The organism is Branchiibius sp. NY16-3462-2, from assembly GCF_001594145.1.
Taxonomy (GTDB): domain Bacteria; phylum Actinomycetota; class Actinomycetes; order Actinomycetales; family Dermatophilaceae; genus Branchiibius.
Map to the genome: position 1 here is coordinate 56,089 of NZ_LVCF01000025.1, position 113,867 is coordinate 169,955.

108 protein-coding genes, 3 tRNA genes and 1 pseudogene (2 of these 112 only partly in view) are annotated in these 113,867 nt (G+C 66.6%); 56 read left to right on the forward strand and 56 right to left on the reverse strand.

Annotated elements, in window-relative coordinates; genetic code table 11:
- The 7 genes from AZH51_RS06275 to AZH51_RS06305 form a co-directional block, all read left to right on the forward strand.
- On the forward strand, positions 1–273 hold the final stretch of the coding sequence (locus AZH51_RS06275; protein WP_291522446.1) for an ABC transporter substrate-binding protein. The gene continues 783 nt to the left of window position 1, outside the view; only the last 273 of its 1,056 coding nucleotides appear in the window; its start codon lies off the left edge, out of view; its stop codon occupies positions 271–273.
- Positions 270–1,325, forward strand: coding sequence for an ABC transporter substrate-binding protein (locus tag AZH51_RS06280; RefSeq protein ID WP_291522447.1), 1,056 nt, complete (start codon positions 270–272; stop codon positions 1,323–1,325). Before AZH51_RS06275 ends, AZH51_RS06280 begins: the two co-directional genes overlap by 4 nt.
- The gene (locus AZH51_RS06285) at positions 1,322–2,317 is read left to right on the forward strand and encodes an iron ABC transporter permease (protein WP_291522448.1); all 996 of its coding nucleotides are present in this window, start codon (positions 1,322–1,324) and stop codon (positions 2,315–2,317) included. The genes AZH51_RS06280 and AZH51_RS06285 overlap by 4 nt, the downstream gene beginning before the upstream one ends.
- Positions 2,314–3,372: an iron chelate uptake ABC transporter family permease subunit gene (locus tag AZH51_RS06290; RefSeq protein WP_291522450.1), complete on the forward strand. Its 1,059-nt coding sequence runs from the start codon at positions 2,314–2,316 to the stop codon at positions 3,370–3,372. The genes AZH51_RS06285 and AZH51_RS06290 overlap by 4 nt, the downstream gene beginning before the upstream one ends.
- A complete protein-coding gene (locus tag AZH51_RS06295) occupies positions 3,365–4,186 on the forward strand; it encodes an ABC transporter ATP-binding protein (RefSeq protein ID WP_291522452.1) in 822 nt (273 codons plus the stop codon). Before AZH51_RS06290 ends, AZH51_RS06295 begins: the two co-directional genes overlap by 8 nt.
- 181 nt (positions 4,187–4,367) lie before the next feature.
- The gene (locus AZH51_RS06300; protein ID WP_291522454.1) at positions 4,368–4,595 is read left to right on the forward strand and encodes a hypothetical protein; all 228 of its coding nucleotides are present in this window, start codon (positions 4,368–4,370) and stop codon (positions 4,593–4,595) included.
- A gap of 32 nt (positions 4,596–4,627) precedes the next feature.
- Positions 4,628–5,554, forward strand: coding sequence for a Clp protease N-terminal domain-containing protein (locus tag AZH51_RS06305; protein ID WP_291522456.1), 927 nt, complete (start codon positions 4,628–4,630; stop codon positions 5,552–5,554).
- Between the two features lie 72 nt (positions 5,555–5,626).
- Here the strand turns inward: AZH51_RS06305 and AZH51_RS06310 are convergent, their stop codons facing one another.
- A complete protein-coding gene (locus AZH51_RS06310; protein ID WP_291522458.1) occupies positions 5,627–6,784 on the reverse strand; it encodes a magnesium and cobalt transport protein CorA in 1,158 nt (385 codons plus the stop codon).
- Positions 6,785–6,839: 55 nt separating this feature from the next.
- Complete coding sequence (locus AZH51_RS06315; RefSeq protein WP_291522460.1) at positions 6,840–8,222, reverse strand: hypothetical protein; 1,383 nt, start codon at positions 8,220–8,222, stop codon at positions 6,840–6,842.
- Between the two features lie 370 nt (positions 8,223–8,592).
- Here AZH51_RS06315 and AZH51_RS06320 point away from each other — a divergent pair, with 370 nt between their 5' ends.
- Positions 8,593–8,985, forward strand: coding sequence for a DapH/DapD/GlmU-related protein (locus tag AZH51_RS06320; protein ID WP_291522462.1), 393 nt, complete (start codon positions 8,593–8,595; stop codon positions 8,983–8,985).
- 64 nt (positions 8,986–9,049) lie between these two features.
- Complete coding sequence (locus AZH51_RS06325; protein ID WP_291522464.1) at positions 9,050–9,865, forward strand: FkbM family methyltransferase; 816 nt, start codon at positions 9,050–9,052, stop codon at positions 9,863–9,865.
- Positions 9,866–9,910: 45 nt separating this feature from the next.
- On the opposite strand, the gene AZH51_RS06330 is transcribed toward AZH51_RS06325, so the two are convergent.
- Positions 9,911–11,260, reverse strand: coding sequence for a lipopolysaccharide biosynthesis protein (locus AZH51_RS06330; protein WP_367188032.1), 1,350 nt, complete (start codon positions 11,258–11,260; stop codon positions 9,911–9,913).
- 273 nt (positions 11,261–11,533) lie between these two features.
- Here AZH51_RS06330 and AZH51_RS06335 point away from each other — a divergent pair, with 273 nt between their 5' ends.
- From AZH51_RS06335 to AZH51_RS06350, 4 genes are all read left to right on the forward strand, one after another.
- Complete coding sequence (locus AZH51_RS06335) at positions 11,534–12,226, forward strand: bifunctional 2-polyprenyl-6-hydroxyphenol methylase/3-demethylubiquinol 3-O-methyltransferase UbiG (RefSeq protein ID WP_291522466.1); 693 nt, start codon at positions 11,534–11,536, stop codon at positions 12,224–12,226.
- A 75-nt stretch (positions 12,227–12,301) separates the two neighbouring features.
- Positions 12,302–13,078, forward strand: a complete 777-nt coding sequence (locus tag AZH51_RS06340) for an HAD family hydrolase (protein ID WP_291522469.1) — start codon at positions 12,302–12,304, stop codon at positions 13,076–13,078.
- Positions 13,075–14,280, forward strand: a complete 1,206-nt coding sequence (locus AZH51_RS06345) for a hypothetical protein (protein WP_291522471.1) — start codon at positions 13,075–13,077, stop codon at positions 14,278–14,280. Before AZH51_RS06340 ends, AZH51_RS06345 begins: the two co-directional genes overlap by 4 nt.
- Entirely contained in the window at positions 14,277–15,353 is a 1,077-nt protein-coding gene (locus AZH51_RS06350; protein ID WP_291522472.1) for a glycosyltransferase family A protein, read from the forward strand. Before AZH51_RS06345 ends, AZH51_RS06350 begins: the two co-directional genes overlap by 4 nt.
- Here the strand turns inward: AZH51_RS06350 and AZH51_RS06355 are convergent.
- The 4 genes from AZH51_RS06355 to AZH51_RS06370 form a co-directional block, all read right to left on the reverse strand.
- Positions 15,350–17,479, reverse strand: a complete 2,130-nt coding sequence (locus AZH51_RS06355; RefSeq protein WP_291522473.1) for a family 16 glycosylhydrolase — start codon at positions 17,477–17,479, stop codon at positions 15,350–15,352. The genes AZH51_RS06350 and AZH51_RS06355 overlap by 4 nt on opposite strands.
- 75 nt (positions 17,480–17,554) lie before the next feature.
- A complete protein-coding gene (locus tag AZH51_RS06360; RefSeq protein WP_291522474.1) occupies positions 17,555–18,460 on the reverse strand; it encodes a glycosyltransferase family 2 protein in 906 nt (301 codons plus the stop codon).
- Complete coding sequence (locus tag AZH51_RS06365; RefSeq protein ID WP_291522476.1) at positions 18,457–19,494, reverse strand: glycosyltransferase family 1 protein; 1,038 nt, start codon at positions 19,492–19,494, stop codon at positions 18,457–18,459. The genes AZH51_RS06360 and AZH51_RS06365 overlap by 4 nt, the downstream gene beginning before the upstream one ends.
- Positions 19,479–20,573, reverse strand: a complete 1,095-nt coding sequence (locus tag AZH51_RS06370; RefSeq protein WP_291522478.1) for a glycosyltransferase — start codon at positions 20,571–20,573, stop codon at positions 19,479–19,481. The genes AZH51_RS06365 and AZH51_RS06370 overlap by 16 nt, the downstream gene beginning before the upstream one ends.
- Positions 20,574–20,852: 279 nt before the next feature.
- On the opposite strand from AZH51_RS06370, the gene AZH51_RS06375 reads away from it, so the two are divergent.
- The 5 genes from AZH51_RS06375 to AZH51_RS06395 all read left to right on the forward strand — a co-directional run bounded on the left by AZH51_RS06375 (position 20,853) and on the right by AZH51_RS06395 (position 27,108).
- Positions 20,853–22,088 (forward strand): hypothetical protein, encoded by a 1,236-nt coding sequence (locus AZH51_RS06375; protein WP_291522480.1) that lies wholly within the window; start codon positions 20,853–20,855, stop codon positions 22,086–22,088.
- Positions 22,085–23,446, forward strand: a complete 1,362-nt coding sequence (locus AZH51_RS06380) for an FAD-dependent oxidoreductase (RefSeq protein ID WP_291522482.1) — start codon at positions 22,085–22,087, stop codon at positions 23,444–23,446. The genes AZH51_RS06375 and AZH51_RS06380 overlap by 4 nt, the downstream gene beginning before the upstream one ends.
- Positions 23,443–24,501 carry a glycosyltransferase family 4 protein gene (locus AZH51_RS06385; protein WP_291522484.1) on the forward strand — a complete coding sequence of 353 codons (1,059 nt, stop codon included), beginning with the start codon at positions 23,443–23,445 and terminating at the stop codon, positions 24,499–24,501. The genes AZH51_RS06380 and AZH51_RS06385 overlap by 4 nt, the downstream gene beginning before the upstream one ends.
- Positions 24,498–25,655: a glycosyltransferase gene (locus tag AZH51_RS06390; protein WP_291522485.1), complete on the forward strand. Its 1,158-nt coding sequence runs from the start codon at positions 24,498–24,500 to the stop codon at positions 25,653–25,655. Before AZH51_RS06385 ends, AZH51_RS06390 begins: the two co-directional genes overlap by 4 nt.
- A gap of 70 nt (positions 25,656–25,725) precedes the next feature.
- The gene (locus AZH51_RS06395) at positions 25,726–27,108 is read left to right on the forward strand and encodes a polysaccharide biosynthesis tyrosine autokinase (protein WP_291522487.1); all 1,383 of its coding nucleotides are present in this window, start codon (positions 25,726–25,728) and stop codon (positions 27,106–27,108) included.
- A 68-nt stretch (positions 27,109–27,176) separates the two neighbouring features.
- Here the strand turns inward: AZH51_RS06395 and AZH51_RS06400 are convergent, their stop codons facing one another.
- Positions 27,177–28,289, reverse strand: coding sequence for a calcium:proton antiporter (locus tag AZH51_RS06400; protein WP_291522490.1), 1,113 nt, complete (start codon positions 28,287–28,289; stop codon positions 27,177–27,179).
- A gap of 150 nt (positions 28,290–28,439) precedes the next feature.
- On the opposite strand from AZH51_RS06400, the gene mgtE reads away from it, so the two are divergent.
- The 4 genes from mgtE (at position 28,440) to AZH51_RS06420 (ending at position 32,711) form a co-directional block, all read left to right on the forward strand.
- Positions 28,440–29,792, forward strand: a complete 1,353-nt coding sequence (gene mgtE / locus AZH51_RS06405; protein ID WP_291522492.1) for a magnesium transporter — start codon at positions 28,440–28,442, stop codon at positions 29,790–29,792.
- Between the two features lie 81 nt (positions 29,793–29,873).
- A complete protein-coding gene (locus AZH51_RS06410; RefSeq protein WP_291522493.1) occupies positions 29,874–30,596 on the forward strand; it encodes a response regulator transcription factor in 723 nt (240 codons plus the stop codon).
- Between the two features lie 13 nt (positions 30,597–30,609).
- Complete coding sequence (locus AZH51_RS06415) at positions 30,610–32,238, forward strand: cell wall metabolism sensor histidine kinase WalK (RefSeq protein WP_291522494.1); 1,629 nt, start codon at positions 30,610–30,612, stop codon at positions 32,236–32,238.
- A complete protein-coding gene (locus tag AZH51_RS06420; protein ID WP_291522496.1) occupies positions 32,235–32,711 on the forward strand; it encodes a GtrA family protein in 477 nt (158 codons plus the stop codon). The genes AZH51_RS06415 and AZH51_RS06420 overlap by 4 nt, the downstream gene beginning before the upstream one ends.
- Positions 32,712–32,723: 12 nt before the next feature.
- Here AZH51_RS06420 and AZH51_RS06425 read toward each other — a convergent pair whose 3' ends face one another.
- The 3 genes from AZH51_RS06425 to hpxO all read right to left on the reverse strand — a co-directional run bounded on the left by AZH51_RS06425 (position 32,724) and on the right by hpxO (position 37,172).
- Positions 32,724–34,205 carry a sugar transferase gene (locus AZH51_RS06425; RefSeq protein ID WP_291522497.1) on the reverse strand — a complete coding sequence of 494 codons (1,482 nt, stop codon included), beginning with the start codon at positions 34,203–34,205 and terminating at the stop codon, positions 32,724–32,726.
- 360 nt (positions 34,206–34,565) lie between these two features.
- Positions 34,566–35,969, reverse strand: coding sequence for a class II fumarate hydratase (locus tag AZH51_RS06430; RefSeq protein ID WP_291522499.1), 1,404 nt, complete (start codon positions 35,967–35,969; stop codon positions 34,566–34,568).
- A gap of 45 nt (positions 35,970–36,014) precedes the next feature.
- Positions 36,015–37,172, reverse strand: coding sequence for an FAD-dependent urate hydroxylase HpxO (gene hpxO / locus AZH51_RS06435; RefSeq protein ID WP_291522501.1), 1,158 nt, complete (start codon positions 37,170–37,172; stop codon positions 36,015–36,017).
- Between the two features lie 200 nt (positions 37,173–37,372).
- On the opposite strand from hpxO, the gene AZH51_RS06440 reads away from it, so the two are divergent.
- Positions 37,373–37,957 (forward strand): lipocalin family protein, encoded by a 585-nt coding sequence (locus AZH51_RS06440; protein ID WP_291522502.1) that lies wholly within the window; start codon positions 37,373–37,375, stop codon positions 37,955–37,957.
- 5 nt (positions 37,958–37,962) lie between these two features.
- Here the strand turns inward: AZH51_RS06440 and AZH51_RS06445 are convergent, their stop codons facing one another.
- Positions 37,963–38,238: a Rho termination factor gene (locus tag AZH51_RS06445; protein WP_291522503.1), complete on the reverse strand. Its 276-nt coding sequence runs from the start codon at positions 38,236–38,238 to the stop codon at positions 37,963–37,965.
- Positions 38,239–38,413: 175 nt separating this feature from the next.
- Here AZH51_RS06445 and AZH51_RS06450 point away from each other — a divergent pair.
- Both AZH51_RS06450 and AZH51_RS06455 read left to right on the forward strand, forming a co-directional pair.
- Positions 38,414–38,504, forward strand: a tRNA-Ser gene (locus AZH51_RS06450).
- Between the two features lie 426 nt (positions 38,505–38,930).
- Positions 38,931–40,337 carry an LCP family protein gene (locus AZH51_RS06455; protein ID WP_291522504.1) on the forward strand — a complete coding sequence of 469 codons (1,407 nt, stop codon included), beginning with the start codon at positions 38,931–38,933 and terminating at the stop codon, positions 40,335–40,337.
- An 88-nt stretch (positions 40,338–40,425) separates the two neighbouring features.
- Here AZH51_RS06455 and AZH51_RS06460 read toward each other — a convergent pair whose 3' ends face one another.
- Together AZH51_RS06460 and AZH51_RS06465 are read right to left on the reverse strand one after the other, a co-directional pair.
- Complete coding sequence (locus AZH51_RS06460; RefSeq protein ID WP_109687934.1) at positions 40,426–40,629, reverse strand: cold-shock protein; 204 nt, start codon at positions 40,627–40,629, stop codon at positions 40,426–40,428.
- Positions 40,630–40,829: 200 nt separating this feature from the next.
- On the reverse strand, positions 40,830–41,759 hold the full coding sequence (locus AZH51_RS06465) for a LysR family transcriptional regulator (RefSeq protein WP_291522505.1): 930 nt from the start codon (positions 41,757–41,759) through the stop codon (positions 40,830–40,832).
- Between the two features lie 82 nt (positions 41,760–41,841).
- On the opposite strand from AZH51_RS06465, the gene AZH51_RS06470 reads away from it, so the two are divergent.
- Genes AZH51_RS06470 through AZH51_RS06480 form a run of 3 tightly spaced genes read left to right on the forward strand, consistent with a single transcriptional unit; the run spans position 41,842 to position 46,464 of the window.
- A complete protein-coding gene (locus AZH51_RS06470; RefSeq protein ID WP_291522506.1) occupies positions 41,842–43,080 on the forward strand; it encodes an MFS transporter in 1,239 nt (412 codons plus the stop codon).
- Between the two features lie 50 nt (positions 43,081–43,130).
- On the forward strand, positions 43,131–44,714 hold the full coding sequence (locus AZH51_RS06475; protein WP_291522507.1) for an FMN-binding glutamate synthase family protein: 1,584 nt from the start codon (positions 43,131–43,133) through the stop codon (positions 44,712–44,714).
- Positions 44,715–44,739: 25 nt separating this feature from the next.
- Positions 44,740–46,464 carry a thiamine pyrophosphate-dependent enzyme gene (locus AZH51_RS06480; protein ID WP_291522508.1) on the forward strand — a complete coding sequence of 575 codons (1,725 nt, stop codon included), beginning with the start codon at positions 44,740–44,742 and terminating at the stop codon, positions 46,462–46,464.
- A 3-nt stretch (positions 46,465–46,467) separates the two neighbouring features.
- On the opposite strand, the gene AZH51_RS06485 is transcribed toward AZH51_RS06480, so the two are convergent.
- The 4 genes from AZH51_RS06485 to AZH51_RS06500 all read right to left on the reverse strand — a co-directional run bounded on the left by AZH51_RS06485 (position 46,468) and on the right by AZH51_RS06500 (position 48,609).
- On the reverse strand, positions 46,468–47,706 hold the full coding sequence (locus AZH51_RS06485) for an amidohydrolase (RefSeq protein ID WP_291522509.1): 1,239 nt from the start codon (positions 47,704–47,706) through the stop codon (positions 46,468–46,470).
- Positions 47,707–47,742: 36 nt separating this feature from the next.
- Positions 47,743–47,991, reverse strand: coding sequence for a hypothetical protein (locus tag AZH51_RS06490; protein ID WP_291522510.1), 249 nt, complete (start codon positions 47,989–47,991; stop codon positions 47,743–47,745).
- A 30-nt stretch (positions 47,992–48,021) separates the two neighbouring features.
- A complete protein-coding gene (locus tag AZH51_RS06495) occupies positions 48,022–48,342 on the reverse strand; it encodes an antitoxin (RefSeq protein WP_291522511.1) in 321 nt (106 codons plus the stop codon).
- A 180-nt stretch (positions 48,343–48,522) separates the two neighbouring features.
- Positions 48,523–48,609, reverse strand: a tRNA-Ser gene (locus AZH51_RS06500).
- A gap of 72 nt (positions 48,610–48,681) precedes the next feature.
- Here AZH51_RS06500 and AZH51_RS06505 point away from each other — a divergent pair.
- The gene (locus AZH51_RS06505; protein ID WP_291522512.1) at positions 48,682–49,092 is read left to right on the forward strand and encodes a hypothetical protein; all 411 of its coding nucleotides are present in this window, start codon (positions 48,682–48,684) and stop codon (positions 49,090–49,092) included.
- 137 nt (positions 49,093–49,229) lie between these two features.
- Positions 49,230–49,505 carry an HU family DNA-binding protein gene (locus AZH51_RS06510; RefSeq protein ID WP_109687920.1) on the forward strand — a complete coding sequence of 92 codons (276 nt, stop codon included), beginning with the start codon at positions 49,230–49,232 and terminating at the stop codon, positions 49,503–49,505.
- Between the two features lie 56 nt (positions 49,506–49,561).
- On the opposite strand, the gene AZH51_RS06515 is transcribed toward AZH51_RS06510, so the two are convergent.
- The 3 genes from AZH51_RS06515 to cysK form a co-directional block, all read right to left on the reverse strand.
- Positions 49,562–50,533: a phosphotransferase gene (locus AZH51_RS06515; RefSeq protein WP_291522513.1), complete on the reverse strand. Its 972-nt coding sequence runs from the start codon at positions 50,531–50,533 to the stop codon at positions 49,562–49,564.
- Between the two features lie 142 nt (positions 50,534–50,675).
- Positions 50,676–51,260, reverse strand: a complete 585-nt coding sequence (epsC, locus tag AZH51_RS06520) for a serine O-acetyltransferase EpsC (protein ID WP_291523009.1) — start codon at positions 51,258–51,260, stop codon at positions 50,676–50,678.
- Positions 51,261–51,313: 53 nt separating this feature from the next.
- Positions 51,314–52,240 carry a cysteine synthase A gene (cysK, locus tag AZH51_RS06525; protein ID WP_291522514.1) on the reverse strand — a complete coding sequence of 309 codons (927 nt, stop codon included), beginning with the start codon at positions 52,238–52,240 and terminating at the stop codon, positions 51,314–51,316.
- A gap of 192 nt (positions 52,241–52,432) precedes the next feature.
- Here cysK and AZH51_RS06530 point away from each other — a divergent pair, with 192 nt between their 5' ends.
- Positions 52,433–54,715, forward strand: coding sequence for a (Fe-S)-binding protein (locus tag AZH51_RS06530; RefSeq protein WP_291522515.1), 2,283 nt, complete (start codon positions 52,433–52,435; stop codon positions 54,713–54,715).
- A 23-nt stretch (positions 54,716–54,738) separates the two neighbouring features.
- Here the strand turns inward: AZH51_RS06530 and AZH51_RS06535 are convergent, their stop codons facing one another.
- The 7 genes from AZH51_RS06535 to dcd form a co-directional block, all read right to left on the reverse strand.
- Entirely contained in the window at positions 54,739–56,232 is a 1,494-nt protein-coding gene (locus AZH51_RS06535; RefSeq protein WP_291522516.1) for a hypothetical protein, read from the reverse strand.
- Positions 56,229–56,945: a hypothetical protein gene (locus AZH51_RS06540; protein ID WP_291522517.1), complete on the reverse strand. Its 717-nt coding sequence runs from the start codon at positions 56,943–56,945 to the stop codon at positions 56,229–56,231. Before AZH51_RS06540 ends, AZH51_RS06535 begins: the two co-directional genes overlap by 4 nt.
- Entirely contained in the window at positions 56,942–57,250 is a 309-nt protein-coding gene (locus tag AZH51_RS06545; RefSeq protein ID WP_291522518.1) for a hypothetical protein, read from the reverse strand. Before AZH51_RS06545 ends, AZH51_RS06540 begins: the two co-directional genes overlap by 4 nt.
- A gap of 77 nt (positions 57,251–57,327) precedes the next feature.
- The gene (locus AZH51_RS06550; RefSeq protein ID WP_291523011.1) at positions 57,328–59,247 is read right to left on the reverse strand and encodes an ABC transporter ATP-binding protein; all 1,920 of its coding nucleotides are present in this window, start codon (positions 59,245–59,247) and stop codon (positions 57,328–57,330) included.
- 59 nt (positions 59,248–59,306) lie between these two features.
- Complete coding sequence (locus AZH51_RS06555; RefSeq protein WP_291522519.1) at positions 59,307–61,037, reverse strand: ABC transporter ATP-binding protein; 1,731 nt, start codon at positions 61,035–61,037, stop codon at positions 59,307–59,309.
- Positions 61,038–61,085: 48 nt separating this feature from the next.
- Complete coding sequence (locus AZH51_RS06560; RefSeq protein ID WP_291522520.1) at positions 61,086–61,748, reverse strand: alpha/beta fold hydrolase; 663 nt, start codon at positions 61,746–61,748, stop codon at positions 61,086–61,088.
- A complete protein-coding gene (gene dcd / locus AZH51_RS06565; protein ID WP_291522521.1) occupies positions 61,741–62,316 on the reverse strand; it encodes a dCTP deaminase in 576 nt (191 codons plus the stop codon). The genes AZH51_RS06560 and dcd overlap by 8 nt, the downstream gene beginning before the upstream one ends.
- Before the next feature lie 90 nt (positions 62,317–62,406).
- Here dcd and AZH51_RS06570 point away from each other — a divergent pair.
- Together AZH51_RS06570 and AZH51_RS06575 are read left to right on the forward strand one after the other, a co-directional pair.
- Positions 62,407–62,480: transfer RNA gene (locus tag AZH51_RS06570), tRNA-Gly, on the forward strand.
- A gap of 62 nt (positions 62,481–62,542) precedes the next feature.
- Positions 62,543–62,920, forward strand: a complete 378-nt coding sequence (locus AZH51_RS06575; protein WP_291522522.1) for an SHOCT domain-containing protein — start codon at positions 62,543–62,545, stop codon at positions 62,918–62,920.
- A 25-nt stretch (positions 62,921–62,945) separates the two neighbouring features.
- On the opposite strand, the gene AZH51_RS06580 is transcribed toward AZH51_RS06575, so the two are convergent.
- On the reverse strand, positions 62,946–64,598 hold the full coding sequence (locus AZH51_RS06580; protein WP_291522523.1) for an AMP-binding protein: 1,653 nt from the start codon (positions 64,596–64,598) through the stop codon (positions 62,946–62,948).
- Positions 64,599–64,610: 12 nt separating this feature from the next.
- Complete coding sequence (aroQ, locus tag AZH51_RS06585) at positions 64,611–65,066, reverse strand: type II 3-dehydroquinate dehydratase (RefSeq protein ID WP_291522524.1); 456 nt, start codon at positions 65,064–65,066, stop codon at positions 64,611–64,613.
- A 72-nt stretch (positions 65,067–65,138) separates the two neighbouring features.
- Between aroQ and AZH51_RS06590 the strand changes: the two genes are divergently transcribed.
- Positions 65,139–65,426: an excalibur calcium-binding domain-containing protein gene (locus AZH51_RS06590; protein ID WP_291522525.1), complete on the forward strand. Its 288-nt coding sequence runs from the start codon at positions 65,139–65,141 to the stop codon at positions 65,424–65,426.
- A gap of 6 nt (positions 65,427–65,432) precedes the next feature.
- On the opposite strand, the gene AZH51_RS06595 is transcribed toward AZH51_RS06590, so the two are convergent.
- Complete coding sequence (locus AZH51_RS06595; RefSeq protein ID WP_291522526.1) at positions 65,433–65,804, reverse strand: hypothetical protein; 372 nt, start codon at positions 65,802–65,804, stop codon at positions 65,433–65,435.
- Positions 65,805–65,883: 79 nt separating this feature from the next.
- On the opposite strand from AZH51_RS06595, the gene AZH51_RS06600 reads away from it, so the two are divergent.
- Positions 65,884–66,117: a hypothetical protein gene (locus AZH51_RS06600; protein WP_291522527.1), complete on the forward strand. Its 234-nt coding sequence runs from the start codon at positions 65,884–65,886 to the stop codon at positions 66,115–66,117.
- On the opposite strand, the gene AZH51_RS06605 is transcribed toward AZH51_RS06600, so the two are convergent.
- Complete coding sequence (locus tag AZH51_RS06605) at positions 66,092–66,403, reverse strand: hypothetical protein (protein WP_291522528.1); 312 nt, start codon at positions 66,401–66,403, stop codon at positions 66,092–66,094. The two genes, AZH51_RS06600 and AZH51_RS06605, sit on opposite strands and share 26 nt — an antisense overlap.
- A gap of 22 nt (positions 66,404–66,425) precedes the next feature.
- Between AZH51_RS06605 and AZH51_RS06610 the strand changes: the two genes are divergently transcribed.
- Both AZH51_RS06610 and AZH51_RS06615 read left to right on the forward strand, forming a co-directional pair.
- Positions 66,426–66,839, forward strand: coding sequence for a hypothetical protein (locus AZH51_RS06610; protein ID WP_291522530.1), 414 nt, complete (start codon positions 66,426–66,428; stop codon positions 66,837–66,839).
- A gap of 31 nt (positions 66,840–66,870) precedes the next feature.
- Positions 66,871–67,383: a YbhB/YbcL family Raf kinase inhibitor-like protein gene (locus tag AZH51_RS06615; RefSeq protein ID WP_291522532.1), complete on the forward strand. Its 513-nt coding sequence runs from the start codon at positions 66,871–66,873 to the stop codon at positions 67,381–67,383.
- Here AZH51_RS06615 and AZH51_RS06620 read toward each other — a convergent pair whose 3' ends face one another.
- Both AZH51_RS06620 and cutA read right to left on the reverse strand, forming a co-directional pair.
- The gene (locus AZH51_RS06620) at positions 67,384–67,812 is read right to left on the reverse strand and encodes a Fur family transcriptional regulator (RefSeq protein ID WP_291522534.1); all 429 of its coding nucleotides are present in this window, start codon (positions 67,810–67,812) and stop codon (positions 67,384–67,386) included.
- Entirely contained in the window at positions 67,809–68,804 is a 996-nt protein-coding gene (cutA, locus tag AZH51_RS06625; RefSeq protein ID WP_291522536.1) for a divalent cation tolerance protein CutA, read from the reverse strand. Before cutA ends, AZH51_RS06620 begins: the two co-directional genes overlap by 4 nt.
- A 136-nt stretch (positions 68,805–68,940) precedes the next feature.
- Here cutA and AZH51_RS06630 point away from each other — a divergent pair, with 136 nt between their 5' ends.
- From AZH51_RS06630 to AZH51_RS06640, 3 genes are all read left to right on the forward strand, one after another.
- Positions 68,941–70,794, forward strand: coding sequence for an acyl-CoA dehydrogenase (locus AZH51_RS06630; RefSeq protein WP_291522538.1), 1,854 nt, complete (start codon positions 68,941–68,943; stop codon positions 70,792–70,794).
- 106 nt (positions 70,795–70,900) lie between these two features.
- Positions 70,901–71,530, forward strand: coding sequence for a TRIC cation channel family protein (locus AZH51_RS06635; protein WP_291522540.1), 630 nt, complete (start codon positions 70,901–70,903; stop codon positions 71,528–71,530).
- A 22-nt stretch (positions 71,531–71,552) separates the two neighbouring features.
- Positions 71,553–72,170 (forward strand): LysE family translocator, encoded by a 618-nt coding sequence (locus AZH51_RS06640; protein ID WP_291522542.1) that lies wholly within the window; start codon positions 71,553–71,555, stop codon positions 72,168–72,170.
- A gap of 3 nt (positions 72,171–72,173) precedes the next feature.
- Here AZH51_RS06640 and AZH51_RS06645 read toward each other — a convergent pair whose 3' ends face one another.
- Both AZH51_RS06645 and AZH51_RS06650 read right to left on the reverse strand, forming a co-directional pair.
- On the reverse strand, positions 72,174–73,784 hold the full coding sequence (locus AZH51_RS06645) for an amidohydrolase (RefSeq protein ID WP_291522544.1): 1,611 nt from the start codon (positions 73,782–73,784) through the stop codon (positions 72,174–72,176).
- Positions 73,781–74,107: a protease inhibitor I42 family protein gene (locus AZH51_RS06650; RefSeq protein WP_291522546.1), complete on the reverse strand. Its 327-nt coding sequence runs from the start codon at positions 74,105–74,107 to the stop codon at positions 73,781–73,783. The genes AZH51_RS06645 and AZH51_RS06650 overlap by 4 nt, the downstream gene beginning before the upstream one ends.
- A 149-nt stretch (positions 74,108–74,256) precedes the next feature.
- Between AZH51_RS06650 and AZH51_RS06655 the strand changes: the two genes are divergently transcribed.
- Genes AZH51_RS06655 through AZH51_RS06665 form a run of 3 tightly spaced genes read left to right on the forward strand, consistent with a single transcriptional unit; the run spans position 74,257 to position 76,023 of the window.
- On the forward strand, positions 74,257–75,495 hold the full coding sequence (locus AZH51_RS06655; RefSeq protein WP_291522548.1) for a hypothetical protein: 1,239 nt from the start codon (positions 74,257–74,259) through the stop codon (positions 75,493–75,495).
- Between the two features lie 33 nt (positions 75,496–75,528).
- A complete protein-coding gene (locus tag AZH51_RS06660; protein ID WP_291522550.1) occupies positions 75,529–75,777 on the forward strand; it encodes a hypothetical protein in 249 nt (82 codons plus the stop codon).
- Between the two features lie 42 nt (positions 75,778–75,819).
- Positions 75,820–76,023, forward strand: coding sequence for a hypothetical protein (locus AZH51_RS06665; RefSeq protein ID WP_291522552.1), 204 nt, complete (start codon positions 75,820–75,822; stop codon positions 76,021–76,023).
- A 1-nt stretch (position 76,024) separates the two neighbouring features.
- On the opposite strand, the gene AZH51_RS06670 is transcribed toward AZH51_RS06665, so the two are convergent.
- The gene (locus tag AZH51_RS06670) at positions 76,025–77,809 is read right to left on the reverse strand and encodes an NHL domain-containing thioredoxin family protein (RefSeq protein ID WP_291522554.1); all 1,785 of its coding nucleotides are present in this window, start codon (positions 77,807–77,809) and stop codon (positions 76,025–76,027) included.
- A 271-nt stretch (positions 77,810–78,080) separates the two neighbouring features.
- The gene (locus AZH51_RS06675; RefSeq protein ID WP_291522556.1) at positions 78,081–78,701 is read right to left on the reverse strand and encodes a hypothetical protein; all 621 of its coding nucleotides are present in this window, start codon (positions 78,699–78,701) and stop codon (positions 78,081–78,083) included.
- A gap of 118 nt (positions 78,702–78,819) precedes the next feature.
- On the opposite strand from AZH51_RS06675, the gene AZH51_RS06680 reads away from it, so the two are divergent.
- Complete coding sequence (locus AZH51_RS06680; RefSeq protein WP_291522558.1) at positions 78,820–80,025, forward strand: MFS transporter; 1,206 nt, start codon at positions 78,820–78,822, stop codon at positions 80,023–80,025.
- 54 nt (positions 80,026–80,079) lie between these two features.
- On the opposite strand, the gene AZH51_RS06685 is transcribed toward AZH51_RS06680, so the two are convergent.
- From AZH51_RS06685 to AZH51_RS06705, 5 genes are all read right to left on the reverse strand, one after another.
- On the reverse strand, positions 80,080–80,568 hold the full coding sequence (locus tag AZH51_RS06685) for a DinB family protein (RefSeq protein WP_291522560.1): 489 nt from the start codon (positions 80,566–80,568) through the stop codon (positions 80,080–80,082).
- A gap of 10 nt (positions 80,569–80,578) precedes the next feature.
- Positions 80,579–80,812: a hypothetical protein gene (locus tag AZH51_RS06690; protein ID WP_291522562.1), complete on the reverse strand. Its 234-nt coding sequence runs from the start codon at positions 80,810–80,812 to the stop codon at positions 80,579–80,581.
- A gap of 67 nt (positions 80,813–80,879) precedes the next feature.
- On the reverse strand, positions 80,880–81,767 hold the full coding sequence (locus AZH51_RS06695) for an MBL fold metallo-hydrolase (RefSeq protein WP_291522564.1): 888 nt from the start codon (positions 81,765–81,767) through the stop codon (positions 80,880–80,882).
- Positions 81,764–82,552: a carbon-nitrogen family hydrolase gene (locus AZH51_RS06700; protein WP_291522566.1), complete on the reverse strand. Its 789-nt coding sequence runs from the start codon at positions 82,550–82,552 to the stop codon at positions 81,764–81,766. Before AZH51_RS06700 ends, AZH51_RS06695 begins: the two co-directional genes overlap by 4 nt.
- A complete protein-coding gene (locus AZH51_RS06705; RefSeq protein WP_291522567.1) occupies positions 82,549–84,513 on the reverse strand; it encodes a cytochrome c oxidase assembly protein in 1,965 nt (654 codons plus the stop codon). The genes AZH51_RS06700 and AZH51_RS06705 overlap by 4 nt, the downstream gene beginning before the upstream one ends.
- A gap of 69 nt (positions 84,514–84,582) precedes the next feature.
- On the opposite strand from AZH51_RS06705, the gene AZH51_RS06710 reads away from it, so the two are divergent.
- Both AZH51_RS06710 and AZH51_RS06715 read left to right on the forward strand, forming a co-directional pair.
- Entirely contained in the window at positions 84,583–85,470 is an 888-nt protein-coding gene (locus tag AZH51_RS06710) for a maleylpyruvate isomerase family mycothiol-dependent enzyme (RefSeq protein ID WP_291522568.1), read from the forward strand.
- A gap of 67 nt (positions 85,471–85,537) precedes the next feature.
- A complete protein-coding gene (locus AZH51_RS06715) occupies positions 85,538–87,184 on the forward strand; it encodes an MDR family MFS transporter (RefSeq protein WP_291523013.1) in 1,647 nt (548 codons plus the stop codon).
- A gap of 39 nt (positions 87,185–87,223) precedes the next feature.
- Here AZH51_RS06715 and gndA read toward each other — a convergent pair whose 3' ends face one another.
- The 4 genes and pseudogenes from gndA to pdhA all read right to left on the reverse strand — a co-directional run bounded on the left by gndA (position 87,224) and on the right by pdhA (position 92,300).
- Positions 87,224–88,669 (reverse strand): NADP-dependent phosphogluconate dehydrogenase, encoded by a 1,446-nt coding sequence (gene gndA, locus AZH51_RS06720; RefSeq protein WP_291522569.1) that lies wholly within the window; start codon positions 88,667–88,669, stop codon positions 87,224–87,226.
- An 85-nt stretch (positions 88,670–88,754) separates the two neighbouring features.
- Positions 88,755–90,152: a dihydrolipoamide acetyltransferase family protein gene (locus AZH51_RS06725; RefSeq protein WP_291522570.1), complete on the reverse strand. Its 1,398-nt coding sequence runs from the start codon at positions 90,150–90,152 to the stop codon at positions 88,755–88,757.
- Positions 90,153–90,164: 12 nt separating this feature from the next.
- Positions 90,165–91,154, reverse strand: a complete 990-nt coding sequence (locus AZH51_RS06730; protein ID WP_291522571.1) for an alpha-ketoacid dehydrogenase subunit beta — start codon at positions 91,152–91,154, stop codon at positions 90,165–90,167.
- Positions 91,151–92,300 (reverse strand): annotated as a pseudogene (pdhA, locus tag AZH51_RS06735) (pyruvate dehydrogenase (acetyl-transferring) E1 component subunit alpha). Before pdhA ends, AZH51_RS06730 begins: the two are co-directional and overlap by 4 nt.
- A 201-nt stretch (positions 92,301–92,501) precedes the next feature.
- Between pdhA and AZH51_RS06740 the strand changes: the two are divergent.
- The gene (locus AZH51_RS06740; RefSeq protein WP_291522573.1) at positions 92,502–92,630 is read left to right on the forward strand and encodes a hypothetical protein; all 129 of its coding nucleotides are present in this window, start codon (positions 92,502–92,504) and stop codon (positions 92,628–92,630) included.
- A 12-nt stretch (positions 92,631–92,642) separates the two neighbouring features.
- Positions 92,643–92,879 carry a cold shock domain-containing protein gene (locus tag AZH51_RS06745; RefSeq protein WP_291522575.1) on the forward strand — a complete coding sequence of 79 codons (237 nt, stop codon included), beginning with the start codon at positions 92,643–92,645 and terminating at the stop codon, positions 92,877–92,879.
- Between the two features lie 496 nt (positions 92,880–93,375).
- On the opposite strand, the gene hisC is transcribed toward AZH51_RS06745, so the two are convergent.
- The 7 genes from hisC to AZH51_RS06780 all read right to left on the reverse strand — a co-directional run bounded on the left by hisC (position 93,376) and on the right by AZH51_RS06780 (position 100,474).
- The gene (gene hisC, locus AZH51_RS06750; RefSeq protein ID WP_291522576.1) at positions 93,376–94,464 is read right to left on the reverse strand and encodes a histidinol-phosphate transaminase; all 1,089 of its coding nucleotides are present in this window, start codon (positions 94,462–94,464) and stop codon (positions 93,376–93,378) included.
- Positions 94,461–94,859, reverse strand: a complete 399-nt coding sequence (locus tag AZH51_RS06755) for a phage holin family protein (RefSeq protein WP_291522578.1) — start codon at positions 94,857–94,859, stop codon at positions 94,461–94,463. The genes hisC and AZH51_RS06755 overlap by 4 nt, the downstream gene beginning before the upstream one ends.
- A 77-nt stretch (positions 94,860–94,936) precedes the next feature.
- Positions 94,937–96,037, reverse strand: coding sequence for a hypothetical protein (locus AZH51_RS06760; protein ID WP_291522580.1), 1,101 nt, complete (start codon positions 96,035–96,037; stop codon positions 94,937–94,939).
- Between the two features lie 146 nt (positions 96,038–96,183).
- Entirely contained in the window at positions 96,184–96,987 is an 804-nt protein-coding gene (locus AZH51_RS06765; RefSeq protein WP_291522583.1) for an NUDIX hydrolase, read from the reverse strand.
- A 23-nt stretch (positions 96,988–97,010) separates the two neighbouring features.
- Positions 97,011–97,781, reverse strand: a complete 771-nt coding sequence (locus tag AZH51_RS06770) for a hypothetical protein (RefSeq protein WP_291522585.1) — start codon at positions 97,779–97,781, stop codon at positions 97,011–97,013.
- Positions 97,782–97,810: 29 nt separating this feature from the next.
- A complete protein-coding gene (locus tag AZH51_RS06775; RefSeq protein WP_291522586.1) occupies positions 97,811–99,757 on the reverse strand; it encodes a S8 family serine peptidase in 1,947 nt (648 codons plus the stop codon).
- 120 nt (positions 99,758–99,877) lie between these two features.
- Positions 99,878–100,474, reverse strand: coding sequence for a DivIVA domain-containing protein (locus AZH51_RS06780; protein WP_291522588.1), 597 nt, complete (start codon positions 100,472–100,474; stop codon positions 99,878–99,880).
- A 31-nt stretch (positions 100,475–100,505) separates the two neighbouring features.
- On the opposite strand from AZH51_RS06780, the gene galE reads away from it, so the two are divergent.
- Positions 100,506–101,525, forward strand: coding sequence for a UDP-glucose 4-epimerase GalE (galE, locus tag AZH51_RS06785; RefSeq protein WP_291522590.1), 1,020 nt, complete (start codon positions 100,506–100,508; stop codon positions 101,523–101,525).
- Positions 101,526–101,651: 126 nt separating this feature from the next.
- Here the strand turns inward: galE and AZH51_RS06790 are convergent, their stop codons facing one another.
- Complete coding sequence (locus tag AZH51_RS06790; RefSeq protein ID WP_291522592.1) at positions 101,652–102,575, reverse strand: DUF559 domain-containing protein; 924 nt, start codon at positions 102,573–102,575, stop codon at positions 101,652–101,654.
- A 187-nt stretch (positions 102,576–102,762) separates the two neighbouring features.
- On the opposite strand from AZH51_RS06790, the gene AZH51_RS06795 reads away from it, so the two are divergent.
- Positions 102,763–102,987 (forward strand): hypothetical protein, encoded by a 225-nt coding sequence (locus AZH51_RS06795; RefSeq protein WP_291522594.1) that lies wholly within the window; start codon positions 102,763–102,765, stop codon positions 102,985–102,987.
- Positions 102,988–102,990: 3 nt separating this feature from the next.
- Here AZH51_RS06795 and argS read toward each other — a convergent pair whose 3' ends face one another.
- Complete coding sequence (gene argS, locus AZH51_RS06800) at positions 102,991–104,724, reverse strand: arginine--tRNA ligase (RefSeq protein ID WP_291522595.1); 1,734 nt, start codon at positions 104,722–104,724, stop codon at positions 102,991–102,993.
- A gap of 62 nt (positions 104,725–104,786) precedes the next feature.
- Here argS and AZH51_RS06805 point away from each other — a divergent pair, with 62 nt between their 5' ends.
- The 6 genes from AZH51_RS06805 to cydD form a co-directional block, all read left to right on the forward strand.
- Positions 104,787–105,506 carry a hypothetical protein gene (locus AZH51_RS06805; RefSeq protein WP_291522597.1) on the forward strand — a complete coding sequence of 240 codons (720 nt, stop codon included), beginning with the start codon at positions 104,787–104,789 and terminating at the stop codon, positions 105,504–105,506.
- Between the two features lie 52 nt (positions 105,507–105,558).
- Positions 105,559–107,688, forward strand: a complete 2,130-nt coding sequence (locus AZH51_RS06810; RefSeq protein WP_291522599.1) for a hypothetical protein — start codon at positions 105,559–105,561, stop codon at positions 107,686–107,688.
- A 1-nt stretch (position 107,689) separates the two neighbouring features.
- On the forward strand, positions 107,690–108,502 hold the full coding sequence (locus AZH51_RS06815) for a hypothetical protein (RefSeq protein WP_291522600.1): 813 nt from the start codon (positions 107,690–107,692) through the stop codon (positions 108,500–108,502).
- 111 nt (positions 108,503–108,613) lie between these two features.
- Positions 108,614–110,068 carry a cytochrome ubiquinol oxidase subunit I gene (locus AZH51_RS06820; RefSeq protein WP_291522602.1) on the forward strand — a complete coding sequence of 485 codons (1,455 nt, stop codon included), beginning with the start codon at positions 108,614–108,616 and terminating at the stop codon, positions 110,066–110,068.
- Positions 110,069–110,097: 29 nt separating this feature from the next.
- The gene (cydB, locus tag AZH51_RS06825) at positions 110,098–111,132 is read left to right on the forward strand and encodes a cytochrome d ubiquinol oxidase subunit II (RefSeq protein WP_291522604.1); all 1,035 of its coding nucleotides are present in this window, start codon (positions 110,098–110,100) and stop codon (positions 111,130–111,132) included.
- On the forward strand, positions 111,119–113,867 hold the 5' portion of the coding sequence (gene cydD / locus AZH51_RS06830; protein ID WP_291522606.1) for a thiol reductant ABC exporter subunit CydD. It continues 536 nt past the right edge of the window; the window shows 2,749 of its 3,285 coding nt (coding positions 1–2,749); its start codon is at positions 111,119–111,121; its stop codon lies off the right edge, out of view. Before cydB ends, cydD begins: the two co-directional genes overlap by 14 nt.

Consider the following 113,867-nt stretch of genomic DNA (forward strand, 5'->3'; position numbering starts at 1 on the left):
AAGGCCTACGGCGCACCGATCTCCGCCGAGAAGGCCGCCAGCACCATCGACGCTCAGGTCGTGCTCGTGCTCGGCCAGACCGAGTCCGACTTCGACGGCTTGAAGAAGAGCCCGCTGCTGTCAGCCATTCCGGCCATCAAGAACGGCGCGGTTGTCTACCTCACCACCAGTCAGGACACCAACGCACTCAACAGCCCGACCGTCCTGTCGATCCCAGTAGTACTGGAGACCTCCCTGCCGAAACTCGGCGCGGCGGCGGAGAAGGCGAAATGAGCGACTACAGCGTCTCCCGGCGCACCCTCCTGAGCGTCCTTGGTCTCGGTGCGGCTGGCGCCGCGCTCACCGCGTGTTCCACGGGCTCGACCAGTGGTAGCCCGACGACGGGCAGTGCAGCGGGCAGCGCCGACGCGAACGCCTTCCCGGTCACCATCAAGCACGCGTTGGGTACGACGACCATCACCAAGGCGCCGACCCGCATCGCGACCGTCGCCGAGACCGACCAGGACATGCTGGTCAGCCTGGGTGTCCTGCCGATCCTCGTGCCGGCGACCAGTTGGGGTGGCAACGCGCGCAAGTCGACCGATTGGTTCGACGCCGCGGTCGAGAAGCTGGGCAAGCCGTTCCCGCAGCAGTACAGCGCGGCCGACAAGTTGCCGATCGACGAGATTGCCAAGGCGACCCCCGATCTGATCCTGGCCACCAACTCCGGCATCACGGCCGATGAGTACGCCAAGTTGTCCAAAATCGCCCCGACCGTGGCCTACCCCGGGGACGCCTGGGGTACGACGTGGCAACAGTCCCTGCAGATGGTCGGCCAGGCGGTGGGCAAGAAGTCCGAGGCCGCCACACTGGAGACCCAGACCCAGAAGCTGATCGACGACGCCAAGGCGAAGTACCCGGCGATCCAGGGCAAGACGGCCACGTGGCTCTACCTCGACCCGACCAGCAACGCCAGCTTCAGCGTCTATCTCCCGCTGGACAACCGGCCGCGGATGTTGAACGAATTCGGTTTCACCACACCGGCGTTCGTTGACACGCTGCAGACCGCGAACAGGGGCAAGTTCTACGCCGATGTGTCCGCGGAGAAGGCGGGCACGGCCGATGCGGACGTTGCGGTGTTCTATGTCACCGCAGCCGGCGACGTCGACAAGATCAAGGCCGACAAACTGCTCAGTCAGATCCCGTCGGTGAAGTCAGACACCTACGTGGCGGCAGCCGACAATGCGATCTCGCTGACGATGGGTGTGCCGACGACGCTGAGCATCCCGGTCGCCATCGAGAAGTTCGTCCCTGACCTGGCGAAGGCGGCGGCGAAGGTCTCGTGACCAAACGTTCCACCGTGGCCGTGACGGTCAGCATCCTGATGCTGGCCGTCACCGTCATGTTGTCCCTGGCCATCGGTGCACAGTCGTTGTCGCCGATCGAGGTGATCAAAGCGATCTTCGGCGGCAGTACCGCCGAGGTGCAGGCGATCGTGCAGTCCCGCGAATCGCGCACCCTGATGGGCCTGATCGTCGGCATCGCGATCGCCCTGTCCGGTGCGGCGATGCAGGGCATCACCCGTAACCCGTTGGCCGACCCCGGTCTGCTCGGCGTGGACTCCGGTGCCGCCCTGGCCGTCGTGATCGGGCTGACCACCGGGATCGCGACCAGTCAGTTGTCGTTCGTCCTTCTCGCCCTCCTGGGCGCCTCGATCGCGGCGGTCCTGGTCTATCTGATTTCCTCGGCCGGGGCCCGCGGACCGGACCCGGTCACGATGGTGCTGGCGGGCGCCGCGATGGGCGCCGCAGCCACCGGTCTGGTCGCCGGACTATTGGTCACCCACCAGGGTGCCCTGGACATCTACCGGTTCTGGTCCGTGGGCTCGATCGGGGGCCGTGACGTGGCCGCCGTCCTGCCGGCCACGCTGCCCTTCCTGATCGTCGGCGCGTTAATCGTCTTCGCCGGTGCACCGGCCCTCAACGCACTCGCCCTCGGCGACGAGATGGCGACCACCCTGGGGCACAACGTCCTGCGGGCGCGGGCCATCATCGCCCTGGGCGCCGTCCTGCTGGCTGCCGGTGCCACCTCGATCGCCGGGCCGATCGCTTTCGTGGGGTTGGTGATTCCGCACTTCGCACGCATCCTGCGAGGCCCGGACTACCGATCCATCCTGCCGCTGTGCGTCATCCTCGGACCGGTGATCCTGCTGGTCGCGGACATCGCCGGCCGCGTCGTCTCACCGCCGGGTGAAGTGTCCGCCGGCATCCTGACCGCAGTGGTCGGCGTGCCCGTACTGATCTACCTCGTGCGTCGTCCGGGGGTGGTTGTCGCATGACGTTGCTGTCGCAGGAGATCCGACCCGAGTCGATCGAGAAGGTGCGCTCGACCCGCAAACGGGTGACTCGGCGTACGTCGATCGTCCTGACTGTGGTCATCCTCATCTGGTTCGGGCTGTTTGCCGCCCGGGTGCTCCTCGGGGACTTCACCATCACCATCCCGGATTTCTTCCGGATCGCCTTCGGCGGCGCGCAGATGCCACCGGCGACGTTCATCCTGATGGAGTCCAAACTGCCTGCGGCCGTGGCGGGTACGCTCGCCGGTCTGGCGTTCGGAGCCAGTGGTTCCGCCTTCCAGACGATGCTGCGCAACCCGCTGGCCAGCCCTGACGTCCTCGGGGTGACCCTCGGCTCTTCTGCCGCAGCGGTTTTCGCGCTGGTGGTCCTGGGCTGGTCGGGCCTGTCCATGTCGCTGGCCGCGTTGCTCGGCGGAATGTTCGTAGCCGCCGCGATCAACCTGCTGGCCGGACGGGACTCCGCCGCGACGTACCGGATGATCCTGATCGGCATCGGCATCTCGGCCGGCCTGTCCTCCTTCATCCAGTGGATGTTGCAGCGCACCAGCATCTACCGGGCACAGGATGCGATGGTCTGGCTCACCGGCAGTCTCTCGGTCATCCCGTGGGACGGTGTGCTGCGCCTGGCGATCACCGTCGCTGTGCTGCTGCCGCTGCTGGTGGCCTCGCTCAACGGTCTGCGGCTGCTCGAACTCGGTGACGACACCGCACTGGCGTTGGGCCTCAACGCCGCTCGGTTGCGGCTGACCGTGAGTGTCCTCGTGGTCATCCTGTGCGCGATGGCCACGTCGGTGACCGGTCCCATCGCATTCATCGGGTTGCTGTCCGGTCCGATCGCCCGCCGGTTGTGCGGCGGACGGCCCAACATCCTGGTGGCGGCGTTCGTGGGAGCCGCGACCGTGGTGGGGGCCGACTACATCGGCACCTATCTGATCCCCAACACCAACCTGCCAGTGGGCGTCATCACGGGTATCGCAGGTGCTCCCGTGCTGATCTTCCTGCTGCTGAAGTCGAGAGCGACGATCAAGGATGGCTGAGCTGACTGCCCTTCCCGTGACCACCAGCCGGTTGTCGGCGTCCGGGGTGAGCCTCGGGTACGACGACCGGCGGGTCATCGAGGACCTCACCTTCGCGCTGCCGGATGGTGAGATCACTGCCATCGTGGGCGCCAACGGCTGCGGCAAGTCCACACTGTTGCGCGGCCTGACCCGGTTGCTCAAGCCCACCGCAGGCTCAGTTGTGCTGGACGGCAAAGACATTCACGCGATGTCGGGCAAGGAGGTCGCCCGCACGGTGGCCCTGCTGCCGCAGTCGCCGCTGGCTCCCGAGGGCATCACGGTCACCGAGTTGGTCAGCCGCGGCCGGCACCCGTACCACGGGATGTTCAAGCAGTGGTCAGCCGCTGATGAGCGTGCGGTCACCGAGGCGCTCGAAGTGACCGGCACCGTTGATATGGCCGACCGGGCCGTCGCCGAGTTGTCCGGCGGCCAACGGCAGCGGGTCTGGATCGCGATGGTGCTGGCCCAGCAGACCGACCTGCTCCTCCTGGATGAGCCCACCTCCGCCCTGGACATCGCGCATGCGGTCGACGTGCTGGATCTGGTGACCGAGCTCAATCGCGACCGTGGGACGACGGTGGCGATGGTCCTGCACGACCTCAACCTGGCGGCGCGCTACGCAACCCATCTGGTCGCCGTACACAAGGGCTCGATCGTCGCCCAGGGGGCGCCCGCCGATGTGGTCAACCCCGAGGTCGTCGAGCAGGTCTTCGGGATCGCCGCCCAGGTCATCTCCGACCCGGTCTCCGGGACCCCGCTGATCATCCCGATCGGCCGGCACCACCGCCGCTGACGTCGCGCCTTCCGACCCCGACCCCGCCGGCCGACTTCCTTTTCGGGTTCGGATACGCATGGCGTGTTCGCGTCGCCCAAACCAGCCATTCGCACCCAAACCCATCACGAACTGAGCATGCGCGTGGATGTCGTGTCATGAAAAGTTGACACGATCCTAGGTGTCAAGTAATCTTCACATCATGAGCGACCAGCAGACTCCGAGCAACGAACTCAGCGACGCTGCGCAGCAGGCCACGAGCCTGGACCCACGCACCGGATTGACCGCTGTGCGGGCACTGCGCGAACTCGCCGATCGCCTCGAGCAGGTCCAGGTCGCTAGCGCCCGCTCCCAAGGGTGGAGCTGGCAGGCCATCGCCGACGTGCTGCAGGTCAGCCGCCAGGCGGTGCATCAGAAGCACTCGCAGTGAGTGCCTCCCCACAACTTTTCAAGGAGAACCACATGTTCAACCGTTTCGATACTGAAACCCGGATCGCCGTCATGCAGGCGATCGACGAGGCCCGCACGCTGGGCCACGACCAGGTGGGCACCGACCACCTGCTGCTCGGCCTGTTGGCCAACGTCCGCGGTGACGCGGCTCGTGCGCTGATGCAGGCCGGTCTGGATTTCCCGACTGCCGAGGCAGCCGTGATCGCCTACCACGAAGCCAACCCGTCCCCTGCCCCGGAGGCCGAATCCGCCTCGGACGATGAGGAATTGGACGACGACCTGGCGGCCGACCGTGAAGCGCTGGCTGCCGTGGGCATCGACCTGGACTCCGTCCGGAACGCCGTACGCCGACGCTTCGGCACCGATATCGCCGACGGCTGGGGCGGTGGCCGGCGGGGCGACGGTTTCGGCCCGCGCGGTCGTGGCCGCGGTCGGCGTGGCCCGCGCAGCGAGCGCCTCGGCCCGATGCGCCGGTTCAGCCCCGAACTGCGCGAGGTGGTGACCACGCTGATGCACGAGGCGAGAATGGACTTCGCGCAGAGCCGGCTCGACGATGCGCAGGAGCGTCTGAACGAGGAGCGCGAGGCCGGTCCCCGCGACTTCAGCGAGGAGGGCCCCCGCGGTCCTCGTGGCGAGCGCGGTCCTCGTGGCCGCGGACACCACGGCCACCACCGGTTCGCACCGGGCGGCCCCCGGGAGGGAATGCGGCCGGGTCCGGGCGAGTGGGGTTTCGGCCCCGGCGAGTTCGGCGGGCGTGGCCCGGGCGAGTTCGGCGGGCGTGGCCCGGGTCGCGGCGGACGCCGTGGATTCGGCGGCCCGCAACTGAGCGCCGACAAGGTGTTGGTCGCTCTGCTTCAGTCCGACGATCCGGCCCTGAGCGCCGTACTCGCTCAGATCGACCGCGACGCGGTCATCACCGCAGTCACCGCCAACGCCTGATCAACCGGGCGCTGTTGGCCCACCCAGTCCGGGGGCTTCATGACCACGAGTCATGGAGCCCCCGGACTCGTGTCACAGCCACTTGTTGCGTTTGAACAGGAAGTACAGCGTCCCGCACACCAGGACCATCAGCAGCAGGCTGAACGGGTAGCCCTCGGCCCAACTCAACTCGGGCATCGACGCGAAGTTCATACCGTAAATACCGGAGATCAGCGACGGTGCGAAGAGAATCGCCGCCCACGCCGAGATCTTCTTGACCTCATCGTTCTGCGCCATCCCCGCTTCGGTCAGCCGGCGCATCTCCTCGTTCTGGGTCTGCGCCACCATGGTCGCGTTCAAGGTCAGGATGTTCGCCAGGGACTCGCGGAATCCACCGACCCGCTCGGCCACGATCGTGGCGTGGTCGGCGACGTCGCGGAAGTTGTTCTGCAGTTCTTCCTTCGTGCCGTACTTGGGGAAGCCCTCCTCGATGCGATGCAGCACGTCCAGCAAGGGGCGGACCGCCCGCTGGAATCCGAGGACCTCCTGGGACAACTCGTAGATCCGCCGCGACACCGTCGGGTCGGACTCGAAGACCTGCGCTTCAATCTCGTCGATGTCGTTCTCCAGACCGGCGACCACCGGCCCGTAACCGTCCACCACATAGTCCGCAACGGCGTACAGCACGGCTTCCGGCCCCAGCGCCAGCAGCTCCGGATTGGCTTCGAGCCGTTCACGCACCGGCTTCAGTGAGGGCTCCGCGCTGTGCCGGACCGTGATCACGAAGTCGGGGCCGAGGAAGACGTGGATCTCACCGAAAGTCACTGTCTCCGTGCGGTCTTCATAGGTCGCCGCCCGCAACACCACGAAGAGAGTGTCGCCGTACCGCTCGATCTTGGGTCGCTGGTGGGCCAGGATCGCGTCCTCGACGGCCAATGGGTGCAGGTTGAACGTGGCCGCCAGTTCGTGGATCTGATCCTCGCTGGCACCATGTACGCCGATCCACGCCATCGGCGCGCTGCCCGCCTCCGTCTCGTGCAGAGCGAGACAGTCGCGAACCTCACCGATCGTCTCCGGACGGTCGACCCGACGACCGTCGAGGTAGACGGCTCGTTCGACGACGGACGAGTCAACCGGCTGCGTCACCGCATTCGACTCTGTCGGGTCGGGGTGTGGCTCGGGCCGGGTCGTGCCGAGAGTGCGCAACACCTCGGGAATGTTGTCGTTCCCCCAGCGCTTCCAGGTCGGCACGCCCCCAGCCTACGGTTCGATGTGCCCGGTGGTTCCTTCGGCAGCCGCCCAGCGGTCAGCGTGAGAAGGGAGACTCGCGGCGGATCTGTCGCAACTGCACCTGGTCAACCCCACGCAATACCGTCGCCAGCGCCAGAGGGATCACCGCTCTGGAACGGACCAGGGAGCCTTCGTACCACCGGGAGACTTGCGCTCGCTCACGCTGGCTGCGAAGGTGCCGCAGGCATTGCAGACTCGTGACTGCCGGTGCCAGTTCGTGACCACCGTTGTGGGTCGACCGGGCGTCGTGAACCAACGCGCCATAGGCCTGGGCCTCCGCGCGAGTGGGCGTCCGGGAGAAGTGTCTGTAGGAAGTGATCGCGGCCGCCGAGGCCATCCGCTGGAATTCGTCGAGGTCCACCGAGTCGGCGCTGATCGTCGCCAACAAGTGGCGGGTGAACTCGGCTGCCATCTCCTGCTGTTGCCGCGCACCCCACTCAATAGCAGCAGTGTCCTCCTCGATCGGCGGATCACACACCCACCCTGCGTCCCCGTCCGGGACGAAGCTGCGCAAGGTTGTGTGGTCGCAGGTCGCAAGCGCTTCCAGCAGCGAGGTCTTCCATCCGCGTTCGGCAGGCCACGCCTGCGCGATATCGCTGTCGTCGAGCACGCAGTTGCCCAACCCGAGGTAGTAGCCGACGATCCGGACGCGGTCGCCGAGCAGGTGCCGCAGCCGTCGCTGCGTCGTCCCCCTCCATCCGAGGTCGACAACGAGGAACTCGCCTGCCTCGAAAGCACCAACCTCCTCCAGGTAGGCCAGCGTGGCAGATCGCTCGCGCACCGCCGTACGGCGAAGGATCGACACGATGCCCGGCGCGAGCAACGCCCGGCTCAGGGCACTGCGAGCCTGCGGCCCACACGCTGACGCGGGAACGTCGAGGCCAAGACCGCTGTGCTGAGCCACCTCAGCGCGCTGCTGTGCTCCTAGGCGCAGGGCGGCGAGGAACTCCTCCAGCGTGATCTCGTCGTAGTAGGCCAGCTCAAGCGCAGCCTCCACGAACTCGCGATCGCTGCTATCGACCGGGAGCGCGGGCATCAGGAACGCCTGACGGGAGGCGAGGGTGTACGTCATCCGGATGTCGACGCCCAGCCAATCTGCGATCTGCTGGGCGATCGGCACCATGATCTGGCCATCGCGTGCGAGGAAGTGCACGGCGGTGGCTCCGCGCTGCGCCGCGTCACGGACGACCCAGAGGACGAACGCGGTGAAAAGCGGGCCGACAACACTCGAGGCGACCGTCCGGATGCCCGGTTCGACCTCTGACTCGTAATTCAGACGAGTCGACCGGGCTGAGTTGGCAATAGCAGTCGCTATCAGGTCATCCCCGCCGGCCCCGGCCAGTAAGCACTCCCGGTAGGTCGGACGGGCATCATCCGCGCGGTCATCTGCGCGACGCATGACCGGGCCCGGCAGCACGTCAAGACCACCAGCGGCTCTGCGAGACCACAGCAAACATGGGCCGAACGTTACCGGCGGCCGGTCCGGCTTCCACGGTGAACGCAAAAACCGGATGGTCCGCTCGCAAGAAATTCACGGTCGGGTAACCGTCACGATGACGTGGCCTGCTCGGCTCACTGCAATTCGCGCAATCCCAGCACACGTGGCCCGCAGCGGATGCCACACTCGCACTGTGCATCCCCGGTTGGCCCGTAGCTTGATCAATACGGCTGGTGCCTCGCCCTGGTTGGGAAAGCAGTTGCGCACCCTCGCCTGGCGAGCGTCCGGAGTCCGCATCGGAAGCGTTGTGGACATCGGTCCCGGATGCTGGATGAATACCACCCGACTGGTGCTTGGCCAGCGGGTCTTCATCAACGCGGGACTGACCATCGACGGGTTCGAGAAGGTGACCATCGGCGATGATTGCTGGCTCGCCGTGAACGTGACCCTCCTGACTTCATCGCACCGGATCGGTGCAGCGGAACGGCGAGCCGGGGACATCACCAGCGCGCCCATTGTCATCGGCCCTGGTTCATGGCTCGGGGCAGGCGTCACGGTGTTACCGGGGGTGACGATCGGCGCCGGCTGCGTCGTCGGCGCCGGATCCCTCGTCACCCGAGACCTGCCGCCCGACGGTCTGTACGTCGGTAGTCCGGCCCGGCTGGTCCGCTCACTGCGACGTGAGTCACACCCACCGGCGGACGCGGCACAGATCTCTCCCTGAACATCTATGTTCCAGGGTTATGACGCGTTGAGAAACTTCTAGCAGCACCTGGATCGGAGTCGTTATGGGCCGTATTACCAATCAAACCGTTTCGGCCGGAGCAAGTATTGGTCACCGCCTGATCGCCAACCCGACGGCGCAGCGCAAGCTTTTCAATTCCCTGCGGCTGCGGCGTCCAGAAACCGAGGCACTGCTTGTCGACCCCAATCTGGCGTTCCTGGCGTTCGTGGCCGCGCACCGCACCCAATCCCATTCGCAGATCCTGCAAGACCTGTGGGTGCGTTTCGAACTAGGGGACCTGCGCGAGGGCTTCTTCGTGGAGTTCGGTGCCACGGACGGCAAGACCAACAGCAATACCTGGATACTCGAGAACCAGTTCGGATGGACCGGCATCCTCGCCGAGCCCAACCCGGTCTGGCACAGTGCGCTGCACGACAACCGCAACGTGGCCATTGATACCCGGTGCGTCGCCGCCAAGTCGGGCGAAACCGTCCGTTTCATCGCCACAGATTCGACCGACCCCGAGCTCAGCGGTATCGCCGACTTCTCTGCCGGTCGACACTTCGACTCCGCCCGGGAAAGCGGTCGCGAGCTGGATATCGAAACCATCAGTCTCGATGATCTGCTGGCGCAGTACGAAGCGCCTGCGCATATCGACTACCTGTCGATTGACACCGAGGGCAGCGAGTTGGAAATTCTCGCCAACTTCGATCTGGGGGCACGCTCGATCTCACTGATGAGCGTTGAACACAACGAGGCGACGGCCGGGCCGATCGATGCCCTTCTCGCCGACCACGGGTTGGAGCGAGTCTTCCCGCAGTACTCCCAGTGGGATGCGTGGTACGTCAACCGCGATCTGGTCGCCTCGTCCGCACGGTGACTGCGGGTCCTCATTCCACGGGCCTTCCACGGGGCCGGAGTGCGGCTAGGCGGAGCGACGGCGAGTGACCAGCGTCGTTGCCGCATCCCGCAGCCGCAGTAGGTCATGGCGGCGTGGAATGAAGAAGCGCCACGGCGACATCCCCAGGTCGCGCTGACACACGCGGATGCAATAGCCGCCGACGACGAGGTTGCCGACGAGATCCGCACAGGCCGCCCCGGTGGCACCTGTCGACGGAACCATCACCAGCAGCAGCACCGTGTAGCAGGCCAACGCCAGGAGTAAGGCGATCGAGCGACGACCGGGTCGACCGGCGGCCATGATGCCCGACCCCGCGATCATGGCCGGGACCAGCACCACGGAGCTGAGCAGACCGATCCACGTAGGAACTACCGCAGCTTGGAAACCACGCCCGAAGATGGGCTCGATCCACCACGGCACTGTGATGGCCAGCACCAGCGAAATAGCCACTGCCATCACGAAACTCACACTGGAGGTGCCCAGCAGGCGGTCGTCGTTGCGCTCGGCAGCGTTCGAGCCGAAGACCACCTGGGCAATGGCGGAAACAACCACGAACGGGACTCCACTGATCGTCAGACAGACGACGAAAAGCCCCAGTTGCTCGAAGTCGGACAGTGGTGCAATCAGCAGCTCAGGCAGCCGCGCCATCAGCATCGTGGCAATGCCTCCGATCCACGACCGCGTGCCGAAGCTGAGCAGCATTCTGGCGCTGGGCGCATCGAGCGTGGCTCCCGCCTCCCGGGCCGGCGCCCGCAGCAGTGGCAGGTAGAGCAGCCCGGCGAGCAAGGGAGCGGTGATCATCACCAGCAGTGCGTTCCGTAGGTCGAGAACCCCAGCAACAGCGCAGGCGACGAGTCCGACCATCCGCAACACGGGGTTCAGCACGCGCTCGCTGGCGGTCATCGTCCACCGCTGGGCACCGATCGCCGCGCCCCGCAGGAACCCGATCATGACGATCGGTAGTACCGACAGCGCAGCGAGATTGATCAGCGTGGTCAGGCCTTCATAGCCGCTGGCCAGGAATGGGCTTGTCAGCATGACAACCACCACCCCGAGGACGACTACGGGCAGTGACATGAGGGCAGCGAGCACGACGGCCCTGCGGCGAAACGACGGATGCTTCGCGGAGAAGTACGCGACGGCGTCCGGCATACCCAGGTGAACGACCTCGATCAGCATCAGACTGGGCGCCAGCGCCGCGGCCAGAGCGCCTCTGCCGTCGACACCCAGGTTCTGGGAGAGCAACGGCGAGGCCACGAGGCCCACGATCGGAGCGATCGAGCTGGCAGCCGCCACCATGACAACGCCCCGGCGGTACGAGGGGTTGGCGGCGGGAGTGGCTGGCCGCGGCGACCGATCGGTAGAGCTAGGCATCCGCGTCGCCGACAGCGATAACGCTCACCCCGGCGAGCCTACCGGCGGTCTTCGGCGTGGCGTGGCCTGTTGAGCGGCTGGGACATTCACCGCGATGTGATCCTCATAACGCTGCAGTTACCTATCCCGATGTGATTGTCGGCGATGCGCTACAAAAACTGGAGAAAGCCCACCAGAAGGCGATGGCGTCCACCTACGATCACGGTGCGGTGTCAACCGCGCGCCGCAGGGAGGCGCACGTCCAAGTCCGCCGGCCCCACCTCAGGAGCGCGCATGAAAGACATGTACGAAGGCGAAGAGTACGGCGCCAACAACCCCAGCTGGCACGAAGAAGATTCGCCGTGGAAAGCGAGCAAGATCGCCACGATGATGCGGCGCCACGGCCTGGGCGAAGGACGTATCTGCGAGATCGGCTGTGGTACCGGTGAAATCCTTCTCAACCTCGCGGAGGAGTTTCCCCAGGCCCAGTTCGACGGTTACGAGATCGCTCCCGCGGCCTACCAACGCGCCGTCGACAAGGGGTCGGAGCGCGTCTCGTTCCATCTTGGTGACCTGCTGTCTGAGGACATCACGCCCTACGATCTGATGCTCACCATCGACGTCATCGAGCACGTCGATGACCTCTACGGCTTTCTGACGAAGCTACGCACCAAAGCGAAGTACAAGATCTTCCACATCCCGTTGGACATATCGGCCCAGTCCGTAGCGCGCAGCACCCCGATCATGGGATTGCGCGAAGGCGTGGGTCACATTCATTACTTCTACAAGGACAGCGCGCTGGCGGCGCTAAGGGATACCGGTTACCGGGTCATCGACCACTTCTACACCGCCAGCCGTTTGGAACTGCCCAACCAAGCCCGATCCAGCAAGATCATGGCCTTCCCACGACGAGCGGCCTTCAAAGCCAACCCGGATGTCGCCGTACGGGTGTTGGGCGGGTACTCCCTCCTGGTCCTCGCCGAGTAGCTGCCCTTGTTGAGTTGCTTACATGCTCGTGATTTACCCGCCGCCGCTGATCGGTACGCAGGCATACTGTCGCCCATGCGGCACGGGCGGGTATCGCGCGCAAAGCACCATGACCGTACGGCGTTCGACCAGGTGGTCGAACGAATCCGCAGCGGGGAGCACTCGGTGCTGTCCTTGGACGTCTTTGACACGCTGCTCCTGCGCGACGGTTCGACCGAGACCCAACGGTTCCGCGAGGCAAGTCACCTGGCCTCCGAGCAGCTGGGGGTCTCAGGAGACGCGCTCACCCGGATGCGCTGGATATCGCACGACAACGCGTACCGAGCGCTCCATCTGGGCGCCCCCAACAGCGACGTGAAGCTCCGACAGATCACGGCAACCTGCGTGGCTGCCCTCGGCCTGCCCGCGGATGCAGCAGACGTGTTCGCCGACTACGAGGTCGCGACCGATGAAGACCACCTGAGTGCGAACGACGAACTATTGGAGGTGGTCGCGCAACTCCGGGACGCCGGTACCCGCGTGATCGCCACCTCCGACACCTATTACAGCGCGCAGGACATCCGCACACTGTTCGATGCCGTGGTGGGTTACGTCCCGGTGGACCGGATCTATGCCAGCTCCGAGATGTCGGCCACCAAACACCGCGGTCACCTCTTTCCCGCTGTCGCCGCGGCGGAAGCCACCCCCGGATCGGACATCTTGCATGTCGGCGACTCATGGCACTCCGACGTTGAGATGGCGACCCGGGCCGGGTGGCAGGCGATGCATCTGCCCATGAGCGCGCGTACGGCGAGGGCTCGGAATCTGGGCCGCATCCGCTCCGCGCGCCAGACCTGGATCCGGCGACGATGACGAAGGCTACGGCGCAGGAAGAGTTCGGTCGGACGGTCCTCGGGCCCATCGTCGCGGACTTCTGCCTGCGCCTGTGGGACCTGCAGTCCCTGCTACCCGATCCAGACCGATTCGCTGCGCTCTTCTGCGCTCGCGGTGGACTGCGGATGAACTTGTGCTTCCAACACTTCTGCGCCGCAACCAAACTCACACCAGCCATCGCGGGCAGCGACTTCATGGTGTCGCGACTGGTTGCGCTGCGCGCTGCTCTCGTCGAGCCGCTCGAGAGCGGCGTTCTTGGACCTGCGGCAGCAGCGGCGCTGCACTACGAGTTCGAGCGAGGAGGGTTGCAACCTGCGGTGAATGCCATCTGCGGCATCGACACCCCCTCGGACGAAACCACCTCGACGACCGGCACGCAGATCCTCGAGGCGCTGCGTAGTCCGGCGTTCCGCGACGCCGCCCACGCCGCGATCACTGACCAGACCGCGCTCTTCCAGACCCACCTGCAGCAGGTGAGCGGCGCTCGTCGTCACATCATGCTGGTGGATACCGGCTTGTACGGCACGACCGGCCAGCTCCTGGCCGAAGCGTTCCCCGACGTGACGTTTTCGACCGCGTTGATGGCTCGCTCGTTCCGACCACTGCGCGGCGCCACAGCTGTCCCTTCCTACGGTCTGCTGACCGAATCAGCCGACTACCGTGTCGAATTCGCCCACACCGCCCTCCTGCGCTACTGGCAATACATCGAGTGGCTCTTCGAACCCGAGCTGCCGAGTGTTCGCACATTCGCTCCCGGTCCGGACGGGCCTGTCTCAAACTTGCAACGGGATGGTTACCGGGCCCGGATCCAGCCGACTGCGCAGACCGCATTCGCGGGTGTCGTGTCCTACCTGGACGATCTGCCGACCGACTCGGCGACCCGACTGGCGCAGGACGTGCCGGCCGCATGGCGCCGCTTCCAGCGGGCTCTGGTGCTTCCCGACGCCCGGGCCGTTGACGCCCTCATGATCGGTGTTCGATCGCACGACTTCGGGCGCGACGAGACGTGGCATCTCCGGGCCTGGAACGGTCCGCTGGCAGCGCTGCGAGGTTCATCGATGTGGCGCGAGGGCGAGATCACTCGCTCCGGCACCAAACTTCGGATCCCGCTCCTGCTCGGCGTAGAGGCCGCTTACGTCGCCCGACGGGTCCACCGCCGACGGAAGAGGCCGACGCCATGAACCAGGTCACCACCTCGGCGACCAGCGCGACCGCGCCGATGCAGCGCTTGAGCATCATCATTCCCAACTACAACTACGCCGCCTACATCGGTGAGGCGATCGATAGCGCGCTGGCCGTGCAGTGGCCCGACAAGGAAATCATCGTCGTCGATGATGGATCGACCGATGACTCGCGCCGGATCATTTCCGAGTACGGGGACCGGATCACCGCCATCTTCAAGGACAACGGGGGACAGTACTCAGCCGGAAACGTCGGGTACGCCGCCTCCAGCGGCGATGTCGTGATCTTCCTGGACTCCGACGATGCCCTCCTGCCGAACGTGGCAACACTTGTCCAGCAGGTGTGGCACCCCGGCGTCAGCAAGGTGCAGTTCCCGATGATCACGATCGATGCCGACGGATCGCCGACGGGCCAGATCTACCCTGATCTGGCCGTACCGCCCACGCCGGTCCAGATCCGTCACTGGATGACGTCAACCACGGAGTACCCGACTCCACCGGGGTCAGGCAACGCCTACAGCCGCAACTTCCTGGACCGCCTGTTCCCGTTGGATTACGCGCGTTGCGGCCGAGCCATCGACTCACCCTGCCTGGCGGCGGCCCCGTACCTGGGCGATGTCGTATCGATCTCGACTCCCGCAGTCAAGTACCGCCGGCACGGCGCGAACATCAGCTATCTCCTGGCCAGCGACACGACGTTCTCCGAGCAGGTAGGCACCGCGGTGCACCGGCATGAATACAGCCGGGAGGTGGCCGGTCTACCGCCGGATCTGGCACCGTTGCGCCGAGGACGACACCTGCTGCAGTTACGCGTCGCCAACCATCGATTGCGTCCTGACCTACCAGCAGTCCCAGGGGATTGCGGGCACCGGTTGCTGATCGACACCATCCGGTCCCCGTTCTCACCCGGCCCGGAGTCGGCCCGCTACCGGCTCGCCGTAGCGGGCTGGTGCGCAGTGGCTCTCGCCGCTCCGCGTCCCGTCGCGACCCGGCTGATTACGGCGCGGTTCGCGCAGGGCAAGCGCAAACTGTGGCGGAGAGGCGTGAAGGTTCCTGCGCCCAGTCAGGGTTAGTTGTAGACGTGCACCCAGTCCACGTACATCGACACCACTCCACCCGTGGGGCTCAGGTTGACCGGCCAGCCCCCACCCAGGGCGAGGTTGACCATGAAGAAGTACGGCGCGCTGTCCAGGACTAAACCGTTGTGGCTCGCGACCAACTTGTCGTCGATGTAATAGTCGGCGCCCCCCGGGCGGATCCGGACGCCGTACGTGTGCCAGGTCAGCGCCCAATCGCTTGCCCCGTTACCCGAGAAACACGAGGCGGTACCAGTGATGGGTCCATCCGTGGCCGGCCAGTTGTGCATCGAGTGACAGCTGCCCATCGGATAGTTGCCGTACAGCTCGACGCCATCCACTTCGCCGGAGTGACTGTTCTGACCAGCCACCGCGCTCTGGGAGTTCAGCATCCAGAACGCCGGCCAGGTCCCCGTCCCTGCCGGCGCCAGGATGCGGGCCTCGAAATATCCGTACTGCGCCGCGAATCCCGACCCGCCGACCCGCGTCGACGAGATCAGGCCGGCGGCGTACTTACGGCCCCAGCCGTTGGGATCCGTCGTGGTGTTCTGCGAACTGATCACCAGGTTGCCGTTGTTGGTGGACAACAACCCGCTGCCCCCGGCGGGGTCGGAGAACACCGCATCCCCGAACTGCGCGCCCCCGCCCCCATCTGGTTTCAGCGCTGCGTACTTCGCGGAGGAACCCGAGGCAGACACCGAAAGCGGCGACGTGAAGTCGTCGGAGAACTGCAATGTCATGCCACCGGGCGCGTAACTCTTGCCAGCGACCGCGACGCCGGTCCTATTGACCAGCTGCACATAGAGCGGAGTGCTTGACGTGCTGGCCACAAACTTGATCCCGACCGGCCCCGCCATCAGCGAGGCGGTCGGGATGTCGAAGACAGAGCGCCCTGAGGCCGGAATGACTGCGCTCGAGATCTGACGAACTGCGTTGGGGCCGGATACCCATGCGGAGGCGGTGACCGTCGCGCCGACCGGACCGGCGATGACGACCCGAGCTGAGCCGCTGACCGCCGTGCCCGTGGCGGGGCACACGAGAGCCAGCTGGGAGGCTGAGGGTGCAGTCCCGATGGCGGTGGCATTCGCCGAGCACGCTGCAGTCTCGGCGGGGGACGTGGTGGTGATACCGGAAGTTGTCGGCCACGTTGGTGGCGTGGTCCCTGACGGGATCAACCTGAACTCACCGATCGCGGCGTTCGTACCCGAAATCTGCAGACGGGCCCACCGCACCGACCGCGCAGCGAACGCCACCGTGCTGACCGGCTGACTGCCGGAGCCTACGACCACAGGAACACTCGTGCCGTCGCTGAAGGTGACAGTCGCCGATTGAGCGGGGACGGCGACCGACGGCCCGGCGACCTGGAGGGCGCTGACGAGCACCGGGGTGGCCCAGGTCTCGGCCAACCACGAGGAGGTGCTCCCGCTGGGTGCCCGCCACACTGCTCCCAGTTGACCGGCGGCGATCGAACCGTCGACCGCGGCGGCCGGCGACGTGCCAGGCAACGACCCCGACGAGGTGAGGGTCGGTACCGGGATCACCGTGGCTGGTGCCGCGGACGGACCCTTGTCGTCGATGGCCACCGCTTGTAGTGCTACGTGGGTGGATTCTTTGGGGGCGGCGATGAAGGAAAGTCGCGCCGAGTGGACCGAACGTTGCGGAAAACTGAGCGACACATTGCCGTGCCGGTCCGGCACCACAAGAATCTGGCTGCCGCCATCGAAGGACAGCTGCGCTTGGCTGTAAGACCCCGCTGCGCCGCCCGCCGCGTCCACCCGGAGGTGATTGACCCTGGCCGACTTCGGCCAGGTGAACTCGACCCACGATCCGACCGCCGCGCCGACCGAACGCCACACCGTCGCGGGACGGGCGAAGTCGGCAGCGGTTGGGTTTCGAAGGTCATTCGCCGCCGCGCCGACCCCGGCATAGGGTGCGACCGCCGGCGCCGGGATTTTCTCCGCGGCATCGATCAACGCGGACACACTGGTGCCACGCGCCGTGGAGGACGCGGTGAGGGAAACCGATTCAGAACTGGCCCGGTTCGCTGCCGCCGCGATCAGGGTGACTACCAGCAGACTCAATGCGACGACGCCACCGACGGTTCGCACTACCGAAGTTCTCATAGCTGGTCTTCCTGCGGTGCTCCGCGAGAGTGGACCTGATGGAGAAGGCGTGAACTGATCTCTGTGAGTTCTGAACTAGAACTGGACGATTCGCTCCGGCGTTATACGTCCACGACAGGCATCCCCGACGGCACGAGCGTTGCCAGCGAGGCGAACCCGCCGCCACGAACGCTGTGGCCCGTAAAAAGCATACACAACGTTCTTCGCCGTCGGTCTGAAGATCTCCCACGCCGTGAGCCACACCGGAAAGCTCCCCTTCCGGTGCAGATACACCGGATTCATGATCTGCGAGTAGCCAAGGCGCAGGTGATTGGTGCGACCCCCTGAGGACGCTCCCCGATGCACGATCACGGCGTCTGAGATTTTGGCAAGATCACCGACGGCGCCCAAGCGGCGCGCGACGTCGTGGTCCTCCAACCAGGAATAGAGGACCAGTCGTTCGTCGAAACGCAGGTCAGGAACCTTGCCGATGCGAATAGCGAAGTTGGCACCGAACAGGGTGCGCGATGGGCGGGAGGTGGGGCCGTTCGGTGACGGGCGCCAGCGGCGGACCAGCTCGAGGGCCGGGTCACGATCGATCTCACCCGTGATCACGCCGTCGGCGAGCACCGTTCCGGTGATGGCAAGGCACTGCGGGTTGTCGGTGAAGTAGTCGACTGCAGCACTGATGTAGTCGTTGTGCACGACGGCGTCATCGTCGAAGAAGAACACGACGTCGATGTCGTGCAGTGCGTCGAGTCCGGCGTTGCGTTGCGCGGTCAGCCCACGTGACCCGCTGACGACCTGCCACGTGGGGTCCACATCGCGCGGCAGGCTGTCCTCATCGGGCACGGACACCACATGTGCGGCGACCGGATAGCTCTGCTTGAGCAGATCGTCCAGCGCCTGCCCGAGTAGCTCAGCGCGCCCGGCCGAAGCCATCACGATCGCAACTCTCAGTCCGGCAGCATCCTTCGGGCCGCTCAGCGCAGTCTCGGTCATGTCCCCTTCTCCCCCACGCATCGGGTGGCCAGTTGGGCGACAGTCGCTGCGGACTGCTCCCAGGTGAACCGCTGAAGATCAACGGTCAGTGTCGGCACGCGGCCGTCGATCGCGGCGCGCAGTCCTTCGGTGATCGCGGCCTCTTGCACCGGGTTGACGTACCACGCTCCGTCGCCACAGATCCACCGAAACACCGGCAGGTCGGATATCACCAGGTGTCGCGCGCCGGCCGCAGCAGCCTCCACCAGAGGCAGACCGAATCCCTCTGCGAGAGAGGCGAACACGACTGCCGTGGATGCCCGGTACAACATCCGAAGGACGTCGTCCGATACGTACCCCGTGGTGACTACCCCATCCACCGAGGGAAGGTCCGCCGACCGATAGATGTCTGCCGACCCACCGGCGAGCACCAGCGGGTAGCGACTTCGGGCCGACGCCGGCAGTGCCGCGTACGCCTGCACGATACGACTCAGATTCTTGCGCGGCTCAAGGCTGCCGACACAGAGAAGGAAACTATCGACCTGCAGACCCAGTGTCGCTACTGCGGCCTCGAGGTCGTCCTGGGGCCGGGCCGTGAAGACCTCACTGGGTGCGTTGGGGGCTACCGCGATCTCACCACCGAAGCGAGCCTGCACGTCCCGTGCTATCGGATCACTGACCGCGACCACAGCGCTCGCGGTGCCCAGTTGGGCCCGCAGAACGGGAGCGTGAGTTGCGACGTACCCCCGCGAATACCATTCGGGGTTGGTCAGGACGAACAGATCGTGCACCGTCAGCACCTGTCGTTTGCTCACCGGCGCCCGGGAGGTCAAAGAGACCATCCCGCTGCCGGAGACCCTCGGCAGTTGCGTGAGCGTCCAGAGCCATTCACGCGATGCGGACGATGCCCATCGACCCGTCGGGACCACCTCACGGAAGGCCCCTAACGTGGTCAGCCGATCGGCGATCTCGCGGGCGTACCGCTGCTGGCCTGTCACGCGTTGGGAGCGGAAGGCGCCGTTCACGACGACCGGCGCGGTCACGGCGTCACCCACTGCTTGATCTCCTCCTCGAATCGTTCACGGGAGTACTGCTGCGCGTGGGCACGCACACTGTCAGCCGGCACCTCGCGCGCCGCCTGGACAGCACGTCGGATGGCGGTCGTGTCCTCGAAATCACTGACGGCACCCGAAACCCCGGGAACGACGGTCTCGGCCGTACCGCCCCGACTTTGGGCCACGACCGCAGTTCCGGCCGCCATCGCTTCAACCGGCATGATTCCGAAATCCTCAACGGCCGGAAAAATGAACACCTCGGCGCGTTGGTACAGCGCCCGAAGCAACGCGTTGCTCGGAGAGTCCACGAAGGTCACGGGGACGGTTGCCACCTCGGCGAGGGCTCGGAGTCGAGTTGCTTCGGGCCCGGCGCCGGCGAGCACCACAGGGAGCCCGACCGCTTCGCCCGACCGGATGACCAGATCGAGGCGCTTGTAGGGGATGAAGCGCGAGGCACCCAGCACGAAGACCTCGGGGAGGGATCCCAGGATCTTCTGCTCATCTTCATTCAGCTGAGCGGTCCACTCCGTTGACTGAATGGCGCTGACTTCGACCGGTGGGGTGATCACCCGGGCATCCACGTTCCATGCCGTTCGGACGCGATCGCGCACGCACTCGCTGTTGGCCGCGAACATCGCCCCTTGCTGAGCGCGACGGCGGTCCACCTTCTGCAGACCTCGCGAAGCCCAGCGCACCGGACGCTGCTGGCCCCGCAGATCCAGTTCCGGGTTCCACACATATCGCGCGGGACTGTGAACATAGACAAATCGGGGCAGGTCCGGACGACCGAAGTCAACGTGGTGGGCGAAGCAGTGCGAACTGATGAGGGCCCACTCGATCTCCGGATTGCGAACCGCCCGCCACGCGAGCGGCATCAGCGGCAGCGCCGCCGCCTTCGATCGGCGCAGTGGTGTCCGAGCCAGCCACGTCTCTTCGATCCGGCTGGGTTCGATCCTGCCGGTCGAGTCATTCCACAGGCAGTAAACCTTCGCGTCCGGATACACCCCGCTCATGACCTCGAGAACGTTCTCGCTTCCACCGGTCACGGAGATCCATTCGTGGACGATAGCTCCGGCCATGAGGAGTGACTCCCAACCACGAAGCGACAGGGCAACTTCGCGCGAAGTTACCAGTTTGGCGGGACGGTGAGTCGCGTTCCCAGCAATCAGCGATAAAGGTCACGTATTCCAACTACGACCTAACCGCAGCGGCGGTTCCCCTACCATCAAACGGTGAGCGTTATCACGGCGGTCACCATTCTGGTGGTCATTTACGGGGCCCTGAATAGGAGCTGGGGGGTAGCGCTTGCAATAGGCGGCTCTACCTCAGCTGGCGCAGCCCTTGTTCATGGCGATCTGGTGATTTACACCTTCTATGCGGTTGCCTGCTGCGCGGTCATCGACACTGTGCTGCGCAGTATGTTCCGCCGTGACATCGAGGATCTGCGCAGCCCGGAGATTCCCGGCACGACCCTGTTGATCACGTTCATCATCTGGTGCGTCGGACTGGCGGTCCTTGCCCCGGCGTTGTTCGACGGGCTGGTGACGGTTACCCCGGATCACCACATCCTGCAGGCGGGACGTCTGACGTCGTCGAATATCGCCCAGTTGACCTACCTCATCCTCGGGGTCGCAGTGGTCATCATCCTGGCGCGTGACCCTCGCACCGGCCCGCGCATCCTGGGCATCTCGCTGTCCCTGGCGATGGCCCTATCGATGTGGCGCTATCTGGCCACTGAGTTGCACGTGTGGTTCCCCGCCGGAGTCTTCGACAACGCTCCAACGCTTACCTACATCGAGACTGCACCAGGGGGCGCACCTCGGTTCCGGGGCATCTTCTCCGAGCCATCGGCCCTTGCCGGCAGCGCATTGGTCGCCATCGCATACGGGCTGGCCCGCGCGGGCCAGCTGCGCGGAGTCCGCCGCTTCCCCCCGCTGATCCTTGCTGGTGTCGCGGCCTTTCTGGGGGCGGTGTCGACCTCGACGACGTTCATCATCGCGGGCGCGGTTGTGGCCGTGATCCTGCTGGCTCTCAGCGCGTTCGAGTTCGCAGTCGCTCGAGCGCGCGTAGGCCTGGGCACCGCGATCGTCGGCTGCCTCGTGGTCCTGGCGTTGACCTGGTTGGCAGCTCCAGCGGCGCGCACTGTCCTCTCGGCGTTCAACGGGAAGGTGAGCACTGCGTCCTTCTCCGAACGCACGGACGCCAACGTCGCGTCGTACAACGTGTTCGGTGAGACGTGGGGGTTGGGCGTGGGTCTTGGCTCGGGCCGCGCATCATCGTTCATCGCCACGTTGGTCAGCACGACCGGCATCGTCGGAACCGCGTTGTTTGTCGCAGCCATCGCCCTCATCGCCTACAGCTCACTGTCGATCCGGCAGGCTCGGCCAGCGCTGTGGGTGTTGATCACCCTGCTGGTGACCAAGGCCGTGGCCGGCCCGGACCTCTCCGATCCCACTGGCCTGCTCTGGATGACGCTTGGAGTACTCGCGGCCGCAAAGATCCAACAGGACCGTGCGGCCCACAAACTCCAGCACGCCGCGAAACCAGGTGACCTGCCACAGGTAGCCCATTCTGCTCACCGGGTTGCCGCATGAGCGGGCCGGGGACGTACTCCGCCATTGTCCTGGGCGCTGGCATCAGCGGCCTGGTCTCTGCATCGGTGCTCCTGCGGCAGGGAGCGGACAGCGTCGCGATCGTGGATGAGTTCCCCGAGGTCGGCGGAAACCATCGAAGCTTCGATATCGGGGGCTACACCTTCGACATCGGCAGCCTGATCTTCCAGGATGACTCCCCCCTCCTGGCGCACTTCCCCGAGCTCTTATCGCTGTATGTGCCGATCCAACCAACGTGGACCCGGGTCAACCCGCAGGGAAGGGTGACGACCTATCCGTTCTCCGTCCGGGACGACCTGCTGGACGCAGGGCCCCGGGAGTGCTCCATGATCGTGGCCTCCATCGCCAAGAACCGCGTGTTGATGCGCGGCAGGCAACACACGGCTGCCGACTTTGCGCACTACTGGCTAGGTGATCGACTGGCCCACCGCAGCGGCCTGGACCACTACATCGAGCGCTTCTGCGGGATGCCAGGTGACCAGATAGACCTGGACTTCGCCCGATCCCGCATGATGTGGATCGCCGAGTACGGCCGGGCAGGTAAGGCGCTGCGCCACGTGATCGCCGCCCGCAACGGGCAGCAACAGCCACGGACCAACACCCAACTGGTCCGGTGCCGGGAGGGTTTTCCGGCCCTCTACCAACCTGCGGTCGACAGGTTGCGTAGTGCTGGAGCCGAGGTGCATCTCGGGACGGCGACCAAATCCATTGAGCGCACTGACGATGGGTTCGTCGTCCACACTGCAGCAGGAGCGCTGCGCGCGCCTCGTGTCATCTCGACCATCCCGATCCCGGCGGCGTTGGAATTGATCGGCGAACAGCCGGTCCGGCTTCCCTCGGTCACCCTCACGAGCCTCTTCTACAGCTTCGAGGGCACAAAGGGTTTCGACAGTTCGGTGCTCTACAACTTCTCCTACGGGGGCGCGTGGAAACGATTGACGGTCCACTCGGACTTCTACGGCACGGTCGATGGCCGGGAGTACTTCTCCGTGGAAGTTCCCGGCGAAGAGCCGTTGGCCGCCACCGACTGCGACGCCGACTTCCGCTCGCACGTTGCGTCGATGGGGTTGTTCTCCGGAAGCTTGAAACTCGAAGGGGACGCCATCCACGAAAACGCCTACCCCATCTACACCCTCGGAAGCGCCGCCCGCGCGGCGGACGCGCGCTCGTTGCTGGGCTCGCACGGAATCGAGTCGCTGGGCAAGCAGGGAGCCTTCGCATATCAACCGACAGCACGGGTATCCACTCATCACGCGGAACGAGCCTTGGGGGCTGCACCCTCCCCCGAGTCCCGGCTCGCGCCGACGGATAACAGCCTCCAGGCACCAGGGGACCAATGAAAATCGTCCATCTGCTCAAACACGCGGTGCGGGGCAACGGGAGTGTCCACATGGCCGTCGATCTCGCCTGTGCTCAGGCGAAGTCGGGTCATGAGGTGTACTTCGCCAGCGCCCGGGGCTCGTACGACGATCTCCTGCGAGAGCAGGGAGTTCACGTCACGCCGTTGCCGGAGCCGGTCAACGTCCGCACCGCCGTGCAGTACGAGGCGGCGCTACTGAAGCTGGCCTCGCGCGTCAGACCCGATGTTCTCCACACCCACATGATGTCGACCGTCGTACTCGCCCGGCCGGTTGCCACCGTGTTCCGCTGCCCTGTCGTCGCCACGATGCACAACTCGTTCGACCAGCACTCCGGGCTCATGCGACTCTCCAAGCGCGTCGTGGCCGTCAGCAGCGCGGAGCGGACCCAGTTGTTGGAGCGGGGCTTCTCGGACCAACGTGTCTCAGTAGTCCTGAATGCCACGGCTCAGTCAGCACGAATGACCTTGCCGGTAGACGACATCGGGCCCATGCAGACCCCCTGCGTGATGACGTTGTCGGGACTGCATCCGCGCAAGGGGGTGAACGACACCATCGATGCGTTTGCGTTGGTACACAAGGACTTTCCGGACTGGCACCTCAACATCGTCGGCTGGGGCCCGTCGCGCGAGGACTTGGAGCAGCAGGTCGCTTCGCTGGGCATCCAGGACAACGTTCACTTCCTGGGTTCGACATTGACGCCGTGGCCGCTACTGGACGAGGCAAGCATCGTGGTTGCCGCGTCGCTCGCCGATCCCTGCCCCCTCACCGTGATCGAGGCCCGGGTTGCGGGCTGCGCAGTTGTTGGATCAACCGTGGGCGGTATCCCTGAGGTGCTCGAGAACGGCGCGAGTGGACATCTGGTGCCCCCGCAGGACCCGTCGGCGATCGCTGACGCGCTGCGCGAGTTGATGGGCTCGCCCGCCGCGCTCGCCCAGTGGCGGGAACGATCAGCTCGTGGCTCGGACTATTTCAGCGTGGATCGAATGGCCAAGGACTACGACCAGGTGTACGCCGAGGCGGGGGCTGGGACGTGAACGCGCTACGAGTGCTGTACCTGGTTTCGCCTTCGGCTTCGTTCGCCGGTATTGAGCGGGTCGTTCACGAGGTGGCCGATGCGCTGGCGAAGAACTTCGATGATCTGGACGTGCACGTCGGTTACTGCTCGTCATATGACGAACCGGCCATTGATGCGGCTGCTTACACGGCCCATATCCTCAATGTTCCCCGTCTTCTGCAGATGCCTGTGCCAGTGCGTCGGCTGATCAAGTCCGGACGTTACGACGTCGTCGTCGTTCCCCAGGTGGAAGCGACCGTGATGACCTGGCTGGGCACCCGCGGGGTCAGCGTGGGCGCTCTGGTGTGCCACTTGCACGGCAACCCGCTGGTGGAGGAACGCGACGGTACCGTTCGGACCCGGCTGGCCTTCGTCGCGTGGCGCAGGCTGCTGCGGTCGCAGATCTCCGCGGTCTATACCGTTTCCGAGTCCTTGGCGCGGAAAGTACGCACGGTGATACCTGACCAGGTCACCGTCACCAACCTTCCCAACCCGGTTCGTGACCTGCACGGCGAGCCCCGGCCACCAGAAGACCCATTCCGGTTCGTATGCGTCGCCCGGTTGTCGTATCAAAAAGGGCAGGACGTCTTGCTGAGGGCGTTCGCCATGGCACGCACCCGCCTACCAAACGCCCGCCTCGATCTTGTGGGAACAGGGCCGCAAGAACAAGAACTGCGAGACCTCGCCAATGACCTCGATCTGAACGACAGTGTCGAATTCTCCGGTTTCGTCAAGAATCCCACCGAAAAATTGTCCGGAGCCGGGTGTTTCGTCCTTGCCTCCCGATGGGAAGGATTCGGCGTCGCGCTTGTCGAGGCGCTTCAATTCGGTCTCCCGTTAGTGGCGACTGATTGTGATTTCGGACCCTCCGACATCATTACGGACGGTGTTGTCGGTGACCTCGTGCCGCCCGAAGACCCTGTTGCCCTCGCCGAAGCGCTCGTGGCGGCTGCGAACCGCGACTGGGTTCCCGAGGATGCGGTACGCCGCGCGGCCAGGGCGCGGGAATACTCACCAGCGGCGGTGGCCGGCCACCATCGAGAGGCGCTGTTCAGCACCTTCGAACGCTCCGGGTTGCGTCGTGCACCCGCACCCTCCGCCGCCGTCGTGGGCGCCCACGAGGGAAGCACGTGATTTTTCGTCTCCGAGAACTCTCCGACCGACTGTGACATGATTTTCCGACCCGCGAAAGAACGGTTCAAGCGTGGATTTATTGGACATCCTTCGGGCTATCCGCAGAAGCCTGCTGATGGTGATTCTGTGTGGCGTTCTCGGGAGCGCCCTGGCCATCGCCTGGTCGCTCACCCGGCCATCGACGTACTCCGCGACGGCACAGTTACTCCTGTCTCCGCGACTCACCACAACGCAGACTGATACGAACGCGCAGGGAACGTTCGTGCAGTCGAGAATTGCCAGCTACCTGCATCTGGGCTCCACCCCCTACGTGCTCCAAGCCGTCGGCAAGGACGTGAACATGTCTGCGGCGGATGTCGCCGGCAAGCTGACGTTGAGCAATCCTGAGAACACCACGGTCCTCGTCATCCAGGCCACCGACAGCGATGCCTCGTCGGTCGTGAAGATCGCCGACTCGGAGCAGACGCACCTCGCAGCGTCGATCACGGCTCTTGAGACCCCTGCCGGGTCCTCCAAGAGCGAGGTGGTCGTGACCCCTATCCAAAATGCTGCCGACAACACCGTCACCATCAAGCCGCCGTTGAAGTCAACAGCGGTCCTGTGGGGTATCACCGGCCTCATCCTGGGCGTCATCGCGGCGCTGCTGCGATCGGCCTATGACACCAAGATTCGCACCACCGCTGATCTGCGCCGCGCCACCGATGTGGCACAGATCGGCGCCATCCCGCTGGATTCACGCGGCAAGGACTCGTTGGTTGCCCTGCACGGGCTGCAGAACGTCCTCGGCGGCAACGCGTTTCACGCGCTGCGCGTCAACATCCAGTTCTTGCAGTCGACGCTGGGCAATATCTTCGTAGTCACCTCGTGCGAGCGCTTCGATGGACGCACCACCGTTGCAGCAAACCTGGCCATTGCCCTCGCAGAGGCCGGCAAGAACACCGTCCTCATCGACGCCGATCTGCACGAGGCCGCGATCGCCAGAAGTCTGCGCCTCTCGGAGGACCCCGGCCTCACGGACGTCCTCATGGGCGACTGCACGCTGGCCGACGCGGTGCGACCGTCCGGCGTGGCCAAGCTCTCCGTACTCACCTCGGGCGAACTGCCGGAGAATCCCAACGAACTGCTGGGTTCATCGCAGATGAGTGAGGTCCTCGCGAGTTGCGCATCGAGCTATGACTTCGTGGTGGTGGACTCCCCGCCGCTGCTGTCGGTTGCCGACGCAGTCGCGTTGACCGGTGCGTCTGCTACCGCCTTGGTCGTCGTCGAGGCCAATAAGACCAGTCGGCCGCAGCTCAGTCGTGCGTTGGACTCCCTCACGACCGCGGGTGCGGTGCCGGGAGGGATCATCCTGAACAAGATCTCGCGGAAGGACTCCGGGGCTCCGGACCAATCCAGGTCGTCCGCCCGGACCGCTCGTCAACGCCGCCAGCGGGCAGAAACCAGCAAGTCGTGACCGTCGGGGCTAACGACTCGGCGCTCATCGGCTGAGTTGCGGGCTGAGTTGCGCGGTCGGCCGGCCGGCTAGGGATTCGCGGCCAGGAACACGAATGCGAACAGAATCCATAGATGCAGCGCGCCCTGCATCCGCGTCGCCCGACCAGGCACCACGGTCAGAATGCCCACCGCGACGGTGAGCGCCAACATCACGATCTGCATGGGCCCCAGGCCCAGATGCAGCGGCACCGGCAACCAGATGGACGCCAGCGCGATGACCGGGATTGTCAGACCGATGGAGGCCATCGACGACCCGTACGCGAGGTTCAGGCTGATCTGCACCCGATCACGACGCGCCGCGTTCACGGCGGACAGCGACTCGGGCAACAGCACCAGCATCGCGATGATCACACCGACGAAGGAGTGCGGGAAGCCCAGCGCGGCCACCCCTTCCTCGATCGGCTTGGACTCCACCTTCGCCAGCCCCACCACGGCGACCAGCGACACCAGCAACAGACCGAAGCTCGCCCACGCCGACCGCGTCGACGGCGGCTCCGCGTGATCGTCGGACATGTCGACCAGTTCGTTGTTCTCATCGACCGGTAGGAAGAAATCGCGGTGCCGGGTGGTCTGCGTCAGCACGAACAACCCGTAGATGACCAGCGAACACACCGCGGCGAAAACCAGCTGCGACCCGGTGAACTCCGGTCCCGGAGCACCCAGCGTGAAGGTCGGCAGGACCAGGCACACGGTCGCGAGAGTTGCGACCGAGGCCAGGGCGGTCGCCGTACCTTCAACGTTGAAGTTGACGGTGTCGTGCTTGATAGAGCCGGCCAGCAACGAGATGCCGACGATCCCGTTACAGGTGATCATCACGGCTGCGAAGACGGTGTCGCGGGCCAACGTCGAAGCGTCCTGGCCGCCGCTGACCATCAACGTCACGATCAGGGCGACCTCGATCACGGTGACGGCCACGGCCAGCACCAACGATCCGAACGGTTCGCCGACCTTATGTGCGACTGCTTCCGCGTGCTGCACTGCGGCAAGCACCGAACCCACCAGCAGGAACGCGACGACCGCGATCCAGACCGGGCCCAGGTGCTGGCCCCAGGTGAACGGCAGCGGAATCAGCGCAAGAATCGGAGCCAGAGTGGTCCAACGCAACCAGAACGGGTGTTTCGGCGGTGCGGATTTTGCCACGTGGCAACTCTCCTGTGCGGGTTGAGCGTGCGGGGCCCCATCCTCCCATGTCACCGACCCGAGGCGGACGAGCCCACAAGCGCAGACGAATTCGGGCGGGCCGGTCGGATTTTCCAGCCAGCCACCGGGTGCCTCCCCTAGCGTTAGCTCGTGCCTACTCTCGCATCAGCGATCACCACACCTGACCCGGCCGCTCTTGAGGAATGGCTCGATGACACTCCCGACCGTGGCGAGCGGGAGCGTCAACTGCGCGACCTGGCCGCTCCTGACCGCGCCCGCCTGGTGGCCGGCCTGGACCCGGAGCTCGCCGACCGGCTGCTGGCCGTCATCGAACCCCGCACTGCCGCGAACCTGCTGACCTCCGCCAGCCCCGTCGCGGCTGCCGGACTGCTGGCCAGCCTCGATTCGGACATCGCTGCGGACATCCTGCGCGAGATTCCCGAACCGACGTCCGCCTCCCTCATCGGGGCGCTGCCGCCGGCGCGGGCACTGGTGCTCAACGGTTTGCTCTCCTGGCCCCCGGAGAGCGCGGCCGCGCACATGGTGCCCGAGGCGCTGGTCATTTCGCAGGGCCAGGACGTCGAGAGCGCGTTGACCCAACTACGCCTCCAGACCGCAGCGGCACCGGTGGATTCGCTCGTCGCGGCTTACGTGTACGTGGTCGACGACGAACGTCGGCTGCTCGGCGTGGTGTCCCTCCAACAGCTCGTCCTCGCCGCTCCGGGCACCCAGGTGGCTGACCTCACCGAGACCGACATCATCGCTGTCGAGGCGGACACCGATGACGAGGTTGCCGCACGGACCCTGACCGACAACCGGTTGGCCGCCCTGCCGGTCGTCGACAAGGACCGGCGTCTGCTCGGTGTGATCACCGCCGACCGCGCCGCGGACATCGTCGAGGACGAGAACACCGAGGACGCCGAGCGACAGGGTGGATCGGAACCTCTGGAGGTCCCCTACCTGCAAGCGTCGCCGGTGCGCCTGTGGCGCAAACGCGTGGTCTGGCTCCTGGTGTTGTTCATCGCCGAGGCTTACACCGGCACGGTGCTGCGCTACTTCGAGGACGAACTGGACGCGGTTGTCAGTCTGGCCTTCTTCATTCCGCTACTGGTCGGCACCGGCGGTAACACCGGTACCCAGATCACCACGACCCTGGTCCGCGCCGCATCGACCGGTGAGGTGCGACTGCGTGACCTGGGGAAGGTGCTGCCCAAGGAACTGAGTGCGGCGGTGATGATCTCGGCCACGATGGCAGCGGTAGGACTGCTGCGCGCGTGGACCCTCGGCGTGGGCTGGCCGGTCATGATCACCGTGGCGGTCAGCTTGGCGGCGATCGTCTTGTGGTCGGCCTTCGTCGCCTCGATCCTGCCGTTGCTGCTGACCAAGACCAAGATCGACCCTGCTGTCGTGTCGGCTCCGATGATTGCGACCATCGTGGACGGCACCGGTCTGCTGATCTACTTCATGATCGCCAAATCGATCATCCCTGAGCTCAGTCACTAGACAGGGCGGCACAGACCGTCCATAGATTTCTCACAGGTTGGCCCTGGCGCACACATAGTGCCCGACGTGAGACTGGACATTATGAGCACATCCACGTTGAAGCGTCCGGACGGTACTCCCGTCCGCGTCCTGGTCGTCGACGACGAGAGCAACCTGACCGAGTTGCTGAGCATGGCCCTTCGTTACGAGGGCTGGGAGATCAAGAGCGCCGCCACCGGCACCAGCGCCGTGAAGACCTCCAAGGAGTTCAAACCCGACGCCGTCGTGCTGGACATGATGCTGCCGGACTTCGACGGGATGGAGGTCCTGCGCCGGCTGCGCGACGACGACCCGACCCTGCCCGTGCTCTTCCTGACCGCTCGCGACTCGGTCGAGGACCGGGTCGCCGGCCTCACCGCCGGTGGCGATGACTACGTCACCAAACCGTTCAGCCTGGAAGAGGTTGTTGCCCGGGTGCGCGCGCTGCTGCGTCGCTCGGTCCAACTGACCGAGGACTCCTCCTCTGTGCTGGTGGTTGGCGACCTCAAACTCGACGAGGACAGCCATGAGGTCACCCGGGACGGTGAGGAGATCAGTCTGACGGCGACCGAGTTCGAGTTGCTGCGCTACATGATGCGCAACCCCAAGCGCGTTCTGTCCAAGGCGCAGATCCTCGACCGGGTCTGGCACTACGACTTCGGTGGTCAGGCCAACGTCGTGGAGCTCTATATCTCCTACCTGCGTAAGAAGATCGATGCCGGTCGGGCGCCGATGATCCACACGATGCGCGGCGCGGGCTACGTGCTCAAACCCGCCAGCTCCTGATCGGCAGGTCCTCGTGACCTTCACCGCCAACCCCAGCCGATGGACGCTGCGCACGCAGCTGGTCGTCTCGCTGATCGCGCTCTTCCTCATCACGACCGCCGCCGTCGGCGGTCTCACGGTCGTGGCGCTGCGGAACACCCTGATGAACCAGGTCGACCAGCAACTGACCTCCAGCGCACAGATGCTGGCCAACGGTCCTGGCGATCGAATGGGTCCGGGCGCTAGTCCCGGCAACGGTGGCTCACTGCGGGTGGATCTTGGTCCGAACGACACCGTCGTCTCCGAATACGACTACGAGACAGGTACCCAGGTACCCCGGGCCTACGTGACCCGCCTCGGTGGGCAGAACATCGCACTGACCTCCCAGCAGGTGTCGCAATTGCGCAGCGCCGGCATCGGAAGTACGCCGACCACCATCTCCCTCGGCGACCTCGGGCGCTACCGGGTCGTGGCCGTGCAGAACGAGCAGTCGGTGCGCACCGGCACCTCACTGTCCGATCGGACGGTGGTGCAGGTCTCGAGCGTGATCGGCGTTCCCGTCGACTGGGTCACCAGCACCGTCGCACGCACGGCCCTGGCCATCGCCCTGTTGTCCGGGGCGGGCGTCCTCCTGGTCGCGGCCGGCGTGGCCTGGATCGTGCGCCGCACCTTGCAGCCGCTGCGACGGGTTGCCGCGACGGCCACCCGGGTGTCGCACCTGCCGCTTTCGGAGGGCAAGGTCGAGATGTCCGACCGGGTCGCCGAGGCGGACACCGATCCGGGCACCGAGGTGGGCCAGGTGGGTCTGGCGCTCAACGAGATGCTCGACCACGTCGACCACGCGCTGAACGCGCGCTATGCCAGCGAGCTGCAGGTTCGACAGTTCGTGGCAGATGCCAGCCATGAGTTGCGTACGCCGCTCGCATCCATCCGCGGGTACGCCGAGTTGTCCCGGCGCGAGAAAGAGCCTGTCCCCCAGACGGTCTCGCACGCTCTGGGTCGCATTGAATCGGAAGCCGACCGCATGACCACCCTGGTGGAGGACCTCCTCCTGCTCGCCCGCCTCGACGCCGGCCGGCCACTGGAACGGTCCACCGTCGACGTCACCCGCCTCCTGCTGGAGACCATCGGCGACGCCCACGCGGCCAGCCCCGATCACGACTGGCAACTCGATCTGCCCGACGAACCGGTCGAAGTCGAGGGCGATGAGGCCCGGCTGCGTCAGGTCATCATCAATCTGCTCGGCAACGCGCGGCGGCACACACCGGCCGGGACCACAGTGGTCGCCCGCGCCCGGACGGTGGATGATCACGTCGAGATCAGCGTCGCGGACAACGGACCGGGTATCGACCCCGACTTGGTGCCCCGCATCTTCGAACGGTTCACCCGCGGCGACGAAGCGCGTACCCGCACCGAAGGGTCCACCGGTCTCGGGCTGTCCATCGTCAGCGCGGTCGTTGCCGCCCATCACGGCACCGTCGAGGTCCACTCACAACCGGGGGACACCGTCTTCACCATCACGATTCCGCTCCGGCCAGGAAGCAGCACTACTGTCGGAGCCGATGCGGCGTCCGGCGCCGATCCCCACAGCCCCGGTCAACCCGGTTCACCGGCCACCCTCACACCCGGCCAGACCAGCGACGCGATAGGAGCGAGCCGATGAGCACCGACGACCAGCAACGATCCGTGAGCAGCCGCCGACGCGTGCTGTCCGGTCAGGTGGTTCGCTTCGCGATCATCGGGGCTGCGAGCACCGTTCTGGCCCTGGGCTTGTTTGCGCTCTTCGACCAGTTCATGGGCAGGCAGCTGGCCAACTTCGTGGCCCTCGTGCTCTCCACGGTGATCAACACGACGGCCAACCGGTACTTCACCTTCGGGGTCCGTGGGTCGCAGGGTCATGCCAAGGTGCAGTTGCAGAGCCTTGCCCTGCTGGCAGTGACCTGGGCGGTGACCGCCGTGGCGCTGGTGATCCTGCACCACGTGGCGCCCGGCGCATCGACGTTCTGGGCCACGGTCACGGTCGGGTTGGGCAACTTCATCGCGACTGCTGTCCGGTTCGTGCTGCTGCGCCGTTGGATGGATCCGACCGCCACGACCGCGCAGGACGCGGCTGAGGCGATCCCCACGGAGTTCTGACGCAGGGTCGAACTAGTGCGCGCCCTCCCGGGCCAGCACCGCACGCACCGTCCTGACGAGGATGACCAGGTCGCCCACAAGCGACCAGTTCTCTACGTAGTACAGGTCCAGCCGCATGGCTTCTTCCCAGGACAGGTTCGAGCGGCCGCTGACCTGCCACGAGCCGGTCACTCCCGGCTGCACCAGAAGCCGCCGGGTCGCAGCCGAGGTGTACATCGCGACTTCGCGGGCAACCTGCGGGCGGGGACCCACCAGGCTCATCGTGCCCGCCAGGACGTTGAAGAGTTGGGGAAGCTCATCGAGTGAGGTCTTCCGCAGGAGCCGTCCCACCGGGGTGATCCGGGGATCGTCGGTCACCTTGAACAGGGGCGTTCCATCAGAACCCTGTGCGGCCAGAAGCGTCGCCAACTCAGCGTCTGCTCCCTGGCGCATCGTCCGGAACTTGAAAATGGTGAAGGGATGACCTCCCTTGCCGATCCGTTCCTGGCGAAAGAGCGCGGGGCCGTTGCTGGTCATGCGGATCATGAGAGCCACGACGAGCATGATCGGGCTGGCCACCGCGAGAAGTACGCCGGCCCCGACGATGTCCAGTGTCCGCTTGCCTATCCGACGACCCAGCGTCATCCGGGGCGTCTCAACGTGCATCAGCGGCAATCCAGCGACCGGCCTGGTGAGGATCCGGGGGCCTGAGACGTCGATCAAGCTGGGGGCTACGACGAGGTGCTGCCGTCCGGGCTCCAGGGCCCAACTGATCTCCCGGACCTTGGTCGGCGACAGCGAGTCCGTACTGGCGATGATGACGGTGCTGGCACCGACCCGCCCGAGTGCCTGTACGGCGTCGGCGACGTCCCCGACGATAGGCGTCCCGGTTCCTTCGACCTCGTCACCGGCCACACCCCCGGGCACGCAGGCGCCGACCACCGTGAAGCCGCTGACCTCCGACCTCGACAACTGGGTCGCCACCTCCCCGACGGCGTCCCGCGAGCCCACCAGGAGGGCAGTCGAGCACAGGCGTCCACTACTGCGTTGCACCAGGAGGTAGCGACGCCATCCCACCCGGGCGAGCACCAGCATGATCACGCCCAATGGCACGCTGAGCGCAAGGAAGCTGCGCGCCACTTCGAGGCGGAAGAGGAACGCGAGGAACGCCACCACCGCGGTCATTTCGACGGCGGCGCGGATCAGCCGGCGGTACTCCTCGGATCCGCTGCCCAGCAATCGACTGTCGTAGGCACCAGCGACCGCGGTCGTGGCCATCCAGCCCACGAGCAGCAGGCCGGCCAGGATCCACCGCCAAGAATTGGATACGTCAGCAAGGGCCGGCGTGGCGAGAAGGTGTGTCTCGGTTGCCGCTTGGACGCCGATCACCGCAATCAGCAAGATCGCAGCGTCAGCGAGTAGCACTCGGCGTCGGTGAGCCGGGCGCCAATCTGCAGGGCTCTCGGTATCCGGTGCGACGGATAGAGCACGACTCAAATTCGTAATGTCGGTCATCAGCTTGGTCCGCTTCTACACATGCACGGCGTCAACTCATGACGCCACGCCGGGGTGTTTCTAAGGGAGCCGGGCAACGACGACCGACAGGACCAAGATAGGAGCCACCGGAATCGGGAGTCCTGAAGTTGCAGGAAACTCAGAGGAGCGCAACGCGCAGTCCTCAACCGGTGTAAACCGAACAAACATCACCACGATCGAGGGTAAAGAGACCGTAAACTCGTCTTAAAGCGATCGTATCCGTTGCTTTATGCGAATAGTTGGTGGTTTCCGCGGTCCGCATGAGCCGGTGTGATGTTACTAACGTTCCACCTTCCGCAGCCTGCTTGACAGTGGCCCCAGCAGGCCCTCAGCGCCCCGTCAGTTGTGCGTCATTGACAGCACGTCGAGGGCTTTGTCCAACTGCTCCTCGGTCAGGGTGCCGTCCTTCAGGTGCCCGCGCTCGATGACGACTTCGCGGATCGTCTTGCGCTCCTTCAGAGACTGCTTGGCGATCGCGGCCGCCTCGTCGTACCCCACGAAGTGGTTCAGCGGCGTCACGATCGAGGGAGAGGACTCCGCGTACGCCCGACACTGCTCCGCGTCCGCTTCGATCCCATCGACGCACCTGTCCGCGAAAACCCTTGTGACACTGGACAACAAGCGGATCGACTCCAGCACGTTACGTGCGATGACGGGGAGCATCACGTTCAACTCGAAGTTCCCAGCGGCGCCGCCCCACGCGACCGCCGCGTCATTGCCGATCACCTGGGCAACCACCTGGCACATCGCTTCAGCCAGAACGGGATTCACCTTGCCGGGCATGATCGAGGACCCCGGTTGCAGGTCCGGCAGGTGGATCTCGCCCAGTCCCGTGCGCGGACCCGAACCCATCCACCGGATGTCATTACTGACCTTGTTGAGCCCCACCGCGATCGTGCGCAGCACCCCGGACAACTCGACGAGCGCGTCGCGAGCGCCCTGCGCCTCGAAGTGGTTGCGCGCCTCGGTCAGCGGCAGCCCAGTCTCCCTGGCCAGCAAGGTGATGACTTCACCCGCGAATCCAGCGGGTGCGTTGATCCCGGTTCCGACCGCCGTACCTCCCAGGGGCAATTCGGCGACCTGGGGCAGTACGCCGCGTAGCCGGTCCACGCCGTACCTCACCTGGGCGGCGTAGCCGCTGAACTCCTGACCCAGGGTCACGGGCGTTGCGTCCATCAGGTGGGTGCGACCCGACTTCACTACTGTGGCAAAGGAACTCGCCTTCTCCTCCAGCGCCGCGGCCAGGTACTCCAGCGCCGGAATCAGGTCGTTCACCACCGCCTTGGTCGCCGCAACGTGCATCGCCGACGGGAACTGGTCGTTGCTGGACAGCGGGTCGTTCACGTCGTCGTTGGGGTGCACCGGCGCACCCAGCTTCCCCTGCGCCAGTGTCGCGATGACCTCATTGGCGTTCATGTTGGAGGAGGTCCCGGACCCGGTCTGGAACACATCGATCGGGAACTGATCGTCCCAATCGCCCTGTGCCACTTCGGCGGCCGCTGCCGCGATCGCATCCGCCTTCTGCTGATCCAGCACTCCGCGAGCCGCGCGGACCCGCGCACCCGCGCCCTTGATCAGGGCCAGACCGGCGATGAGTTCCCGCTCGATGGGCTGCCCCGAGATCGGGAAGTTCGTCACCGCCCGCTGCGTCTGCGCACGCCACTTCGCGTCATAGGGGACCTCGACCTCACCCATCGAGTCCCGCTCGATCCGTACCTTCGGCTTGTCCGCGTCTGTCGTCATATTTCAACCGTACGCCGGATCGAGTCGCCCCCTACGGGCGGAGAATCAGTCCAACGGGTTGCCCTCGATGTTGCTGACGATGCCCCGGATGATGCCGGTTCCGTCCTCCGAGCGCAGTTCCTCGTACCACGCCTGCGTCGCGGCCGGATCCTTGGCGTGCGTCACGTCGCACCGCTTGCGCGCCCGCAGGACGAGGTCACCGGCCCGTTCCGTGCGCTTCTTCTCATATCGTTGCAAGGCGTCTTCGACCCCAAGAGTGTTGACCCGCAGGGCAATTGACAGCGAGATGGCGTCTTCCATCGCCGAGCAGCCACCCTGACCGATGTCGGGAGTGGTGTTGTGTCCAGCGTCCCCGACGAGGGTGACCCGGCCCTTGGTCCAGGTGTGGAACGGCTCGACGTCGAAGATCTCCACCCGGTTGGTGGTCATCGGATCCAGCGTCGCGATCAGCGACTGCACCCACGGCGCCCAGTGCCCGAAGTGCTCGGTGAGTACCTCCTTCGCGGTGGACCGGTCATATTCCAGACCGGCCGGCAGGGGCACGTCGAAGAAGAAGTAGAACCGGCCTTCCGAGACCGGCATCACCGAGACGCGTTTGCCCTCACCGACATACGTCGTCCACTGGTCCGCGGGGCCGAAGTCGGTGTTGACCGGAACCAGCCCGTTCCAGTTCACGTAGCCGGCGTAGCGCCGCTCGGTCGGCGCGCCCAGGACGTAGTCGCGGGTCATCGACTTGGCGCCGTCGGCCCCGATCAGCAGATCACCGGTTGCCGTCGACCCGTCGGCGAAGGTCGCCGTGACCTGCGAGCCGTCGTCGGCGATATCGACCATCCGCATCCCGAAGTGGATGTCATCGACGCCGTACTCCTGCATCAGCATCAACTGCAGTTCTGCCCGTGCCACCGGGAACGGCCGCTGCCCCACCTGGTCGATCAGGGGAGCCAACGAGAACTGGCACATGCTCTCGCCGGTCAGCCCATCGACGTACGCCATGGAATCCATGACCCCGCCGAGTTTGACCATCTGCTCGTGCAGGCCGAGGTAGTTCATGCACTTCACACCGTTGGACCACACGGAGATCGCCGCGCCGACCGGTTTGTTCTCGGTGACCTGCTCGTAGACCTCGGTCTCGAAGCCAGCCTGTTTGAGTGCGATCGCCGCGCTCAGCCCGCCCATTCCCGCACCTATGACGATGGCCTTCATCTCGCGCTCCGTCCGTCGTTCGCCCAGTCGTATTCGACGCTAGGTCCGGCGTGATTCCGGGGTTGTTCGGGCAGGTTGCGGGCGCGTTACATACCGGGGCGGTCCTTGTGGCGTGACTCACACGTGTACCCCCTCGGGGGTGATCCGACCGGCTACGAGTCATAGCTTTCAAGCCACCGGTACATCGAGAGGGAGTCCTGATGAAAGCCACCCGAGTCCTAGCCGTTGCCGCCGCGAGCGCGTTGCTCTTCGCCGGTGGCACCGTCACCGCGTCGGCCGCGCCCGCACCCACCAAGCCCGTCGCCTCGGTCGATCTGTCGCGCTACCTCGGCCAGTGGTACCAGGTAGCCGCCATCCCGCAGTGGTTCTCGCTGCAATGCGCCAAGGACTCGACGGCCACCTACACCGCCAACGCGGACGGGACGGTCGGCGTACGCAACGCGTGCACCACCTACTGGGGCTCCAGCAGCGTGGTGACCGGCAAGGCCAAGGTGCAGAACGCGCCGGCCAACTCCGAGTTGGCGGTGTCGTTCTTCAAACTGTTCGGGCAACAGATCTACACCGGCACCAACTACCAGGTCATCGGACTCGGCGCGGCCTACGACTGGGCGGTGATCACCGACCCGGCTCGATCCAGTGCCTTCGTGATCTCCCGTACGCCGGCCATCACCTCCGCGCAGAAGGCCACCGTGCAGTCGGTGCTGAGCGCGAACGCGATCGATCCGTGCCGTCTACAGGTCACCCCCATCACCGGTGGGGAGACGAAGGCAGCCACGTTCTGCTGATCTTCCTAGTGGTCGCGGAGCGCTTTGACCAGGTCGTCCTTGGTCATCGTCGAGCGCCCCTTGATGTCCAGGTCGCGCGCCCGCTGCACCAGTTCGGCCTTGGTCCACTCCTCGTAGCTGGGTGATTTGCCACCCTTCCTGCCGACCGCCTTGCGCGAGGTGTTGGCCGCTGCGTTGGCGATGCGGGCGGATTTCTCCTTGGAGTTGCCTTCGTCGCGAAGCTTCTCGTAGAGTTCCGCGTCCTTGACCGAGGGGCCGGGGTCGCGCTTCTTACCAGGCATGGGGGCACCTTCTGTTGGTTGCTGATCCAGCCAGCCTCTCGCCGTACGTCGATCGGGCGCCTCACCCGCACGGCGGGCGGACCTGTCCGGTTTGGAGCGCGCTCCGACGGCCGGTAGCCTTGCGGTCGCTCACCTGCTGCGGCGGTGTGGGCGACTCGGCCCGAGGGCCGAGGGAGGAGGCGTCGCCTAGTCTGGTCTATGGCGCCCGCCTGCTAAGCGGGTTTGGGGCTAAACCCCCATCGAGGGTTCAAATCCCTCCGCCTCCGCGATGTGATGTCTGCGGACATCGACGACAACGGACCCACGGAAAACGCGGGTCCGTTCGTCGTTTGTGGGTCGGTTGATGTGGCCGCCCGGCCCGAACCTGCGGATCCCCTGGATCCGCCCCGCGGCAACCCCGTTATCGCCCGTTGGCATGGCATGCTCAGCGCAGAATGCAATGATCGGACGTTGCATACGCGACAATGCTGATGCACACCGTTTGAAAGTGAGACTTTTCGATGCCAGAACACCCTGGCACCCCTGGGGGGAACGGCGGGTTCACAGCACACCGGCTGCCGGGGCAGGGCGCAGCGGGTAGTCGCACACAGTCCCCGCAGACGACGCCGGCGTCGGACGACGTCCCGGCGAGTCGGCACGCCGCGCGCACGGTGCGTTCCTATGACGTACGCCGAGCGCTGACTTTGATCGCCATGAGCACCCTGATCCCGGGGCTGGGGCTGATCTTCACCAAGGCCCGCCGCGTCGGCATCGCTCTGCTCGGTGTGTTCGTAGTCGCTGCCGTGGTGCTGGGATTCGTGCTATTCAAAGGCGGAGTCGTCCAAGGTGCGGGTCGGCTCGGAACCGGTAAGGGCCTGTGGTTCCTGCTCTTCCTCTTTGCCATCGGCGGCCTGCTCTGGCTGGCCGGCATCCTGCTGACCGCCCGCGAGACGATGGATCTGCGCTGGCCGAAGCAGACCAAATGGTTGCAACGCGGTTTTGCCTTCGTCATGTGCCTTCTCGTCGCTGCTCCGGCCACCGCCGCCACTCGGTACGTGTTGGTCACGCAGGACACGTTCAACACCATCTTCACCGATCACACCAACACCACCGCGCATGGCCCGGTGACCGGCGACGACCCGTGGGCCGATACTCCCCGGGTCAACTTGCTGCTGATCGGCTCGGACGCGGGGGCCGACCGTTGGGCGGTGCGGACCGACTCGCTGATGGTAGCCAGCATCAACACGCGGACCGGCGATACGACGCTGATCAGCATCCCGCGCAACTTCGAGGGTGTTCCTTTCCCCGAGGACAACCCGCTGCACAAGATCTACCCGGACGGTTTCCGTTGCCCTCAGCACGCGTGTCTGATGGACGCAGTGTGGGTCGAGGCCGAGTACAACCACCGCGATCTGTTCCCTGACTCCGACAGCCACCCGGGGTGGACCACGACCAAGCAGGTCGTTGGCGAGATCACCGGCCTGCCCATCGACTACAGCGTCGTGGTGAACCTCGCCGGCTTTCAACAGCTGGTCGACGCCATGGGCGGGGTCTATATCAATGTGCCGAAGGGCGGAATCGCCATTGGCGGCAAGCTGACCGCGAACGGCTACGTCATCCCCGGCAGCATCACCGGCCGGATCCCGGAGGGTTATCACAAACTCGATGGCTACCAGGCCTTGTGGTACTCCCGTAGCCGGGTCGAGAACGGCGACGATGACCGGACCCGTCGTCAGCGCTGCATGGTCAACGCGCTCATCGGTCAGGCCAGCCCCATGACCTTCCTGACCAACTTCGTCAGCATCATGAACGTCGCCAAGAACAACATCTCCCTGGATATGCCGCAGGACGACCTGCCGGCGTTCGCCCAACTGGCGGAGACCATGAAGAAGGGCAACGTTCGCACGGTCAACATCACGACCAAGAACAATGCGCACGTCGACTTCGACCACGTACGCGAGTTGGTCGCCGAAGGCATCGGGAAACCGCACGATGCGAAGGCTCCCACTCCCACTTCATCGCAGTCGCCCAAGCCCAGCGCGACGACCACCACGACACCCCAGTCTCCGGGGTCGTCGACCTCGACGACGGCCATCTCGGACACCGTGGACAGCTGCTGATCCAGCAGTGCACAGAAGGCCCCGGCAACCAAGAGGTTGCCGGGGCCTTCTGCTGAGACGACCTAACGGTCGTTCATGAAGTCTGCGGTCAGACAGCGACGACGTTGGTCGCCTGCGGGCCCTTGTCGCCCTGGGTGATCTCGAACTCGACGCGCTGCGCCTCGTCCAACGACCGGTAACCCTGGGTCTGGATCGCGGTGTAGTGGACGAAGACGTCCGGGCCGCCGCCATCCTGGGCGATGAAGCCGAAGCCCTTTTCAGCGTTGAACCACTTGACGGTTCCCTGTGCCATGCGGGGTAACTCTCTTCTGTGAAGCGTTGATTCCGGTGGCCCACCTTGTGTGGAACACCGAGCCGCACTCACCACCCCCCGCGTGCACCACACCGAAATATGGCCCTGACGCAAAAATGCCCGCATCGGCGGGCACCTCTTCGTCGTGCGAGGAACTGCAACTGCAACTGCACTGAACTTAGCACGATCCCCCGGAACTCCTACCCTTGCGACGTCGGTGAATTCCGGGTGAACTCCTCAATGGCGCCACCACGCTGTCGCGTCCACGCCCGCAGCAGAGCGGCAAATGCCGCGACGGCGGGCGAGGGTTGCTCTGGTCGCCGCACCAACAGCAACTCCCACGACGGCACCCCGCGGACCGGGACAATGCTCAGCCCCGCCGTGTCATCCACCGGCACCGGCACCACCGCGACACCCAGTCCCGCGCGCACGTACGCCGGCACCGTGCCCAGGTCAGGCACCTCGACCGCCACCCGGCGCTGACCGCCGGCGGCTTCCACCAGGGAGTCCAGTTGGTCCCGCGTACCGAACCCGCGCGGCATATCGATGAACGGCTCCGCCATCAGGTCTGCCACCGCCAACTCCCGACGACCGGCCAGGGCGTGCGTGGCCGGCAGCACCGCGACGTACGGCTGCTCGGTCAGCCGCACCACGTCCAGTCCGGACAGCAACCCGTGGTGCAACCCGACCAGCGCCAGGTCCAGCCGCCCCCGGCGCAGGTCCGCGGCCAGGCCGGTCGAGCCACGCGGCGACACCGACATCTGGACATCCACCAGGGGGTTCTCCTGCTGGAACCGCGCGATCGCCGACGGCAGTTGCAACCAGGCCAGATTCGTGATGACTCCGAGTCTCAGCCGGCCCCGGATGCCCGCCCTGGTCTGCGCACCCTGCTCGCCCAATCGACGTACGCCGAGCATCACCTCCCGCGCGATCGGTACCGACTGCTCGCCCAGCGGCGTCAACCGCACCGTGCGCGTCGAGCGCTCGAACAGGGCGCCGCCGAGTTGCCGCTCGAGGGCGGCGATGCCCGCCGACACCGTTGACTGGGCCGCCTGCACGCGCGCCGCGGCCCGGGTGAAGTTGAGCTCCTCGGCGACCGCCACGAAGAACTCCAGGTGACGGGTGTCCATCCCTCAATAATCGCCTATATCGATCACTGCGATCAAGATTGTCCGTTGGACACGATCACTGGTTGCTCCGCACCATGGGCATATGACTACTGCCACCCAACCCGCGGGACCCGCCTGCGCGACCGACCGGTCGGCCCACGGGCGCGGCTTCTGGCTGCTCGCGGCGACCTTCATGACGCTGATGGCGTTCACGACCGTCCCGACACCGATCTATCACTACTACCAGGAGCGCGACGGCTTCCCGACCTTCGTGATCACGCTCATCTTCGCCGCGTACGGCATCGGCGTGATGGTCGGTCTGTACTTCGCAGGACATCTGAGCGATGTGCACGGCCGGCGCCGGATGCTCGCCGCGGCGATCGGGCTGACCATCATCAGCGCAGCGGTCTTCGTCCTCTCCCAGGACACTCCGGCGCTGCTGGTCGCCCGACTGATCTCCGGACTGGCCATCGGCGTCCTGACGCCCACCGCCACGGCCGCGCTCGGAGAGCTCGCCGCCGCGCACCGTCCGGACCGGTCGCCGGCCTTCGCCTCGACCGTGGCGACCGTCGTCAACACCGGCGGCCTGGCCCTCGGACCGCTGATCGGCGGCCTGCTCGTCACCTTCCTGCCCGACCCCATGATCATCCCGTACGCCGTGTTCCTGGCGCTGGCTATCCTCACGACCGCGGCGCTCTGGGCGACTCCCGAAACCGTGAATCCGGTTGCCCCGCAGGACCGGCCGGCCTACCGGCCACAGCAGGTCGCACTGCTGCCAGAGGGTCGGGCGTCGTTCCGCGCGGCCGCGCTGTCTGCCGGGGCGGCCTTCTCGGTCCTGGGCTTCTTCACCTCACTGACCGGAACCTTCGTCGGGCGGGTGCTCGGGTACGGCGCACCGCTGGTCACCGGCTCGATCGTCTTCGGTGTGCTCGGCATGTCCGCGCTGGTGCAGGTCCTGCTCAGTGGCCTGGACCAACGCACCCGCCTCATCACCGGAGTGGTGGCGATCATCGCCGGCCTGGCGTTGGTCGCGGTGGCGGCACTGGTGCGCAATCTGCCGCTCTTCGTGATCGCCGGTCTCGCGGCGGGCGCTGGTGTGGGGTTGATCTTCCAGGCCTCCGTCGCGACGGCAGTGCGCTTCAGCCGGCCCGAGGCTCGAGGTGGGACGCTCGCGGGACTGTTCCTCGCGGCGTACGTCGGCATCACCCTGCCGGTGATCGCGGTCGGCGTGGTCGCGACGTGGTGGTCGATCCCCACGGTCCTGGTGGTCTTCGCGGCCCTGGTCGCGGTGGTGATCGCGGCGTGCGCGCCGGTCATGCTGCGCAGCGCGCGCCCCGCCTGAAGGTTCACCTGACCGGGTAAAGGACCAGCTGGCGGTGGTAGGACGGTCGCGTGCTGCGCTTCTACGTCCTGGTCGTCCTCGGCTTTCTCGGCATCGTCAGCGCGACGGTCGCGGCGATCGGCGGCTGGGCGTGGTGGGTGCTGGTCGTGGTCATCGTCTTCTTCTTCGCGGTGGCCGTCTACGACGTGGTCCAGAAGAAGCACGCGGTGCTGCGCAACTACCCGGTCTTCGGCCATCTGCGCTTCCTGATGGAGGCCATCCGCCCGGAGATGCAGCAGTACTTCATCGAGCGCAACTTCGACGGCCGGCCCTACGACCGCAACACCCGCACGACGATCTACCAGCGCGCGAAGGGGATCAAGGGTGAGCACCCGTTCGGCACCGAGCGCGACCTGTATGAGGTGGGCTACGAATACCTGGTGCACTCGACCGCCCCGGTGAAGACGATGGACGACCCGCCCCGGGTGCGGATCGGTGGCCCGGACTGCACGCAGCCGTACGACATGGCACTGCTCAACGTGAGTGCGATGTCGTTCGGTGCGCTGTCCGCCCGGGCGATCGAGGCGCTCAACCGCGGCGCGAAGGCCGGTGGGTTCGCTCATGACACCGGCGAGGGTGCGATCAGTCCCTACCACCGGCTCGGCGGTGGTGACCTCGTGTGGGAGGTCGGGTCGGGCTACTTCGGCTGCCGGACCAAGGACGGTGGCTTCGACGAGCAGGAGTTCGCCAAGAAGGCCGCCGACCCCCAGGTGAAGATGGTGCATCTGAAGCTGTCGCAGGGTGCCAAACCGGGTATCGGCGGGGTGCTGCCCGGCCCGAAGGTGACCAAGGAGATCGCCGAGACGCGCGATGTCCCGCAGGGACAGACCGTCGTCTCGCCCGCCTATCACCAGGTCTTCAGCACCCCGCGCGAACTGGTCCGCTTCATCGGCCACATGCGGGATCTTGCCGACGGCAAGCCCACCGGCTTCAAGCTGTGTCTCGGCTCGCGCACGGACTTCCTGGCAATCTGCAAAGCCATGTTGGAGGAGCAGGTCTACCCCGACTTCATCACGGTCGACGGCGCCGAAGGCGGCACCGGTGCGGCGCCCGTTGAGTATTCGGACCACGTGGGGATGCCGCTCACCGAGGGACTGATGACCGTGCACAACGCCCTGATCGGGGTGGGCCTGCGCGACCAGATCAAACTGGGCGCCTCCGGCAAAGTGTCCACCGGGGTCGACGTGGTGAAGCGACTGATCCAGGGTGCTGACTACCTCAACGCCGCCCGGGCCATGATGATGGCGGTCGGCTGCATCCAGGCGCAGGAATGCGACAAGAACACCTGCCCCGTAGGCGTCGCGACCCAGGATCCGCGCCGCCAACGTGCCCTGGACGTGCCATCCAAGGCGCAACGGGTCACCGACTACCAGCAGGGCACCGTCCACCAGGCGATGCAGATCGTGGCGTCGATGGGTCTGCACTCCTTCGAGGAGTTGCGCCCGCACATGCTGCGCCGGCGGATCAACCACGGCACGATCCAGTCCTACGCCGAGATCGTGCGGGGCCTCCAACCGGGTGAACTGCTCACCGCCACTCCGCAAGACTGGGTGCGGGACTGGGAAGCCGCCGATCCGGACCGCTTCGTCCCGTGAGAATCGCTTCACGACAGGAGATCTCGTGACCACCATCGCAGACCTGATCATCACCGCACTGGCAGAGCACGGCGTACGTCACGTCTGGGGCGTGGTCGGTGACGCGCTGAACCCGGTCACCGACGCGATCCGCCGCGAGGACCGTATCGCGTGGATGGGCGTGCGACACGAGGAGGCCGCGGCCTTCGCCGCGAGCGCCCAGTCGCAGCTGACCGGCGACCTGGGCGTCTGCATGGGGACGGTAGGGCCGGGCGCCATCCACCTGCTCAATGGCCTGTACGACGCGAAGAAGTCCCACACGCCCGTCCTGGCGATCTGTGGTCAGGTGCCGCGAGAGTCCATGGGCAGCGACTTCTTCCAGGAGGTCGACAACGACAAGTTGTTCGCCGACGTCGCGGTCTTCTGCCAGACCCTGGTCGGACCGGAGCAGGTCCCGAATCTCATCGAGCGTGCGGTGAATGCCGCTGTGTCGCAACGTGGCGTGGCCGTGCTCACCCTGCCCGGAGACGTCGGCGGCCTGGACATCCCCGAGGACACCCCAGTGCCGCAGTTCGTGTCGACCGCGCCGACCCCGGTGCCCGAAGCGGCTGCTGTCACCGCAGCCGTCGAAGCCCTCAACGGTGTGTCGAAGGTGACCCTGCTGGTGGGGATGGGTGCCCGGGATGCCCGCGACCAGGTGCTGCAGTTGGCCGAGCGCTTGTCGGCACCGATGGTGCTCACCCTCAAGGGCAAGGAAGGCCTCGAGCACGAAAACCCCTACGAGATAGGTCAATCCGGGCTGATCGGCAATCCCGCGACCGCACTCGCGTTCTCCACCTGCGACGCGCTGGTGATGGTCGGCACCGACTTCCCCTACACCGAGTTCCTGCCCGAGGGTAAGACCGTGGTGCAACTGGATCTGCGCGGATCGCACATCGGGCGTCGTACTCCGGTCACCCACCCGATCGTGGGCGACGCCGCCCTCGGGCTGGAGGCGATGCTGTCCGCACTGCGGCCCAAGACGGACACTGCTCACCTGGACGCAGCCCGCAAAATCTACGAGAAGTGGCGGGACGGGCAGCAGCACTTCACCGATCCGGCGTACGAACACAAGGGATTCGGGATCTTCCGCCGGAAGGTCGATAACCCCGACGAGCGGATCCGCCCCGAGTTGCTGGCGGCCGCGGTGGACCGGCACGCCACCGACGATGCGATCTTTACGTCCGACACCGGGATGTCGACCGTGTGGCTGGCGCGGTTCGTGCGGTTCCGGGGCACGCGACGGCTGATCGGCTCGTACAACCTGGGATCGATGGCCAATGCGATGCCACAGGCGCTCGGTGCGCAGGCGTTGGACCGCTCCCGGCAGGTGATCTCCTTCAGTGGTGACGGCGGTCTCTCGATGCTGCTGGGCGACCTCATCACCGCGGTGACGCATTCGCTGCCCATCAAAGTGGTGCTCTTCGATAACGGCCGCCTGGGCATGGTGAAGTTGGAGATGGAACAGGTCGGACTGCCGGAGTTCGGCACGGTGCTGCACAACCCTGACTTCGCTGCGGTCGCTAATGCGCTGGGGCTCAAGGGAATTCGTGTCACCGATCCGAACGACGTCGACTCGGCCGTCGCCGAGGCGCTGGCCTTCGACGGCCCGGTGCTGCTCGACGTACTGACCAACCCCGACGAGATCTCGGTGCCCCCGAAGCCGTCGTTCGCCCAGATGAAGGGTTTCGCGATCGCCAAGAGCAAGGAGTTCGCGGCCTCGCCGGAGTGAGATTCAGGTCGACAACCACGCCTTCGCGGCCGACTGCAGCGCGGCGACACCGATCTGCAGCGTCGGGGTGACGACCGGCGCGAAGAGCGGAGAATGGTTGGAGGGCAGGTCGCCGACCATCTTGCGGAGGTCCTCGATGGATGTGGCGCCGGTGAACAGCTCCGGGTCGGCTCCGCCAAGGATCCAGAAGGCCAGTGGCGCATTCGCGGCCAGCGCGAGGACGCTGACGTCCTCACTGCCGGTGACCGGGCCGGGTGGCGCCTGGATCACCTGCGGCAGGTCGTTGGCGAAGGCGGCACGTACCTGGGCAGCCGCCGCGGCGTCGTTGACGACCGCCGGGAAGGACTCGACCAGCTCGATCGTCGGCTCCTGGGTCGCCCCGCTGGCCGCCGCTTCCGCGCGGGTGACCCGTTCGATGGCCGCGACAACACGGTCACGCACCGCCACGTCGTACGTTCGCACGGTCAGCCGCAACTCGGCGGTGTCGGGGATGACATTGAACGCCGGGCCGCCGGAGTTCAGTGCTGCCACGGACACCACGGCCATCTCGGTACCGGCCACCTCACGGGCCACGATGCCCTGCAGACGGACGGTCAGCGACGCGGCCATCAGCACCGGATCGATGGTCGTCTCCGGTCGGGATCCGTGCCCGCCCGCGCCGTACAACGTGATCAGGATGGCGTCGCACGCGGCGAATGATGCCCCGTCCTGCACCCCGAGGAAACCGGCGGGCGCCGGGGCCACGTGCTGACCCAGCACGACGTCGGGGACGGGTGCGATCTCGAACAGACCCGCCTCGAGCATGGCATCCGCGCCGGCGCCGACCTCCTCCGCTGGCTGGAAGACGGCGACCACCGTGCCGCTCCAGCTGTCGTCCGCGGCGAGCGCGTGGACCGCCCCGATCAAGCAGGCGGTGTGTACGTCGTGTCCGCAGGCGTGCATGACCGGCACCGTGCCGCCGTCGCTGGCCGTGGCGGACTGAGTGCTCGCATACGGCAGACCGGTCTCCTCCTTGACCGGTAGCGCGTCCATATCGGCCCGCAACAGCACGGTGGCCCCGGCGCCGCGGCGCAGGACGCCGACAACCCCCGTTCCACCGACGCCGGTAGTGACCTCGAAGCCGGCGCGCGCCAGGTGATCAGCGGCGATCGCGGCCGTGCGGGTCTCCTGGAAGGACAACTCCGGATGCTGGTGCAGATCGCGGTAGACGTCGGCGATCTCGGTATCGCTCAGCAGGGGCATCGTTGCCACCTCCGGTGTTATCCGCCGGCGGGCCGGCTATCTCCCGCCGAATCGTTGCTTCACGGTCAGCCAGGGCCAGAGGGAACCGGCAACGACACCACCGGCGAACAGCACGAGGAACCACACCCAGCCAGGCATCCCCCAATGCAGACCCAAGAAGTGCAACGTAGCGGTCGTTGTGTTGGAGAAGATGAAGATCAACGCCAATATCACGATGATCGCTGCGGTGATGGTGCGCGCGTTGATGTAGTTGCGCCCGCTGCTACTGGCCGGTGCTGTGCTCATGACCCACCCCTATTGTCAGACGGTCGAGCGTCAGTCGGAGAGCTTGTCCTGCGCAGCGTCCTGGGCGTCGTCGACCTTGTCGGCGAGGCTGTCCCCCGACTTGTCGTCAACGATATCGCCGACCTTGTCAGTCGCGTCGCCCAGCTTCTCCTTGCCCTCTGCGACCAACTCGCCGATCTTGTCCTTGGCGTCATCGACGAAGTCGCCGACCTTGTCGGTCACCTCGGAGAACTTACCGCCGGTCTTCTCGTCGGCGAACTCCTCCGTGGCGTCGTAGGCCTCGGAGAACTTCTCCTGGCCCGCCTTCAGCAGCTGCTCGGCCTTTTCCTTGGCCTCTTCCAGAAAACCCATGACGACTCCTCTACCTGTCCTCTACCTCGCTCGGGTGCGTCCACTGTGCAATGTGACGCGGCGGCCGCGCTTCGCTGCGAGGGCCATCACTAATGGTACGAAGCGTCTCGTAAGCAGCGGTGGGAATGTCGGAAAGTGTTGAAGTACACCGCGGGCCCCGCCGGGGTCGGCCCGGCTCGGCGGAGGGCGTGGGATTCGAACCCACGATGGGCGTAAACCCATAGCGGTTTTCAAGACCGCCGCACTAGGCCACTATGCGAGCCCTCCATGCCGCCGCTAGACGGCAGCCCGGCCATCCTACGGGGGTTCGGGCAGCAACTCATCGGCGATACTGGAGCTATGAAGAAGCTGACCTTGCTCACCGGAGCCGCCATCGGATATGTGCTCGGAGCACGGGCCGGACGCGAGCGTTACGAGCAGATCAAGGCATCTGCCGGGCGGGCGTGGCGTAGCGACACCGTGCAGCAGCAGGTCGGCAAAGCCACCGACCAGATCAAGCAGAAGGGCCCGGAGGTCGCGGCCGCCGCCGGCCAGGCCGCTGCTCGGGGAGCAGCCGATGCAGCGAAATCCGCTCTGGCAGCGGGGTTTTCGGCTGCAACGAGCACCAAGCCGCGAGGTTCGGTGCTGCACGGCGACCTGGCTGACGAGACACCCTTGGTGCGGGGCACGGTCGCGGACGGATCGTCGTACGACGCGCCCGGCGAGGACGCACCGCATGAGGTGGTCGGCGCCGCCGACGGCCCCCACTGATCAGGCCGCTACCGCCCGAAATCCGCGAAATTCCGCCGATATATGGTGGACTGTCGTCAGGACCGCAGAGTCGCGACCCTGTGGCCCGTCGTCAGGTGCCCGACCCCGGGCGCACCGGATAAGAGACAGGACCATCCATGAACCGCACTGACCTCGCGAGCACGATCGCTCAGCGCACTGGCGTCACCGTCAAGGACGCTACTGCCGTGATCGCCGGCCTCAACGACGTGATCCTCGAGGCCATCGGCCGCGGCGAGAAGATCCAGCTGCCGGGTCTGCTGACCATCGAGCGCGTCGAGCGTTCCGCGCGCACCGGTCGCAACCCGCAGACCGGCGCCGAGATCCAGATCCCGGCCTCCCACGCCGCCAAGATCACCGCCGGCAGCAAGCTGAAGGCTGCCGCCAAGGGCTGAACCCGTCACACCCTGAAGCGCCCCACCGCCATCCGGTGGGGCGCTTCGACACTTTCTCAAGCGCCAGCGCGCCCGTCGTACTGCGCCAGCCGTCGATCAGCGGCCGCGATCTGATCCGGGTTGTCAACGAACGCGAAGTAGGCGAGGTGACACAACCCGATGTGCACGGCGCACGCCCGCAGCCGCAGATCGAACAGGTCGGCAAGCGGATCCGTGGCCGCGAACCGTTCCGTCGCCCGAGCCCGTACGTCGTGTGTGGCCAGAGCGGGATGCCAGGGTGACCAGAAGTCCAGCCACGCAATGTCGTACAGGTAGTCACCTGCGAACAGGCAACCCCAGTCGAAGACCCCGTGGAGCTGCGAACCATGCTGCGACACAAGGACGTTGCCGTGCAGCAGGTCGGAGTGCACGAAGCTGCGCGGCGGCTCGACACCGTCCATCAGCTCACCGAGGAACTCCAACCCGGCGTGGAACGAACGATCACCAGTCGGCGACGCGGCCAAGCGCGGCGCCCAACCACCGCCACGGCCCCTCGGATCATCCTGCAGGTCGGTGAGCCACTCGCGCCACGGTTTGGCGTCGCCCACGATGTCAGGATCGAAGGGCAGCACCAGCCCGGCAGCGTCGACCATCGTCGGCACCGTGACCTCCAGCGGGATCTGTCGCAGCGCGTCGATCGCGTCGAAGACGAGTGGTAGCGCCCGCCCCCAGGCCGCAGCGTCGAGGTCCTCCAGGAACAGGCCGTACCGGCGCCCGGTCACCATCGCGAACTGGTCGTCGACGGGCAGGATCGCGTACGCCGGCGGCACGGGCAGCCCCGGTCGCTGCCAGCCACTGGCGAGCGCGTCCTTGGCGAAATCGTCCAGATGGGAGCCGACCCGCACCACCACAGGAGTCGCGACGCCCTCGATCGTTGCGTGGGTGGTGTAGGCCCGCGACCACGCCCCACTGCGGTCCACCGGGATCAGCGGTCCGACCAGGGTCAGCCGCTCAGCCACAGCCGCAGTCAGGCGCGAGAGCGAGATCACCCTTGCAGGCTAGAAGCCGGGGTCGCCGGGGAGCGAACCGTTTTCGGGCGCGGATTCAGGAGGGATCCAGCATTCGGGAGCCGATTGGAGCTGGGCTGTCCTCCCACAACCTGGATAGCTCCCAGATCCTCGGGGGTGGGGCTCAGATGTAAACCGCTGGATCGGCGTACGGGTCCAGGTCGTTCTTGGTGGGGAACCGCACCGTTGCCGGGATACCGGTGGCCACCGCAGCGGGAGGTACGTCGCGCACCACCACCGCGTTGGCCCCGATCTGGGCCTCGTCCCCGATCCAGATCGGTCCGAGCACGCGAGCACCCGCCCCGATGGTCACCCCGTCGCCCACCGTGGGGTGCCGCTTGACCCGCTCCATCGAGCGGCCGCCCAGCGTCACACCGTGATAGATCATCACGTCGTCGCCGACCTCAGCGGTCTCCCCGATCACAACCCCCATGCCGTGGTCGATGAAGAACCGGCGCCCGATCGTGGCGCCGGGATGGATCTCGACCCCCGTCAGCGAGCGAGCGGTCTGGGCGGTCAGGCGCGCGGGCAGTCGCCACCGGCCACCACGCTGCCACATGGAATGTGCAACCCGATGGACCCAAATGGCCTGCAGGCCAGGCGAGGTCAGCGCGGTTTCGAGCCGGGATCCGGACGCCGGGTCCCGCACGATCGCGGCATCGATGTCCTCCACCACGGTGGACCGGACAGCAGTGAGCCGCCCGCGCAGCCCGCGAGGTGCGGGCTGCGTGGTGCGGTTCAGGAAGGAGAAGGCCACGAAGATCAGTCGACCAGACCCTCGAAGAGGATTGTCGACAGGTAGCGCTCACCGAAGGAGGGGATGATCACGACGATCGTCTTGCCGGCGTTCTCCGGGCGGGTGGCCACCTGGTTGGCGGCCGCGAGCGCGGCACCGGAGGACAGTCCGACCAGCAGACCCTCTTCCGTGGCGGCCTTGCGGGCCCACTCGACCGAGGTCTGCGCGTTGACGTCGATGACCTCGTCGTAGATGTCGGTGTTCAGGATCTCCGGCACGAAGTTGGCGCCGATGCCCTGGATCTTGTGCGGGCCGGGCTGGCCGCCGTTGAGGATCGGGGACTCCTCCGGCTCGACGGCGATGATCTGCACGGACGGCTTGCGGGACTTCAGGACCTCGCCGACACCGGTGATGGTGCCGCCGGTGCCGATACCGGCCACGACGATGTCGACCTCACCGTCGGTGTCCTTCCAGATCTCCTCGGCCGTGGTCTGGCGGTGGATCTCGGGGTTGGCGGCGTTGGCGAACTGCCGGGCGAGTACGGCGCCCCGCTCCTTCACGATCTCGTCCGCCTTGTTGACGGCGCCCTTCATACCCTCCGAGCCCGGCGTCAGCACCAGCTCGGCGCCGAAGGCCCGCAGCAGTGCGCGGCGCTCCTTGCTCATCGTCTCCGGCATCGCCAGAACCACCTTGTAGCCCTTGGCCGCGCCGACCATGGCCAGCGCGATACCGGTGTTGCCGGAGGTCGCTTCCACGATGGTGCCGCCCGGCTTGAGTTCACCGCTGTCCTCGGCCGCCTTGATGATCGCCGCACCGATGCGGTCCTTCACCGAGGCCCCGGGGTTGCTGTACTCCAACTTCGCCGCCACGATCGCGTCGGAGTCAATGAGGCGGTTGATCCGGACCAGCGGCGTGTTGCCGATGGCCTGGGTGACGTCGTCGAGAATCGGCATCGCAGGTCCTTCTGGGCTGAGGCGCGGCGCACACGGTTGTCCGCGCGGGTTGGTTATAGACATTCCAACACTGTGTTATCCATCGCGCAAACCAATCCCGCACATCGGGCGGTCCGTTCGCGCCTCCCGGCAGGAACGGCTACCCCTCAGACGGAAGTTACCGGCGGGTAGCGGGTGTTTAGACTAGCCCCTATGTCAGCACTGCAGATCGTGGCAGCCGTCATCGCCCTGGGCCTGACCGCGGTCGCCGTTGTTTTGGTCACGCGGACGGTCCTGGAGATGATCGCTACCTTCCGCGTCGGCAAGCCGGACTCGCGTTCGGATCACCCGGCCGCGCGCACCCAGACCCTGTTACGCGAGTTCCTCGGACACACCCGGATGTCCCGGTTGCCGGTGGTCGCAGCCGCGCACTGGGTCACGATGATTTCCTTCATCGTCTTGTCCCTGGCGGTGTTGCAGTCCTACTTCCAGATCTTCAAGCCCGATTTCGTGCTGCCGATCATCGGCCACTTCTTCCTGTGGGGCTGGATCGTGGACCTGCTGGGCTGGTTCGGGCTGATCGGTATCTCGCTGCTGATCCTGAACCGCGTGAAGCGCCACCCCGCGCGAGCACCGGGCAAGGACGGGCGCTACTCGCGGTTCTTCGGCTCGACGTTCTGGCAGGCCTACTTCGTCGAGATCGTGATCCTGGTCGAGATCCTGTGCGTGCTGACGTTGCGGGGGCTGGAGTACGCCCTGGAGTCCCATGAGGGCGACAGCGCCGCCGACCTGCTGCACTACCCGCTGACCGCTTGGTACGGCCACTTCTTCGCCAACCTCTCCACCGAGAGCCTCAAGCAACTGATCGTCGTGATCTCGCTCATCAAGATCGTCACCGCGATGGTGTGGCTGATCGTGATCGCCAGCAACGTGACGATGGGTGTGGCCTGGCACCGCTTCCTGGCCTTCTTCAACATCTGGTTCAAGCGGCACCCGAAGGGCCGGACCTCGCTGGGCGCGCTCCAGCCGATGAAGGTCGATGGCCAGGTCGTGACCATGGAGGCCCTGGAGGATCTCGACGAGGACGCCACCTTGGGGGTGGGCAAACTCGAGGAGTTCACCTGGAAGGGTCTACTGGACTTCTCGACCTGCACCGAGTGCGGCCGCTGCCAGAGCCAGTGCCCGGCCTGGAACACCGAGAAGCCGCTGTCGCCGAAGTTGCTGATCATGACGCTGCGCGAGCACGCCCACGCCAAGGCGCCCTACCTCAAGGCCGCCGAGGACGCTCGCGCGAGCCTGCCGGAAGCGACGACCGCGCTGGCCGAACTGCCACTGATCGGCGAGACCGGCTATGACGTGCTCAATCCGCTGACCGCCTACAACCCGCACGGCCCGGACGCCGTCATCGACCAGGACGTGCTCTGGTCGTGTACGACGTGTGGCGCCTGTGTGGAGCAGTGCCCGGTGGACATCGAGCACGTCGATCACATCGTCGACATGCGCCGCTACCAGACCCTGATCGAGTCGGCCTTCCCCAGCGAGCTGGGCGGCCTGTTCAAGAACCTCGAGGGCAAGGGCAACCCGTGGGGCATGTCCCCGCGGGCCCGCCTGGACTGGGCCAAGGGACTGCCGTTCGAGGTCAAGGTCTTCGGTCAGGACGTGGAGAACCTCTCCGAGGTCGACTACCTGTTCTGGGTCGGCTGCGCCGGGGCGTACGAGGACCGGGCCAAGAAGACCACCCGCGCCGTCGCGGAGCTGTTGGACACCGCCGGGGTCAACTTCGCCGTACTCGGCGACGGGGAGTCCTGCACCGGTGACTCGGCCCGTCGCGCGGGCAACGAGATGCTCTTCCAGGCCCTGGCCAGCCAGAACGTCGAGACGCTCAACGAGGCCGGCGCGACCAAGATCGTCGTCACCTGCCCGCACTGCTTCAACACGCTGAAGAACGAATACCCCCAGCTGGGCGGCAATTACGAAGTCGTGCACCACACGCAACTGCTGAACCGCCTGGTGCGCGACAAGCGGCTCGTGCCGGTCGCGCGACCGGAGCAGGCTGACGTGTCCGGAGCGGCGTCCACCGCACCGAGCGTTACCTACCACGACCCGTGCTATCTGGGTCGGCACAACGGTGTCTACGCCCCGCCGCGCGAACTCATCGGCTCCCTACCGGGCGTCGAGTTGCGCGAGATGGAGCGCGCCGGTGAGAAGTCGTTCTGCTGCGGCGCCGGCGGCGCCCGCATGTGGATGGAGGAGAAGCTCGGCTCGCGGATCAACCTCAACCGCACCAAGGAGGCCGTCGCCACCGGCGCCGACCGGATCGCCATCGGCTGCCCGTTCTGTCGCGTGATGATCACCGACGGGTTGACCTCCGAGCAGGCCAACGGCGACGCCCGCCCGGAGGTCGAGGTCGTCGACGTGGCCAACATGCTGCTGGCCGCCGTACGCCGCGGGCAGGTCGACGAGCCCGTCGCCGCCGGAGCCAGCGCCGCCCAGTAGGACTCACGCCCAACCCGATCGCGTCAGCGCGGGGGAAGCACCGGGGGCGGGTTCCACAGCTGGGGTTGGGCCGGCTTGGGTGGCGGCGGCTTGGGTGGCGCCGGCGCCGGGCCCGGTCGCTGCAGTTCGAAGGTGTACGTCGTGGCGGTGCCCCCGAGGAAGACCCCGTCCGCGCGCTGGTAGAAGTCGCGGGCAGCGATCACCTCGGTGTCGTGGCCCAGCAACTCGTGCGCCCGTGTGGCGTAGCCGTGGGAGTCGTGGGTGGCAAAGTTGTTCGCGGCGTCGGTCGGGGCGTCGCAACTGATCTGCGCCCGGTTGATCCGGTTGGCCGTGTCCTGGTTGTCCCCGTGGTGCACCACGTCCCCTCTGATGCCGATGTCCAACCCGTTCACCTGCGCCGGAAGATCCATTCCGGTCACCGGGGAAGCGAACGTGACCACCTCACGGACGTTCATCTCCTTGGCCAGCTGCGGGTCGCGGCCGATGCTGGCGGCAACGATCCCGCCCTCGCTGTGCCCGGTGAGCAGCACCGGCTCACTTCCCGGCTTCACTCCCGCCTGCCGTTGCGCTGCTGAAAGTGCCTGTTGGACAGCAGGTTTGAGCGAGGAGGACATCCCGGCCATCAACCGCAGGTCCCCGGTCACGTCGGCGGGGTTGGACTGTGAGACGGGCGACCACTGGGCAGTTCCGGGGATGGCGACGACCCACGCGCCGGTGCCGTCGGGTTGCTGGATGTGCCGCACCAGGATGCGCTCGCGGTCGCTCGGTGACCGGCCGGCCACGTTGATGTCATCGACCAGACCACCAAGATCCTTCGGACCGGCACCGTTCGGCGTACGCGACGAGATCTGGTTGACGGTCAACGGTGTCGAGTCCTGGAACAACCCGAACAGCTCCCCCGCCCACACCATGGCGGCCAGTTGTTGCTCCGTCGACAGCACCTCCAGGCCAGCAGGGTTGAGCGTGGTGTGCAGCAATAACGTCAGGTCACCGGTCAGACCCTCCGTGCCGGGGATGACGTCGTGGTCACTACCGAGATGACGGGCACCGAAGTTGATCGCCGTGCCGGCCAGTTCGTAGGGAAGCTTCACCGGCAACAGAGCCTCTTGCAGGCGCAGCATGAGTTGCCGGGCCAACACCTCGTTCGCGTCGTAGAGATCGGCGGCGATCCGCACCAAGCGGGCCAGGGCCTCGGTGCGCAGGACCAGCGCGCCGAGGCCGGTCGGCCCCATCGTCAGGGCCGCCACCTGGCAGGCGATGTCGGCTGCGGAACCCGGCGACATGATCGTCCCCGCCGCGGGCATCCGCAGCATGGCCGCGGTCAGACCGCCCCACGTGTCCCGGGCGACATCACCGCTGCGGTCGAGTAGGTCCGCGGCCGTCCGCAGACCGGCCGTATCAGCGGCGACCGACTGCGAACCGCCGGCGCTGGTGCAGAACCCAGCGCTGACCGGTGGCGCCTGTCGCGGCTCCCCCGGGATCCCGGCGAACCGGTGGTGGGTGTCCACCTCGCTCACGCCGCTTCCTTCCTGAAAAGGGGATCGCAGATGGCGTTCAACATGGCTTGCAGCGACAGCGCACCGACCGGCTCGAACGTCAGCTCGCCATGACCGGCGGGGGACAGCAGCCCCCACCCGGAGCGCAGTGCGATGGCGTTGAGGATCGACACCGCTGCACCCGGCAACCCCTCGAGCTGCAACTGCTGCGCGGTCCCGATCCCGGCCGCGCCGACCTGCCCCGAGCGCAGCACGGTCACCGTGAGTTGCCCACTCGCGCCGAAGGCGAAGTCCCGCAGCCACTCCGGGACGCGTTCCCAACCCGCAACTCCCAGAGCGGCGTCGACCTGCGCGGGGTCACCGGTCCGGATCGCTTCGGCGACCAGCAACGCCTCTGCCGCGCCGACCGGTCCGTGCGTCGCCGCGGGCAGGCAGTCGGTGAACCGCAGGTCGGCGTCGCCCTCGACCGCCAGTTGCAGATCGATCAACTCGGTCACCAGCGACCAGGCCGGTCCGCTGGCGATCAGGGCCGACGGGATCTGCTCGGGAAGACCGCTGCCGGGCGGAAGGGTGAATCGCACTGAGTCGTAATCGCGTTCGCGACCACCGGCCAGGAGGACCTCCGTGGCGGATCCGGTGTGGGCAGTGGCCACCAGGAACGTACGCCGATCCGCACCTATCCGGGTCAGCGCGTCCCACCAGGTCAGATCCGACTCACGGATGCGCGCGCTCACCACGAGATCCCCGGCACCAGCAGCTCGACCGGGTTGCTGACCTGCAACAGGTTGCTCAGGGCGCGCTCGTGGTCCTCGACGTGGCGGGCGTGGGACAGCAGTGCGTCGTGCAACCGGTCCAGGTCCCCGGACAGTTGACGATAGTCGACTGCTCGGTCGTGAATCTGCGAATGGTATTGCGCCGCAGCCGAACCCGACCATCGAACCATGGCCCGCTGCGCCACTCTGGTGCTCTCGGCACGTAACTCCTGCGCCATGGTGGCGACGGCGCGCGCCACGTCGCGAATGATCTCGGCATCGTCCATGGGGGAACGCTAGGCAAGGTAGCGGCGGCCGCGCAGAGCACAGCACCGCAGCCTGTGGAGAACCGTGCAAGGAACGATCAGACGGTGACGGACTCGTCCTCGTCGGCGACGGCGGCGCCTTCGAACTGCGCCATATAGAGGTTGTAGTAGGCGCCGCCGGCCGCCAGCAGCGACTCGTGGTCCCCCTGCTCGACGATGTTCCCGTCCTCCATGACCAGAATGGTGTCAGCGTCGCGGATCGTCGAGAGCCGGTGTGCGATCACGAAACTCGTGCGATCCGAGCGCAGTGCGGCCATGGCGTCCTGCAGCATCACCTCGGTACGGGTGTCCACCGAGCTGGTTGCCTCATCCAGGATCAGCAACGCCGGATCCGCGAGGAATGCGCGTGCGATGGTGATCAGCTGACGCTCACCCACCGACAGGTTCGCGGCTTCGTCATCGATCACGGTGTCGTAGCCGTTCGGCAGTGATCGCACGAAACGGTCCACGAAGGTCGCCCGCGCCGCCGCCATGATCTCGTCCTCCGTGGCGTCGAGACGGCCGTAGGCGATGTTCTCCCGGATGGTCCCGCCGAACAGCCAGGTGTCCTGCAACACCATGGCGATCCGCGACCGCAGCGCAGCCCGGGGCACGGACGCGATGTCGACGTCGTCCAGCGTGATCCGACCGCTGTCGATGTCGTAGAAGCGCATCACCAGGTTGACGAGGGTCGTCTTGCCGGCGCCGGTCGGGCCCACGATGGCAACGGTCTCACCCGGCTGCACGGTCAGGTTCAGGTTCCGGATCAGGGGCTTGCCCGCGTCGTACCCGAAGGTCACGTCCTCGAAGGCGACCTTGCCGCGCACGGCGGGCAGGTGGCCCTGCGCATCGGCGGGCTCGTCGGGGGCGTCCAGCACCTCGAAGACCCGCTCGGCGCTGGCGACCCCGGACTGCATCAGGTTGACCATCGACGCCAACTGGGTGAGTGGCTGGGTCAGTTGGCGGGTGTACTGCACGAAGGCCGTGACGTTGCCCAGCGTCATCGCGCCGGCGGCCACCTGCAGACCGCCGAGAACGCAGACCGCGACGTACTGCAGGTTGCCGACGAACATCATGATCGGCATCATCAGCCCGCTGATGAACTGGGCCCGCCAGCTGACGTCGGCGAGCTTGTCGTTGGTGGTCTTGAACGCGGCCTCGACCTCCGGCCCGCGGCCGAACACCTTGACCAGTTCGTGCGCGGTGAAGGTCTCCTCGATCCGGGCGTTGAGCGCGCCGGTCGTGGCCCACTGGGCGACGAAGAGCTTCTGCGAGCGCTTCATGATCTGCCCGGTCAGGACCAGGATCACCGGAACCACCAGCAGGGCAATGAGAGTCAGCCACCACGAGATCGTGAACATCATGATGATCACGCCGATGACGGTCAGCACGTTGACCAGCAACTGGCTGAGGGTCTGCTGCATCGACTGGCCGATGTTGTCGATGTCATTCGTGACCCGGGAGAGCAACTCCCCGCGCGGCCTGGAGTCGAGGTACTTCAACGGCAGGACGTTGATCTTGTCCTCGACGTCCTTGCGCAGCCGGTTCATCGTCTGCTGCACCGCGTAGTTCAGCAGGCGCGCCTGGATGAACTGCATCAGACCGGCCAGCAGATAGAGGCACAGCACGATCAGCAGGATCCGGCCGACGGCGCCGAAGTCGATCCCCGCACCGGGGACGAAGTGCTCCATCTTGGCGATCATGTCGGCGAAAGTGTTGTCGCCTCGGGCGCGCAGGCCGTCGACCACCTGCTGCTGGGTGGTGCCGGGCGGCACGTGTACGGCCTTGCTGATCGCGCCGCTGAAGATGCGGTCCACCGCGAGGCCGAGGATGCGGGGTCCCACGACGCTCAGCGCGACAGAGCCGATCGACAGCAACAGGATTGCGATCAACGAAGTGCGGTGCGGCGCAAGAAGTTTGAACAGCCGGACGGCGGAGCCCTTGAAGTCTTTGGTCTTCTCCCCCGGGCCGACCCCCATCCCCGGACCCCGGGCCGGGCGGGTCGGCGGCCGCTGCGTCGTGCTCTCCTCTTCCTGGCTCACGCCGCATCCACCCCCAGCTGGGACTCGACGATCTCGCGGTACGGCGTGCAGCCGGCCAACAGCTCATCGTGCGTGCCGAGGCCGACCGTCTGACCGTCCTCCAGGACCAGGATCTGATCAGCATCAGTGATCGTTGAAACCCGCTGCGCCACAATGAAAACGGTGGCATCACGGGTCACCGGCTTCAGGGCGTTGCGCAGTCGGCGGTCGGTCTGCAGGTCCAGCGCTGAGAACGAGTCGTCGAAGAGGTAGATCCGCGGCTGGGCCACCAACGCCCGGGCGATACACAGTCGCTGCCGCTGACCGCCGGACACGTTGGTCCCGCCCTGGGAGATCGGCGCTTCGAGTCCACCCTCGAGCTTGCGGACGAAGTCTGCTGCCTGGGCGATCTCCAGCGCCCGCCAGAGTTCGTCGATCGTCGCGTGCGGGTTGCCATAACGCAGGTTGCTGGCGACGGTCCCGGTGAACAGGTAGCCCTTCTGCGGCACGATGCCGATATGCCCCCACAACTGGGTCGGCTCGAGGTCGCGCACGTCCACCCCGTCGACCAGGACCGCCCCGTCGGTGGCATCGAACAACCGGGCGATCAGCGACAACAACGTCGACTTGCCGGAGCCGGTGGCACCCATGATGGCGATGGTCTGCCCGGGCTGGCCGGAGACCGAAATATCCTGCAGCACTGGCGCATCCGCACCCGGGTACTGCATCGAGGCACCGCGCAGCTCCACCTCACCGCGCAACCGGGGCGGGGTGACCGGGTGTTCGGGCGGCACGACCGAGGGCTGGGTGTCCAGCACCTGGGTGATCCGGTCGGCGGACACCGATGCCCGCGGGATCATCATGAACATGAAGGTCGCCATCATCACGGCCATCAGGATCTGGATCAGATACGTCATGTAGGCCGACAGGCTGCCGATCTCGATGTCGCCGGCATCGACCTGGTGGGCGCCAAACCACCAGACCCCGACCGTCGACAGGTTCATGATCGTGAAGACGATCGGGAACATCGACATCATCAGCCGGCCGACCCGGATCGAGGAATCGGTCAACTCATCGGTCGCGACGCCGAACCGCGCGGTCTCGAACGGCTCGCGGGTGAAGGCGCGGATCACTCGCACGCCGGTCAGGTGCTCGCGCAGGATCCGGTTGACCGTGTCCAAGCGGGACTGCACCATCCGGAACCCCGGCACCATCTTGCGCACGACCAGCGCGATGGCCACACCCATGATCGCGACCGCGAGCGCCATCAGCCAGGACAGCCCGGGGTCGGTGCGCACCGACATGATGACGCCACCAACCATCATGATCGGCGCGGACACCATCAACGTGGCACCCATCAACACCAGCATCTGCACCTGTTGGACGTCGTTGGTGCTGCGGGTGATCAGCGACGGGGCGCCGAAGGTGTTGACCTCACGGGCCGAGAACCGCCCGACCGCGTGGAAGACGCTGCCGCGCAGGTCCCGCCCCACCGACATCGCCAGGCGGGCACCGGTGTAGGCCGCACCGATGGCCGCGAACACCTGCACCACGCTGATCGCCAGCATGATCATTCCGGTGTGGGTGATGAATCCGGTGTCGCCGCGGGCGATGCCCTTGTCGATGATGTCGGCGTTCAGCGTCGGCAGGTAGAGGTTGGCGGCGACGCTGATCAACTGCAGCAGGATCAGCGCCGCAACGAAGCCCAGGTAGGGCGCGAGACGCTCGCGGATGAGTCGCAACAGCATGGTCTCAGCAGCATATGAAGCACTGCCGACAGATTGCTATGCGAATTGTCACTCCTCGCCCAGTTGAGCGGTCAGGAAGGCTGCCGCCCTGGCGTGCCACTGGGTCGGCCTGCGCAGCATCGCGTGACTGTCGCGGATGCTCTCGAAGGTGGCGTTGCCGCCCAGAGCCTGCACGCGGCGTACCAGCTCCTCTGACGTCCGGGCGTCGGTGATCAGGTCCTGGTCGCCATGCAGCACCAGCAGTGGGGTGTCCACGAAGGAGGCGGCGGGGTATCCCTCGGCGTACCACGGGGCTAACCCGACGACCGCCCGCACCCGCTCGTCGGGTGCGAGCTCCAACGCCACCCGGCCGCCCATGGAGTGACCGACGAGAGCGATGGGCGTATCCGGGAAGCGCTGGCTCAACTCGTCCAGGGCCCAGCGTGCGTCCACGACCGGGGATCGACGTACGCCGTTCCAGCCCTGCACGGCGTAGCGCAGCTGGGCAGGGCGCACCCGAGCGTGGGTCCGCCGCACCAGCGCTGTCGCGAACGGGACCATGACCAGGGTCGGCGGATGCAGCCGGGTCACCCGTGTGATGCTGGACGGCGAGCCGCCGTGCAACATCAGGGCGATCAGGTCCCCAGGGACGACGCTGCGCGGCACCCTCAGGTGAGCGTGACCCCCGTCGTGGGCCGGGCCGGTGAGAACCACCCGGCGCCGATCAGACATCCGACTTGTGGAAATTCTGGTAGGAGCGGCTGGCCGTCGGACCGCGCTGGCCCTGGTAGTGGGAGCCGTACTTGGCTGAGCCGTACGGGTTCTCGGCGGGCGAGGAGAGCTGGAAGAAGCACAGCTGACCGATCTTCATCCCCGGCCACAGTTTGATCGGCAAGGTTGCCACGTTCGACAGTTCCAAGGTGACGTGCCCGCTGAAGCCGGGGTCGACGAAGCCGGCGGTGGCGTGCGTCAGAAGACCGAGGCGGCCGAGGCTGGATTTGCCCTCCACGCGCGCGGCAACGTCATCGGGCAGGGTGACCTGCTCGTACGTCGAGCCGAGGACGAACTCCCCCGGGTGCAGGACGAAGGGCTCCCCGTCCGCGCACTCGTGGGCCCGGGTCAGCTCCTCCTGTTCGGCCGCGGGGTCGATGAAGGGGTACTTGTGGTTGTCGAACAACCGGAAGTAGCGGTCGAGGCGGATGTCGATGCTGGACGGCTGGATCATCCCCGGCTCGAACGGTTCCAGACGCACCCGCCCGGCGTCGATCTGCGCGCGGATGTCGCGATCAGAGAGCAGCACCCGCTCAACTTACCCTGCGTTTCGGAGTTGAACCGGCCGCGGGTTAGACTCTCGCACTGGCTGGTCGGGGTGATCCTCCGGCCGCCGCACGCGGGCGTAGCTCAATGGTAGAGCGCCAGCTTCCCAAGCTGGACACGCGAGTTCGATTCTCGTCGCCCGCTCCATTTCGACTCGGTGGCCCTAGGCTTATCCCCACCAGTCACACCCACACCCTTGAGAGGGCCTCATGCACGACTTCTGGCAGTACCTGCTCTACGTCCTCTACATCTTCTTCTTCATCGCCTACCTGATGGTGATGTTCCAGATCGTCACCGACCTCTTCCGCGACCACGAGACCAGCGGCTGGGCCAAGGCGATCTGGATCGTCTGCCTGATCTTCTTCCCGGTCATCACCGCGTTGGTCTACCTGATCGCGCGCGGCAAGGGGATGGCCCTGCGGCAACAGCAACGAATCGCCGACGCGGACCAGCAGACCCGCGCTTACGTCCGCGAAGCCGCCGGCCGTAGCCCGGCCCAGGAGATCGCCGACGCCAAGGCCCTGCTGGACTCCGGCACCATCACCCCCGAGGAGTACGAGGCGCTGAAGGTCAAGGCGCTGGCCTGACCCTTCCGATCGCGGGCCTGGGGAGCTACAACCCCAGGTCCGCGATCGTTTTCTCCCGCATCTCCACCTTGCGCACCTTGCCGGTGACGGTCATCGGGAACTCCTCCACGATCGTCACGTAGCGCGGGATCTTGTAGTGCGCCAACTGGCCCGTCGCGAAGTCGCGCAGCGCATCGGCGGTGAGGGCCGGCGTACCCTCGCGCATCCGGATCCACGCGCACAACTCCTCCCCGTAGCGTTCATCGGGTACGCCGATCACCTGGGCGTCCACAATGTCCGGGTGGGTGTAGAGGAACTCCTCGATCTCACGGGGATAGATGTTCTCCCCGCCCCGGATCACGATGTCCTTGATCCGGCCGGTGATCTGCACGTAGCCGTCGTCGCCCATCACCGCAATGTCGCCGGTGTGCATCCAGCCCTCGCGCAGCACCTCAGCGGTCTTCTCCGGCTGCTCCCAGTAGCCCAGCATCACCGAGTAACCCTTGGTGCACAGTTCGCCGGGCTCACCCCGCGGCACGGTGTCGCCGGTCAGCGGGTCCACGACCTTGATCTCCAACTGCGGCCCGACCCGGCCCACCGAGCCGACCTTGTGCTCGAAGGAGTCGTCCACCCGGGTCTGGGTGGAGACCGGTGAGGTCTCGGTCATCCCATAACAGATCGTCATCTGCTCGATGCCGGCCGCGATGACCTTCTTCATCAACTCCGCCGGGCACGGCGAGCCGGCCATGATCCCCGTGCGCACGGTGGACAGGTCGTAGTCGGCGAAGTCCGGCAGCGACCACTGCGCGATGAACATCGTGGGTACGCCGTACAGCGAAGTGACCTTCTCGGCTTGCGTCGCCTGCAGCGTCGCCACCGGGTCGAAGGCCGGTGCCGGGATCACCATGGTCGAGCCGTGCGTCACGCAGGCCAGATTGCCCATCACCATCCCGAAGCAGTGGTAGAAGGGCACCGGGATGCAGACCCGGTCCGCTTCGGTGTAGCGGCACAACTCACCGACGAAGAAGCCGTTGTTCAGGATGTTGCGGTGACTGAGGGTCGCGCCTTTGGGGAATCCCGTTGTCCCCGAGGTGTATTGGATGTTGATCGGGTCGGTGTTGCTCAGGGCCCTCTGCACGGTCGCGAGGTCGTCCGCTGAGCGCTCTGACGCGCCAGCCAGGAGCGCGTCCCAGGACTCGGTGCCGATGAGGACGACCTGCTCCAGTGCCGGGCAGTCCGGGCGGACCTGCTCGATCATCGCCGCGTAGTCGCTGGTCTTGAAGTTCGGTGTGGCCACCACCATCCGGATCCCTGCCTGAGCGAGGACAAAGGCCAACTCATGCGTCCGGTACGCCGGGTTGATGGTCACCAGGATGGCGCCGACTTTCGCGGTGGCAAACTGGATGATCGTCCATTCGGCACAGTTCGGTGCCCAGATACCGACGCGGTCACCGGGCTGGATACCGGCCGCCAGCAGTCCACGGGCGGCTTCGTCGACCTGTTCCTGCAACTGCGCCCAGGTCCACCGGCGGTCAGTGGCGCATTCGACCAGAGCCTCGTGATCGGCGTACGTGCGGGCGGTCTGGTCGAGCGCGTCCCCGATCGTTACCTCGATCAGGGGGACGTCGGTCTCCCCGGCGGCATAGGACGGGTCATGGCTCACGGCGCTGGCTCCTTTGCGATGTGACACGGGACACATCGCAGTATGCGCTCAGGCGAGTTTCGGTGGGTCAACCAGGCGCGCAGCGAGGGTGCGGATCGCGAGTTCGTAACCGAGCGGGCCGGCGCCCACGATGACCGCCTCTGCGATGTCGGACAGGTACGAATGCGCGCGGAACTCTTCTCGCGCATGCACATTGGAGATGTGCACCTCGACGAACGGGATGCCCACAGCCTTGAGCGCGTCGCGGATCGCGATGCTGGTGTGCGTGTAGGCGCCTGCATTGATGACGATGCCCTTGTAGTTGCCGCGGGCCTGGTGGATCAGGTCGATCAGGGCGCCCTCGTGGTTGGACTGCTCCCAGGTCGTGGTGACACCCAGCGTCTGCGCGACCTGCTCGGTCTGCTTCTCGATCGAGGCCAGGGTGTCGCTGCCGTAGATGCCAGGCTCGCGAGTGCCCAGCAGATTGAGGTTCGGGCCGTTGAGCACCAGCACGTCGATGGACATGGCCCCAGAATAGTGAGCCGGCATTCCCCGGTTCCCGGGACAGTGAACGGACTTGTCCACATACTTGCCCCTATGTTCACTTCTCGCCGCATCGTCGCGGCCACCGTCACCGCAGGCCTGCTCACCGGATTCGCCGCATTGCCGGCCGACGCCAAGACCAAGCCGAAGCCGCCGCCGGTCTACAAGAACTGCACGGCGCTGAACAAGGCGTATGCGCATGGCGTGGCGAAAGCGGGCGCCAAGGACAAGGTGTCGGGCAAGGCGAAGCCGGTCAAGAACTTCACAGTGAACACCGCGGTCTACAACGCGAACAAGAAGCTGGACCGCGACAAGGACGGGATCGCCTGCGAGAAGCGCTGACCCGGCTCACCACGTCCGGACGGCCACCTGAGTGTCGGTGCAGTTGAAGGACGGGTCGTCACCCCAGGTGACGACCCGATACTGCGAGTTCACCTTCGCCAGTTGAAATCGGGTCCGGTAGACAACCCGCGCCTCCGGCGCTCGACCCGTCGTGCGATCCGTCGCGAACCCCTCGGCAAAGACGCAGGCGTACACGTAGTTGCCGTTCACCCGCACCGGCGTGAACGGCAACGGGCCTGGGTAGTGCAGCTTCTTGGTCAGGTCGGTGCCGAGGATTCCCGTGAAGTTCGTGTTCGGGACCATCGTGGCCACGAACGGCGGATACGTCGGCTGCTGCGCGTTGACGGCCTTGGCGTACTCCGTCGCGAACCTGCGCACCGCGATGACCTGAGGCTCCTTCTCGTACGGCGAGAGTGGCGGGATCGTCGTCGTCGAGGAGGGGGTTGGGCTCGACGATGTGACTGTCGAAGTGGGCGATGGGCTGGAGGACAGCGACGTCGTGGTGCTCGACGGCGGCGATGACGTCGCGGTCGCCGACGACGTCGTCGTCGCGGTCGGCGATGCGGCGGTGGTGGTCGACGAACTACAACCGGTCAACGCCAGGACACCGACGCCGCCTGCGAGCCCAACTGCCCTCAAACCCTGCTTCACCATGATGGCCGTACTCACCATGCACGCCGGACAATGTTGACCCCGTCGCAGTGGATCGCCGGGTCGTTTCCATAGGTGCTGATCACGTAACCCTGCGCCCCCTTGACGACCTTGAAACGGGTGGGATAGATGCTTCGCGCTTCTGCTGGCTTACCGGTCTTGGGGTCCACCGCGAAGCCCGCGCCCATCATGCAGGCGTACACGTAATTGCCGTCCACTCTCGTCGGCGTCAACGGCACCGGGCCCGGGTAGTGAACCCCCATCTGAAGATCAGTCCCGAAAATGCTTGAGCGGTTGACGAGGTTACTGGCGGGCTGGGTCAGCACTGAGAACAGGGGCTTGTAGTCGATGTCCCTGGCGTTGACGGCCTTGGCGTACTCCGTCGCGAACCTGCGGACCGCGATGACCTGGAGCTCCTTCTCGTACGGCGAGAGTGGCGGGAGCGTCGTCGTCGACGACGGGGTGGGGCTGGCGGAGGTGGACGTTGAGGTGGGAGATGTGGACATCGAGGTGGGAGGTGCGCTCGAGGACGTGGCTGTCGTGGTGCTCGACGGCGCCGAGGACGTCGGCGTCGCGGTCGGCGATGCGGCGGTGGGGGTCGACGAACTACAACCGGTCAACGCCAGGACACCGACGCCGCATGCGAGCGCGGCTACCGTCAAACCCTGCTTCATCCCTCGGTCCCCTCCTGCGAGCACATCCCGCACCGCACCCTACGTGGCCGACTGCGACAAACCCGGGATCGCCTGCGAGAAGCGCTGATCGGGTAGGTGACCGGGGATAAGGTCACATCATGAGCCTGGATCGACCCCAAGCCCCCGATCCCTATGCGCGGATGCCGAAGGTGCCGCCGTTCACGCTGACCAGCACCGACATCACCGGCGGCGAGCCTCTCGACAAGGACTTCTCCGTCGACGGCGCGAACGTGTCACCGCAGCTGAGCTGGAGTGGGTTCCCCGCGGAGACCAAGTCGTTCGTGGTGTCCTGCTACGACCCGGATGCCCCGACCCCGGACGGCTACTGGCACTGGACGCTGGTCGACGTCCCGGCGTCGGTGACCTCGCTGGAGCGTGGTGCGGCGGTGCCGGATGGCGCGTTCGAGTTGAAGAGTTCTGGTGGGACACCCGGCTTCGAAGGAGCCGGGCCGCCGGAGGGCGACGTGCCGCACCGCTACTTCTTCGTGGTGCACGCCGTCGGCGAGGAGTCCCTGGGTGTCGACGACTCGGTGACCCCGACCGTGGTGGCGTTCAACCTGGCGTTCAAGGCCATTGGACGCGCCGTGCTGGTCGGCACCTACCAACGCTGACTACTCGCGGGCGCACTCCGCGCAGATGCCGAGCAACGCCGCGTGGGACCGGTCGATCGTGAATCCGTAGCTCGCAGAGGCCTTCTCGGCGATCGCGTCCAACCAGTCGGCGGGAACGTCGAAGAACTTCTCGCAGCGCTCGCACTGCAGATGGGCGTGCTGCTGGGCACTCTCCGCCAGGTGGTAGATGGTCGCACCGCTCGGCACGTGGGTGTGCGTGACCACCCCGCAGTCCGACATCGCCTGCAGCGAGCGGTAGACCGTGGCGCGATGAACACCCGGCTCACGGTCGGCGACCTGGCTGGCGATGGTCTCGGCGTCCAGATGGCGTGGGTCGTCGCGCAGGACGGCCAGGATCGCGCGACGGGCCGGCGTCACGCGCTCGCCGTGGGCGCGTAACTGGGCAATCGCGTGCTCGACCTCGCTCATGATCCCGTGGGCTCCAGATCGGGATCGGCGCCGCGACGAAGTAACGGACCCAGCGCCATCGCCAGTTTCGAGGCGACGGTGGCCTGCTGCACGCCGTACTGCGAGAGGTGGTCGGCCACCTCGTCCAGGAAGTCCATCCCGCCGTTGACCAACTCGACCTCGAGCTCGTGCCAGTCGCTGTCCAACTGGTCATCGAGCAGGTTGTGCGTGCTGACGTGGTCATCGCACAGGCAGGCCAGGTGCACGTCACCGGCCAGCAGATCCCGCTCGACCCGGTGGGTGCGCACCTCGCAGACCGGCACCAGCGAGGCGGAGCCGATCAACTGGCGCACCTGGTCGCGGAACTGCACGGGCGGTGCGTCGTCGGCACCGAAGGGCATCCACTCCTCCATCCGGGCATCCCCCGAGCGGGGCAGCTTCAGATGCCAGCCCTCATCGGGGCCGCCCTCCCGGCGGCGCAAGGTGACCCCGTGCGAGGCCAGGTCGAGAGCCGCCGTGTCGTAATAGGTGGCCTGCAGCAGGTAGCGCCGCTCGTTGCTCACCTGACCCACCCGGGGCCATTCGCCGGGCTCGGGCACCAGCCCGTCGTCGGCGAGGGTGAACTTGCGCTCGATCTCCAGGTGCAGGGCCGGGGCCGTGTGGGCCTCCCCCGGTTCCAGGAGAGCGCCGGCCAGCCACTCGGCGTACGCCGAACTGACCTGGGTGATCGGGCTCGCCACGATCTCGGGCACGTCATAGGAGTGCAATTCGGTGACGCGGGCGGCCAGTTGCTCGAAGAGGTCGGCCCGGGAGGTGACCAGCGCGACGGCCTCGCTCGCGACCTCGACCTTGCCCTGCCAGCGGTAGGTGGACTGCACACCGGGGGTGACCTGCACGCAGGCGGCGAGACGCTCGGCGACCAGCTCGGCGGCCAACTGCTCGGCCTCCTGCAGGTTGGGACACGCGATCCGCACCTGGATGAAGGGGGTGGACTCGTCGTACTGCTGGCTCACATTTCCCATCATCCCCGATGCGACATGGATCACGGCCGCAGCGCGGCGGAAACCACCTGCGCCGTCCGGCTTGCGGACATTACTCGCGAGTAGGAGAATAGATACTGGCCAGTAACATCGCCTTCCGAGGAGCCCCATGTCCCACTACAAGTCCAACCTGCGCGATATCGAGTTCAACCTGTTTGAACTCCTTGGCCGGGACGAGGTCCTCGGCAACGGGCCGTACGCCGACGTCGACGCCGCCACCGCCCGCGAGATGCTCGCGCAGCTGGTGACGCTGGCCGAGAACGACATCGCTGCGAGCCTCCTCGACTCCGACCGCAATCCCCCGGTCTACGACCCCGAGTCCAAGACGGTGACGATCACCCCGTCGTTCAAGAAGTCCTACGAGGCGTTCATCGACTCCGGGTTCTGGGCGATGGACCTGCCCGAGGAGCTCGACGGCACGGTCACCCCGCCGTCGCTGCAGTGGGCCAAGAACGAACTGCTGCTCGGCGCCAACCCGGCGCTGGCCATGTACGCCGCTTCGTACGCGTTCGCCAAGCTGCTGTACATCCTGGGCAACGAGGACCAGAAGAAGATCGCCAAGCTGATGGTCGAGCGTGGCTGGGGCGCCACGATGGTGCTCACCGAGCCGGACGCCGGCTCCGACGTGGGCAACGGGCGCACCAAGGCGACGCAGAACGCCGACGGCACCTGGAACATCACCGGCGTGAAGCGGTTCATCACCTCGGGCGAGAACGACATGGTCGAGAACATCATCCACTTCGTGCTGGCCCGCCCCGAGGGCGCTGCGCCGGGCACCAAGGGCCTGTCGCTGTTCATCGTGCCGAAGTTCAACATCGACCTCGAAACCGGTGAGCTGACCGGTCGCAACGGTGCCTGGGTCACCAACGTCGAGCACAAGATGGGCCTGAAGGTCTCCACCACCTGCGAGATCACCTTCGGTGACAAGGAACCGGCGGTCGGCACCCTCTTCGGCGACGTTCACGACGGCATCGCGCAGATGTTCCGCGTGATCGAGAACGCCCGGATGCTGGTGGGCACCAAGGCGATCGCCACCTTGTCGACCGGGTACCTGAACGCGCTGGAGTACGCCAAGGTGCGCGTCCAGGGTGCCGACATGACCAACCCGGCCAAGGATGCGCCGCGCGTCACGATCACCCACCACCCCGACGTACGTCGCTCGTTGATGTTGCAGAAGTCCTACGCCGAGGGCCTGCGCGCGCTGGTGCTCTACACCGCCAGCCAGCAGGACATCGTGGACGCCGAGTTCATCGCGACCGGCAAGGAGCACCCGGCTGACGGGACCCCCGCCGCACTGGCCGCCCGCCTCAACGATCTGCTGCTGCCGATCGTGAAGGGTGTCGGTTCCGAGCGCGCCTGGGTGCTGCTGGGCACCGAGTCCCTGCAGACGTTCGGTGGCTCGGGCTTCCTGCAGGACTACCCGATCGAGCAGTACGTCCGAGACGCCAAGATCGACACCCTTTACGAGGGCACCACCGCGATCCAGGCCCAGGACTTCTTCTTCCGCAAGATTCTCAAGGACCAGTTCGTCGCACTGGGCGCACTGGCCGAGCAGATCCTGCAGACCGTGAAGGGCGGCGCCGGTGACGACAAGTTCACCACGGAGCGCGGCCTGCTGGGCAAGGCCATGGAGGACGTCCAGGGCATCATCGAGAACCTCGGGATGACCGCGATGGGCGCCTACTCCGAAGGCGGCGATCCGAAGGCGATCTACAAGGTCGGCCTGAACACCTCGCGTCTGTTGCTGGCGGCCGGTGACCTGGTCATCGGGTGGCTGCTGCTGCGCCAGGCCGAGATCGCCCAGGACCACCTGGACGCGGGTTCGACCGACCCGTTCTACGTCGGCAAGGTGCAGGCCGCGAAGTTCTTCACCTCGCAGGTGCTGCCGCGGCTGACCACCGAGCGCGCCATCGTCGAGGCGACGGACCTGTCGCTGATGGAACTGCCGGAAGACGCCTTCTGATCGGGCCGTACCCACTCGGTTGACCGGACAATCTCGGTCGTCTGCTGCGGCAGGCGACCGAGATTGTGCGTTTACCGGGTGTCCGGCAGGTGGGCAGGATGGGCCTATGACCTGGTCCCTGGCCCTCGACCTGCTCGGCGTCTTCTGTTTCGCGATCTCCGGGAGCCTGCTGGCGGTCACCCGCGGCTACGACATCGTGGGATCGGTCGTACTGGGATCGCTCACCGGACTCGGCGGCGGCGTGCTGCGCGACCTGGTCTTGCGCGTCACTCCGACGGCGTTCGAACGACCGGCCTACGTGGTCCCGCCGTTGGTTGCTGCGGCGCTGGTGTTCTTCCTCGCCCCGGAGGTGCAGCGGTTCCCCCGGACCCTGCTGACGTTCGACGCAGCCGGGCTCGGCCTTTTCTGTACCGCGGGCACCATCAAGGCGTTGCAGTTCGGGATGAACCCCGTGGCGGCAACCCTGCTCGGGTTCACGACCGCCATCGGCGGCGGCCTGCTGCGCGACGTGTGCGCCAACCGCAACCCGAAACTGTTCGACCCCCGCGACATCTACGCGCTCCCGGCTCTCTTCGGCGCGGCGGCCATGACCGCGCTATGGCACTGGAACGGGGCCAGCGTCCTGGCCCAGGCTGCGGTGGCACTCGCGGTCTTCACCATCCGTGTGCTGTCGTTGCACTTCCACTGGCGCGTACCGCTGGCAGCCGGAGAACGGACGCGACCCGCATCGACCTGAGTGCGGTCCTACTCTTTTCCGCGTGGGATACCCGTCGTTCGTGCTCTTCGCGCTGCTCATCGCCGTCGCTCCGGGACCGGACAGTCTGCTGACGTTGCGCTCCAGCGTGGTGGGCGGCCGGCAGCGCGGCCTGTGGACAATGCTCGGGATCACCGCGGCCGGGTTGACCCAGGGCATCCTGGCGGCCACCGGCCTCGGAGCCGTGATCGCGCACGCCGAGCCGGTCTTCGAGACGATCCGCTGGGCCGGTGTGGCCTACCTGGCATGGCTGGCCTTCGGCGCGCTGCGAGCCGCGTTGACCGGCGGCGGCGCGGGCTGGGACCTGAGCGCAGGCGCCACGCGGGTCACTCGCCTGCGCTCGGTGCGGTCCGGCTACTTGTGCAACATCACCAACCCCAAGGTGCTGGCGTTCAACCTCGCGGTCCTGCCCCAGTTCGTCAGCTCCAGCGCCTCGTTGCCGACGTTGTTGCTGTACGCCGTGACCCTCACCGTGGTCGGCGCGGTCGTGCTGCTCGTGATCGTCTGGGCTGGCGGCCTCGCGGCGAATGCCATCCAGCGCAGGCGGTTCCGGCGTTCGGTCGATGGGGCCACCGGTGCGATCATGCTGGGCTTCGCGGGCCTGCTGGCCAGCGAACACTGATCCTCAACCGCCGTACACCCATCGGCCCGCTGCCATGGTCTGCGTGACCGTGGCGTCCGCCGGGCGCACACCCGCGTCAAAGATGTTGGCATCCAGCACGGCCAGGTCTGCACGTTGACCGACAGCGAGGTAGCCACCCTCCGCATCGTGATTGACGTACGCCGATCCGGCCGTAAACGCCGAGAGTGCCGTCCGCAGGGATAGCCCCTCGTGCTGTAAGAACGGTTTCTCGTCACGCCTCGCGGGGTCCACGCGATAGACCGCAACTTCGATCTGCTGCAACGGATCTGCAGTGGTCACGCCCCAGTCCGAGCCCATCGCCAGCACCGCCCCGCTGGCGGCGATCGTCGCAAACGGATACATCTGCGCAGACCGTTCCTCGCCCAGCACCGGGAAGTTGAGGTCGCGCATCTGCGGCTCATTCTGCGCCCAGTAGGTCTGCAGGTTGACCACCACATCCAGCGCCCGGAAGCGAGGCAGATCCTGCGGGTTGACGACCTGTAGGTGCGCGATGTGATGGCGCAGGTCGTTGCTGCCGTTGGCCATTCGCGCCGCTTCGACGGCGTCGAGGGCGGAGCGGACCGCGGCGTCACCGATCGCGTGCTGGTGGACCTGGAAACCCAGCCCGTCCAGGCGGGTGACAGCCTGCGCGAGGGCCTGGGACTCGACGTACGTCAATCCGTTCGGATGCTCGCCCAGGTCGTGGCGGCAGTAGGGCTCCAACATGGCGGCGGTGCCGTTCTCGACGATGCCGTCGACCATGATCTTGACCGAGGTGGCGTGGAAGTTGCCGGTCACGCGACGGCGGTCGATCAGCGAGTCGATCTGCTCAAGACCGCTGTGCCGGTCCCACCACAGCGCACCGACGACTCGCGCTGTGAGTTTGTCTGTGCCAGCGAGGCATTCGTAAGCGTCCTGGGTCGCCGGGGTGACCCAGGCATCCTGCCAACCGGTGATGCCGAGTGAATGCAGATGGGCCTGGGCGGCCAGAATGTGTGCTGCCCAGTCACGGGTGGTCGGGGCAGGGACGACATCGGACTCGAAGGAGTACGCCGCGCCCTCCTGCAGCATGCCGGTCGGCTCGCCCGTGGCGGGGTCGCGTTCGTAACGGCCGTCAGCGGGATCTGGTGACGCAGCGTCAATTCCCGCTCGTCGCAGCGCCTCGGAATTGACCCACGCGCCGTGAACATCCTTGTTGAACAGGAAAATTGGCCGATCGGGCACAACGGCGTCGAGGTCTTCCTTGCGGGGTTGGCCGCCGGGGAAGGACTCCAGAGCCCAGCCGCCGCCGACAATCCAGTCCCGCTCGGGGTGGGCATCGGCGTACGCGCGGATGATCTCCAAGTAGGCCGGCAGGCCGGCCGCCTCGGACAGGTCGACGTTGTCCAGATTGCGGCCCGCGAAGGGCGGATGCACGTGGGCATCCTGGAAGCCAGGGACCACCAAACCCTCTGGGAACAGAATCTTCTCGGTACGCGCCTGCGTGACCTCGGCACACGCCTCACGACCCATGGCGATGACGTGTCCGTCACGAACGGCAATCGCGTCGGTCCATGACCCGGCCGGATCGCCGGTCCAGATCGTTCCGGTCAGGATCAGATCGGCGGCGCTCACGCGGTGTCGTCTGCCGAGGGTCGGATGGACAGCGTGATCACGACGCGGCGCTCTGGTGCGTCCTCCCACGGGCGCCCGAACTCGCCGTACACCTCGTAATCACCCGGGTCGTCCACCAGCAGTTGCGGCAGCGAGCCGTCCGGCGCGCCCGGCATCATCTCGGCCGGCGGATCCGGCAGGTCGGGGAGGCGGTTGACCCCGTCCGGCAGGGTCCACTCCCAGACATAGCCCGTCGCCGGGCCTTTCGGAAACGGCAGAGTGACCGGCTCACCGGCCGTGCCCTCGATGGTCAGTCTTGTGGGTGCTCCGCTCGCATCAGTCACATCGCCATCCTGCCCTTCGCAGCCGCGCAGGCGGCACGTTTGACCCAAGCCGCCCAGAGCTGCCCATCTGTGCGCGTATCTCACCGAGGGCGCCACCCCTCCTGATTTCCGTACGGCGCCACGCGGCGCCGTGGGAAGAAGGCACCACGATGACCAACCAAGTCCGTACCCCCGCGGGCCCAGCCGATCCACGCAATGTCCACCAGGTCGACCCCGGTCAGGGTGTTGTCGACGACGACGGTCTGCAGGTGGTCGACGAACACGTCCTCACCCCGGGCGGCTGGAAACACCGGTCGCTGGTCCACGAGGTGCCGCCCGGGATGCGCGTGGAGCATCATCGCGGCAGACTCCGACTGGTCGACGAGGACGGTCAGCACGAAATCGATTGCGGCGCCGAGCCGGTGCATCCCCCTGGTCGACCGCTGCAGCCGCGAGCGTCGAGTGAGAGCCTGCGGACACGGGCCGAGTTGTTGTCCCGTCGCAGTGCTGCCAGCAAGAAGGCGGTGCCGGCTCTGGGCGAAGGGTGGATCACCTACGCCTCGTGGACCAACGACACGGGTACGCCGGTGTCCCGGTTCTCGACCACCTGGACTGTGCCCCCGGCTCCCCGCACGGATCACGGCCAGACCATCTTCTTGTTCAACGGGATTCAGAACTCCACGATGATCTACCAGCCGGTGCTGCAGTGGGGCCCGTCCGCCGCTGGTGGCGGCTCGAAGTGGTCGGTCGCCAGTTGGTACGCCGACGGACAGACCGGCCAGAGCTTCCATTCGACCCTGGTCGACGTGAACGTCGGTGATGTCCTCACCGGCGTGATGGTCCGTGGCCGCAAGCGAGCGAACGGTTACAGCTACGGATGCTCCTTCACCGGTATTGCCAACACCAATCTGCCGGTCTTCAACATCCAGGAACTGACCTGGTGCATCGAGACTCTCGAGGTGTACGGCGCCCAGAGCGAATCGGACTATCCCGACGTCGCGATGACCGGGATGCGCAACATCGAACTTCGTTGTGGCAGCGCGGCACCGGACTTCCTGTGGACCGTGAACAATGCAGTGACCGACATCGGACAGCACTGCGTCGTCGTCAACGAGAAGGTGACGGGCGCCGGCGAGGTCGACCTGTGGTACCGACCCAGTTCGTGGTGGCTGTCCGGCTTCGGAGCCATTGCGTCCGGTGCCTCCCAGGACTGGTGGTTCACCTTCGGCGGGACCGGGGACGCCGGACCGCAACTGATCCAGGCCGAACCGGTCGAGCCCTCAGGTCAACTGACCACCATCTCCAGCGCCGAGAGCCTCGACAGCAACGGCTACCTGACCTATCACGCAACGGTCCGCAACGACGGCCCCGACGCCGTCCACTTCCAGTGGCGCGGCGGCGGACGCTGAGTCGCGAATACCCATCACAGAAGGAGCAAGACCATGTCATGGACTGTCTCAGGCGGCACGATCGCACCCGGAGCCTCGTTGGGGTGGTGGTTCTCATGGGGCGGCAACGGTGACGTCGGGCCGCAACTCATCCAAGCTGAACCCCTCGGCGCTTCCGGCGAACTCACCACCGTGGACGTTGCCGAAGGGCTCGACGCGAACGGCCACCTGACCTACTACGCAACCGTCCGCAACGACGGCAGCCAGTCGGTCGCCTTCCAATGGCGCGGCGGCGGCTTCTGAGCCGCGGCGCCCCTGCTCATCACCATCCCAAGGAGAACTGTCATGCCCAAGATCCAGATCCTGATCGACGCCCAGGGTGCCGTGCTCGGCACCGCCACGAACGGTCCGGCCACCGACGGCGGACCTCAGGCCCAGCTCGTTGCGGCCGACGGCCAGCGGATCGTTGAGACCAACCTGACCGATGCTCAGGCCCGCCTCGACGCCCCCGCTCTGCTCAAGGTGCTCAGTTCCAAGCACCTGTCCTGACTCAGACGCCGCGCAGGTCCAGTTCGAGTTCCGCAGCAGCGGTGTCATCAAGAATGACCGGGATGCCCCAATCCTGTTGATACAGATGGCATGCCGCGTGCTCAGAGTCCCCGTCGCAGGCGGCGGCGCGCACCGAGATGTGCAACGTGCCGTCGCCGACCGCGGGGTCCAGCACGAGGGCCCGGCTCAGACCCTCACTGGTGCCACTACCGTCTCGCAGGAGGGCCTCGGGAGTCGCCGACACCATGAGCTGGGTCGGATCGCCGTACCGGAAATCGAGTTTCTGCCCGGGTGGCGGGGTGAAGGCGACCGTCAGCGTGACCGGGCCGGGCGCGATCGGAGTGGCCGGGCGGGCGGTGGTGTGCGAGTCACCGTCCATCCGCTGGGCGACCTCCGGCACAGGTACGGCGATCACCTGGTGGGCGCTCGACTCCACGACGAGTAGGTGGTTGGCGAAGAGAACGTCGCTCGGCTCGGCCAAACCGGTTGCCAGCGTGGTTACTTCGTCGCTGGTCGGGTCGTACCGGCGGATCGCTCCGTTGTAGGTGTCCGCGATGGCGACGCTGCCGTCGGGCAGCTCGCTGACCCCGAGCGGATGCTGCAACAGCGCCTGTCCAGCGGGTCCGTCGACATGACCGAAGTCGAATAATCCCTGTCCCACATGGGTTTTCAGTTCGAAACCCTCCTCGGACAACGTGAGCGAGCGCAGCGCGGACGTCTCGGCGTCGGCAATCCAGACCCGGGTGCCGTCGGCGGAGGTCGCGAGGCCCGAGGGCTGCGCTAACCACGCGTCGTGCGCGAGCCCGTCGCGGATTCCTTCGGCGGAGGTCCCCGCGAGGACGGCGACCGTGTTGTCTGCCGGGTCTGTCGCCAGGTGCAGCGCCCACAACTGGTGGGTGCCGGCCATGGCGATCACGACCCGATCGATCCACCACGCGAGGTCCCACGGCGTCGACAGCGGCTGCTTCAACGCTGCCCCGCCGCCGGAGCGTTCGCGCAACTGCTCACCCGTCCCGGCGATGACCTGAATCTGCCCGTCGGACAATCGGATCGACCGGATCTGATGGTGCACGCTGTCGGCGACCACCACGTCATACCCGACGCGCTCGGCGACCTCTACGGGCAGCACCAACAACCCCTGGGGCTCGTTGAAGCCGCCGAACCGGGCCCGTTCGGTGGTCAGGTCGGACTCGAGCCACACCACGTCGTGGTGGGCGGTGTCGGAAACCAGGAAGGAACCGTCCGGGTGGGCAGCGATCTTGCCGGGGAACCGCAGCTGCGTGTCCTTCGAGGCGGGCGCGATGTAGGGCGAATCTCCCTGGCACAACGTGCCTTTGGCGCGGTGCTCGACGATCAGGTCTTCGATGAGACTGGCCAGTCCCGCTGCGTGGCCTTCCCCGGACATCGACGCCACGATCGAGCCCTCGGGATCGATCACGACCAGCGTCGGCCACGCGCGGGCGGTGTAGGCCTGCCAGGTCGTCAGCGCCGGGTCATCCAGCACGGGGTGATGCACGCCGTAGCGTTCGACCGCTGCGACCAGCGCATCCGGATCGGCCTCGTGCACGAACTTCGGCGAGTGCACGCCGATCAGCACCAGCTCATGCGCGTACTTCTCCTCCAGCGGGCGCAGCTCGTCCAACACATGCAGGCAGTTGACGCAACAGAACGTCCAGAAGTCCAGGACGACGATCTTGCCGCGCAACTGCGCGAGTGAGAGGTCCTGTCCGCCGGTGTTCAGCCAGCCGCGACCGACGAGTTCGGGAGCACGGAGCTTGACGACCATGCCTCCATTGTCAGCCCATGCGGGTAATCAGATCCGGGCGGACCCGACGGCCCAGATCCCGGACGGCACCTCTGATGTCGCGGTGGAGCCCGGCGTCGCTGATTCGGAGCCGGACGTGGAGGTCGGCTGCTGCGCCGTCGGCTCCCCGGTCGGCGAACCAGCTGCAGGAGCCCCGGTGGAGTCTGTTGACGGCACCGATGGCTCGCTGCTCGCAGTCGGTGTTCCGCTACTGGTCGGATCGTCGGACATCACGCATCTCCCAAAGGGTCGGCTAGATCTGAACGGGACCGCGCAGGAAGGTGACCTGCGTGCCATTGACAGTGACCGTACGACGCGCGTAGACGTTCACCCCGTTGCGGCAGAGAACTCCTGCGTTTTGTGCCGTGCCGGTGAAGTTGGGTTGACCGTTCGCAGTGCTGTACGGGCCGTCGGCACCGGTGGGGTGATACGTCCATGCACCGCTGTACTTCGTGGTGTACGCAGTGAATCCCGAGATGGCGGGCGCCGTGTTGTCGATGGCCGGCACGGACCATGAGGCGTTGGTGGGGTTCGCCGCCCAGGTGATCGCGAGCGTGCTGGGGTAATAGAAGGTGATGAAGGCGTTGGCTATGTTCTGGGTCGACGGCCCATACACCCACAGACCCCTATCTGGATAGGAACCGGTGCCGTCGATGGTCAGCGTCATCGTGTTGCTGTCGCAGGATTTTCCCACGGTGACCCAGCCCTGCAGACCGGGCTGCACACTGGCCGACGCGGGCGGCGTCACCGCCCCGACCAGCAGAACAGGAGTCGTCCACGCGGCTCCCTTAGCCAGGGTGCGCCGCGTCACCGGGAGATCCGCCACCTCGGGGCGCCGCTCGTGGGTCACCAATGCCGCCTTCGTCTCGTTCATCGCGTAGGTGGGGGGTCACCCGACGACAGTTGGAGGCTAACAGCCGGGCTGGTGCCCTGATGGGCCGTTCGCAAAGGCCACCCACCACGTCGAACCATTGCCTTGCAATGATTGAAGGGTGAACCAACCCCGTCTGTCCCGCGCCGTCGTGCTGTTGATGGCCGTCGCGACGGGCATCTCGGTGGCCAATCTGTACTACTGCCAGCCGTTGCTGGAGTTGATCAGCGGCGACCTGGGCATCAGTGCCGCGAGCGCCGGCGCCTTGGTGACGATGACCCAGATCGGCTACGCCCTCGGACTGCTCTTCGTGCTCCCGCTGGGTGACCTGCTCGAACGCCGAGGGTTGATCATCGGGCTGTCGCTGGCCTGCGTGGGTGCGCTGATCCTGACCGCCACCGCTCAGAACGCACCCTGGCTGTTCGCCGCCTCGATCCTGCTGGGGTTGCTCACTGTCGTCGCGCAGGTCCTGGTGCCGCTCGCGGCGACCCTCGCCGAGCCGCGGGAGCAGGGCACCGTGGTGGGCATCGTGATGAGCGGACTGCTGCTGGGGATCCTGCTGGCCCGGACCGTTGCCGGGCTGCTGGCCGAAGTGGGTGGCTGGCGCAGCGTCTACTGGATCGCGGCACTGGCCATGTTGGTGGTCACCCTGGCCCTCTGGCGCGGACTGCCAGAGTCCCGCCCGACCCAGCGATCGACGTACGGCGCCCTCATGGTCTCCATCGGTCACTTCATCCGCACCGAACCGGTGCTGCGCCGCCGGATGGCCTACGGGGCGTTGACGTTCTTCCAGTTCAGCGTCCTGTGGACGGCGCTGACCGGCCTGCTGGCCGGCGCGCCGTACCACTACTCCGAGGGCGTCATCGGACTCTTCGGTCTGATCGGAGTGGCCGGAGCGCTGGCTGCCCAACTGGCCGGCAGGTACGCCGATCGCGGCCGGGCGCTGCGCCTGACCGTGATCTTCACCGGGCTGTTGGTCGCTTCGTGGCTGGCGCTCGCGCTGGGCAACGTGTCGCTGGCGGCCCTGGTGGTGGGGATCGTGGTGCTGGATGCGGGCGTGCAGGGCATGCAGGTGACCAACCAGACCCAGATCTATGCGATCTCCCAGGAGGGTCGGGCCCGCGTCAACGCGGCCTATATGACCAGCTATTTCGCGGGGGGCGCGATCGGATCGCTGGTCTCGACGCGGGTGGCGGCCAGCGGCGGTTGGGTCGCGGTCTGCTGGCTCGGTGTAGCCGTCGCCGTGGCGCAACTGCTGCTGGTGGCACTGGGCGAGCGCACCCTGATCCGGGGTGGCGCACCTGACCTGGTCCGGCAATCCAGTTGACTCAGCACGGTTTTCGGCAAATCCAGCCGGAGAACACGAGACTGCCGGACCGGGTCAGACCACGATGTACTGCTTGCCGTCGAGGATCTCGCGGACCGCATCGAGGTGCCCGGCATGGTTGGCCGTCTCTACCAACACGTGCACCATCACCGAGCGCAGGTCGGGGAAGGACATCCCGGCGCCGGCCCACCAGTCCTCCGTGGTCGCCGGCGGATCGTCGAGCGACCGTGCCGCGACGATCGCCTCGGAGTTGGCGACGGCGATCCGGTAGTTGTCGATGACCAGCTGGGCCGGTTCGTCAGGGCCTACCTGCCATTCCGAGGTCTCGTCCTCCGGCCAGAAGTCCAACGGTCCTCCGGCGACGATCACCTCGAACCAGTACCGCTCATCGGAGAGGGTCAGGTGGCGCAACAGTCCGAGGACGGACCAGCCCGAGGGCAGTACGGCGGCCCGCAACTGCTCGTCGCTCAGCCCCTCGACCTGGTCCAGGACGTGCCTGCGCTGGCCGGCCAATCGACGTACCAGAAGGTCCTTTTCGCTCATCCTGGTGAAGCTACCGCCAGCGTCCGAACGGGCCAACCCCCGCGATCGTCAGCACCCCAGCAACCACGAAGACCAGTCCCACCACCCAGGTCATAAACCGGCTGTAGGCCTGCATCTTCGGTCCGCCGCCGTGACCGTTCCACATCTCCCGGTTGCTTGCCGCGTTGGCACGAACGAAGCGGTCCCGCAACAGGATCTGACCAATACCGACAACGGTGAGAATGACCCCCACGAGATATCGCATGCCCCGTGGGTAGAGAAGGAAGCTGGGAGTTGGCTGCGTCATCCCCCCGAAAGGTGTCGAAGCGTGGTCAGGCGGTGCTGCGGAGACGTCCGCGCGCCAGGCGGCCGACGTGGTTGAGTCGCGGGCCGATGCAGGGGCCGACCCAGAGGGTCACCTCGCCAGCCGGAACGACCCCTCGGGAGGCCACCTGGCTGGCCGAAAGGGCCTTCTGCAGCGACTCCTCGCTCAACGGCAACCGGTGCTCGTTCGGATGGAACCGCGATTTGATCGGGAAGTCGGTGCCGTCAACAGCGAGTTCGTTGTGACCGCCCAGGATCCGGGTGATGCCATGGTCCTCGAGGAGCGCGATCATCCGACCGAAGGTGTCCTGCAGCGCTTCCAGGTCCTGGACATAGATCCGGCCGGGATAGAGGGTGTCGCCGGACAGCATCATCTGCCGTGACGGGTCCACGACCACGATCGAGCGCTTGTCGTGCCCGGGTGCACCCGTGATCAGCAACGGCCGATCGCCCAGGTCGAATTCGACCACTTGAGAGGGCCATTCGGTGAAACCGAAGAACTCCTGCACGCCCTCGACGTCGATCGGCACGATCTGGGTGCGCGGTCGGTCGGTGAACTGCTCGTCGCCGCGACGGTGGTCGTAATGACCGTGACTGTGCGCCACCACGAGCTCGACATCGCGGCTCGCGAGCAGGTGATCCACGGTCTCCCGCAGCGGGCAATCGACGGGGTTCTTCGAGTCGCCGGTGTCCAGCAGCAGTGCGCGCTGCGTCCCGATCAGCAGGTACATGAACGGCGCCTCTGCTGACACCGACATCGACTGCCGCAGGACGAAGGTGTCGTCATACACCCGACGTACCTGCAGCAGCGGTCCGTCGGGTTCACCGCGCGGATGCCCGCGGATCCACGGCGCCTCCAACGGCTCGTCGTCGAAGAGCACCTGGTCGAGGCTCATAACCGCCGGTCCTTCAGCACCGGGAAGTCGGACCGGATGCGAGCGACGTCATCCAGCGAGACCTCCAGCGACAGCACCTCTTGCGAGGTACCCGCTTCCGCCAGCACCTCACCGGAGGCCGAGATCACCGCGCTGTGCCCGCCCATTGCCGAATTGGCGTGTGTGCCAGCGGTGTTGCAGGCAATCACCAGGCATTGGTCCTCGATCGCCCGCGCCTTCAGCAGGGTGCGCCAGTGGGACACCCGGGCCAGCGGCCACGCAGACGGGATCAGGAAAACCGTTGCGCCCGCGTCAAGTTGGGCCCGGTAGAGCTCGGGGAATCTCAGGTCGTAACACGTCGACAACCCGGCCGTGGTGTCGAAGAGCGGCATCGTCACCACCGACGATCCGGCCTCCATCAGCGACGGCTCACCGACCGCGAATCCGAACCGGTGGATCTTCCGGTACGAGGCCAGCAGTGATCCGTCGGGACCGAACACCAGCGAGGTGTTCCACAGGTCTTTTCCCTCCGGCCCGACCGGACCCCGCTCCACGATCGATCCACCGTGCAGCACACACCCCAACGATGCCGCCAGCGCCGAAAGCTCCTGTGCAACAGGACCATCCAGGGGTTGCGCATACTCCGGCCATTGCCGGTAACTGAACCCACCGGCGTACCACAACTCGGGCAGCACGATCAGGTCGTGACCCGACAGGGAGGAGACCAACGACGCCACCCGGGCGAGGCGAGCGGGCGGCGGCTCGGCGTCGTCGTACGCCAGCTGGACCACCGCAACGCGGGTCATCGATTGCCCCGCGACCGGGCCGACAACATCTCGTTGTAGGCGTTCAACTCCGCATCACCATCGCGCTCTGCCTGCCGCTCGGCCCGGCGCGCATCGGCGTCATCCTTGCGCGCCCACTCGACCGCGATCAACAAGGCCATCATCAAGGTTGGCAGTTCGCCGACGCCCCAGGCAATGGTCCCGCCGCGCTGCTGGTCATCCAGCGGGTCGGTGACCCAGGACAGATGCAGCACCGAGAACACGTCCGGGGCGAGCAGGGTGGTCCCGGTCATCAGCGCCACACCGAAGAAGGCGTGGAACGCCACGGCCACCAACAGCACGAGCAACCGGGCCGGCGGCGACCAACGGCGGGGGCCGGGGTCGATCCCGGTGAACGCCCACGCGAACAGGTACCCGACCAGCACGAAGTGGATCACCATCAGCACGTGGCCGGTGTGCGTGCGCAGCGACAGTTCGAACCACGGTGTGTAGTAGAACGCGATCAACGTGCTGATGAACAGCAAGGACGCGACGATCGGGTTGGCGAAGAAGCCGACGTAGCGCGAGTGCACGATCGCCAGGATCAGCTCCCGCGGCCCGAGCGTCAGATCCGAGCGCTTGGGCAGCGCCCGTAGCGCCAGCGTCACGACGGCGCCCTGCACCATGAAGACCGGCGCCAGCATCGAGATCGCCATGTGCTGCAGCATGTGCGCGGAGAACATCACCCGGCCGTAGACGGCGGGCGGTCCGCTGACGAAGTAGATGAACAGCAACCAGCCGACCACCCAGCTGATCGTGCGCAGGACTGGCCACCGGTCGCCGCGCCGGTGCAGCCGCCAGGCCCACACCAGATAGACCCCGATCGCGACCACGGCCACCGGGGTGAAGAGCCAGTCGAAACGCCACTGGGTGAACCAGTTCGCTGCGGTCGGGGCGGGCGGTGCCGGGTAGCCGGTGATCGAGGTGACCGTGTCGGCGTTCTCGACCGTACCCGAGGGCGGCGCGGAACGGGCCAGCGCGTTGCCCAGGCCGAACGCCGCCGCCATGGCCAGCACCTCGATCGCGGCCAGCCGGGCGAACAACCCGCCGGTGGGCTCACCGAGCCGCGCCACGACCCGCTGGCGCTGCAGGTAGCCCAGGACCCCCAGGCCCGCGAGCAGGACCGCCTTGAGGATCAACTCCACGCCGTACGCCGTGCCAAGACTTGACCACGAACCCAGCCGGTTCACGGCGAGCACCACGCCGGAGACTCCGACGATCACGTAACACCACGTGGCGACCTTCGAGAATCGGGCAACGACATCCGAAGCGGATTTGCCCAGCCGCGACCACACCAGCCCGAGGGTGAAGAGTCCGCCGGCCCACAAAGCCGCCGACACGACATGTCCGGCCAGGGAGTTCACTCCGGTCTCGTGGTCGTTGCTGGTCGCGGAGTGGCCGACCAGGGCGAGCGGCAGGATCGCGAAGCCGGTGATGAAGAACAGCCACGCCTGCCCGTTACGGCCGGGCCGCAGCCAGGCGCACACCGCAACGACCAAGCCGATGAGGGCACTGATCGCCGGGGCGCGCAGGACTTCCAACTGCCAGGTCGTCGTCCAGGCGTCACCCAACAGGCCGGACGTGCCGAGCGGGACGCCGGCCACATCGGCGTACGCGAAGACGATCCCGACAACGGCCACGAGGAACCACACGGTCGCCGACCAGGCAGCGACCCGGGAGAGAAAGAGGCGACGGTGGGAGGTGGCGCTCTCGGGCACCAGGAGGCCGCCGAGCAGGAACGCACCGAAGGTCACCGCGAGCGCCCCGTCCTGCACCGCGTGCAACAGCGGCAGACCCCAGCGCACCACGGCACCGGGATCGCCCAACTCCAGCGGCGCGGCGCCCCCGGCGTACGCCAACGCGATCGCGGTCGTGCCCAGCAGAACGGCCAGGGCAACGGCGGGTACGCCGAGTTGCCACCTGCTGCGCTGCGGATCGGCCATGACAACCAGAGTAAGGACCACCACCCGGGATGGAACGGACCACCCGGGCGCCTCAGTATGTTGGAGGTCATGCCGACCAATCCCCCACCGCCGACCGACCTCCCCGGCCTGATCGAGGCCTACGCCTCCACCGGCCAGGCGATCCTCGACATCGGGATGATGTACAAGGCCGACGAATTCGACAAGCCGACCCAGTGCCCGGGGTGGTCGGTCAAGGACCACATTTCCCACGTGGTCGCTCTGGAGAACCTGACCGCTGGTGGGGTCGAGGAGGACGTGGAAGTCCCCGACTACCCCTGGGTCACCACGGAAACCCAGCGATTCATGGAGCAGGGCGTCGAAGCCCGCCGCAAGAAGTCCGGACACGACGTCGTCGAGGAATGGAAACGCCTCTTCGCCAAGCGGATGCGCCAACTGCGCGATACGACCCTGGACCCCGACGCCGAGGTGAACGGCCCGTTCGGTCGCCGGCCGCTGCGGCTGCAACTCGAGGGCCGGATCGCCGACCTGTGGGTCCATGAGCAGGACCTGCGCCAGGCCGTGAACTGGCCGGGCAACCTGGACTCCGGCGGCGCCGCGATCTTCAGCACCTGGGTGCTGGACGCCTTCCCCAAGAACCTCGCCCGGCGCGCCGACGTACCGATCGGGACCTCCGTGATCCTGGACGTGTCCGGCCCGGTCCTGGCCCGTGAGGGCGTCCGGATCGTGCCCGGCGACGGTGACAAACCATTCGGTGAGCCGCTCTTCTCCGGGACAACGCACGTGGATGACATCGACCAGGCGACGGGCGAGATCATCCCGTTGCCGCCCGGCTCCACCGTGTCCATCCAGTTGTCGACCTCCGCACTCACCCGGCGGGGCGCGGGCCGGGTGCCGACCGACCAATTGAGGTACGCCGTGCAGGGCGACGAGGAGATAGCCCGGCGAGCGCTGGACGCGCTGACCATCACTCCCTGACACCGGCCGCGCACCACCCAGCCGATTAGACGGAGGCACCCTACGGTTCTAGACTCATCGGGTGTCAATGAAGTCTGAGAGCGCCGCCCCCGCCGATCACGGGTCACCCGCCCACATCAAGGCCATCCTGGCCGGGCTGATGCTCGGCATGTTCCTCGGCGCGCTCGACCAGACGATCGTCGCCACCGCCATCCGCACGATCGCCGACGACCTGGACGGGCTGTCCGCCCAGGCCTGGGTGACGACGGCCTACTTGATCACCTCGACGATCACGACGCCGATCTACGGCAAGCTCGGCGACCTCTACGGCCGCAAGAAGCTGTTCCTCTTCGCGATCACGATCTTCATCATCGGGTCGTTCCTGTGCGCCTTTGCCCAGTCGATGTACATGCTGGCCGCGTTCCGCGCCTTCCAGGGTCTGGGCGCCGGTGGTCTGTTCACCCTGGTGCTGGCCATCATCGGTGACCTGGTGCCGCCGCGGGAGCGCGCCAAGTACACCGGGTACTTCATGGCGACCTTCGCAACCTCCTCGGTGCTGGGTCCGGTCATCGGTGGTCTGTTCGCCGGCGCACCGACCATCCTGGGTCTGACCGGCTGGCGTTGGGTCTTCATGGTCAACGTGCCGATCGGCATCTTCGCGCTGGTCGTCATCTCCCGCACTCTGCAGATCCCGGCCTACCGCCGCGAGGCGCGGATCGACTGGTGGGGCGCCATCACCCTGGTGATCGGCCTGGTGCCGCTGCTGACGGTCGCGGAGCAGGGCCGCGAATGGGGCTGGGGCTCCGGCAAGTCCCTCACGGCGTACGCCATCGGTATTCTCGGCCTGCTCGCCTTCGTCTTCACCGAGTGGAAGATGGGCGATGACGCACTGATTCCGTTGCGAATCTTCAAGATCCGGGCCGCCACGGTCACCATCGTGGCCAGCGTGATCGTCGGTATGGCCATGTTCGGTGGCATCACGGTCCTGCCGCTCTACCTGCAGATCGTGCACGGTGCGTCGCCGATGGTGTCCGGCTTCATGATGTTGCCGATGGTGGCGGGCATGATGATCGCCGCGATCAGCTCCGGTCAGCTCACCGCCCGCACCGGCGTCATCCGGCCGTTCCCGATCTTCGGTACCGCGATCGCGGCGGTCGGCCTCTTCCTGCTGCACCTGATCTCGGCGGACAGCCATCTGTGGTTGGTGATGATCTTCATGTTCATCGTCGGCATCGGCATCGGTAACTGTATGCAGCCGCTGACGATCATCGTGCAGAACGCGGTCCCGCCGCAGGAGATCGGTGTGGCCACCAGCGCCGCGACGTTCTTCCGCCAGCTCGGCGGCACGATGGGTGTGGCGATCTTCCTGTCGATCCTGTTCAGCACCCTGGGCGACAAGATCACCAGCGCGTTCAAGGTGGCCGCCCCAGGGATCCAGGAGGCGGTCAAGGCCGATCCCTCGATCCTGAACAACCCGTTGAACAAGGCGGTCGTCGAGGGCGACCAGAGCGTGTTGGCCCAGGTGCAGAACGACTCCTCCATCATCAACAAGATGGCTGACGTGATCGCGCACCCGTTCAAGGTCGGCTTCTCCGACTCGATCGACCTGATCTTCCTGTGCGCCGCGGGCGTCATGGTGCTCGGGTTCCTGGTCACCCTGTTGATGCCCAAGGTCACCCTGCGCTCGCAGTCCCCCGCCCAGGAAGCAGCCGCCAAGGCCGAAGCGATCGGCTGAGGCCACCGCACCTCACCGCCGCCCCGGCCGGAGGGCCGCTCAGTCCTTGACCTTCGCCTCGGACCGGTCACCCGACCAGTCCGTGTGGAAGGTGCCAGGCTTGTCCACGCGCTGGTAAGTGTGCGCGCCGAAGTAGTCGCGCTGCGCCTGGATCAGGCTGGCGGGCAACCGCTCCGACCCGAGGGCGTCGTAATAGGCCAGCGCTGAAGAGAATCCGGGTGCCGGTACGCCGCTGGCCGCCGCGATCCCGACGATCCGCCGCCATGCCGCCTGGCCCTGCGCGACTGCGTCGGCGAAGTAGGAGTCGGCCAGCAAGGACACCAGGTGCGGGTCCCGGTCGTAGGCCTCGGTGATCCGGTTGAGGAACCGGGCTCGGATGATGCACCCGCCGCGCCAGATCTTGGCGATCGCACCGCGGTCGATGTCCCAGTCGTACTGCGCGGCTCCCGCCGAGATCAGGTCGAACCCCTGGGCGTAGGCGACCACCTTGGAGGAATACAGCGCGGCCCGTACGTCGTCCGCGAAGCTGTCCGGGACACTCACCTTCTCCGGGCGCTGGGTGATCGTCGCGCGCACCGCGTCCCGCTGCTCACCCTTGTCGGACACAGCCCGCGCGAAGACGGCCTCACCGATTCCGGAGACCGGGATGCCCAGACCGACGGCGTTCTGCACTGTCCACACCCCGGTGCCCTTCGAACCGGCGTGGTCGAGGATCTTGTCGACCAACGGCCCGTCCCCGTCCGGATCCTGCTGGGTGAGGATGTCTGCCGTGATCTCGATCAGATAGGACTCCAGGTCGCCTTCATTCCAGGCCTTGAACACCTCGGCGATCTGCGGGACCGTCAACCCGCCGGCCCGCCGCAGGAGGTCGTAGGACTCGGCGATCAGTTGCATATCGGCGTACTCGATGCCGTTGTGCACCATCTTCACGAAGTGGCCGGCGCCGTCGTGCCCGACGTGCGTCACGCACGGCTCGCCCTCGGCGACGGCGGCGATGGATTTCAGGATCGGGCCCAGGGTCTCCCAGGACTCATCCGACCCACCGGGCATGATGGACGGTCCGTGCAGGGCACCTTCCTCGCCACCGGAGATCCCGGTGCCGACGAAGTGAAGTCCCTTCTCCCGCAATGCTTTCTCGCGCTTGATGGTGTCCTGGAAGTTGGAGTTGCCACCGTCGACGATGATGTCGCCGGGCTCCATCAGGCCGGCCAGTTCCTCGATCACGGCGTCGGTGCCGGCACCCGCCTGAACCATGATGATCGCGGTCCGCGGTGTGCTCAGCGAGTCGACGAAATCCTCGATCTTCTCCGACTCCACGAAGCCGAGGTCGCCGTGCTCCTCCACGAGTTTCTGGGTCTTGGCGTAGGTGCGGTTGTAGACCGCGACCGTGTTGCCCTCGCGGGACGCGAGGTTGCGGGCCAGGTTCGAGCCCATCACGGCCATCCCGACCACGCCGATGTTGGCGGTACCGGTCTTGTCACTCATCGCAGTCACTTCCCGGCCGGGCACGGACGACCCGGACCTGCCGCCAGCGTAGGCAGCAGGCCTGCGTCGACTACCCCGATGGAGGTCAGCCCCAGACGAGTGCCTTGCCGGGGTCTTGCACCAGTGCGGCCAGGTCGGCCAGGAACTTCGATCCGAGTTCGCCGTCGATCAGCCGGTGGTCGAAGGCACAGCCCAGCTGGGTGACCCACCGCGGCTCGATCCGCTCGGTGCCGTCCGGATCGGTGACGACCCAGGGCATCCGCCGGATCGCACCGAGGCAGACGATCGCCGACTCGCCGGGGTTGATGATCGGCGTACCGCTGTCGATGCCGAAAACCCCCACGTTGGTGATAGTGATCGTGCCACCCGCCTGCTCCCGCGGCTGGGTCTTGCCGGCACGAGCGGTGTCGACGAGTTCGCCCAACGCAGAACCGAGTTCGCGCATCGTCATGCGGTCCGCGTCCTTGATGTTGGGGACGATCAGGCCACGCGGTGTCGCGGCGGCGATGCCGAGATTGACGTAGTGCTTGGTGACGATCTCCTGCGCGGCCTCGTCCCAGACGGCGTTCATTCCGGGGTTGCGGCGGACCGCGATGCAGAGCGCCTTGGCGATCACCAGCAGCGGGCTGACCCTGATCCCCTGGAACTCGCGGTCGCTGCTCAGCTTGTCGACCAACTCCATGGTGGCGGTGGCATCGACCGTGACGAACTCGGTGACGTGCGGTGCGGTGAAGGCCGAGGCCACCATTGCTTCGGCGGTGACTTTGCGCACGCCTTTGACGGGCGTCCTGGTCTCCCGCTCGCCGCCGCCGGTGGACATCGGTGTGGTGCCGTCGATGAGTGCCTGCACGTCGGCGTCGGTGACGATCCCGCCGTCCCCTGACGCCGGTACGTCGCGCAGATCGATCCCGCGCTCCTTGGCCAGTCCTCGGGTGGCTGGCTTGGCGAGCACCGGCCCACCCTCGCTTTGCCCACTTTTGGAACGCGTTTCACCTGAGTTCGCCGATTCCGGGTGAGTCCCGTTCCAAATGTCGGAGGTAGCTGAGGCTCCGGCGCGAGGTCGGCGGGCGGTAGCGGCTGCCGGAGCGCCGTAGCCGACCAGGTTGGGACCACTGCCGTCCTCCACGGCAACCGCCGGCGGGTCGGGCTCGAAGGCGGCCGCGACCTGCTCGGTAACTACCTGAGGTTCCTCAACGGCCGGTTCCGGCGGTGCAGTCTCTACCGGTTGCGAGACGACACCGTCGTTGACGTCGACGGCGATGATCGGCGTACCCACATCGACGGTGTCCCCCTCAGCCACCAGCAACTCGGTGATCGTGCCCTCCCACGGGATCGGCAACTCCACCAATGATTTCGCGGTCTCGATCTCGACCACGACGTCGTTCACCGAGACGGTGTCACCGACCTGCACCTTCCAGGTCGCGATCTCCGCGTCGGGCAGGCCCTCGCCGGGGTCGGGGAGGGTGAATTTCTGGATGCTCAACTCGTAACTCCCTTAGTACTTCAGCGACGTGTCGACGGCATCGAGGATGCGGTCCAGGTCGGGCAGGAACTCCCGCTCGTAGCGGCTGGGCGGGTAGGGCAGGTTGTAACCGCCGACCCGCAGCACCGGAGCCTGCAGGTGGTAGAAGCACTCCCGCTGGATCTGCGCGGCGAGCTCGGCGCCCATGCCGAGGAAGGTGCTCGCCTCGTGTACGACGATCACGCGACCGGTCTTGCGCGCGGCGGCCATGATCGCGTCGGTGTCGAGCGGATTGAGCGAGCGCAGATTCAGCACCTGCACCGACTTGCCTTCTGTTGCAGCAGTTTCCGCGGCCTGCACACAGGTTCGCACCATCGAGCCGTAGGTCAGGATCGTCACCTGGTCGCCCTCGCGCACGATGCGCGCCTCGTGCAGTCCGGCCGGTGCCGCGTCGCGAGCGCCGAGCGGGAAGTCACCCTTCTCGTGGTAGCGCCGCTTGGGTTCGTAGAACATCACCGGGTCCTGCGAGGCGATGGCCTGCTGGATCATCCAGTACGCGTCGACCGGGTCGGCGCAGGCCACGACCCGCAGTCCGGCGGTGTGCGCGAAGTAGGCCTCGTTGGACTCACTGTGGTGCTCGACCGCGCCGATGCCACCGCCGTAGGGCACCCGGATCACCAGCGGCAGCGCGAGGCGGCCACCCGATCGGGAGTGCATCTTTGCGACCTGGCTGACGATCTGGTCGAAGCCGGGGTAGATGAACCCGTCGAACTGGATCTCGACGACCGGGCGGTAGCCGCGCAACGCCAAACCCACTGCGGTGCCGACGATTCCGGACTCCGCCAGCGGGGTGTCAACAACCCGCTCGTCACCGAAGTCCTTCTGCAGCCCCTCGGTGATCCGGAAGACGCCACCGAGTTTGCCGACGTCCTCGCCCATCAGCACGACCTTGGGGTCGCGCTCCATCGCGGTACGCAAACCCTCGTTGAGGGCCTTGGCGAGTGACAACTTCTCCGTGCTCATGCCGAAACCCCCTCGAACGATGCGAGATACGCGGCGAACTGATCCCGCTCCCGCTCCAACGGTTTGTGTTCCTCGGCGTAGACGTGGTCGCATCGTCGGCAGTTCCGGATCCGGGATCGCCCGGCACTGGGCGCGCATATCGGCGGCCAGGTCATCTGCCTCGACGTCGACCTCATCGAAAAATTCACGGTCGGCGTGCGCGCGGGTCAGCAAGAAGCCGCGCATCCGCTTCACCGGATCCTTCTCCTTCCACAGATCGACCTCGGCCGCGTCGCGGTACCGGGTCGGATCATCGGAGGTGGTGTGCGCTCCCAGGCGATAGGTGAAGGCCTCGATGAGCGTCGGCCCGTCACCCGCCCGGGCGGCGTCGAGCGCCACTTTGGTCACGGCGTACGACGCAAGCACGTCGTTGCCGTCGACCCGGATGCCCGGCAGCCCGAAACCCTGCGCGCGTTGGTAGGGCGGGATGCGGAACTGGCGGCTGTTGGGCTCGGAGATGGCGTAGCCGTTGTTCTGGACGAAGAAGACGACCGGCGCGTTGGCGACGGCGGCGAAGTTCAGCGCCTCGTTGTAGTCGCCCTGGCTGGTGCCGCCGTCACCGGTGAAGGCGATGACCGCGGCGTCGCGGTCGGGGTCACCGGTGGCGACGGCGTGGTCGCGCTGGATGCCCATTGCGTAGCCGGTCGCGTGCAGCATCTGGTTGCCGATGACGATCGTGTAGAGGTGGAAGCGGTACTCCTCGGTGTCCCAGCCGCCGTGGCTGACGCCTCGGAAGAGTTGCAGCATCTGCGCGGGGCGGATGCCCCGGACGTAAGCCACACCGTGTTCGCGGTAGCCGGGGAACGCGTAGTCCTTCGGGCCCATCGCGCGGGCGGCGCCGACCTGGGCACCCTCCTGCCCGAGCAACGAGGGCCACAGACCCAGCTCCCCCTGTCGCTGCAGGGCATAACCCTCGGCGTCCAATCGGCGTACCAGCACCATGTCCCGGTAGAGGGTCCGGGCATCCTTGCTGTCCAGGGCTTCGACAATCGGCGCGTAGCGCTCGTTGGCCGCGCTGGTCGGGAGGCGCTTGCCGTCCCCGTCGACGAACTGGACCAGATCTGGTCCCCCGTCGGTGATGTCGCGCGCGGGCGTGCTGGTGACCATGGCTCTCCTCGTCTCCGAGGCGTGGTGACCCCGGTTTGGTGACTCCCGTCAGCCCGGGTGCGGGGTCGCCGCGATGAGCCGTCGGGTAGCGGTGTGATGCCGCTCACATATGCCAGTGAGATGACCCTACCCGCTCAGGATGGGCGGAGAGAACTCCGCTGCCTTACTGCGGCGTACGGCGTAGCGCGCCACACTGTGGGTATGAACCTTCCCAGCCTGGTCGCCAGCGGACCCGCCCAGAGTCCACCCGCCTGGTTCGGGGTGGTGTTCGCCCTCGGGGTCGCGGCGCTGGTGATCGCGCAGTACATCCGCTACCGGCGTCGCAAGTAGCTGGCTGTCTTCATGGCGGACACCGAAGCAGTGGGTGTCGTGAGGTTCTGGAAGGCGGAGCAGGGCTGGGGCGCGATCAGCTCGGCGGCGCTGCCAGCCGGGCGGGACGCGTTCGCGCACTTCAGCGCGGTTGACGCCGACGGTTACCGCGAACTCGCCGAAGGGCAGAAAGTCCGGTTCCGCTACCACGCTGCGCAGCAGGACAGCTTTAACTTCGTCGCGACCTGGGTCGTGGCGATCGACCGGTGACGATCGCAACCCAGTAAGTGCCTACTTCGAAGCGTTTACTTCGACCGATCGAGAGCCCGTCTTGTCTCTGAGCACCATCGCTTCAGTCCCCGTCGACCTTGCCTGCAGATCCACCGCGACAACCCCAGCCGTTCCCTTCGCCGGCACGTTGCCGATTACTTGATACGCACCGCTGCCGTTCGAAACTTGGAACCCGTGGGCGCAGTCCGTCGTGAGAATCACCCAGAGCGATCCGCCATCCTTGATGGTGACAGAACTGGCGGACGGCGAAAGCTGCTCGTACCAAACGGGACCGGTCATCTCTGCCGGGGAATTGATGTGCGTTCCGCAGACCTGTTTGCTGTCGGCCGCGCCAGCTGTTGACTGACAGCCCGCGAGCGCGAGGGCCGCGCTGATAACGGCGGCTACTGCTACGGGGCGCCGCGGCTCCCAGCGTGACATCACGACCTCCTGCCCCGACGGAAGTCGTCGCCGGTTAGATAACCGAAGGTACCGCTCAGCGGGCGCGGTACGCCGCCGCAACCTCGATCAACCGGTCATTCGCCTCAACCTCGGCGATCGTGCAACGCACGCCGTCACCGGCGAACGGCCGCACGACCAGACCCTGCTCCGCGGCCACCTCGGCGAATGCCAGCGCGTCATCTCCCAGCGGCAACCAGATGAAGTTCGCCTGCGAGTCGGGCACGTCCCAGCCCTGCTCGCGCAGGGCTTTGATCACCCGGGACCGCTCGATCACCAGATCTTCGACGCGGACGGCCAACTCGTCGTACGCCGAGAGGCTGGCGATCGCTGCCTGCTGGGCCAGGTCGCTGACACCGAACGGGACCGCCGCCTTACGCAACGCATCAGCGATCGGCTCGTGCGCGATGGCGTAGCCGACGCGCAACCCGGCGAGCCCGTACGCCTTCGAAAAGGTCCGCAGCACAATGACATTCGGGTGCGATCGCCAGACGGCGAGCGCATCCGCGGCCCGCGGATCACGACCGAACTCCACGTACGCCTCGTCGATGACGACCAACACGTCGGACGGGACCGCGGCAAGGAAGGAATCCAGCTCATCGGCCGGGATGATCGGACCGGTGGGGTTGTTCGGCGTACACACCAGCACCACCCTCGTGCGCTCGGTAATCGCAGCCGCCATCGCGGGCAGGTCGTGCGACGCATCCGCCGTGAGCGGCACCTGGACCGCCGTCGCACCGGACAGGCCCACGATGATCGGGTACGCCTCGAAGGAGCGCCAGGCGAAGATGACCTCATCCCCCGGGTCGCAGGCGATCTGCATGATCTGACCGAGAATGCCCACGCTGCCCGTGCCGGTTGCGACCTCTTCCGGCCGCACCCCGAAGTGCCCGGCGATCGCCGTACGCAACGCCGTCACGCTCATGTCCGGGTAGCGGTTGACCTGACTGGCTGCCTCCGCGATCACCGAAAGTACCGAAGGCAGAGGCGGATACGGGTTCTCGTTCGAGGAGATCTTGTACGTCGTGAACCCCTCACGCTGCGGCGCCGGCTTCCCGGGGACGTAGCTGGGGATCAGGTTGAGCGCCTCGCGCAGTCGCACCGAGCGAGTGGAATCCTCGGTCACCGCTTCCACTCCATGTCATCGGGCAGGAGAGCACTGAGCAGCATCCCGACCAGGGCCACGATCAGTCCACCCCACACCGCGTCCCACCAGAAGTGCGCCACGTGGAACGGCAGGTTGATCTTGCCGCTGATCCAGGACAGCAGCCCCAACATGCAGGCGTTGACCACCAGCAGGAACAGGCCGAGCGTGATCACGATCAACGGCACGCTGACAATCTTGAGCAGCGGCTTCACGAAGGCGTTCAGCACACCGAAGATGGCGGCGATCACCACCACCGCCAGGACGTTATGGGTCGTGTCGGCCGTCGGACTGCCCAGCGTGATCCCCGGGACGATCCAGGCGGCGAGCCACAAAGCGACAGCGTTGACACCGATGGTGATAGCGGCGACCTTCATGCCTGCATCCTCGCAGACGACACGCCAAAGGGTGGCCACCGGACATCCGGTGACCACCCTTCGATGAAGCGGGGCACTCAGGAGCTCTGGTAGCGCACCGCGTTGTAGAGGCTCGCGACCTGGTTGCCGTAGTACGGGGAGTACATGTAGCTCGGCGAGTTCGTGTAGATGAAATCGTTGTGCCCGTTGATCTGCCCGTAGTTGCCGTCGTAGTTGCGCAACCACGGACCGCCCGAGGAGCCACCGGTCAGACCGGAGTACATGTAGATCACGTTGCCGGCGGAGACCGTGTTGGCCGTGGCCTTCACCAGGTAGGCGCCGTTGAACGGGTAGGCCTGCGGGTAACCGAACGCGCTGGCGTAGAAGTTCGCCGACTGGTTCCAGGCCAGGCCCTGCGCGCCCAGGTAGTCAGCGATCCGGTAGCCGTAGTTGCGGTTCATGAACGCCGCACCGTTGTCGTTGGCGTAGTCGCGATTGCTCATCCACGAGCTCATCGTCGTCAGGCTGCGGGAGTACCAGTAGCCGTACGGCGCCGATCCGTTGGAGTAGGACGGGACGAAGGTGAAGTTGGTGTCCCACACGCGCGGTTTGGTCTTCGCGTTACCGTCGGCGTAGTCGTACACGCAGTGACCCGCGGTCCACACGGTGCTCTTGCCCTCGGAGTTCACAATCGCGCCCGAGCACACGTAGTTCCACGTCTGCCCGCCGTAGGTGCGGCTGAAGAAGACCTTCCCGACCGTCCGCGCCGTGGGTGCGTAGTACGGCAGGTTGGGGAAGCTGTACTTCGGGCTGACCGCCACGTTGGTCCGCTTCAGCGCCACGATCGGCGCAGCGGCCTTGATCGACTTGGCGGCACCCTGCGGCGTGGTCGCCTTGCGTGCCGGGGCCTTGCCGGAAATGACCTGCTTGTCGAGCGAGACCGCCGCCTTCATCCGGGCCGGGGTCCAGTAGGCGCTGACCGCCTTGGCCTCCGCGTGCACTCCGCTGCCCTTCACCAGCTGACGTACGGCGGGGCTGAGGGTGTTCGTGTGAGTGACCGTGGCCGAGTGCTTCAGCTTCGTGGTCGCCCGGTCCGAGGACGCCGCCTGGGCGGTGCCCACTGAGGTGGCCAGGGTCGCCGCAGCGATCACGGCGCCTGCGACGGCCATTCCGCGGCGGTGTTTCAGGGTGGTGTGCATGGCTGTTCCTTCCATTGACGGGTGGCTGCCTGGGGGATTCAGGCGACACCAACCAACGAGGAAGGACGGGCCGTGCGTGATACGGAAACAGTCTGAGGTATCTGGCGTGCAAGTGAATACTCCTGTTGGACAGAAGGATTCAGCTATCAGGCCCAGCCAGGGATCTCGGAATTCTCCAGATACACCGGACCGACACCGGAGTCGACCGCCCGCACCGCCTGCTCGATCAACCGCGCGGTGTAGGCCGCCGCGTGCTCCTGCACCGCTGCCTGGTCGCACCAGTGCAGCGACTGAATCTCCCTGGGCTCCAAGTGAATTCGCGACTCGTCGGCCGGGTCGAGTCGGGCGTCGAAGAGGAAGAGCACCGCGTCGTCCCACCCCCGCCACGGCGGCAGCCAGGTGACTGCGGCCAGGCCGGTCAGAGTGATGGGGACGTCGAGTTCCTCTTTGACCTCCCGACGTACGGCGTCCGCGGGCGACTCGTGCGGGTCCACCACTCCGCCGGGCAGGTCCCAGAATTTCTTATAGGACAACTGGCACAGCAACACCTCACCGGTGGCGTTGCGGATCAACGCCTGACCGATGGCTCGCTTGATCGGCAACGAGGCGTTCAACATCCGGTTGAAGGTCAGGGGATCGCTCAACGGCGGATCGCTGGCCACCCGCGCCAGACTCACCACGTCGACAGCGTCGCCACTGGCAGAGCGCCCGGCCTCGCGCAGAACACCTTCTCGGCGTAGACCGGCCCGGCTCACCGCCCGGATGCCCACGCGGTCGTCGGCCGGCAGCATCGCCTCGACCCTGATCGCCCCAGCGGAAAGCGCCCCCTCGACGACCTCGATGACCGATGTCTCAAGGCTCGTGCGAGCGGGCGCTCCCACCTCGGGCAGCTGCAGGCGCACCGTTCCGTCGATCGCGGTCTGGCGGATGGAAACCTGCGAGTCCGGCATGTCCGCAAATCTATCGGTGCGGGTTACTCCTGCTTGGTCCGGATGGTGTTGACGACCAGCGCGCCCGCTCCCAGCATGGCCAGGCCAAGGCCGCCGATCGGCAGCCACGGGGTCGAGGACCCCGTCGGCTCCTGCGGACCGTCGGTCACCACCGGCGGTCCGGTGGTGGTGGGCGGCGGTGTGATGGTCGAGGTCGGCGGAGGCGTCGAGGTGGACGTCGTCGTCGAGGTGGAGGTGGTCGAGGTGGTGGTGGTCGACGTCGAGGTGGTAGACGTGGACGTCGAGGTCGGCGGGGCCGCCGCGCACTTCACCCCGCCGAGGCGGACCCAACTACCGGTGACGCCGGGGCTGAAGTTGACGTAGGCACCGGTTGTCACGCCGGACGCCGCGCTCAGCAACGTCACCGAGCCCACCAGGTTCGCGTTGCCCGCGAACGACGCCAAGGAGACCGTCCTGGCCGCGGTGTAGGTACCCGCAGCACCGCCACCGGCAACGACGACTCGCGGTTTGCCCGACACGCACGAGGTCGTCACGGTGACCCGCGAACCCAGGGCGATCGTCGAGGTGACCGTGGCCTTGCCCCCGCTGGTGCTTGCCGACGCGGTGAAGAGGCCGTAACCGCTGGTCACCGAGCCGGTCCTCCAGCCGGAGCTGGCGATCGGGTCGGCGTAGGAGACGCCGTAGGCGGTATCACCTGCTGCGGCGAACGACGGGGAACCGGTCGCCAGGAGTAGTCCGGTTGCTCCGACGACCGTTACGACCGAGCCGGCGAACACGGCGCTGTTGCGCTTCATCGAGGTTCTCACTGTCCGTTGGCTGATCGTCACTTGAACGCGGAGAAGAACGCGGCACCGTTCGGGGTACCGACACCGGTCACGTTGTCCCAGCGAGGGCCGCTGACCAGGTTCTCAGGTTTGGCGTCCAGACCAACGACGTACCCCTGGTTGGGCACGACCTGACCGGCCGCGTTGTGCGCGTTGTAGAACACGCCCGACTTACCCGGGTAGTTGATGTCCTTGATCGCGGAGGTTCCGGCCAGCTTGTAGAAGATGGGCGCGGCGAGGCCGACCTTGGAATTGTTCTTCTTCTTGGCCAGGCCCACCATCGCCGCGACGATCGGCGACGCCAGGCTGGTCCCGCCGACGCTGGCGTAGACCGGCTGGTTGCCGTTGTTCATGTCCAGGAACCGGATGGTGTAGCCGGTGCCCGGGTCAGCCAACGCCGAGACGTCGGGTACGGCGCGGCGGGTGTAGCTGCCGACCTTGCCCTTCTGCCAGGACGGCTGCGCGTACGACGCGCTCTGCCCACCGCCGGCGCCCTTCACCGGCAGGAATTTCGCGGTGAACGTGAGGTCGGTGATGCCGGTGGTGGTGCTGGTCTTCGGCTGCCGGAAGAAGCGGTTCTCCCAGCCGGCCGCCACGGTCTGGACGCCCTTGGCGGTCAGGCCGATCGCCGTACCTCCGACTGCGGTCGTGTAGTTGCTCGACGCGGGCAGGCCGACGCCCGCGTAGCCCTGGACCTTGGTCTCGCTGATGGGCAGCGTGGTGTTGTTGCCGCTGTCGCCCGAGGAGGCGAACGTGCTGATGCCGGTCAAGGATGCCTGCAACATCGGACGGTCCCAGGCCGCCTTGGTGGCCGCGGTCTCGCCCCGGTCACTGCCGGTGCCGAACGACATCGAGATGGTGGTGACCTGGTGGGCGGTCACCATCTTCTGCAACGTTGCGGTCAGCGGTGCGTCTTCACAGGAGCCTGCGTCGTAGTAGTGGATGGTCGCGTTGGGGGCGATCGCATGGGTGGACTGCACGTCCAACGCCTGCTCGACGTTGACGCCCAGGGGGTCGCACTCCACCGGGATCTTCTTGCCGGCGCTGAACACCTTGTAGTTGGCGGCGGCCAACTGCGGGAAGCCGGCATCCTTCATGTAGGCATTGGTCTGCGCCAGGATCGACTTGTCGTTTCCCCACAGCAGGATGCCGAGGGTGGGCTTCTGCGCGGAGACCGGGGCGCTGCCGTAGATCTTCTGCAGGTCCTGGGGGATGTATCCGCAGATCGCGTTGGACATCACGCCGTACTTCTTGGCCTTGGGGTAGAGGTGGTCGCCCCAGTAGTACGCGCAGTTGGCGCTGCCATCGGTCGCACCGTTCGCGCTCGGGGTCACCTTCGCGCTGGCCTTGGAGGTGCGCAGCGCCGAGCGGGTTGCGTTCAGACCGCGCGCGTTCAGCGGCTCCTTCTTGGCGAGGGTGCTCAGCCCGGCGACCGCGATGACGCCGCTGGATTTGGCGATCGTCGGGTCGGTGTTCGGTGCCAGCCCGGAGACGGCGCCCAGCTTGGCCCGCTCGATGCGCACGGACAGCGACTTGTTCACCGTGCCGACGGTGCTGGTGACGAAGACCTGACCGGCGTCGCGGCTGACGTACGTCACGCGGTAGCCGTTGGCCTTCGCCCACGCCGCGGCCTTGTCGACCGCGGCCTGGCTCGCACCGAACCGGCGGGTGTACTCGGCCGGGCTGAGCACGACACCCTTGGCGGCCAGCGACTGCGCCTCGGCCTGGTTGGGCAGCGGCACCAGCAGGCTGAGCGACATCGAGGTCCCCGCAGCAGCGTCACCCTGGCGCAGTACTGGCGACTGGCCCGGTCCGGTGATGACCCGTCCCGATCCGACCAGGACGGACGAGCCACCCCCGGTGTCGGCCGCGATCGAGGCGGCGGCGGGCAGCATTGCTGCAGTGGTGGCAACCAGGGTGACGGTTGCGATCCGGCGGCGGTTCATTCAGGCACGACCTTCGTTGGCGAACGCGTTGTGGGGGTTTATGCAGGCGACACATAGCGCGCCGACAGGTACCGACCCTAGCGGCCTGAGCACTGCCACCGCCGCCGGCTCCGACAACGTTTAGATATCGGCCCGGTCGACCTGGTCCTGCAACGGCCGCAGGCGCGCCAGTTGGTCGAGAAAAGCGTCCACCTGCAGGGCGTCATAGCCCCGGGCGGTCCGGCGGGGCGGATAGAAGAGCACCGTCTCGATGTCAGGCAGCTGCTCCCCGCGGGCCATTGCGACCAGGACCTTGTCGAGGAAATCGTCGACCTCGTGCTCCTCGTAGGCGCGCTTCCCGGTGCGGGTGGCGAACCGCGAATCGCGCACCCAGTCCTGCTGCGCCGGCGTCCAGCGCAGCCGCGTCACGCGAGTGCTCCCGTCGCTCGGTGCGGCGGTGGGAGCCTCCGGCTGCAACCGGTCGACCAGATCCTGTTGCCATAGGTAGACCTGCCGCAGGAATCCGTCCACTGAATCCACGGCCAGTCCGCCGACCAGCGGGACCCGGCGGATCGCCGTACCGGCAATGTCGGGCAGTTGGCCACCCCGCTCCATGGTGAGGGCGATCCGATCCAGTTGCCGCTCGACGTCATCGCGCACGTAACCACCCCGCTCGGGCGGGAAAACCGCGGACCGGACGACCGCGATCTGATCGGCGGACCAGGGCAGGGACGGCATAGGGACAGTCTGGCACCGTAGGGTTGCCGATATGCGTGTCCTGGTCTCCGGCGGTGCCGGCTACATCGGATCCCATACCGTGCTCGCGCTGATCGCCAGCGGGCACGACGTTGTGATCGCCGACGACTTCAGCAACAGCAAACCGACCGTGCTGCCCCGCCTGGAGGCGCTGTCGGGTACGTCGATCCCCCTCTACAGCGTGGATCTCACCGATCCGGACAAGACCGAGCAGATCTTCGCCGAGCAACCGATCGATGCGGTGATCCACTTCGCCGGCCTGAAGGCCGTCGGCGAATCGGTGGCCAAACCGTTGGAGTACTACCGCAACAACCTGGACTCCACGTTCTCCCTGCTCACCGCGATGCGGCGGCACGGGGTGGGTCAGTTGGTGTTCTCCTCCTCGGCGACCGTCTACGGGGACAACGCCCCTGTCCCGTACGTCGAGACCTACGAACCGCTGTCCGCCGCCTCCCCCTACGGCCGGACCAAGGTCATGATCGAGCACGTGCTGTCCGACACCGCACGGGCCACCGACGGACTGCGGGTGGCGATGTTGCGCTACTTCAACCCGGTCGGTGCCGACGCCAGCGGTCAGATCGGCGAGGACCCGCAGGGCACCCCGAACAACCTGATGCCCTATATCGCGCAGGTCGCGGTAGGCCGCCGTCCGTCACTGACGGTCTACGGCAACGACTACCCGACAGCCGACGGCACCTGCGAGCGCGACTACATCCACGTCACCGATCTGGCGACCGGCCACGTGGCGGCGTTGAACCATCTCTCCTCGATGCAGGAGCCGGTGCGGGCGTTCAACCTGGGCACCGGCACGGGCACCTCGGTGCTGGAGTTGCTGCACGCCTTCGAGCGAGCGGTCGGCCGTGAGCTGCCGTGGGAGTTCGGTCCCCGTCGGCCCGGTGACCTGCCGGCCTACTGGGCCGACCCCACGCGGGCGCAGACCGAGTTGGGCTGGCACGCCACGAAAACCATCGATGACATGTGCGCCGACACCTGGCGCTGGCAGTCCGAGAACCCAAACGGTTTCCCGGACTGAGCGGTCGCGGCGGCCCGACGCACGTGCACTTTGTGCCGCAAACAGGGGTCGCGACCCGGAAACGCAGCCCCACTGGCGCACTTTGTGCCGCAAACGTGGTGTCACAACCACCGCAGCTGGCGACCCTCACGCGGCTTTGCGGCCGGGGAAGAACCGACGCCATTCATCCGACGAGATGCGCGCTGCGAGACCACGTTCCCGCAGACGCCTGACGAGCACATTCAGAGCTTCGGCGGGCTCCTTGTACAGATCGTGATCGGTGACGGTAATCAGACCCCACCCCTCGGTCTCGAACCAGCGGCGGCGGCGAATGTCCCATTGCCACTGCTTCGAAGACTCGGCATGCTGCCGCCCGTCGTACTCGAAGCCCACCTTCTGCTGGCGATAGCCCATGTCCAGGCGGTAGCGGACGTCACCTGAGGGATACCGGAACACCAGGTTCACGTCAGGTTCCGGCAGCCCAGCCAGTACGGCAAGCAGACGTGAGCGTGTCTCCCGCGGCGATTCGACTCCGGCGCGCACAAGCCCGGCCGCACGGCGCGCCAGCGCCGTCTGCTTGCCGCGGTACTGAGCCGCGTGGGCACGCAACAGTTGTTCGGTGACAGCGCCGCACTTGACCAGCGAGTCACCTAACGCCGTCAGTTCGACGAGGTCCAGGTCCGCGGCCAGTTCACAGAAGGTCTGCGCCGGCGAGGTCACCACCCGGCCGTCCACGCGGACCACATGAGGGCTCTGGGTACGGCGAGCGTCCACTCCCGCGAGCCGCAACTGTCGGTGCGGCGGCGGGTTGAGGTGCACGGAGCTGGAGTAGGGCGCGATCCCGCGCCAGACCGCAGCCGCCGAGTGTCGAGCGACGACAGCGGGTTGGGGTGCGAGCAGGAGCGCAGCGTCGAGCCTCATCCATTGCGAGGGCTGATGTCGTGCATCGGCGTAGACCCCGCGCAGAACCTTGCGGTACTTCGGCCCGCGCAGTTGATCGGGGCTGATCCCCGCGGCGATTGCTTCGGCGCGGGTCATCAGTCCGAATCGACGGCTCGGCAGCTGCTTCATCGCTGCATTCTGTGGGGTTGGCGACTCGGCGGGGCGCGGTTATCCACAGAGGCGACGGCACGAGCCGCGGGACCCCGATAACTCTCTTTTGCATGTTGTGTCGCATCTGGGGTCTGGTGATAGTCGAGGAGGGCCCAATTCCGCACATTGTGCCGCGAACGGGGGGAACGGTCCTAGCATCGGCAACATGACCTTCGACGCAGCGGCCACCTGGCCGGACCTGTTCGAGGGCTTGACCGCGGAGCAGAAGTCTTCGGTCGATGAAGCCCTCACCGCGCTGACCTCCGACGGCTACGAGCCCGGCAAGGACGAGGTGGCCAGCATCATCGATGGCGCCAAGCAGACCTCGATCGCTTCCTTCGGTTCACCGGCACCCTCCACGGACGAGGGCTCCGGGGCCGTCTCCTGGTAGCGGCTACATCTGCTCCGGGGTCTCGATTCCGAGCAGTGACAGCCCGGTCTGCAGCACCTGCAACGTCAGGGCGCACAGGGCCAGGCGGGAATCCCGCACGGCCGGATCTTCGGCTTTGAGGACCGGGCAGTGCTCGTAGAACGCGGTGAACGTCTGCGCCAGGTCGAACAGGTAGGCCGCGAGGCGGTGCGGCTCCAGGGTCTCCCCCACAGCAGCCACGACTGATCCGAAGTCCAGCAACTTCAGTGCCAGCGCGCGCTCGGCCGGCTCGACCAGCACGATCGGACCATCGAAGGCCACCGCATCCGCCCGACCGAGGATCGAGCGGATCCGGGTCGCGGCGTACTGCAGGTAGGGCCCGGTATTGCCTTGCAGCGCAACCATTCTGTCCAGGTCGAAGGTGTACTCGCTGTCGTGCGCGACGGACAGGTCGGCGTACTTGATGGCGGCCACTCCGACCTGCTGGGCGATGACGACACGCTCGTCGTCCGGCAGGTCGGGACGAGACTCGGCCACCACCTGTGCCGCACGGTCCAACGCCGCATCCACCAGCGACTGCAGACTCACCAGATCACCGGACCGGGTCCGCAACAACTTGCCGTCAGCGCCCAGGACCGAACCGATCTGCACGTGGATCGGTTCGGTGTCGACGATCCAGCCCGCCTTGTCGGCGGTCTCCCACACCATACGGAAGTGCAGGTTCTGCGGTGCGCCCACGACGTACAGTGTCCGATCCGCTTTGAGGTCAAGGGAACGATGCCGGATGGTCGCCAGATCCGTTGTGCCGTAACCGTATCCGCCGTCTGACTTGCGGACGATCAGCGGCACCGGTTTGCCTTCGCGACCGGTGTAGCCGTCAAGGAAGACGCACAACGCACCATCGCTGATGGTGGCAATCCCCTTCTCCTGCAATTCATCACAGATACCGGCGAGTTCGTCGTTGTACGTCGATTCGCCGGCCAGGTCGTTGTCGCCGAGGGTGATATCCAGCTCGGCGTAGACCCGGCGCAGGTAGGCCATCGACAGGTCGATGAGTCGCTGCCAGATGGCCAACGTCTCGGGGTCGCCGGACTGCAGCAACGTCACGCGCTTGCGCGCCCGCGCATCGAACCCCGGATCGCCGTCGAACTTTTCCCGCGCGTGGCGATAGAACGCGTTGGGGTCGGTGGTCAGCAGGTCCGCTTCGGCCGCATCGGACTCCAGCAAATGCTCGACCAACATGCCGAACGGCGTACCCCAGTCGCCGACGTGGTTCTGCCGGATCACGTCGTGCCCGATGAACTCCATCGTCCGCGCCAGGGAGTCGCCCACGACGGTGGTGCGCAGGTGACCGACGTGCATCTCCTTGGCGATGTTCGGGGAGGAGTAGTCGACGACCACCCGCTGCACCGGCACGTCCGGCAGACCCAGCTTCGGGTCGGCCAACTCGCGGCCGGCGGCGTCGGCGATCCAGGTCGTCATGAGCGTGACGTTCAGGAAGCCCGGGCCGGCGATCTCGACGCTCTCGATGAGTTCCGGCGCGTGCAGGTGCTCGACGATCGCGGCCGCGATGTTGCGCGGCGGCTGGCCGAGCCGTTTACCCAGGGCCATGGCCGCGTTGACCTGCAGGTCGGCGCTGGTCTGCTTCTTGTTGGCCGGTCGCACCACCGGGTCCACCTGCGCGAACTCCGGTCCGAACGCTGCCACGAGGGCGTCCTGGACCGCGCTGGTGAGGGCAACGGCGGGGTCGACGGTCATGGGCTCAAGGTTAGGGCGGGGCCGGGTCGTCCTTCGAATCGGTTTCGTGACAGCCTCGAATGGTGCGTCTGGATCCTGTCCGCCGTCTGGTGTTCCCCGCGCCTGCGCCCGTTGCCTTCGAACCCGCCGCCCCTGCCCGCCTTGTGCACTGGGCCGGCGGCGCCATGCTGCACGCCGACGTGGGCTCGGAGCTGACCGTGCTGCACTTCCACGGCAACGGCGACGACCTCCGCTCCTGCCAGCCCCTGGTCGCGAGCGTGGCCGGCCAGGGCGTCAGCATGGCCGTTGTCGAATACCCGGGGTACGGCGTGTTGTCGGGCCAGCAGACCACCGCCCCCGGGTTGCTGGCGGCCGCGCGGGCCGCCGCGGCACGGATCCCGGGCCGCGTCGTACTCTCCGGGTTCTCCTTGGGCACAGCGGTCGCCACTGTCCTGGCGGCCGACGGGGTCGGGGAGCGACTGGTCCTGACGGCACCGTTCACCTCGTCGCGGGAGCTGGTGCGGGATAAGTGGTTGCAGGCGTTCTGGCCGGTGTTCCGCGACCGTTTCGACAGCGCCTCCCTCGCTCCCTCCATCAGCATCCCGGCGCTGGTGCAACAGGGCGATCGGGACCGGGTGCTGCCCTTCAGCCACGGCCAGCGCCTCGCAGGACTGCTGCAGGATGCGGTGTTCCGCCCGCTGCCCGGTCGTGGGCACGGCGACCTCGACCCACTGATCGCCGACGCGGTCGTGCGGGCCGCGACCGTTCCCGACGAGTCATGGCGCGAGATTCCCGCTCCCTGACAGGGCATCCGCCGATAGCATCGCGGCACTGCCCAACCCCCGGGAGCCACGAGTGTCATCCGAACCGTCCGCCGAAACCGCTTCGACGAACCTCGCCAGCCGCATCCTCATGGTGCTCGCGACCATTCTCACGGCTGCCGCCATGCTCGCGGGGCTGGCCAACTTCGAACTGCTCAACGGCAACCGTTTCGCCGGTCACGCCGATGACATCCGCAAGGACCCGGCGGTCGCCAGCGCGTTGGGGGTGATCGTCACCGACAAGATCATCACGGCCAACACCAACCTCGCCGCCCTGCGGCCCCTGGTGCAGAGCACGACGACCTCGGTTATCGAGAGTGACGCGGCCGGGCCCGTTTTCCGTAGCGCCGTCCGGCCGTTGCACCAGTACCTCACCTCTGACAGCGACAGCCAGGTCCTGCTGCAGGCCGCCGACATCGCCGCGATCTCGATCTCCGCCCTGAAGGAGTTCAAACCGGACCTGGTCGCCAACGTGCCGGCGGATCTCGACGTCACGTTCTCCTCGATCGGTTCGCAGTCCTTCGCCGCGCACACGCTGCAGGCGGCTCGGTGGGTGCGGGTGCTGTCCTGGTTGCTGCCGCTGTTGGCCGCGCTGTGCCTGCTGGGCGCTGTGCTGCTCGGACGCCGCACCTGGCGATCCGCCGGCTTCACCGCGGGACGTGTGCTGCTTTGGGCCGCAGGGGTTTTCGGCGGACTCGTCGCGATCGGAGTCATCGCCAACGCCATCTTCACCCCGAAGGGCCTGGTCCCGGCGGTGGCGTCCGCTGCCTGGTCGACGATGGTCGTCCCGACCGCCATCCTGACCCTCATCGTCGGGTTTGCCGGCCTGGTGCTGATCGGCTGCGCGCGCACCCTGCCGGTGCGCAACCTGCGCGAATTCGACGGGTGGGCGCTGCGGGCCGTGCGCTCGCGGCCCACCACACCGGCCGGCTGGGGGCTGCGGGTCGTCGGTCTCGGGCTCCTCGGCGTACTCATGGTGCTGCGCCCGGCCATGGTGATCCAGTTCCTGGTCGCCCTCGCCGGGGTTCTGCTGATCACCTACGTACTGTGCGAGGTCCTGATCTCGGCGTACGAGGCCGCGAGCGAGCGCGGCCTGGCACCCAGGTTCCTGGCGGGCATCCGCCGCAACGGCGCGCGGATCCTGGCCGGGCTGGCGGCGTTGGCGCTGCTGGTGTCGGTGACCGTCTTCGCCTGGCCGCAGAGTACGTCGATCGCGGCCGAGAGCGGGCCCGCGGACGAGCGCTGCAACGGCTGGGTGCAGTTGTGCGACCGGCCCTACAACGATGTGTCCTTCGAGGCCAGCCACAACTCGATGAGCGCACTGGACGAGAACTACTTCCTGGCCGAACAGCCCAACGGCATCATCGGCCAGTTGAACGCCGGCGTGCGGGTCTTCCTGATCGACAGCTGGTACGGCCAGGCCACCAACCGCCCCGGTGTCATCGCCAACTCCGATGCCACCCGGGCGCAGGCGGTCGCCCAGGCGAACGAGACGTTCGGTGCGAGCACGGTGCAAAGTGCGCTGCGCCTGCGCAACTCGCTCAACGTGAAACCGGAGGGACCCATCGGGCTCTACCTGTGTCACGAGTTGTGCGAGCTGGGGGCGACCGACTGGCCGAAGGTGATGGGTCAGGTCAAGACGTGGATGGACCGGCACCCGCGCGAGGTCGTGACGTTCTTCGTGCAGGACGTCGTCTCCCCTGCAGATGTCGCCAAGATGCTGGGTGACGTCGGGCTGTCCGACAGGCTCTACACGCCGCCGGCCAAGGGCCAGGACTGGGCGAACCTCGGCCAGATGATCTCCAGCGGCAAACGCCTGGTGTGGTTGCAGGAGAACAAGGTCGACACGGCGGCCTACCCGTGGATGCTCGATGGGCAGACCTGGTCGCAGGACACCGAGTACACCAACCCGAGCGTGTCCTCATTCAGCTGCGCCCTCAAACGCGGTGAGCCCGACAACCCGATCTTCCTGATGAACCACTGGTTGAGCGGGTTCAGCAGCCTGCAGGCGGACGCCAAGAAGGTCAACGCCCGCTCGGTGCTGCTGCCGCTGGCGCAGAAGTGCGAAGAGGAGCGTGGCCAGATCCCCAACTACGTCGCGGTCAACTACTACAACCTGGGTGACCTGAAGTCAGTGGTGCAGACCCTCAACGGACTGGACTGACATGGTTTCCCGGATTGTCGCCGGCATCCTGGCAGTCCTGGGCGTGCTGCTGCTCGTCGTCGGGATGCTGGCTGGCTTCACCCGCTACGAGGTGCTGGACAGCGCGCGGTTCACGGCCACCGCCGACCAGGTCCGCAAGGATCCGGAGGTCGCCAAACAACTGGGCATCGTCGTCACCGACCGGATCGTGGCCGCCAACCCGAACCTGCGGCTGCTGCGTCCGCTGGTCCAACGCACCGCGACCTCGGTCATCACCCAGGACTCGTTGACCCCGTTGGTCCAGGGTGCGGTCCAGCCACTGCACCAGGCGATCGTCAACGGCGACGCGAGCGATGCGGCGCTGCAACTGAACAAGGTCGGCGCCGAGGTCGTCGAGGGGCTGCGCACCGTCCGGCCCGATCTGCAGATCTCGGCACCCGCGGACCTGACCGTCGGGCAGCAGGCGCTCGGCGCGCAGCAGGCGTTGGAGCAGATCGCCAAAGTCTCCGGCTGGGTCACGCTCGCGTCTTGGCTCAGTCCACTCATCGGCGTACTCCTCCTGGCCCTGGCCGGTGCTCTGCGCGGGGGCATACGGGGCGCTATCCGGTGGGTCGGCGGCGGATTGATCGGTGCGGCAGTGCTGCTCGCGATCGCCACCGGTCTCGGGACGCTGGCCGCCGACTCCCTCACGGCCACCTCCGTGGCCACCGCGGCCGCCAAAGCGGGGTGGCCGCACCTGTCGCCCACGCTGTGGATGCTCGCCGGAGCCGTGGCCGTGATCGGTGTGGTCGTGACCGCCGCCAGCCATCTGCGCAGGGACCCACAACGCGGTTAGGTCGCACTTCCTATGCAGCGCGCAAAATCCGGGAGTAGCTTCTACTACAGCGTGTAGTAGAAGACACCAAGGATCGGCTGTGCGCAGCCGCAGGACACATGGGGAGAAACCATGGATGCACATACCGCGCTAGACCTCGCGCGATGGCAGTTTGCGATCACCACCGTCTACCACTTCCTCTTCGTACCGGTGACGATCGGCCTGTCCTTCGTGGTCGCGGTCTTCCATACGTTGTGGATCACCAAGCGTGACCCGCAGTGGATGCGGTTGAGCAAGTTCTTCGGCAAGCTCTTCACGATCAACTTCGCGCTCGGCCTGGTGACGGGCATCGTGCAGGAGTTCCAGTTCGGGATGAACTGGAGCGACTACTCCCGCTTCGTCGGTGACATCTTCGGTGCGCCGCTGGCCATCGAGGCGCTGCTCGCGTTCTTCCTCGAGTCCGTCTTCCTGGGGTTGTGGATCTTCGGCTGGGGCCGGATCCCGGAGAAGTTGCACGCCGCGACGATCTGGCTGGTGCACATCGGCACCGTTCTGTCGGCGTACTTCATCCTGACGGCGAACTCGTTCATGCAGAACCCGGTCGGCTACAAGAACAACCCCGAGACCGGGCGCGCCGAGCTCACCGACTTCTTCGCGGTGCTGACCAACAAGGTCCAGTTGGTGACCTTCCCGCACGTGATCTTCTCTGCCTACCTGTGTGGTGGCGCTTTCGTCCTGGGTGTCGCCGCCTGGCTGGTGTGGCGCAACAAGGAGCACGCAGACAGCTCGATGTACCGCAAGGCCGCCAAGTTCGGTGCCTGGATGACGCTGGTCGCCGGTCTGGGTGTGGTCATCTCCGGTGACGCGCAGGGCAAGATCATGACCGAGGTGCAGCCGATGAAGATGGCCTCCGCCGAGGCGCTGTACTACAGCCAGGACGGCGCCCCCTTCTCCATCCTCACCATCGGCAGCCTCAACGGCCAGGAGGAGAAGATCGCCATCACCGTGCCGAAGCTGTTGTCCTTCCTGGGCACCGGAAGCTTCAACGGTCACATCCAGGGCATCAACGACCTGGAGAAGGAGTACCAGGCCAAGTACGCCAGCGACCCGCTGACCCGGGCCGAGAGCTACACCCCGACCATCCCGCTGACCTACTGGTCGTTCCGGTTGATGATGGGATTCGGCTTCGCGGCTATGGCGATCGCCATCGTGGCCCTGTGGTCGCTGCGCAAGAGCAACTGGGACAATTCGCTGACCAACCGGTGGTGGAAGTGGCTGGGCCTGGCCGTGCTGCTCTTCCCCATCCTGGGCAACAGCTTCGGGTGGATCTTCACCGAGGCCGGCCGCCAGCCGTGGATCGTCTTCGGCCTGCTGACCACGTCCAACGGCGTCAGCCCCAGCGTGGGTCCGTGGACCGTGCTGCTCTCGCTGGTCGGGTTCACCCTCCTGTACGGCGTGCTGGCCGTCATCGAGGTCGGGCTCACCTTGCGCTACGCGAAGGCGGGTGCGCCGCCGTTCGACGATCCGTTCGAGGACTCGGACGACGACTCCGACGACGCCGACAAACAACTGTCCTTCGCCTACTGACACTGCGGATCGGATAAGGAGACAACATCATGGGTCTGCAGGAGTTCTGGTTCCTGATCATCGCGGTCCTCTGGATCGGCTACTTCACCCTGGAAGGTTTCGACTTCGGTGTCGGCATGGCACTGCCGGTGCTCGGCCGCGGGCCGGACGCCGAGCGGCGCAAGCGGGTGATGCTCAACACGATCGGCCCGGTCTGGGACGGTAACGAGGTCTGGTTGCTGACCGCAGGTGGCGCGACGTTCGCCGCCTTCCCGGAGTGGTACGCCACGCTGTTCAGCGGCTTCTACCTGGCGCTGTTCCTGATCCTGGTCGCCTTGATCATCCGGGCGCTCGGCTTCGAGTACCGCGGCAAGCGGGACAGCGACGCCTGGCGACGCGGATGGGACTGGTGCATCGCCATCGGCTCCTACCTGCCGGCGCTGCTGTGGGGTGTCGCCTTCACCAACATCGTGCGGGGTGTCCCGATCGACGCCCAGCACGAGTACACCGGCAACCTGTTCACACTTCTGAACCCGATCGCCCTGCTCGGCGGTCTGATGACGCTGACGGTCTTCTTCCTGCACGGGTTGAACTTCATCTCGCTGAAGACGACCGGGCAGATCCGGCAGGACGCGCAGGCGCTGGCGACCAAGGTCTGGGTCGTCGCGGCCGTCATCACCGTGGCGTTCATGTTGATCATCAACATCGAGAAGGGTTCGCTCTGGAGCTGGCTGTCCTTCCTGGTCGCCGTCATCGCCTGTGTCGGAGGCTTTGTCGCCCACCTGGCCGATCGTGAGGGGTGGGCCTTCACCGGCACCTTCCTGGCGATCGCCTTCGTGGTGGCCTCGTTGTTCTTCGCGCTGTTCCCCGACGTGATGCCTTCGAGCACCAACCCGGCCTACTCGCTGACGATCTACAACGCCTCCAGTAGTCACCTCACGCTGCAGATCATGACGGTGGTCGCGGTGATCTTCACCCCGATCGTGTTGCTCTACCAGGGCTTCACCTACTGGATGTTCCGCAAGCGCATCTCGGTCGACAACATCCCGCCGGCCCAGGACGAGCGGGACCTTGCGACCGTTTGATCCCCGGCTGGTCAAGCAGGTCCCGGCCACCCGCCTGCCCGTCGCGGTCATCGCGGCGCTGGGGGTGGTGGCCGGGATCCTTGCTGTCGCCCAGGCATTCGCCATCGCCGCACTGGTGGTCGCGGTCGTGCACGGCCATGACCTGCGTACGCCCGCGATCGCCGTACTCGCCCTGCTGATCGGGCGCGGATTGGTCACCGGCGCAGGCGATCTGGCCGCCGCGTGGGCGGGCAGCCGGATCAGTGCGGCGCTGCGGGAGCGCTTCCTGGCCGGGACCTTGCAGCAACCAGCCGACGAGCGGGCCGACTCCGGCACCCTGGTCACGCTGGCCACCGCCGGCGCTGCCAGCGTTGAGCCGTACGTCGCTCGCTACCTGCCCGCGCTCATCACCTCCGCGGTGGTGCCGCCCCTGGTCCTGGTGGCGTTGCTGGTCACCGACTGGCCCAGCTTCCTGATCGTGGTCCTGACCCTGCCGCTGCTGCCGTTGTTCGCTGCCCTGATCGGGCGGCACACCCAGGCCCAGGTCGACAAGCGCTGGGCCGCTTCGAACCGCCTGGCCGGGCACTTCCTGGACGTGATGCGCGGTCTGCCGACCCTGGTGGGCTACCAGCGCGCCGAGCACCAGGTCGGTGTCGTCGCCCAGGTCAGCGATCAGCACCGCAAAGCAACCAACCGCACGCTGCGCACCGCCTTCCTGTCCTCGGCCGCACTGGAGTTGCTGGCCACGATCTGTGTGGCGATGGTCGCGGTCGCGGTGGGTCTGCGGCTGGCCGGCGGGCACATGCTGCTCGGCGTCGGATTGACCGCGATCCTGCTTGCGCCCGAGGCGTATTGGCCGATCCGGCGGGTCGGTCAGGAGTTCCACACCGCCGCTGACGGCGTGCAGGCGATTGATGCATTGCTGGCCGAGGCGCCCGTGCCCACCGAGCCGCCCGCCGCTGGGCTGCTCACCGCCACCGATCTGACCTACCGCTACCCCGGCACCGAGCGCGACGTCATCAGCGACCTGTCGATCTCCCTCGAGCCGGGGCTGACCGCCATCGTGGGCGAGTCCGGTGCGGGCAAGACGACCCTGCTTGAGTTGCTGGCCGGGCTGCGGACGCCGACGAGCGGCACCGTGCAGGGTCCGCGTACCCATCTGGTCACGCAGCGACCGCTGCTGATCCCCGGCACTGTCGCAGACAACCTGCGGCTGGGCAACGACGCGTCGGCCGCGGACCTGCGAACGGTTATGCAGCACACCGGTTTTGACGCCGTTGTCGCATCGCTACCTGCTGGTCTGGACACCCCCGTCGGCGATGACGGGTCCGGTCTGTCCGCCGGGCAGCGGGGCCTGCTGGCCCTCACGCGGGCCGTCCTGGACCCGACCGCCGTGATCCTGCTGGACGAACCCACCGCGCACCTGGACACCTCGGTCAGCGCCGGCGTCGAGGACGCGCTGCGCACCTTGTCCCAGGGCCGCACCATCGCTGTGGTCACCCACGACCCGATGCTCACGATGTACGCCGATCGCGTCGTCACCGTGCCGGTCACCCCGTCCGCTGAACCGGTGACCGTGCCGAGCGCCGGCGCTGTGGCGGAAGCGCATCAGCCTCTGGCGCAACCGAGTTCGCCGGAGCCGTCGATCCCGCAGCGGCGGCCGGTGCTCTGGCCGGCCAAGGGTGTCGTGCCTGCAGCGTTGGTCGGCTCGTTGGCCACGATGTGCGGGGTCGCCCTCACTGCCACCTCCGGCTGGTTGATCGTGCAGGCCAGTCTGCGACCGGTCGTCCTGACGTTGCTGGTCGCGATCGTGGCCGTGCGCACCTTCGGCATCGGCCGGCCGGTGCTTCGCTACACCGAGCGGTTGCTGTCGCACAACGCCGCCCTGCGCGACCTCACTCTTCGCCGCACAGCGCTGTTCGCCCGGTTGATCCCCCTGACCCCGGCCCGGCTGGGCCGTCAGCGGCGCGGGGACGTGCTGAACCTGGCCGTGCACGACCTGGACGACGAGGTCGACGCACAGGTCCGGGTACTGGTCCCGGCGATCGGCACCGCGCTGACGCTGTTGATCGCGATCGTCGTCGCGACGGCACTGCTGCCGGTCACCGGTCTGGTGTTGTTGGCGATCGCCCTAGTGGTGCTGATCGTGGGAGTTCTCGATTTTCTGCTGGAGCGGCGGGCCCAGCCCTCGGTCCTGGAGGCCCGCAGCGACATCGGCGCCGTTGCGGAGCTCGCAACCTCGAATGCGACTGCGCTGCAAGGAATCCACGCGCAGCAGCCGGTGCTGGCGCGACTGCGGGAAGCCCAGACACGCAGCGCCCGGGTCAGCCTCACGGCGGCGACCGCCCGCGCCACTGGCGACACATTGAGCCTGATCACCGTCGGTATCGCGACCGTCGCCGTCGCTGTGCTGGCCGGGCACGCCGTCTCCGACCAGCGCATCTCGCTTCCGGTGGCGGGTCTGCTGACGCTGCTCCCGGTGGCCCTGACCGATGTCCTGACCAGTGTGCCGGACATCGTGAACGCCCTGTGCCGCAGCCTGATTGCGCGGCGCAGGCTGGTGACGTTGACCGATCAGGAGCCAGCGGTGCGGGATCGCAGCGCGGCCTCGACACCGCCGGTACCTCAGCATCCGGTGCTCGAACTGGCGCAGGTCAACGCCTCGTGGGACGACGTACACGATGCGTTGCGGCACGCCGACCTGCGGGTGGCACCTGGTGAGCACATCGCCCTGGTGGGAGACAACGGGACCGGCA

Excerpts from the sequence above, each read along its gene's own strand:
- AZH51_RS06280 (WP_291522447.1), top strand. The coding sequence starts at position 270 with ATGAGCGACTACAGCGTCTCCCGGCGCACCCTCCTGAGCGTCCTTGGT.
- AZH51_RS06290 (WP_291522450.1), top strand. The coding sequence starts at position 2,314 with ATGACGTTGCTGTCGCAGGAGATCCGACCCGAGTCGATCGAGAAGGTG.
- AZH51_RS06295 (WP_291522452.1), top strand. The coding sequence starts at position 3,365 with ATGGCTGAGCTGACTGCCCTTCCCGTGACCACCAGCCGGTTGTCGGCG.
- AZH51_RS06300 (WP_291522454.1), top strand. The coding sequence starts at position 4,368 with ATGAGCGACCAGCAGACTCCGAGCAACGAACTCAGCGACGCTGCGCAG.
- AZH51_RS06305 (WP_291522456.1), top strand. The coding sequence starts at position 4,628 with ATGTTCAACCGTTTCGATACTGAAACCCGGATCGCCGTCATGCAGGCG.
- AZH51_RS06315 (WP_291522460.1), bottom strand. The coding sequence starts at position 8,222 with ATGCGTCGCGCAGATGACCGCGCGGATGATGCCCGTCCGACCTACCGG.
- AZH51_RS06320 (WP_291522462.1), top strand. The coding sequence starts at position 8,593 with ATGAATACCACCCGACTGGTGCTTGGCCAGCGGGTCTTCATCAACGCG.
- AZH51_RS06325 (WP_291522464.1), top strand. The coding sequence starts at position 9,050 with ATGGGCCGTATTACCAATCAAACCGTTTCGGCCGGAGCAAGTATTGGT.
- AZH51_RS06330 (WP_367188032.1), bottom strand. The coding sequence starts at position 11,260 with ATGCCTAGCTCTACCGATCGGTCGCCGCGGCCAGCCACTCCCGCCGCC.
- AZH51_RS06335 (WP_291522466.1), top strand. The coding sequence starts at position 11,534 with ATGAAAGACATGTACGAAGGCGAAGAGTACGGCGCCAACAACCCCAGC.
- AZH51_RS06340 (WP_291522469.1), top strand. The coding sequence starts at position 12,302 with ATGCGGCACGGGCGGGTATCGCGCGCAAAGCACCATGACCGTACGGCG.
- AZH51_RS06345 (WP_291522471.1), top strand. The coding sequence starts at position 13,075 with ATGACGAAGGCTACGGCGCAGGAAGAGTTCGGTCGGACGGTCCTCGGG.
- AZH51_RS06350 (WP_291522472.1), top strand. The coding sequence starts at position 14,277 with ATGAACCAGGTCACCACCTCGGCGACCAGCGCGACCGCGCCGATGCAG.
- AZH51_RS06355 (WP_291522473.1), bottom strand. The coding sequence starts at position 17,479 with ATGAGAACTTCGGTAGTGCGAACCGTCGGTGGCGTCGTCGCATTGAGT.
- AZH51_RS06360 (WP_291522474.1), bottom strand. The coding sequence starts at position 18,460 with ATGACCGAGACTGCGCTGAGCGGCCCGAAGGATGCTGCCGGACTGAGA.
- AZH51_RS06370 (WP_291522478.1), bottom strand. The coding sequence starts at position 20,573 with ATGGCCGGAGCTATCGTCCACGAATGGATCTCCGTGACCGGTGGAAGC.
- AZH51_RS06380 (WP_291522482.1), top strand. The coding sequence starts at position 22,085 with ATGAGCGGGCCGGGGACGTACTCCGCCATTGTCCTGGGCGCTGGCATC.
- AZH51_RS06385 (WP_291522484.1), top strand. The coding sequence starts at position 23,443 with ATGAAAATCGTCCATCTGCTCAAACACGCGGTGCGGGGCAACGGGAGT.
- AZH51_RS06410 (WP_291522493.1), top strand. The coding sequence starts at position 29,874 with ATGAGCACATCCACGTTGAAGCGTCCGGACGGTACTCCCGTCCGCGTC.
- AZH51_RS06420 (WP_291522496.1), top strand. The coding sequence starts at position 32,235 with ATGAGCACCGACGACCAGCAACGATCCGTGAGCAGCCGCCGACGCGTG.
- AZH51_RS06425 (WP_291522497.1), bottom strand. The coding sequence starts at position 34,205 with ATGACCGACATTACGAATTTGAGTCGTGCTCTATCCGTCGCACCGGAT.
- AZH51_RS06430 (WP_291522499.1), bottom strand. The coding sequence starts at position 35,969 with ATGACGACAGACGCGGACAAGCCGAAGGTACGGATCGAGCGGGACTCG.
- hpxO (WP_291522501.1), bottom strand. The coding sequence starts at position 37,172 with ATGAAGGCCATCGTCATAGGTGCGGGAATGGGCGGGCTGAGCGCGGCG.
- AZH51_RS06440 (WP_291522502.1), top strand. The coding sequence starts at position 37,373 with ATGAAAGCCACCCGAGTCCTAGCCGTTGCCGCCGCGAGCGCGTTGCTC.
- AZH51_RS06445 (WP_291522503.1), bottom strand. The coding sequence starts at position 38,238 with ATGCCTGGTAAGAAGCGCGACCCCGGCCCCTCGGTCAAGGACGCGGAA.
- AZH51_RS06455 (WP_291522504.1), top strand. The coding sequence starts at position 38,931 with ATGAGCACCCTGATCCCGGGGCTGGGGCTGATCTTCACCAAGGCCCGC.
- AZH51_RS06460 (WP_109687934.1), bottom strand. The coding sequence starts at position 40,629 with ATGGCACAGGGAACCGTCAAGTGGTTCAACGCTGAAAAGGGCTTCGGC.
- AZH51_RS06465 (WP_291522505.1), bottom strand. The coding sequence starts at position 41,759 with ATGGACACCCGTCACCTGGAGTTCTTCGTGGCGGTCGCCGAGGAGCTC.
- AZH51_RS06470 (WP_291522506.1), top strand. The coding sequence starts at position 41,842 with ATGACTACTGCCACCCAACCCGCGGGACCCGCCTGCGCGACCGACCGG.
- AZH51_RS06485 (WP_291522509.1), bottom strand. The coding sequence starts at position 47,706 with ATGCCCCTGCTGAGCGATACCGAGATCGCCGACGTCTACCGCGATCTG.
- AZH51_RS06490 (WP_291522510.1), bottom strand. The coding sequence starts at position 47,991 with ATGAGCACAGCACCGGCCAGTAGCAGCGGGCGCAACTACATCAACGCG.
- AZH51_RS06495 (WP_291522511.1), bottom strand. The coding sequence starts at position 48,342 with ATGGGTTTTCTGGAAGAGGCCAAGGAAAAGGCCGAGCAGCTGCTGAAG.
- AZH51_RS06505 (WP_291522512.1), top strand. The coding sequence starts at position 48,682 with ATGAAGAAGCTGACCTTGCTCACCGGAGCCGCCATCGGATATGTGCTC.
- AZH51_RS06510 (WP_109687920.1), top strand. The coding sequence starts at position 49,230 with ATGAACCGCACTGACCTCGCGAGCACGATCGCTCAGCGCACTGGCGTC.
- cysK (WP_291522514.1), bottom strand. The coding sequence starts at position 52,240 with ATGCCGATTCTCGACGACGTCACCCAGGCCATCGGCAACACGCCGCTG.
- AZH51_RS06530 (WP_291522515.1), top strand. The coding sequence starts at position 52,433 with ATGTCAGCACTGCAGATCGTGGCAGCCGTCATCGCCCTGGGCCTGACC.
- AZH51_RS06545 (WP_291522518.1), bottom strand. The coding sequence starts at position 57,250 with ATGGACGATGCCGAGATCATTCGCGACGTGGCGCGCGCCGTCGCCACC.
- AZH51_RS06550 (WP_291523011.1), bottom strand. The coding sequence starts at position 59,247 with ATGGGGGTCGGCCCGGGGGAGAAGACCAAAGACTTCAAGGGCTCCGCC.
- AZH51_RS06555 (WP_291522519.1), bottom strand. The coding sequence starts at position 61,037 with ATGCTGTTGCGACTCATCCGCGAGCGTCTCGCGCCCTACCTGGGCTTC.
- AZH51_RS06560 (WP_291522520.1), bottom strand. The coding sequence starts at position 61,748 with ATGTCTGATCGGCGCCGGGTGGTTCTCACCGGCCCGGCCCACGACGGG.
- AZH51_RS06575 (WP_291522522.1), top strand. The coding sequence starts at position 62,543 with ATGCACGACTTCTGGCAGTACCTGCTCTACGTCCTCTACATCTTCTTC.
- AZH51_RS06580 (WP_291522523.1), bottom strand. The coding sequence starts at position 64,598 with ATGTGTCCCGTGTCACATCGCAAAGGAGCCAGCGCCGTGAGCCATGAC.
- aroQ (WP_291522524.1), bottom strand. The coding sequence starts at position 65,066 with ATGTCCATCGACGTGCTGGTGCTCAACGGCCCGAACCTCAATCTGCTG.
- AZH51_RS06590 (WP_291522525.1), top strand. The coding sequence starts at position 65,139 with ATGTTCACTTCTCGCCGCATCGTCGCGGCCACCGTCACCGCAGGCCTG.
- AZH51_RS06610 (WP_291522530.1), top strand. The coding sequence starts at position 66,426 with ATGTCCCTGGCGTTGACGGCCTTGGCGTACTCCGTCGCGAACCTGCGG.
- AZH51_RS06615 (WP_291522532.1), top strand. The coding sequence starts at position 66,871 with ATGAGCCTGGATCGACCCCAAGCCCCCGATCCCTATGCGCGGATGCCG.
- AZH51_RS06620 (WP_291522534.1), bottom strand. The coding sequence starts at position 67,812 with ATGAGCGAGGTCGAGCACGCGATTGCCCAGTTACGCGCCCACGGCGAG.
- AZH51_RS06630 (WP_291522538.1), top strand. The coding sequence starts at position 68,941 with ATGTCCCACTACAAGTCCAACCTGCGCGATATCGAGTTCAACCTGTTT.
- AZH51_RS06635 (WP_291522540.1), top strand. The coding sequence starts at position 70,901 with ATGACCTGGTCCCTGGCCCTCGACCTGCTCGGCGTCTTCTGTTTCGCG.
- AZH51_RS06655 (WP_291522548.1), top strand. The coding sequence starts at position 74,257 with ATGACCAACCAAGTCCGTACCCCCGCGGGCCCAGCCGATCCACGCAAT.
- AZH51_RS06660 (WP_291522550.1), top strand. The coding sequence starts at position 75,529 with ATGTCATGGACTGTCTCAGGCGGCACGATCGCACCCGGAGCCTCGTTG.
- AZH51_RS06665 (WP_291522552.1), top strand. The coding sequence starts at position 75,820 with ATGCCCAAGATCCAGATCCTGATCGACGCCCAGGGTGCCGTGCTCGGC.
- AZH51_RS06670 (WP_291522554.1), bottom strand. The coding sequence starts at position 77,809 with ATGGTCGTCAAGCTCCGTGCTCCCGAACTCGTCGGTCGCGGCTGGCTG.
- AZH51_RS06675 (WP_291522556.1), bottom strand. The coding sequence starts at position 78,701 with ATGAACGAGACGAAGGCGGCATTGGTGACCCACGAGCGGCGCCCCGAG.
- AZH51_RS06685 (WP_291522560.1), bottom strand. The coding sequence starts at position 80,568 with ATGAGCGAAAAGGACCTTCTGGTACGTCGATTGGCCGGCCAGCGCAGG.
- AZH51_RS06690 (WP_291522562.1), bottom strand. The coding sequence starts at position 80,812 with ATGCGATATCTCGTGGGGGTCATTCTCACCGTTGTCGGTATTGGTCAG.
- AZH51_RS06695 (WP_291522564.1), bottom strand. The coding sequence starts at position 81,767 with ATGAGCCTCGACCAGGTGCTCTTCGACGACGAGCCGTTGGAGGCGCCG.
- AZH51_RS06700 (WP_291522566.1), bottom strand. The coding sequence starts at position 82,552 with ATGACCCGCGTTGCGGTGGTCCAGCTGGCGTACGACGACGCCGAGCCG.
- AZH51_RS06705 (WP_291522567.1), bottom strand. The coding sequence starts at position 84,513 with ATGGCCGATCCGCAGCGCAGCAGGTGGCAACTCGGCGTACCCGCCGTT.
- AZH51_RS06710 (WP_291522568.1), top strand. The coding sequence starts at position 84,583 with ATGCCGACCAATCCCCCACCGCCGACCGACCTCCCCGGCCTGATCGAG.
- AZH51_RS06715 (WP_291523013.1), top strand. The coding sequence starts at position 85,538 with ATGAAGTCTGAGAGCGCCGCCCCCGCCGATCACGGGTCACCCGCCCAC.
- gndA (WP_291522569.1), bottom strand. The coding sequence starts at position 88,669 with ATGAGTGACAAGACCGGTACCGCCAACATCGGCGTGGTCGGGATGGCC.
- AZH51_RS06730 (WP_291522571.1), bottom strand. The coding sequence starts at position 91,154 with ATGAGCACGGAGAAGTTGTCACTCGCCAAGGCCCTCAACGAGGGTTTG.
- AZH51_RS06740 (WP_291522573.1), top strand. The coding sequence starts at position 92,502 with ATGAACCTTCCCAGCCTGGTCGCCAGCGGACCCGCCCAGAGTCCACCC.
- AZH51_RS06745 (WP_291522575.1), top strand. The coding sequence starts at position 92,643 with ATGGCGGACACCGAAGCAGTGGGTGTCGTGAGGTTCTGGAAGGCGGAG.
- AZH51_RS06755 (WP_291522578.1), bottom strand. The coding sequence starts at position 94,859 with ATGAAGGTCGCCGCTATCACCATCGGTGTCAACGCTGTCGCTTTGTGG.
- AZH51_RS06760 (WP_291522580.1), bottom strand. The coding sequence starts at position 96,037 with ATGCACACCACCCTGAAACACCGCCGCGGAATGGCCGTCGCAGGCGCC.
- AZH51_RS06765 (WP_291522583.1), bottom strand. The coding sequence starts at position 96,987 with ATGCCGGACTCGCAGGTTTCCATCCGCCAGACCGCGATCGACGGAACG.
- AZH51_RS06770 (WP_291522585.1), bottom strand. The coding sequence starts at position 97,781 with ATGAAGCGCAACAGCGCCGTGTTCGCCGGCTCGGTCGTAACGGTCGTC.
- AZH51_RS06775 (WP_291522586.1), bottom strand. The coding sequence starts at position 99,757 with ATGAACCGCCGCCGGATCGCAACCGTCACCCTGGTTGCCACCACTGCA.
- AZH51_RS06780 (WP_291522588.1), bottom strand. The coding sequence starts at position 100,474 with ATGCCGTCCCTGCCCTGGTCCGCCGATCAGATCGCGGTCGTCCGGTCC.
- galE (WP_291522590.1), top strand. The coding sequence starts at position 100,506 with ATGCGTGTCCTGGTCTCCGGCGGTGCCGGCTACATCGGATCCCATACC.
- AZH51_RS06790 (WP_291522592.1), bottom strand. The coding sequence starts at position 102,575 with ATGAAGCAGCTGCCGAGCCGTCGATTCGGACTGATGACCCGCGCCGAA.
- AZH51_RS06795 (WP_291522594.1), top strand. The coding sequence starts at position 102,763 with ATGACCTTCGACGCAGCGGCCACCTGGCCGGACCTGTTCGAGGGCTTG.
- argS (WP_291522595.1), bottom strand. The coding sequence starts at position 104,724 with ATGACCGTCGACCCCGCCGTTGCCCTCACCAGCGCGGTCCAGGACGCC.
- AZH51_RS06815 (WP_291522600.1), top strand. The coding sequence starts at position 107,690 with ATGGTTTCCCGGATTGTCGCCGGCATCCTGGCAGTCCTGGGCGTGCTG.
- AZH51_RS06820 (WP_291522602.1), top strand. The coding sequence starts at position 108,614 with ATGGATGCACATACCGCGCTAGACCTCGCGCGATGGCAGTTTGCGATC.
- cydB (WP_291522604.1), top strand. The coding sequence starts at position 110,098 with ATGGGTCTGCAGGAGTTCTGGTTCCTGATCATCGCGGTCCTCTGGATC.